This is a genomic window from Bradyrhizobium sp. P5_C12 (assembly GCF_054049735.1).
Genome location: NZ_JBFULU010000007.1, coordinates 110,413 through 222,601, shown reverse-complemented (window position 1 = coordinate 222,601; position 112,189 = coordinate 110,413). Strand labels below are relative to the sequence as shown.

The 112,189-nt window shown below is 64.5% G+C and carries 103 protein-coding genes, 2 tRNA genes and 2 pseudogenes (2 of these 107 running past the window's edge); 52 read left to right on the top strand and 55 right to left on the bottom strand.

The genetic code is table 11. The features are described 5' to 3' along the window. Positions 1-77, bottom strand: partial view of a DUF1476 domain-containing protein gene (locus tag ACXJMY_RS09315; protein ID WP_456619023.1) — the 5' portion only. The gene continues 241 nt to the left of window position 1, outside the view; 77 of the gene's 318 nt are visible here — the first part of the coding sequence; the start codon lies at positions 75-77; its stop codon lies beyond the left edge, outside the window. Between the two features lie 234 nt (positions 78-311). On the opposite strand from ACXJMY_RS09315, the gene ACXJMY_RS09310 reads away from it, so the two are divergent. Next, on the top strand, positions 312-539 hold the full coding sequence (locus ACXJMY_RS09310; RefSeq protein ID WP_456619022.1) for a hypothetical protein: 228 nt from the start codon (positions 312-314) through the stop codon (positions 537-539). A gap of 21 nt (positions 540-560) precedes the next feature. On the opposite strand, the gene ACXJMY_RS09305 is transcribed toward ACXJMY_RS09310, so the two are convergent. Beyond that, a complete protein-coding gene (locus ACXJMY_RS09305) occupies positions 561-752 on the bottom strand; it encodes a hypothetical protein (RefSeq protein ID WP_456619021.1) in 192 nt (63 codons plus the stop codon). A 773-nt stretch (positions 753-1,525) separates the two neighbouring features. Here ACXJMY_RS09305 and ACXJMY_RS09300 point away from each other — a divergent pair. After that, entirely contained in the window at positions 1,526-2,617 is a 1,092-nt protein-coding gene (locus ACXJMY_RS09300; RefSeq protein WP_456619020.1) for a phosphatase PAP2 family protein, read from the top strand. Positions 2,618-2,978: 361 nt separating this feature from the next. On the opposite strand, the gene ACXJMY_RS09295 is transcribed toward ACXJMY_RS09300, so the two are convergent. Continuing rightward, positions 2,979-3,542, bottom strand: a complete 564-nt coding sequence (locus ACXJMY_RS09295; protein ID WP_456619019.1) for a TetR/AcrR family transcriptional regulator — start codon at positions 3,540-3,542, stop codon at positions 2,979-2,981. 78 nt (positions 3,543-3,620) lie between these two features. Between ACXJMY_RS09295 and ACXJMY_RS09290 the strand changes: the two genes are divergently transcribed. From ACXJMY_RS09290 to ACXJMY_RS09275, 4 genes are all read left to right on the top strand, one after another. Continuing rightward, positions 3,621-4,631 (top strand): quinone oxidoreductase family protein, encoded by a 1,011-nt coding sequence (locus ACXJMY_RS09290; protein ID WP_456619018.1) that lies wholly within the window; start codon positions 3,621-3,623, stop codon positions 4,629-4,631. 134 nt (positions 4,632-4,765) lie between these two features. Continuing rightward, positions 4,766-5,236, top strand: coding sequence for a PaaI family thioesterase (locus ACXJMY_RS09285; RefSeq protein WP_456619017.1), 471 nt, complete (start codon positions 4,766-4,768; stop codon positions 5,234-5,236). Between the two features lie 41 nt (positions 5,237-5,277). After that, entirely contained in the window at positions 5,278-5,616 is a 339-nt protein-coding gene (locus ACXJMY_RS09280) for a CoA transferase (RefSeq protein ID WP_456619016.1), read from the top strand. Positions 5,617-6,521: 905 nt separating this feature from the next. Beyond that, the gene (locus ACXJMY_RS09275) at positions 6,522-6,725 is read left to right on the top strand and encodes a hypothetical protein (RefSeq protein ID WP_456619015.1); all 204 of its coding nucleotides are present in this window, start codon (positions 6,522-6,524) and stop codon (positions 6,723-6,725) included. 56 nt (positions 6,726-6,781) lie between these two features. Here ACXJMY_RS09275 and ACXJMY_RS09270 read toward each other — a convergent pair whose 3' ends face one another. The 5 genes and pseudogenes from ACXJMY_RS09270 to ACXJMY_RS09250 all read right to left on the bottom strand — a co-directional run bounded on the left by ACXJMY_RS09270 (position 6,782) and on the right by ACXJMY_RS09250 (position 8,907). Further along, positions 6,782-7,084, bottom strand: a complete 303-nt coding sequence (locus tag ACXJMY_RS09270; protein WP_456619014.1) for a hypothetical protein — start codon at positions 7,082-7,084, stop codon at positions 6,782-6,784. Positions 7,085-7,125: 41 nt separating this feature from the next. After that, entirely contained in the window at positions 7,126-7,845 is a 720-nt protein-coding gene (locus tag ACXJMY_RS09265; RefSeq protein WP_456619013.1) for a tyrosine-type recombinase/integrase, read from the bottom strand. A gap of 52 nt (positions 7,846-7,897) precedes the next feature. Beyond that, positions 7,898-8,047 (bottom strand): annotated as a pseudogene (locus ACXJMY_RS09260) (Arm DNA-binding domain-containing protein); the annotation flags it as partial. A 162-nt stretch (positions 8,048-8,209) separates the two neighbouring features. Next, positions 8,210-8,299 (bottom strand) — tRNA-Ser (locus tag ACXJMY_RS09255). A gap of 281 nt (positions 8,300-8,580) precedes the next feature. After that, complete coding sequence (locus ACXJMY_RS09250; protein WP_456619012.1) at positions 8,581-8,907, bottom strand: hypothetical protein; 327 nt, start codon at positions 8,905-8,907, stop codon at positions 8,581-8,583. 55 nt (positions 8,908-8,962) lie between these two features. Here ACXJMY_RS09250 and ACXJMY_RS09245 point away from each other — a divergent pair, with 55 nt between their 5' ends. Continuing rightward, on the top strand, positions 8,963-9,118 hold the full coding sequence (locus ACXJMY_RS09245) for a hypothetical protein (RefSeq protein ID WP_456619011.1): 156 nt from the start codon (positions 8,963-8,965) through the stop codon (positions 9,116-9,118). A gap of 36 nt (positions 9,119-9,154) precedes the next feature. On the opposite strand, the gene ilvD is transcribed toward ACXJMY_RS09245, so the two are convergent. Both ilvD and ACXJMY_RS09235 read right to left on the bottom strand, forming a co-directional pair. Beyond that, the gene (gene ilvD / locus ACXJMY_RS09240) at positions 9,155-11,005 is read right to left on the bottom strand and encodes a dihydroxy-acid dehydratase (protein ID WP_456619010.1); all 1,851 of its coding nucleotides are present in this window, start codon (positions 11,003-11,005) and stop codon (positions 9,155-9,157) included. A gap of 202 nt (positions 11,006-11,207) precedes the next feature. Further along, positions 11,208-12,077, bottom strand: a complete 870-nt coding sequence (locus ACXJMY_RS09235; protein WP_456619009.1) for a VOC family protein — start codon at positions 12,075-12,077, stop codon at positions 11,208-11,210. 900 nt (positions 12,078-12,977) lie between these two features. Between ACXJMY_RS09235 and ACXJMY_RS09230 the strand changes: the two genes are divergently transcribed. Both ACXJMY_RS09230 and ACXJMY_RS09225 read left to right on the top strand, forming a co-directional pair. Next, positions 12,978-15,224, top strand: coding sequence for a TOMM precursor leader peptide-binding protein (locus ACXJMY_RS09230; RefSeq protein WP_456619008.1), 2,247 nt, complete (start codon positions 12,978-12,980; stop codon positions 15,222-15,224). Positions 15,225-15,319: 95 nt separating this feature from the next. Next, positions 15,320-16,696, top strand: a complete 1,377-nt coding sequence (locus ACXJMY_RS09225) for a SagB/ThcOx family dehydrogenase (protein WP_456619007.1) — start codon at positions 15,320-15,322, stop codon at positions 16,694-16,696. Between the two features lie 28 nt (positions 16,697-16,724). Here ACXJMY_RS09225 and ACXJMY_RS09220 read toward each other — a convergent pair whose 3' ends face one another. From ACXJMY_RS09220 to pncA, 9 genes are all read right to left on the bottom strand, one after another. Further along, entirely contained in the window at positions 16,725-17,585 is an 861-nt protein-coding gene (locus ACXJMY_RS09220; RefSeq protein WP_456619006.1) for an ABC transporter permease, read from the bottom strand. Continuing rightward, entirely contained in the window at positions 17,582-18,511 is a 930-nt protein-coding gene (locus ACXJMY_RS09215; RefSeq protein WP_456619005.1) for an ABC transporter permease, read from the bottom strand. Before ACXJMY_RS09215 ends, ACXJMY_RS09220 begins: the two co-directional genes overlap by 4 nt. Beyond that, entirely contained in the window at positions 18,511-19,503 is a 993-nt protein-coding gene (locus ACXJMY_RS09210; RefSeq protein ID WP_456619004.1) for an ABC transporter ATP-binding protein, read from the bottom strand. Before ACXJMY_RS09210 ends, ACXJMY_RS09215 begins: the two co-directional genes overlap by 1 nt. Then, entirely contained in the window at positions 19,500-20,483 is a 984-nt protein-coding gene (locus ACXJMY_RS09205) for an ABC transporter ATP-binding protein (RefSeq protein ID WP_456619003.1), read from the bottom strand. Before ACXJMY_RS09205 ends, ACXJMY_RS09210 begins: the two co-directional genes overlap by 4 nt. Before the next feature lie 3 nt (positions 20,484-20,486). Then, positions 20,487-22,124, bottom strand: a complete 1,638-nt coding sequence (locus tag ACXJMY_RS09200; RefSeq protein WP_456619002.1) for an ABC transporter substrate-binding protein — start codon at positions 22,122-22,124, stop codon at positions 20,487-20,489. Positions 22,125-22,154: 30 nt separating this feature from the next. Further along, complete coding sequence (locus tag ACXJMY_RS09195) at positions 22,155-22,970, bottom strand: sugar phosphate isomerase/epimerase family protein (protein ID WP_456619001.1); 816 nt, start codon at positions 22,968-22,970, stop codon at positions 22,155-22,157. 461 nt (positions 22,971-23,431) lie between these two features. Next, positions 23,432-25,465: an NAD(+) synthase gene (locus ACXJMY_RS09190; protein WP_456619000.1), complete on the bottom strand. Its 2,034-nt coding sequence runs from the start codon at positions 25,463-25,465 to the stop codon at positions 23,432-23,434. A gap of 155 nt (positions 25,466-25,620) precedes the next feature. Beyond that, complete coding sequence (locus tag ACXJMY_RS09185) at positions 25,621-26,736, bottom strand: alpha/beta fold hydrolase (RefSeq protein ID WP_456618999.1); 1,116 nt, start codon at positions 26,734-26,736, stop codon at positions 25,621-25,623. Between the two features lie 16 nt (positions 26,737-26,752). Further along, a complete protein-coding gene (gene pncA, locus ACXJMY_RS09180; protein WP_456618998.1) occupies positions 26,753-27,391 on the bottom strand; it encodes a bifunctional nicotinamidase/pyrazinamidase in 639 nt (212 codons plus the stop codon). A gap of 257 nt (positions 27,392-27,648) precedes the next feature. On the opposite strand from pncA, the gene glk reads away from it, so the two are divergent. The 3 genes from glk to ACXJMY_RS09165 all read left to right on the top strand — a co-directional run bounded on the left by glk (position 27,649) and on the right by ACXJMY_RS09165 (position 29,284). After that, entirely contained in the window at positions 27,649-28,635 is a 987-nt protein-coding gene (gene glk / locus ACXJMY_RS09175) for a glucokinase (RefSeq protein WP_456618997.1), read from the top strand. Between the two features lie 142 nt (positions 28,636-28,777). Then, on the top strand, positions 28,778-28,984 hold the full coding sequence (locus ACXJMY_RS09170; RefSeq protein WP_456618996.1) for a hypothetical protein: 207 nt from the start codon (positions 28,778-28,780) through the stop codon (positions 28,982-28,984). A 144-nt stretch (positions 28,985-29,128) separates the two neighbouring features. Continuing rightward, entirely contained in the window at positions 29,129-29,284 is a 156-nt protein-coding gene (locus tag ACXJMY_RS09165) for a hypothetical protein (protein WP_456618995.1), read from the top strand. Between the two features lie 66 nt (positions 29,285-29,350). Here ACXJMY_RS09165 and ACXJMY_RS09160 read toward each other — a convergent pair whose 3' ends face one another. Continuing rightward, on the bottom strand, positions 29,351-29,728 hold the full coding sequence (locus ACXJMY_RS09160) for a response regulator (protein ID WP_456618994.1): 378 nt from the start codon (positions 29,726-29,728) through the stop codon (positions 29,351-29,353). Positions 29,729-29,839: 111 nt separating this feature from the next. Next, positions 29,840-30,622, bottom strand: coding sequence for a Spy/CpxP family protein refolding chaperone (locus ACXJMY_RS09155; RefSeq protein ID WP_456618993.1), 783 nt, complete (start codon positions 30,620-30,622; stop codon positions 29,840-29,842). Between the two features lie 488 nt (positions 30,623-31,110). Here ACXJMY_RS09155 and ACXJMY_RS09150 point away from each other — a divergent pair, with 488 nt between their 5' ends. The 6 genes from ACXJMY_RS09150 (at position 31,111) to ACXJMY_RS09125 (ending at position 37,332) form a co-directional block, all read left to right on the top strand. Next, a complete protein-coding gene (locus ACXJMY_RS09150; protein ID WP_456618992.1) occupies positions 31,111-32,451 on the top strand; it encodes an ABC transporter substrate-binding protein in 1,341 nt (446 codons plus the stop codon). 152 nt (positions 32,452-32,603) lie between these two features. Next, on the top strand, positions 32,604-33,542 hold the full coding sequence (locus ACXJMY_RS09145) for a carbohydrate ABC transporter permease (RefSeq protein ID WP_456618991.1): 939 nt from the start codon (positions 32,604-32,606) through the stop codon (positions 33,540-33,542). After that, the gene (locus ACXJMY_RS09140) at positions 33,542-34,453 is read left to right on the top strand and encodes a carbohydrate ABC transporter permease (protein WP_456618990.1); all 912 of its coding nucleotides are present in this window, start codon (positions 33,542-33,544) and stop codon (positions 34,451-34,453) included. Before ACXJMY_RS09145 ends, ACXJMY_RS09140 begins: the two co-directional genes overlap by 1 nt. A 20-nt stretch (positions 34,454-34,473) precedes the next feature. Continuing rightward, positions 34,474-35,574, top strand: a complete 1,101-nt coding sequence (locus ACXJMY_RS09135) for an ABC transporter ATP-binding protein (protein WP_456618989.1) — start codon at positions 34,474-34,476, stop codon at positions 35,572-35,574. 34 nt (positions 35,575-35,608) lie between these two features. Then, entirely contained in the window at positions 35,609-36,598 is a 990-nt protein-coding gene (locus tag ACXJMY_RS09130) for a hydroxyacid dehydrogenase (RefSeq protein ID WP_456618988.1), read from the top strand. A 266-nt stretch (positions 36,599-36,864) separates the two neighbouring features. Next, positions 36,865-37,332: a hypothetical protein gene (locus ACXJMY_RS09125; protein WP_456618987.1), complete on the top strand. Its 468-nt coding sequence runs from the start codon at positions 36,865-36,867 to the stop codon at positions 37,330-37,332. 69 nt (positions 37,333-37,401) lie between these two features. Here the strand turns inward: ACXJMY_RS09125 and ACXJMY_RS09120 are convergent, their stop codons facing one another. Further along, positions 37,402-37,899 carry a DUF1993 domain-containing protein gene (locus ACXJMY_RS09120; protein WP_456619082.1) on the bottom strand — a complete coding sequence of 166 codons (498 nt, stop codon included), beginning with the start codon at positions 37,897-37,899 and terminating at the stop codon, positions 37,402-37,404. Between the two features lie 117 nt (positions 37,900-38,016). On the opposite strand from ACXJMY_RS09120, the gene ACXJMY_RS09115 reads away from it, so the two are divergent. Then, a complete protein-coding gene (locus tag ACXJMY_RS09115) occupies positions 38,017-38,799 on the top strand; it encodes a transporter substrate-binding domain-containing protein (RefSeq protein WP_456618986.1) in 783 nt (260 codons plus the stop codon). A gap of 28 nt (positions 38,800-38,827) precedes the next feature. Here the strand turns inward: ACXJMY_RS09115 and ACXJMY_RS09110 are convergent, their stop codons facing one another. Next, the gene (locus ACXJMY_RS09110; RefSeq protein WP_456618985.1) at positions 38,828-39,811 is read right to left on the bottom strand and encodes an alpha/beta hydrolase family protein; all 984 of its coding nucleotides are present in this window, start codon (positions 39,809-39,811) and stop codon (positions 38,828-38,830) included. 235 nt (positions 39,812-40,046) lie between these two features. Between ACXJMY_RS09110 and ACXJMY_RS09105 the strand changes: the two genes are divergently transcribed. Further along, positions 40,047-40,934 carry a DUF2147 domain-containing protein gene (locus tag ACXJMY_RS09105; protein WP_456618984.1) on the top strand — a complete coding sequence of 296 codons (888 nt, stop codon included), beginning with the start codon at positions 40,047-40,049 and terminating at the stop codon, positions 40,932-40,934. A 2-nt stretch (positions 40,935-40,936) separates the two neighbouring features. Here ACXJMY_RS09105 and ACXJMY_RS09100 read toward each other — a convergent pair whose 3' ends face one another. After that, the gene (locus ACXJMY_RS09100; protein WP_456618983.1) at positions 40,937-41,629 is read right to left on the bottom strand and encodes a GntR family transcriptional regulator; all 693 of its coding nucleotides are present in this window, start codon (positions 41,627-41,629) and stop codon (positions 40,937-40,939) included. 124 nt (positions 41,630-41,753) lie between these two features. On the opposite strand from ACXJMY_RS09100, the gene ACXJMY_RS09095 reads away from it, so the two are divergent. The 3 genes from ACXJMY_RS09095 to ACXJMY_RS09085 all read left to right on the top strand — a co-directional run bounded on the left by ACXJMY_RS09095 (position 41,754) and on the right by ACXJMY_RS09085 (position 47,209). Further along, positions 41,754-45,152: a molybdopterin-dependent oxidoreductase gene (locus ACXJMY_RS09095; protein WP_456618982.1), complete on the top strand. Its 3,399-nt coding sequence runs from the start codon at positions 41,754-41,756 to the stop codon at positions 45,150-45,152. Between the two features lie 50 nt (positions 45,153-45,202). Next, positions 45,203-46,654 carry a short-chain fatty acid transporter gene (locus tag ACXJMY_RS09090; protein WP_456618981.1) on the top strand — a complete coding sequence of 484 codons (1,452 nt, stop codon included), beginning with the start codon at positions 45,203-45,205 and terminating at the stop codon, positions 46,652-46,654. Positions 46,655-46,858: 204 nt separating this feature from the next. Beyond that, a complete protein-coding gene (locus tag ACXJMY_RS09085) occupies positions 46,859-47,209 on the top strand; it encodes a hypothetical protein (RefSeq protein WP_456618980.1) in 351 nt (116 codons plus the stop codon). 46 nt (positions 47,210-47,255) lie between these two features. On the opposite strand, the gene ACXJMY_RS09080 is transcribed toward ACXJMY_RS09085, so the two are convergent. The 3 genes from ACXJMY_RS09080 to ACXJMY_RS09070 form a co-directional block, all read right to left on the bottom strand. After that, complete coding sequence (locus ACXJMY_RS09080) at positions 47,256-49,964, bottom strand: autotransporter family protein (RefSeq protein ID WP_456618979.1); 2,709 nt, start codon at positions 49,962-49,964, stop codon at positions 47,256-47,258. A 434-nt stretch (positions 49,965-50,398) separates the two neighbouring features. Then, complete coding sequence (locus tag ACXJMY_RS09075) at positions 50,399-50,803, bottom strand: (R)-mandelonitrile lyase (RefSeq protein WP_456618978.1); 405 nt, start codon at positions 50,801-50,803, stop codon at positions 50,399-50,401. Positions 50,804-50,826: 23 nt separating this feature from the next. Then, the gene (locus ACXJMY_RS09070) at positions 50,827-51,525 is read right to left on the bottom strand and encodes a ribonuclease activity regulator RraA (protein WP_008129640.1); all 699 of its coding nucleotides are present in this window, start codon (positions 51,523-51,525) and stop codon (positions 50,827-50,829) included. Positions 51,526-51,775: 250 nt separating this feature from the next. On the opposite strand from ACXJMY_RS09070, the gene pxpB reads away from it, so the two are divergent. The 3 genes from pxpB to ACXJMY_RS09055 are packed head-to-tail and all read left to right on the top strand — an operon-like array spanning position 51,776 to position 54,342. Next, entirely contained in the window at positions 51,776-52,507 is a 732-nt protein-coding gene (gene pxpB / locus ACXJMY_RS09065; protein WP_456618977.1) for a 5-oxoprolinase subunit PxpB, read from the top strand. After that, positions 52,504-53,541, top strand: coding sequence for a 5-oxoprolinase subunit C family protein (locus tag ACXJMY_RS09060; protein ID WP_456618976.1), 1,038 nt, complete (start codon positions 52,504-52,506; stop codon positions 53,539-53,541). The genes pxpB and ACXJMY_RS09060 overlap by 4 nt, the downstream gene beginning before the upstream one ends. 30 nt (positions 53,542-53,571) lie before the next feature. Then, positions 53,572-54,342 (top strand): LamB/YcsF family protein, encoded by a 771-nt coding sequence (locus ACXJMY_RS09055; RefSeq protein ID WP_456618975.1) that lies wholly within the window; start codon positions 53,572-53,574, stop codon positions 54,340-54,342. Between the two features lie 106 nt (positions 54,343-54,448). On the opposite strand, the gene ACXJMY_RS09050 is transcribed toward ACXJMY_RS09055, so the two are convergent. The 6 genes from ACXJMY_RS09050 to ACXJMY_RS09025 all read right to left on the bottom strand — a co-directional run bounded on the left by ACXJMY_RS09050 (position 54,449) and on the right by ACXJMY_RS09025 (position 61,196). Then, positions 54,449-54,601, bottom strand: a complete 153-nt coding sequence (locus ACXJMY_RS09050) for a hypothetical protein (RefSeq protein WP_247983211.1) — start codon at positions 54,599-54,601, stop codon at positions 54,449-54,451. Positions 54,602-54,920: 319 nt separating this feature from the next. Next, positions 54,921-56,534, bottom strand: a complete 1,614-nt coding sequence (locus ACXJMY_RS09045; RefSeq protein ID WP_456618974.1) for a sulfite reductase subunit alpha — start codon at positions 56,532-56,534, stop codon at positions 54,921-54,923. Continuing rightward, positions 56,531-58,309, bottom strand: coding sequence for a NirA family protein (locus ACXJMY_RS09040; protein WP_456618973.1), 1,779 nt, complete (start codon positions 58,307-58,309; stop codon positions 56,531-56,533). Before ACXJMY_RS09040 ends, ACXJMY_RS09045 begins: the two co-directional genes overlap by 4 nt. A gap of 334 nt (positions 58,310-58,643) precedes the next feature. After that, on the bottom strand, positions 58,644-59,807 hold the full coding sequence (locus ACXJMY_RS09035) for a CmpA/NrtA family ABC transporter substrate-binding protein (protein WP_456618972.1): 1,164 nt from the start codon (positions 59,805-59,807) through the stop codon (positions 58,644-58,646). Then, positions 59,804-60,394 (bottom strand): ANTAR domain-containing response regulator, encoded by a 591-nt coding sequence (locus ACXJMY_RS09030; protein WP_456618971.1) that lies wholly within the window; start codon positions 60,392-60,394, stop codon positions 59,804-59,806. Before ACXJMY_RS09030 ends, ACXJMY_RS09035 begins: the two co-directional genes overlap by 4 nt. 238 nt (positions 60,395-60,632) lie before the next feature. Continuing rightward, entirely contained in the window at positions 60,633-61,196 is a 564-nt protein-coding gene (locus ACXJMY_RS09025) for a hypothetical protein (RefSeq protein WP_456618970.1), read from the bottom strand. Between the two features lie 282 nt (positions 61,197-61,478). Between ACXJMY_RS09025 and rimO the strand changes: the two genes are divergently transcribed. Then, positions 61,479-62,798 carry a 30S ribosomal protein S12 methylthiotransferase RimO gene (gene rimO, locus ACXJMY_RS09020; protein ID WP_456618969.1) on the top strand — a complete coding sequence of 440 codons (1,320 nt, stop codon included), beginning with the start codon at positions 61,479-61,481 and terminating at the stop codon, positions 62,796-62,798. A 162-nt stretch (positions 62,799-62,960) separates the two neighbouring features. Here the strand turns inward: rimO and ACXJMY_RS09015 are convergent, their stop codons facing one another. From ACXJMY_RS09015 to ACXJMY_RS09005, 3 genes are all read right to left on the bottom strand, one after another. Next, positions 62,961-63,380 carry a carboxymuconolactone decarboxylase family protein gene (locus ACXJMY_RS09015; protein ID WP_456618968.1) on the bottom strand — a complete coding sequence of 140 codons (420 nt, stop codon included), beginning with the start codon at positions 63,378-63,380 and terminating at the stop codon, positions 62,961-62,963. Continuing rightward, the gene (locus ACXJMY_RS09010) at positions 63,313-63,744 is read right to left on the bottom strand and encodes a MerR family transcriptional regulator (RefSeq protein ID WP_456618967.1); all 432 of its coding nucleotides are present in this window, start codon (positions 63,742-63,744) and stop codon (positions 63,313-63,315) included. Before ACXJMY_RS09010 ends, ACXJMY_RS09015 begins: the two co-directional genes overlap by 68 nt. 157 nt (positions 63,745-63,901) lie before the next feature. Then, positions 63,902-64,852 carry a hypothetical protein gene (locus ACXJMY_RS09005; RefSeq protein WP_456618966.1) on the bottom strand — a complete coding sequence of 317 codons (951 nt, stop codon included), beginning with the start codon at positions 64,850-64,852 and terminating at the stop codon, positions 63,902-63,904. 123 nt (positions 64,853-64,975) lie between these two features. Between ACXJMY_RS09005 and ACXJMY_RS09000 the strand changes: the two genes are divergently transcribed. Together ACXJMY_RS09000 and ACXJMY_RS08995 are read left to right on the top strand one after the other, a co-directional pair. Next, a complete protein-coding gene (locus tag ACXJMY_RS09000; RefSeq protein WP_456618965.1) occupies positions 64,976-66,130 on the top strand; it encodes a tetratricopeptide repeat protein in 1,155 nt (384 codons plus the stop codon). Between the two features lie 291 nt (positions 66,131-66,421). Beyond that, positions 66,422-67,618: an acetylornithine transaminase gene (locus tag ACXJMY_RS08995; protein ID WP_456618964.1), complete on the top strand. Its 1,197-nt coding sequence runs from the start codon at positions 66,422-66,424 to the stop codon at positions 67,616-67,618. Between the two features lie 154 nt (positions 67,619-67,772). Here ACXJMY_RS08995 and ACXJMY_RS08990 read toward each other — a convergent pair whose 3' ends face one another. The 3 genes from ACXJMY_RS08990 to pcsA all read right to left on the bottom strand — a co-directional run bounded on the left by ACXJMY_RS08990 (position 67,773) and on the right by pcsA (position 70,319). Continuing rightward, entirely contained in the window at positions 67,773-68,747 is a 975-nt protein-coding gene (locus tag ACXJMY_RS08990) for a quinone oxidoreductase family protein (protein ID WP_456618963.1), read from the bottom strand. 70 nt (positions 68,748-68,817) lie between these two features. Continuing rightward, positions 68,818-69,555 carry a TerC family protein gene (locus tag ACXJMY_RS08985; RefSeq protein WP_456618962.1) on the bottom strand — a complete coding sequence of 246 codons (738 nt, stop codon included), beginning with the start codon at positions 69,553-69,555 and terminating at the stop codon, positions 68,818-68,820. Further along, positions 69,552-70,319: a phosphatidylcholine synthase gene (pcsA, locus tag ACXJMY_RS08980; protein WP_456618961.1), complete on the bottom strand. Its 768-nt coding sequence runs from the start codon at positions 70,317-70,319 to the stop codon at positions 69,552-69,554. The genes ACXJMY_RS08985 and pcsA overlap by 4 nt, the downstream gene beginning before the upstream one ends. 86 nt (positions 70,320-70,405) lie before the next feature. Here pcsA and ACXJMY_RS08975 point away from each other — a divergent pair, with 86 nt between their 5' ends. Then, positions 70,406-71,590, top strand: coding sequence for a UbiH/UbiF family hydroxylase (locus tag ACXJMY_RS08975; protein ID WP_456618960.1), 1,185 nt, complete (start codon positions 70,406-70,408; stop codon positions 71,588-71,590). A 273-nt stretch (positions 71,591-71,863) separates the two neighbouring features. On the opposite strand, the gene ACXJMY_RS08970 is transcribed toward ACXJMY_RS08975, so the two are convergent. Then, a complete protein-coding gene (locus ACXJMY_RS08970; RefSeq protein ID WP_456618959.1) occupies positions 71,864-72,817 on the bottom strand; it encodes an AEC family transporter in 954 nt (317 codons plus the stop codon). A gap of 106 nt (positions 72,818-72,923) precedes the next feature. Here ACXJMY_RS08970 and hspQ point away from each other — a divergent pair, with 106 nt between their 5' ends. Beyond that, positions 72,924-73,256 carry a heat shock protein HspQ gene (gene hspQ, locus ACXJMY_RS08965; protein ID WP_456618958.1) on the top strand — a complete coding sequence of 111 codons (333 nt, stop codon included), beginning with the start codon at positions 72,924-72,926 and terminating at the stop codon, positions 73,254-73,256. A 77-nt stretch (positions 73,257-73,333) separates the two neighbouring features. Here the strand turns inward: hspQ and ACXJMY_RS08960 are convergent, their stop codons facing one another. Then, positions 73,334-74,161: an invasion associated locus B family protein gene (locus ACXJMY_RS08960; RefSeq protein WP_456618957.1), complete on the bottom strand. Its 828-nt coding sequence runs from the start codon at positions 74,159-74,161 to the stop codon at positions 73,334-73,336. Positions 74,162-74,421: 260 nt separating this feature from the next. On the opposite strand from ACXJMY_RS08960, the gene ACXJMY_RS08955 reads away from it, so the two are divergent. The 3 genes from ACXJMY_RS08955 to ACXJMY_RS08945 all read left to right on the top strand — a co-directional run bounded on the left by ACXJMY_RS08955 (position 74,422) and on the right by ACXJMY_RS08945 (position 79,081). Then, a complete protein-coding gene (locus ACXJMY_RS08955; RefSeq protein WP_456618956.1) occupies positions 74,422-76,266 on the top strand; it encodes an extracellular solute-binding protein in 1,845 nt (614 codons plus the stop codon). A 4-nt stretch (positions 76,267-76,270) separates the two neighbouring features. Next, on the top strand, positions 76,271-77,773 hold the full coding sequence (locus ACXJMY_RS08950) for an AMP-binding protein (RefSeq protein WP_456618955.1): 1,503 nt from the start codon (positions 76,271-76,273) through the stop codon (positions 77,771-77,773). Positions 77,774-77,857: 84 nt separating this feature from the next. Continuing rightward, a complete protein-coding gene (locus tag ACXJMY_RS08945; RefSeq protein WP_456618954.1) occupies positions 77,858-79,081 on the top strand; it encodes a GGDEF domain-containing protein in 1,224 nt (407 codons plus the stop codon). Between the two features lie 10 nt (positions 79,082-79,091). Here ACXJMY_RS08945 and ACXJMY_RS08940 read toward each other — a convergent pair whose 3' ends face one another. Then, on the bottom strand, positions 79,092-79,985 hold the full coding sequence (locus tag ACXJMY_RS08940; RefSeq protein WP_456618953.1) for a LysR family transcriptional regulator: 894 nt from the start codon (positions 79,983-79,985) through the stop codon (positions 79,092-79,094). Between the two features lie 124 nt (positions 79,986-80,109). On the opposite strand from ACXJMY_RS08940, the gene ACXJMY_RS08935 reads away from it, so the two are divergent. Genes ACXJMY_RS08935 through ACXJMY_RS08920 form a run of 4 tightly spaced genes read left to right on the top strand, consistent with a single transcriptional unit; the run spans position 80,110 to position 84,202 of the window. Then, entirely contained in the window at positions 80,110-80,580 is a 471-nt protein-coding gene (locus tag ACXJMY_RS08935; RefSeq protein ID WP_456618952.1) for a (2Fe-2S)-binding protein, read from the top strand. Positions 80,581-80,590: 10 nt separating this feature from the next. Further along, positions 80,591-82,831, top strand: coding sequence for a molybdopterin cofactor-binding domain-containing protein (locus ACXJMY_RS08930; RefSeq protein WP_456618951.1), 2,241 nt, complete (start codon positions 80,591-80,593; stop codon positions 82,829-82,831). Positions 82,832-82,888: 57 nt separating this feature from the next. After that, positions 82,889-83,308 carry an ester cyclase gene (locus tag ACXJMY_RS08925; RefSeq protein ID WP_456618950.1) on the top strand — a complete coding sequence of 140 codons (420 nt, stop codon included), beginning with the start codon at positions 82,889-82,891 and terminating at the stop codon, positions 83,306-83,308. Between the two features lie 57 nt (positions 83,309-83,365). Next, entirely contained in the window at positions 83,366-84,202 is an 837-nt protein-coding gene (locus ACXJMY_RS08920; protein ID WP_456618949.1) for an SDR family oxidoreductase, read from the top strand. A 2-nt stretch (positions 84,203-84,204) separates the two neighbouring features. On the opposite strand, the gene mfd is transcribed toward ACXJMY_RS08920, so the two are convergent. Continuing rightward, on the bottom strand, positions 84,205-87,723 hold the full coding sequence (gene mfd / locus ACXJMY_RS08915) for a transcription-repair coupling factor (protein ID WP_456618948.1): 3,519 nt from the start codon (positions 87,721-87,723) through the stop codon (positions 84,205-84,207). Between the two features lie 80 nt (positions 87,724-87,803). Next, a pseudogene (locus ACXJMY_RS08910) lies at positions 87,804-87,923 on the bottom strand (succinate dehydrogenase assembly factor 2); the annotation flags it as partial. A 343-nt stretch (positions 87,924-88,266) separates the two neighbouring features. Between ACXJMY_RS08910 and recG the strand changes: the two are divergent. Further along, positions 88,267-90,375, top strand: a complete 2,109-nt coding sequence (recG, locus tag ACXJMY_RS08905; RefSeq protein WP_456618947.1) for an ATP-dependent DNA helicase RecG — start codon at positions 88,267-88,269, stop codon at positions 90,373-90,375. Here the strand turns inward: recG and panE are convergent. After that, entirely contained in the window at positions 90,372-91,301 is a 930-nt protein-coding gene (panE, locus tag ACXJMY_RS08900) for a 2-dehydropantoate 2-reductase (RefSeq protein ID WP_456618946.1), read from the bottom strand. The genes recG and panE overlap by 4 nt on opposite strands. A gap of 131 nt (positions 91,302-91,432) precedes the next feature. Here panE and ACXJMY_RS08895 point away from each other — a divergent pair, with 131 nt between their 5' ends. Further along, positions 91,433-91,954, top strand: coding sequence for an AAA family ATPase (locus ACXJMY_RS08895; protein ID WP_456618945.1), 522 nt, complete (start codon positions 91,433-91,435; stop codon positions 91,952-91,954). A gap of 28 nt (positions 91,955-91,982) precedes the next feature. Here ACXJMY_RS08895 and ACXJMY_RS08890 read toward each other — a convergent pair whose 3' ends face one another. From ACXJMY_RS08890 to glmS, 3 genes are all read right to left on the bottom strand, one after another. Continuing rightward, positions 91,983-92,840 (bottom strand): DUF1932 domain-containing protein, encoded by an 858-nt coding sequence (locus ACXJMY_RS08890; RefSeq protein ID WP_456618944.1) that lies wholly within the window; start codon positions 92,838-92,840, stop codon positions 91,983-91,985. An 87-nt stretch (positions 92,841-92,927) separates the two neighbouring features. Further along, positions 92,928-93,698, bottom strand: coding sequence for a DUF502 domain-containing protein (locus ACXJMY_RS08885; protein WP_456618943.1), 771 nt, complete (start codon positions 93,696-93,698; stop codon positions 92,928-92,930). Positions 93,699-93,777: 79 nt separating this feature from the next. Then, a complete protein-coding gene (glmS, locus tag ACXJMY_RS08880; protein WP_456618942.1) occupies positions 93,778-95,604 on the bottom strand; it encodes a glutamine--fructose-6-phosphate transaminase (isomerizing) in 1,827 nt (608 codons plus the stop codon). A 220-nt stretch (positions 95,605-95,824) separates the two neighbouring features. On the opposite strand from glmS, the gene ACXJMY_RS08875 reads away from it, so the two are divergent. After that, a complete protein-coding gene (locus tag ACXJMY_RS08875; RefSeq protein WP_456618941.1) occupies positions 95,825-96,043 on the top strand; it encodes a hypothetical protein in 219 nt (72 codons plus the stop codon). 9 nt (positions 96,044-96,052) lie between these two features. On the opposite strand, the gene ACXJMY_RS08870 is transcribed toward ACXJMY_RS08875, so the two are convergent. Both ACXJMY_RS08870 and glmU read right to left on the bottom strand, forming a co-directional pair. Next, a complete protein-coding gene (locus ACXJMY_RS08870) occupies positions 96,053-96,238 on the bottom strand; it encodes a hypothetical protein (protein WP_456618940.1) in 186 nt (61 codons plus the stop codon). A gap of 45 nt (positions 96,239-96,283) precedes the next feature. After that, complete coding sequence (gene glmU / locus ACXJMY_RS08865) at positions 96,284-97,639, bottom strand: bifunctional UDP-N-acetylglucosamine diphosphorylase/glucosamine-1-phosphate N-acetyltransferase GlmU (protein ID WP_456618939.1); 1,356 nt, start codon at positions 97,637-97,639, stop codon at positions 96,284-96,286. A 174-nt stretch (positions 97,640-97,813) separates the two neighbouring features. Between glmU and ACXJMY_RS08860 the strand changes: the two genes are divergently transcribed. From ACXJMY_RS08860 to ACXJMY_RS08850, 3 genes are all read left to right on the top strand, one after another. Further along, positions 97,814-99,178, top strand: a complete 1,365-nt coding sequence (locus tag ACXJMY_RS08860) for a hypothetical protein (protein WP_456618938.1) — start codon at positions 97,814-97,816, stop codon at positions 99,176-99,178. A 55-nt stretch (positions 99,179-99,233) separates the two neighbouring features. Then, positions 99,234-99,698 carry a hypothetical protein gene (locus tag ACXJMY_RS08855; protein ID WP_456618937.1) on the top strand — a complete coding sequence of 155 codons (465 nt, stop codon included), beginning with the start codon at positions 99,234-99,236 and terminating at the stop codon, positions 99,696-99,698. Positions 99,699-99,786: 88 nt separating this feature from the next. Then, entirely contained in the window at positions 99,787-100,167 is a 381-nt protein-coding gene (locus ACXJMY_RS08850; protein WP_456618936.1) for a hypothetical protein, read from the top strand. Here ACXJMY_RS08850 and ACXJMY_RS08845 read toward each other — a convergent pair. Then, positions 100,127-101,752, bottom strand: a complete 1,626-nt coding sequence (locus ACXJMY_RS08845; protein WP_456618935.1) for a glycoside hydrolase family 17 protein — start codon at positions 101,750-101,752, stop codon at positions 100,127-100,129. The two genes, ACXJMY_RS08850 and ACXJMY_RS08845, sit on opposite strands and share 41 nt — an antisense overlap. A gap of 271 nt (positions 101,753-102,023) precedes the next feature. On the opposite strand from ACXJMY_RS08845, the gene ACXJMY_RS08840 reads away from it, so the two are divergent. The 3 genes from ACXJMY_RS08840 (at position 102,024) to ACXJMY_RS08830 (ending at position 105,911) form a co-directional block, all read left to right on the top strand. Then, a complete protein-coding gene (locus ACXJMY_RS08840; protein WP_456618934.1) occupies positions 102,024-102,617 on the top strand; it encodes a beta-1-3, beta-1-6-glucan biosynthesis protein in 594 nt (197 codons plus the stop codon). Between the two features lie 215 nt (positions 102,618-102,832). Continuing rightward, entirely contained in the window at positions 102,833-105,502 is a 2,670-nt protein-coding gene (locus ACXJMY_RS08835) for a glycosyltransferase (RefSeq protein WP_456618933.1), read from the top strand. A gap of 333 nt (positions 105,503-105,835) precedes the next feature. Further along, positions 105,836-105,911, top strand: a tRNA-Lys gene (locus ACXJMY_RS08830). A 7-nt stretch (positions 105,912-105,918) separates the two neighbouring features. Here ACXJMY_RS08830 and ACXJMY_RS08825 read toward each other — a convergent pair. Further along, positions 105,919-106,140, bottom strand: a complete 222-nt coding sequence (locus ACXJMY_RS08825; protein ID WP_456618932.1) for a hypothetical protein — start codon at positions 106,138-106,140, stop codon at positions 105,919-105,921. Between the two features lie 488 nt (positions 106,141-106,628). Here ACXJMY_RS08825 and ACXJMY_RS08820 point away from each other — a divergent pair, with 488 nt between their 5' ends. From ACXJMY_RS08820 to ACXJMY_RS08810, 3 genes are all read left to right on the top strand, one after another. After that, on the top strand, positions 106,629-106,808 hold the full coding sequence (locus ACXJMY_RS08820) for a hypothetical protein (protein ID WP_271612864.1): 180 nt from the start codon (positions 106,629-106,631) through the stop codon (positions 106,806-106,808). A gap of 39 nt (positions 106,809-106,847) precedes the next feature. Next, complete coding sequence (locus ACXJMY_RS08815; protein WP_456618931.1) at positions 106,848-107,099, top strand: hypothetical protein; 252 nt, start codon at positions 106,848-106,850, stop codon at positions 107,097-107,099. A gap of 683 nt (positions 107,100-107,782) precedes the next feature. Continuing rightward, complete coding sequence (locus ACXJMY_RS08810) at positions 107,783-108,262, top strand: hypothetical protein (RefSeq protein ID WP_456618930.1); 480 nt, start codon at positions 107,783-107,785, stop codon at positions 108,260-108,262. 80 nt (positions 108,263-108,342) lie between these two features. Here the strand turns inward: ACXJMY_RS08810 and ACXJMY_RS08805 are convergent, their stop codons facing one another. Continuing rightward, positions 108,343-109,014 carry a hypothetical protein gene (locus ACXJMY_RS08805; protein ID WP_456618929.1) on the bottom strand — a complete coding sequence of 224 codons (672 nt, stop codon included), beginning with the start codon at positions 109,012-109,014 and terminating at the stop codon, positions 108,343-108,345. 270 nt (positions 109,015-109,284) lie between these two features. Between ACXJMY_RS08805 and ACXJMY_RS08800 the strand changes: the two genes are divergently transcribed. After that, positions 109,285-109,455, top strand: a complete 171-nt coding sequence (locus ACXJMY_RS08800; protein ID WP_456618928.1) for a hypothetical protein — start codon at positions 109,285-109,287, stop codon at positions 109,453-109,455. A gap of 276 nt (positions 109,456-109,731) precedes the next feature. On the opposite strand, the gene ACXJMY_RS08795 is transcribed toward ACXJMY_RS08800, so the two are convergent. Together ACXJMY_RS08795 and ACXJMY_RS08790 are read right to left on the bottom strand one after the other, a co-directional pair. Next, on the bottom strand, positions 109,732-109,953 hold the full coding sequence (locus ACXJMY_RS08795; protein WP_456618927.1) for a hypothetical protein: 222 nt from the start codon (positions 109,951-109,953) through the stop codon (positions 109,732-109,734). Positions 109,954-110,621: 668 nt separating this feature from the next. Next, positions 110,622-110,801 carry a hypothetical protein gene (locus tag ACXJMY_RS08790; protein WP_456618926.1) on the bottom strand — a complete coding sequence of 60 codons (180 nt, stop codon included), beginning with the start codon at positions 110,799-110,801 and terminating at the stop codon, positions 110,622-110,624. 565 nt (positions 110,802-111,366) lie between these two features. On the opposite strand from ACXJMY_RS08790, the gene ACXJMY_RS08785 reads away from it, so the two are divergent. Continuing rightward, positions 111,367-112,189 carry the start of a hypothetical protein gene (locus ACXJMY_RS08785; protein WP_456618925.1) on the top strand. The gene runs 1,241 nt beyond the window's last position, so only the first 823 of its 2,064 coding nucleotides appear in the window; it begins with the start codon at positions 111,367-111,369; the stop codon falls past the right edge of the window.

The window sequence follows — 112,189 nt, the reverse complement described above, 5'->3', positions numbered from 1 at the left end:
GTGGCCTTGAACATGAGCTCCTTGTCGTGGGCGAACTTGGCCTCAAAGCCCTGCTCGCGCTTGTCGAACGTGGTCATGGTCAGCTCCAATGCTCTTTCGCTGATGAGGAATCGGATTGGCTGGGGGCGATCGTCTCCGGGGTTCTCGTCAATTGAGGATCATTTGAAGCTTCCGGCGGAAGGCAAACGCCGTCAAGCCCGCGCGTAGCGGGCGTCAGGTCCGGACCAGCCTCATCGGCTAAACGAACTCATTTACTGTTTGTTAACCGGACTCACGGCCGCATGGCCCATGGGGGAAGCGAGAGCCGAAGCATGAACAGAGAGCTGCGGGAATTTCGACGGCTTGAGCGCGTCTGCCTGGAGCAGGCCGCGCTCTCCACCATGGACCTTGCGCGCACCGGCCTCCTGATGGTGGCCGACGATTGCCGTGTTGCGGCAGAAGCGATCGAAGCGCAATCGCCGCCGCGCGGCGCATTCGCGGGCGCGGTTCAGGCGCTCAAGCTCGCCCTCAGTGCCACCCGCGCGGCGAGCTGGCATTAGCGATGACCGAGGCTGACCCGATCAGCCCTTGCTTGCCCTCGCCTCGCGCGCGAGGCGCTCGGCTCTGAGCCGTTCCTTGTTGGCGTAAAACGCCTTCTGCGCCTCCTCATGGTCGCGCATGGCCTTTTCCGCCTCGATCCGGCGTGTCGCATCGCGCGCCTGGCGCTGTTCGGGTGTCAGGGGTTTGCGTCGGAAGGAAAGGTCCTCGGTCATGACCTTTCAACGCGGAGCTGGGGAAAAAGTTCCACAATTGGGCAGGGCCTGCGCAGCACACCATCAGGCGCAGGCATAAAATTCGCGCAAACAACCCCATGCACAGTAGCTAAGTCCCGCTGGCACAAGGCCTTTTTTTATCCGCGCAAAGCCGTTTGACCCGTCGGGCAAAACAGTGGCATTCTGCCATCTTCGGAAAATCCGTTGCAGGGTTGCCGGACCTGTCTGTGTTGGGTCGCTTGCTCTTCAGCCTCCTGCCTGACCGCTCCGATGCGGACGGTTCAGCCAACCGCGATCGCTGAATGCGTCGTGGCTGTGCTGTCGTTAGGCCAGCCCGGTTCGCTCGTCCTTTTGCTTTTGTTCGCTGGACGTCAACGATCGCGGTGACGGTCCGATCAATAGCCTGCGGTGTGGTCGCTCCCTTCAGTCAAGCGCTCTCATCGCGGCAATCATCAAAACTCGTCGCAATGAGCCGAGCATTTCAAGATTGAGATTCGAGCTCAAAGATAGCCGCTCGGCGAATGTCCTCAGATCCGTGACCCCTGAGCAGACACGTCAACAGCATCTCAACTCCGTTTGACCCTACCGCCGAGATCGCCTCTTCCTGCTCGCGAGCGAGGTTTCATTGCAGGAACGCTGCCAGCAACGTTTGGAAACAAAATTTTCACCAACAATAACGATAGCACTCGTCATGAGGTGCAACCGGACAGTGTGGGCGCTAAACTTCTGGGAGAACTGCCCGAAATTGCACGTGCGATGGAATGGGAATTGGAATGTTCAGTGCGCCGCCTTTTGCGAGAGCAAATTGTGCTGTCAAGGAGGAGCTGCGCTCGGTCGGTCACACGGAACGACGGATTGCGAACAGGTTGCAACTTGTCAACTGGAGCCTTGTGGCTGGATGTGCGCTGGCGCTCTGCATCGGGCTTGCCGCAACAACTTTCACGCTGGAAGGTTTGATGACGACGGAGGTCGTCACAGCGCCGGCGCTGGCGGTTGCCGGGCTGGGGCTCATGCGGCGGGGCTGGGGCGAGCGGCCGGCGTTCACCATGCTCGCGTTTGGACAGATGGGTTGTTTCGTGATCTTCGCGGCGCCGCTGTCGTATATCGGCTTGGGCGCCGGGATGCCGCTGCAGGACGCGAGATTTGCCGAGCTTGACCGATTGCTCGGCCTGGATTGGCCTGCATATTTCCATTTTGCGATGGCCCATCCGGAATTACTGCCCTACGCCAAGTTCTTTTACGCAATGCTCCTCGTGCCGGCCTTCGGCGTCCCGGTCGTACTGGGGCTGACGGGGCAATACATCCGTCTGCAGCAGTTCGTGTTGGCGTCGACATTGGCGTTGTGCGTGGTGATTGTCGTCTCCTCCCTGCTTCCGGCGATCGGCACCTATTTCGAGTTCGGACTGCCCTCCGACACCGAGCTATTCAACGCGAACGGATATGGAGGACAGGCGCGCGAAATACCGATGCTGCGCGATGGCACGTTGCGAGCTCTCAACCTCGCGAAGCTCGGCGGCATCCTCACCTTCCCGAGCTTTCACGCTGCCACGGCACTTCTCAGCATCTGGAGCTTATGGAGCATCTGGTGGCTGCGTCCCGCCCTGCTGATGCTGAATGGGGGAATGCTCGTCGCGACCCCGCTGGTCGGGGGGCATTACTTCGTGGATGTGATCGCGGGCGTGTCGGTGGCTGCGCTGACGATCCAGGCGTCGAAAGGCCTGACGGCGGTCTTCGTTGCAAGTCCGCTGGCGGTCTCGATGCAGCCGAAATCGGCGGCACCGGACCTGCTGGTCGCTCTTGCCTTCGCCGCCAGGTTTGTGCGGCCGTGCCGCCGGAACATGTCCCGGCATCCGATACGCCTATGAACATCGGCTCTTGGCCGATTGTGTTGCAAAAGTCGAAAGTTGCAGGGCTCAAGATTTTTCGCGAAAACACTAAGCAGCGAGCGATCGCTGATTCGTATGACCTCAATCGCGTTACCGAAGTCGCCTGTGAATTTTGCGTGAGGCCGTGAGGTCCCTCGCATCTTGTACGCGAAAGTCGCGCCCACGGCCCGCAGAATTTTGGTCATCGGCGAAAAACGACGTTTGCAACAATATCGGCCCTTCGACGAAATCGCGGCATCGCTCCACGAGGTCGGCTTATGAGTGCATGCCGGACAAGATTTGCTCAGGTTGAGTTCTTCGCATTTTGACCCTCAACGGACGTAGAGCCTAGTCGAAGCTCTCAGTCGCAAAGCCGGGCAATCTGAGCCCCACACGCGCGCAAAGGCTCCTGAGATTGTGCCACGCGCGCCTGAACGAGAGCACCTTCAAAGGCCGCCAAGATCACTGGCGCGAGGGTCTCCGCATTCTTCGGGGCAGTTCCGCATCGGATCAAGCCATCAGCAATCGTTTGCTGCCAGAGACTGAAAGCGTTTTTGCAGGCTTTAGTGAGCGCCTCAGAGTGGGGTGCAGTTTCCAGTGCAACGGTGCACACGGGGCAGCCGGCGGTGAACCCGGACTTCGCCAAGTGCGCCGCGCTACCCGCAAACAATTTGCGGATACCGTCCGCAGCGCGGCCGCCTTCGGGGAAACACTGGGCCATGCCCGCAGCGACACTCTGTGAAGCCCATTCGAGAGCGGCGACGCCGACCTGCTCCTTACCGTCCGGAAAATAGTGATAGGCGGAGCCCCAGGGCGCTCCCGACTCCTGGACCAGCCGCCGCCATGAGGCCGCGGCATAGCCCTCCCTCTGAAAGAGGGACATGGCGGCTAAAATCATCTGTTCGCGCGGCGAATGGGCTGTCATGGCAGTTGACTAGGACGACTGTCTTATTTATGTGTGCCACAGCGTTAGGACAAGTGTCATAATGGAGGATGCGGATCCATGAAGGCGGTAGTGTTGCATGCCTACGGTGATGCCGAGGGGCTTCGGGTGGAAGAGGTTTTGAAGCCGCAGCCCGGGGTTGACGAAGTGCTCATCCGGATCGAAGCCGCGAGCGTAAATTACGCCGATATCGTGCGTCGGCGCGGTGATCCTTATCCACTGCCGACACCTTTGCCGGCGATCCTTGGCAGCGAAGCCGCCGGTGTCATAGACGCCGTTGGCCAGGGCGTCACAGCGCTGCATCCCGGTGATCGGGTCTTTGCTTTTTTCGGCGGTGACGGTCTTGGCGGCTACGCTGAGTACGCCCTCGCCGGCGTCGACAACGTCATCAAACTGGACCCAAGACTCGATCTTGACGTCGCCTCCACGCTTGTCGTTGCCGGTGTAACCGCTTTTCAAATGCTCAAGGAAGCTGGACGGATTACGCCCGGCGAATCTGTTTTTATTCCCGGCGGCGCCGGAGGCGTTGGCAACTACGCAATTCAGCTCGCCAAGATTCTGGACGCCGGCTGCGTTATTGCCGGCGCCAGCACACCCGAACGGCGGCAGCAAGCCTTGGCGCGGGGCGCCGACTACGCCGTCGACTATGCCGCCGCTGATTGGCCGCGCGAGGTGAAACGGCTTACCGGGGGACGCGGGGCCGATGTCGTTCTCGACATGGTGGGGGGCTCATTTTTCGACCAGGCTCTCGCCGCGCTCGCCCCATTCGGGCGCCTCGTCGTTTATGGGACCGCCAGCAGGCGGCCCTCTTCTTTTGTCGCCCAGCGCCTAATGCCGATGAACCAAACGGTGGTTGGCTATTACGTCAGTCACTGGTTCAAGACCCGGCCGGATCAAGCGCAGAGGGCCTTCGATACCGTTGCGGGACTTGTCACCGAAAAGCGCCTTCACGTCGAGGTTGCCGGGCGGCTGCCTCTCGAAGCAGCCGCCGAAGCTCACCGCATCATGGAAACTCGGCAGGCGACGGGAAAATATGTGCTTAAGCCGTCGCTGTCCGGCCACGTGAGCTAAGCATCGCCACGGATGGACGGCACGCAGCACGCCGCCGCGCTTTTCGCGGTCGGCGAAGCTGCATTAGGCGCGGCGCTGGCCGGAAACTGGACTTTTAGCTTGGCCTGCCGGTTGATCCTGCAAGGAAGGAAACCATGATGATGGGCGACGAGTGTCCTGCATCGCCAGAGAACGAAGGACTAAAGTTCTTCCGCGAGCTTTTGCGCACGGGGGCGCCAGCCGCTCCCATTTGCAAGCCACTGGAATTCCAGTTGTCCGCGGCAAGGCACGGCAGCACGGAGTTTACCGCCTGGCCCGGGCCACAGTTCGCAAACCCGGGAGGAGTCGTGCACGGTGGTTACCTCGCCGTGATCTTGAGCTCGGCGATGTCCTGTGCCGTTCACACGACGCTTGATGAAGGCGAGAGTTTCACGACAACAAACTTCAATGTGAATCTCGCACGTCCACTAAAGCCGGGACCGGGGCCCGTTATCGCCTCTGGCCTCGTCGTTCACCGTGGCAGACAGGGCGCTACCGCCGAGGGTCGCATCGTCGATAACGTGGGCAAGCTTCTTGCGCATGGCACAACGACTTGCATGATTTTCGCTGCGCGAAGACAAGACTAGCAATCGCGTATTTACCAAATTGGTTGCTTCAAACGACTTTCATGAGGTTTTGCATGACCGGGACAGCCGACCGTCCACTCGCGGGTGTCAAGGTGATTGAGATTGGCCACTACATCGCAGGACCGCTGGCAGCCATGATGCTGGCGGATCAAGGCGCCGACCTGGGTGCGGGCGGCAGCCAATTCGTTACGTCGTCTCAAGCCTGCGGTTCGGTACGGCACCCACTCCAGGAAGATCGCCGCCGAGATCGGCTATTCGAGCGACGAGATAGATGCTGGTGTCGGCCGGTGTGCTGTCAGACCGCTGGCGTGAGGTCTCGAACTACCTGCCGAGATGACCGGATTCCTGCCAAGCAACACTCGCACCGAGGTTCGGACTAGGCCCTCAATCAATACATCCATAATCGATGGATCCCGTGCGGAAACGCTTGGGCAGCATTGGGTCGAGGCCTTGAAGGTCTGCTCACGGCAGGTTTTGGCCCATCGCGTCGGTTGGCGCAGCGTAGCGACATGTCCGAAGTCCGGCGCAAACCGGAAGTCACCGGCTGAGGGGCACACCAACGCGATTGACCCTGGCTGTGTAAAAACTCAAAAATCGAAACGCGACGAAGAATGATATTCTTCAGTTCGATCCCCAAGTTGAATCCGCTTGCGCGTCGAGCGACTAGAACGGTTTTGGACGAATAATTTTCTTCTATCGCGATTGAGTGTCTTCGCGTTTTCACACAGCCAAGACCCATAGCGGACAGTGGGTGTYGCCTATGTGCCGCTCCCGAAATGGGCTGCTGTAGCCCCGACGCAGAGAGCAAAGATGGTCCATAAAATGATTGTCGCCATTCCGTAGTTAATCAGGGTTTCTCGCGCGAGTGACCGTCGTCTTCAAGTCATCAGGAAGCACATTAGCAATATCGTCCTGTCCCCAAAATTGCTTTGCGTACCAAGGGCTTTGTAGCGCGGTGTAGAACCATGGAAAATTCGCGCCGTCGAAGCGGGCTCCGATCAACTTGTATGTTGAATAGGCCGTGCGCATGCACAGCAGGCCGGATAGAGTTCCGACTATCGGAATACTAATGAACGACGCTTTTGAGATTTCTGCCCACATCACCTTGCCTCACGATCATCAAACGATGGAACTATGGTGGCTGCTTCGCTGTCACAGAACCGCAATCAAACCGTCTTAGATTTTCATTTCCGGTAAATTGCTGGCCGGATCGACCAAGACGGCTTGCGCTCTATATTGCGCGTGCTGCCTTTGAGACATTGTTCAGTATTCGGATATTGGTCACATGGCGTACGACACACCTACGGTGCAAATGCTACGCACCATTCTTGATGAAGTGCTCGCTACCCCGGCCTTCACCCGACAGCAGCATCGTTCTGCGGTGGAAGTTGCGGAGCGCATTCTGTGGCTTGCTTCGCAAGGGGAGCGGGAGCCAGAGGCGATCAAAGAGCATGTGCTAAACGAGTACTTGGCATACGCTGCCGCATAATCGCTTAGTCGGTTGGCTGCGGTTCAGGTCGCCTTTGAGTGAGCGTTTCGGGGCCACTAGCTTCTCACGCGGTAGCTTCGCGATGGCTCGACACCCTTCCCTGTCCTCCAGTCATCCAATTGGGTCACCTTGTTGCCGCTCAGGAACACGGCCCAATCTTTCATTAACGCCCGGCGCTTTTCGAACTTTTGGCCTCGCTGATAGGCTGCGGTGGTCTCGCTCTTGTATTTGTGGGCCAGCGCAGCCTCGCGTACGCCGTCCGGATAGTCAGTGCATTCCTCAGCCCAAGTTGCGAAGGTCGACCTGAAGCCGTGAACCGTTACGTGCCCGTAGCCGATACGATCAAGTACCGCGAGCATCGCGTTTTCGGAGAATGACCCGCCTTCGGGATTGGTGAAGATCAGTTCGCCTGGCGGCCGTCTCGCATCTCATCGAGGACCGCCAACGCGGGATCCGTCAAAGGGACGTAGTGGTCCTGGTCCATCTTCATTCGCTCGCCGGGAATTTTCCAGGTCGAGCCTGGGCGATCGATCTCAGACCAATGCCCTTCGACGGCCTCGTTCGTGCGGCAAGCCGTGAAGATTAGGAAGCGTAGCATCGCAGCAGCTGTTCCGGGCGCACCGGCAAGAAGTTCCATGAACGCCGGCGCCTCGGCGTACGGCAAGGCTGGATGATGGCGGACGACCCGCTTGGGGCGCTTTGGAAGCTTTTCGCGCAACTGCCTCGTAAGCTCGGCCGGATTGCGGAAGTCTGGATCGTCGATATCAACGTTCTTCGCAACAATCGTTTCAATCCGACCGCGGACCCGGTTCGCAGTCTCGCGCTTCTCCACCCAGATCGGCTCGAGCAGATCGTGGATGTGGCTCGGCTTGATCTCCAGGATGGTCAGCTTGCCGATGGTGGGATAGGCGTAACGCTTGAGGGAGGACGGCCACTGATCGCGATGCTTCTCGCTCCAGGTCGACCAATTCGTCCGGATGTAGGCTTCCGCGCATTCCTCGAACGTCGGCAATACAACCTTGGCCTCGACGGCTTTCGCCTCTTCGCGCGCCCTTCGCCTCTCCTGCACTATGTCCACGCCGGCGGTGCTGCGATCGCCTTTCACGCGCAGGCGCCGCATCCTGTGCCAGCCGCGCATCCTTTAGCGACACGTCTTTTAAGGAGCCGAGGCCGTGCCAGCGCTCCTTGCCGTCCTTCCAATATCGGTACGACCAGCTCTTCGATGTTGGTCCGGTAACAATCAAATAAAGCCCACCGCCGTCGGCGCATTTGCCGGGCTTGGTTTGGCGTTCTACGTCGAGCGGTTTGAACCTTCCAGCCATTGTCCCTCCGGGAAAAACCGTCCTCCGAACCCACGGGCAAAAACCACGGTCAGTGCCCCGATTAGGAGGAACACCGGCGAACTGCAAAGCACAGTCTTTCGGCGCAAGACACTGATTTTGCTGTGGAATTCGAACGACTTCGAACAGAGGAGAACAATATACTGGCGGAAGGGGTGGGATTCGAACCCACGGTACCCTTGCGGGCACGCCGGTTTTCAAGACCGGTGCCTTAAACCACTCGGCCACCCTTCCCTCGCGGCGAATGGCTGTCGCTTAACGCAGACGACCGCACAAGGCAACGCGAAGTTGGCGTACCCGCGCGGCCTGCGCGCTTCCGAAGACGCGGTCTGTCAGGCGAGCGTCAGGGTGGTCCTCTAGTTTCGGCAGGACCGTCGACACCACCCAGGGCGTTGCCGGTTGCGAGGCCCGGCTGGAGTTTCCCCTCCTCGACCGGGCCTCGCTTGTATCGGGCCAAAGAAAACGCGGCGCCCCGTGAGGAGCGCCGCGCGAAGTTCGTATGCGGATGCGTTGGCTCAGTAGCCGCCACAGGACGCGCAGCCGGTCGCGACCGGGGCGTAATAGGAATAGCCGGGCGAGACCATCTCGACGCGCTGGCGCGTGGCGTATTGCGGCGGGATGCGCTCGTACTGGACGCCCGGGGGCGCCACCATCACCGTCTGCGGCACCATCACGGTGCGGTACTGCGCCGGCGTGCGGTGCGCGACCGTGGCGCCGGGCGAAACCATCACGGTCTCGTCGACGGTGCGGTATTGCGGCTGCACATATTGCTGCTGGTAGCAGGTCGTGCACGGCGGCGGCGCGTAGCAATTGTAGCAGCCGGCGGAGGCCGCGCCCGTCATCGAAATCGCGGCGACGACTGTTGAGAAAACGACAGCAAGAGTACGAGACATTGTGGTGGTGCCCCAGTTGCCCGAAATGGATTTGGATCTGACGATCGCAGCAGTATACGCCGCGAAATCCTGGGCTGCCGAAGTTCGTTGGGGCATCCTTAATGCGAACGGCGGATTTTCGCCGATCGGTAAGAACTCATTGACCATGGGCGATGCGTGATCGCGGCGCTCGCGATCACGCCCGCACAAGACGCGCTTACTTCGAGCGCCGCTTCACCTCGCGCACCGCGCCGCGCGCGGCACTGGTCGTGAGTGCAGCATAGGCCCGCAGCGCGGTGGAGACGTTGCGCTTGCGGTTGGTCGCCTGCCAGGCGGCATCGCCCTTCGCCTCTTCCACCGCACGGCGCTTGGCGAGTTCCTCGTCGGAGACCTCCAGGCTGATGCTGCGGTTCGGGATGTCGATGGCGATGCGATCGCCGGTCCGCACGAGGCCGATGTTGCCGCCCTCGGCCGCTTCCGGCGACAGATGCCCGATCGACAGGCCGGACGAGCCGCCGGAGAAACGTCCGTCGGTGACTAGCGCGCAGGCCTTACCCAGGCCCATCGATTTCAGATAGCTCGTCGGATAGAGCATCTCCTGCATGCCCGGTCCGCCGCGCGGGCCTTCGTAGATGATGACCACGATCTCGCCGGCAACGACCTTGCCGCCCAAAATGCCCTCGACGGCTGCGTCCTGGCTTTCGAACACGCGGGCGGGCCCTGCGAATTTCAGGATCGAGGCGTCGACGCCGGCGGTCTTCACGATGCAGCCGTCCTGCGCGAGATTGCCGTAGAGCACGGCGAGACCGCCGTCCTTGCTGAAGGCGTGCTCGAGGTTGCGGACCACGCCCTTCTCGCGATCGGTATCGAGCTCGTCGTAACGGCGCTCCTGGCTGAATGCGACCTGCGTCGGGATGCCGCCGGGCGAGGCGCGGAAAAAGGTGCGCACGGCCTCGCTCTTGGAGCGCTTGACGTCCCAGCGCTCCAGCGCATCGTTCATGGTCGGCGCATGCACGGTCGAGACCGAGGTGTCGATCAGCCCGGCACGGTCGAGCTCGCCCAGAATGCCCATGATGCCGCCGGCACGGTGCACGTCCTCGACATGCACGTCGGCGACGGACGGCGCGACCTTGCACAGCACCGGCACCCGGCGCGAGAGACGGTCAATGTCGCGCATGGTGAATTCCACCTGCCCTTCATGGGCGGCGGCAAGCAGATGCAGCACGGTGTTGGTCGAGCCGCCCATCGCGATGTCGAGCGTCATCGCGTTCTCGAACGCCTTGAAGTTGGCGACGTTGCGCGGCAGCACGGAGGCATCGTCCTGCTCGTAATAGCGACGGACGAGATCGACGATGGTGTGGCCGGCCTCGACGAACAGCCGCTTGCGGTCGGCATGGGTTGCGACCACGGTGCCGTTGCCGGGCAGCGCGAGGCCCAGCGCCTCGGTCAGGCAGTTCATCGAATTGGCGGTGAACATGCCCGAGCACGAACCGCAGGTCGGGCACGCCGAGCGCTCGATCACCTTGACGTCCTCGTCGCTGACCTTGGAGTCGGCCGCGGCGACCATGGCGTCGATGAGGTCGACTGCCTTGGTCTTGCCCTGGAGCTTGACCTTGCCGGCCTCCATCGGACCGCCCGAGACGAACACGGCGGGGATATTGAGGCGCAGCGCCGCCATCAGCATGCCGGGCGTGATCTTGTCGCAATTGGAGATGCAGACGAGGCCGTCGGCGCAATGGGCGTTGGCCATGTATTCGACGCTGTCGGCGATGAGCTCGCGCGACGGCAGGCTGTAGAGCATGCCGTCATGGCCCATGGCGATGCCGTCGTCGACCGCGATGGTGTTGAACTCTTTCGCCACGCCGCCGGCCTGCTCGATCTCGCGGGCGACGAGCTGGCCGAGGTCCTTCAGATGGACGTGGCCGGGCACGAACTGGGTGAAGGAGTTGACGACCGCGATGATCGGCTTGCCGAAATCCGCATCCTTCATGCCCGTCGCGCGCCAGAGGCCGCGGGCGCCCGCCATGTTGCGGCCGTGGGTGGTGGTGCGGGAGCGATAGGCTGGCATGGCGGTTTCCGTCCTCGGGGTTTGGGTGCCTGAGCGGGAAAATTCAGAAGCCGCCTCAGGCCTTTCCGGCCGGATAGCGCACGGGGTGGGCTGGCGCAACGGGAACTTGGCCCAGCGGCGGCCGGATCGGCCTATCGCAGGCCTCCCCTGCTCCCGGCGCGGCCTCTTGGAGGGTCGCGCCAGCGCCGGGCAGACGCCGCAGCTAGCGCTTCGGCTTGGGCAGCACAATTCTCCCCTGTGAGGCAACGTCGCCCCACTTGGCGGACCACCCGACTTCCGAGGCCGAGGATGGCTCGATGCCTGGATGACCTCGGGCCCCCTGCAGTGCAAACAGGGCGCCCTGGGGATCGACACATCGTGCGATCCAGCAGCCATCAGGCAATTCGATCGGACCCTGGAGGATCCGGCCTCCACCAGCATTCACATGCTTGGTCGCAGCGCCGATGTCGTCGACATTGAAGTAATGCAGCCAGCATGGCTGCGCTACGCTCGGAAGTTTCGTCAGCATGCCACCGACCGTTTGCCCACCCGCCGAAAACAATTGATACCAGTCCGCTGGATCGGCTTGAGCGTCGGCCTTCTGCCAACCAAATAGTTCTCTGTAGAAATCGAAGATCGCGGTCCGGTCGCCGGCCAATAGCTCGTGCCAGCCAACGCGCCCCGGCTCGTCCAGCCCGCCCGGCGTCGATCGGCCATATGTCGACTCCTGGATGAGACCGAACGTCGCTTTCTGCGGATCGGCAACGACCGCTATTCGGCCAATATTGGTATCGGTCGGCGGCACAAGGATCGAGCCTCCGAGACGCCTGATCTGCGCGGCGGTCCCCTCCAGGTCGTCGACGGCGACGTAACCGATCCACCTCGGCGTCGCCCCCAGTCTCCGCCCCTCCTCCGGGAGATCCATAAGTCCGCCGACCGGAGCGCTGCCGCTGCTCACCACCTTGTAAGCCAGCTCCGGAGTCGACTCATCCCTCAACCCCCAGCCGACGGCCTTGCGATAGAATGCGCCTGCTGCCGTGACATCCGTGGTCAGGAGTTCGTACCAGGCGAAACGTCCGAGTTGATCTGCCACGCCGATCTCTCCGTTCAAGCCCCGATGCGATTGCGGCACCGCACCAAGCGGCACTCCGTGCGCGCCCGCCACGTGCGTGGATCGTTGATGCCTGTGTCAACGGGCCGTGCCGATGCCGTTCATGAAGATGAATATATCCTGAACGTGCCGCGCCGCGCTTTGGTGCGCGTAGTTGTTGCTCGCGTGATTTCCTGGGCGTAGACTTACCGCGGCTGGGATGCTTCTTGCAATGCTCGGAGGTTCGACCATGCGGCAGGCGAAGCAGACTTCTAAAGGGAAGAAGCGAGTGACCAAAGTCGCCGTGCCGGCGTTCGGAGCCGCAGGGTTGACGTTCTCGCTGGCGGGAGGCGCATCGGCGTCCGCCGTGCCGACACACGACGTACAGCAATTGCCGAACTTTGGATCGGGTCAGGCAATCACCCTCGATGAAGAGGAAATGGCTGACGTCAGCCTCGCCACCTTCCATCTCTTCGACAAGGAAAACGTCGGTAGCCGCGTGCAGCTGGCGTGGCGCGGATGCGGCGGTTGCCGCGGCTGCAGAGGCTGCCGGGCTTGCCGTGGTTGCCGATGTGGCGTCGGTTGCCGATGTGCGGGTTGTGCCGTTGGTGTGGTGGGATGCGCCGTATCATGCGCGGGTTGCTGCGCATCGTGGGGCCGCTGCCGCTGGTGCTAGGCCTCGGCGCGTTCCGAATGTCAAATTCACGGGTTGATAGGTCATTGGCCGGCCTCAAGAAAGGGGCCGGCCAGTTGCTTGATTTCGCTACGACGCTTGCATCGGCGGCTTGCGGGTGACAGCCGAATTCGATTCAATTCTGTGGGAAAATTCCAGCGCGCGGGCACGACGAACCGTCTTGCGCCGGCGATCTGACGTAACGGCAACCGGATCAGCGTGCTGACGCAATGAATGCCAATAGCAAGACCCGCGTCCCGCGGCAGACCCGCAAAGACCTCCTCCGATTTGCACCGAACTTTACCGCCTATGTACTGCCTCCCGATGCGGTTTGCCTCTATTCCGAGGATCGCAAATTCTTCCTGCACGGCGAACTCTACTGCGCCTTGGCCACTGCGATCGGAAAACACGGCAACGCCAGGCCGCAGATCATTCGCCAGCTTTCGAAGCGCTTCCCGGCCGATAAGATCGAGGAAGCGATCAAGCGGCTGCTCGATCGCCGATATGTCGTAGCGCGGACCCCGAAAGCATTCGACGATGCCGTCGGCGGTTTCCTGGCAAGCCTCGGCCTGTCTTTGGAGATCGCGGAACACAATTTTCGCAATTGCCCCGTCCAGGTCGAGTCGATTGACGTCAAAGGCGCCAGGGAGCTGACCGCGGCGTTGAGCAAGCTCGGGGTTCAAATCGCCAAGCGAGCGCCGAAGCTCACGATCACGCTGACGAACGACTATCTCGACCGGCGACTTGCTGAACTGAACCAGGAACGTGTGGCAGGCAAGACGCCCTGGTTGCTGGTACAGCCATCCGGCCCGTTTCCGCTGGTCGGGCCCGTGTTCAAAGCGGGCGAGAGCGCCTGCTGGACCTGCCTGTTCGATCGCATGATCCGCAACCGGGAGATCAAGGGGTTTCTCGACCGGGGACCGGCGCTTGCGGTTGCCATATCGCCGCTCGTCAGAGAAAGCGTCGGCCAGGCTGGAATCCATTTTGCGGCCGTCGAGATCGCCAAGGCAATTGCCTCGGATTTTCGCACCGATTTGTGCGATCACATCGCAAGCTTCGACCTGACCGGCGCCGCCATCGCCAAGCACTACGTGACACGACGTCCGCAATGTCCGACCTGCGGCAGCAGGAAGCTGAACAACCCGCGCCGATCTCCGGCCCTGGTCGAGATTGCCGAGGGCAAGAGGCTCGTCATGACCAGCGGTGGATATCGCACCGTGACGTCGCGGTCGACGGTGTCGCGCTTCCGCAAACATGTGAGCCCACTGACAGGGGTGGTGACCAGGCTCGAACGAATCGACGTCGATCTGCCGATGAACACCAACTACTTCGCCCAGCACAATTTCTCCGCGCCGGCCCACAGCATCGACCAGCTCAGGTCCGGATTGAGCGGGGGCAGTTTTGGCAAGGGCTCGACTGCTGAGCAGGGCGAAGCCAGCGCGTTGATGGAGTCGATCGAACGCTATTCGGGCATTTTCCAAGGCGATGAGATCAGGACGACGCGTCGATTTGCCGATTTCGCGCCTGGCGACGCGCTTCTTCCCAACGACGTCCAGCTCTTCAGCGCAACGCAGTTCAAGAACAGGTTTCTCCAGCAACCGGACGATCCCCATCCGGTTCCCGAGCCGTTCGATCCCTCGACGAGGATCGAGTGGTCGCCGGTCTCATCGTTGCGCGACAAACGCTTCAAATATCTGCCGACCGGCCTCCTGTACTTCTTCTATGGCGGCTTTCATACGGATTCCAACGGCTGCGCGGCCGGCAACACCCGCGACGAAGCCATCGTTCAGGGCTTCCTCGAACTGATCGAGCGCGATGCCTACGCGATCTGGTGGTATAACCGGGTGCAGCGCGCCCAGGTCGATCTCGAGCAATTCGACGATTTCTATGTTCGGGATCTCCAGGCTCAATTTGCGGAAGCCAGGCGCAAGCTGTGGGTGCTCGACATCACCACGGACCTCGGCATTCCGACTTACGTGGCGATCATGCACTGGATGCAGAATGGACACGAAAATATCGAGTTCGGCTCCGGCGCGCATTTCGACCGGCACATAGCCCTGCTGCGCTCCCTCACCGAGCTGACCCAATTTATGTCCGTCGGCATGATGGGCGGCGCAAGCGGCGAGAAGCCGACACTTGACGGTGTCACGCCGCTGCGCCTGGAAGACTACCCGTTCCTGACACCGAGCCACCGCCCGATCGTCCCCCCGGCGCCGAGCCTCAAGCTCCACGACAATACGCGTGACCAGGTCATTGCCTGCGTCGAGATCGCCGCCCGTGCAGGCTACGATTTCCTCGTCCTCGACCAGACACGTCCCGACGTCGAGGTTCCAGTGGTCAGAGTGCTCGTTCCCGGCCTGCGTCATTTCTATCGCCGCTTCGCACCGGGCCGCCTTTACGATGTGCCGGTGAAGCTCGGATTGTTGGACCGGCCGCGACCGGAAAACGATCTGACTTCATTCCTTCCACACACCTGAAGGGTTGCTCTTTCGTGCGCACTCCCAGGAAAAAACCGACCAGGAAGATCGCGCCAGACATTGCTGCCCGATTGAGCCATCGCTTCTCCCTCCAGATGCAGACGGACGGAAACATCGCCGCCTCGCTGGGCGACTATTCCGTCAACCTCGGACAATTCAGCGAGGCCGCGATGGACCGCGCGCGACATCTGAGCACCGGTCTTCCGCTCGCTTCCTTTGCAGGCAAGAGCATCCTCGCCAGGGAAATCGACGCCCTGGTGCATCGCCTGGCCCGGCAGGGGCTTCTGGAATATCGCCTCTCCTCCTCGCGTGACGAGCGGGACCGCGTGGTCATCGAGCCTCAAGTCCCCGACTACTGGCCGCGACGCGCGAAGCTGGGCAGCCGTGATACCGTCGTGTTGTCGCGCTTTGCCTATCTGCGCCGGCGCGGCAACGAGATGGTGCTGGAATCGCCACGCGCCGGCGCGCTGTTCCGGATTGGCGATCCCGCCATCGCCGCCACCCTTGCTGCTCTGTCGCAGCCTCAGAAGATCGGCAAGCTCAACCAGAAGGTCGCTTCCTCCACCCTCCATCTGCTCGAACTGTTGCTGGACAGCCAGATCCTGCTCAAGCTTGATGCGAAACTCGGCGACGGCCTGCGCGTGAATGAAGGCGACGGCAATCTCGTTCTCTGGGATTTCCATGATCTGGTGTTTCACACGCGGAGCACGGAGGGCCGGCAAGCCAATCCGGTCGGCGCCGCCTTCAGCTATGCGAGCGTCGTTCCGCCGCCTCCTGCGGTGCGCCCGCCCTGGCCCGGCAGCAAGATCGACCTGCGCAAATTCTCCTCCCCGGAGCCGAACTCTCTCTTCCCGAAGCTGTTGCGCGAACGCCACTCAACACGGGATTTCGACGACAAGAATCCTGTCACGCTCGGCGAACTCGCGCAGTTTCTCGACACCACCGCGCGCGTCGTGTCCGAATGGAAGAGCGGCCCGTATTTTGACGGCGGTCCCGACGTCACCTACAGCACGAGGCCTTATCCGTCGGCGGGCAGCGCCTACGAGCTGGAATTGTACCTGACGGTCTCGAACTGCGAAGGGCTTGCGCGCGGACTCTACCACTACGATGCAGGGAGCCACGCGCTGGTGGCGATCAGCGCCTCCACCCAACAACTCCAGGCACACTCGGTGGCAGCCCAGTTCGCCATGGACGCGCCGGGTCAGCCACAAATCCTGATCACGATCGCGGCGCGATTTGGGCGCGTCTCCTGGAAATACAGCTCAATCGCATATTCGTTGATCCTGAAGGATGTCGGCAGCCTGATCCAGACGTTTTACCTGGCCGCGACCGATATGGACCTCGGCGGCTGCGCCATCGGGAGCACCAACATCGATCTGTTCGCGACAATGACGGAGCTGGAATTCCATATAGAGGGCCCGGTCGGTCAATTCGCGCTCGGGCGCGGCAAGAAGCTCGATATCCCGAGCTAGAAGCTCGGGCAGTTCGGCGCCAGTCGGGCTATTGCAGGGTCGGATCGAGCCGGTCGCGCAGCCAGTCGCCGATCACGGACACCGCCAGGGTGGTCACCACGATCGTGGTCGCCGGCGCCAGCATGATCCAGGGCGCCCGGGTCAGGTATTCGCGGCCGTAGCCGACCATGTTGCCGAGGCTGGTCATCGGCGGCTGCACGCCGAGGCCGAGGAAGGACAGGCCGGACTCCATCAGGATCACCTCGGGAAAGACCAGCGTCGTCGAGACGATCAGGGTCGAGGCGATGTTGGGCAGGATGTGGCGCAGATAGATCCGAGGCGGCGTCGCGCCGAGCTGGCGGACCGCGGCCGCGTACCCTTGCGCATTGGCGGAGATGGCAAGGCCCCGGGCGATGCGGGCGTAGCGCTCCCAGCCAAAAAATCCCATCAGGCCGATCAGGAGCGGCAGCGAGTTGCCGAAGAAGGCGAGCACGGCGAGCGCCATGATCAGGAAGGGCATGCTGGCCTGGAAGTCGGACAGCATCAGCACGAGCTGCTCGACGAACCCGCGGAAATGCGCGGCGAGGAAGCCGAGCGTGGTGCCGACGATGGCCGAGATCGCGGTCGCGCCGAAGGCGATCAGGAGCGAGATGCGGATCGAGACGAGCAGCCGCGACAGCACGTCGCGGCCGAGCTCGTCGGTGCCGAGCCAGTGCGCGACATTGCCAGGTGCGGCGAGCCGGTTACGCAGGTCGAGTTGGGTGTAGCCATAGGGCGCGATCTTCTCGGCGAAGGCTGCGATCACCAGCATCGTGATGATCCAGCCGGCCGCGAGCGCAACCGAGACCGGAATCGGCGGAAGGCTGATGCGGCGACGGATGGCGGTGTCCTTCAGCGTCGCGTCGGTCATGCATGTGCTCCCTTGGCGCGCAGCCGCGGATCGAGGAAGCCATAGAGGAAGTCGACGATCAAATTGGACGTGACCATGGTCAGCGCGACCAGCAGCAGGATGCATTGCACCACGGCGAGGTCACGGTTGGCGACGGCAACCACCAGCAGGCGCCCTACTCCCGGCCACGAGAACACGCTCTCGACCACGACGGCGCCCGCGATCAGCGTTCCCACCATGAAGCCGAGAATGGTGACGGTGGGGATCGCCGCGTTCGGCAGCGCGTGCGACGTCACGACCCTGTGCCAGGGCACGCCTTTCGCCGACGCCGTGCGGATATAGGGCTGGCCCAGCACTTCCAGCATCGCGCTGCGGGTGAAGCGCGCCAGCACCGCGGCACCGCCGAGGCTCAGGGTTGCGATCGGCAGGACGGCGTGGCGCCAGCTCTCCTGTCCGCCCGACGGCAGCCAGCCAAGCTGCACGGCAAAGACCAGGACGAGCAGCAGCGCCAGCACGAAGCTCGGCACGGTGAAACCGGCCACCGCGGCCATCATCACGGCGCGGTCGATCGCCGATCCCCGATGCAGCGCGGCGTAGATTCCGGCGGGAATGCCGAGCGCGACCTTGAACGCGAACGCCGGCAAGGTCAGCGCCAGCGTCGCCGGGATCCGCTCCAGCACGAGCTCGATCGCTGGCCGTCCGTCGCGCATGGAGCGGCCGAGTTCGCCCTTTGCGATGGCGCCAAAATAGTCGAGATATTGAAGCCAGATGGGATCATCGAGGCCCCAGGCCTTGCGGAAGGCAGCGAGCACTTCCGGCGGCGCCTCCGGTCCCAGGATCATCAGCGCGGGATCGCCGGACAGCCGCAGGACCACGAAGGCGAAGGTGACGACGAGGACGATCGTGAGCGCCGCCCGTCCGATACGAATGGCGAAATAGCGTCCCATCACGCCGCGTCCTGCGTCTCGGCCTGGGCACCCGGCACGAGATGGCATGCGACCTGCCGGTCGCCGCCGACGGCGGACAGGGCCGGTGTCTCGGTCGCGCAACGCGCAACCGCGCGTGGACAGCGCGGATGGAAGGCACAGCCTTGGGGACGCGCCGCCGGGTTCGGCGGATCACCCGCGAGCACGATGCGGCCCGCGCTGCGGCGGCCGGGTGCGGGCGAGGCCGAGACCAGCGCCTGGGTGTACGGATGCTCAGGGCGCGCAAAAAGATCGTCGGCGCTGCCGATTTCAACGATGCGGCCGAGATACATGACCGCAACGACATTGCTGATCTGCCGGACGACGCGCAGATCGTGGCTGATGAACAGCAGCGTCAGCGACAACTGCGCCTGAAGATCGGCGAGCAGGTTCACCACCTGAGCCTGGATCGAGACATCGAGCGCGCTGACCGGCTCGTCGCAGACGAGGAAATCCGGCCTGGTCGCCAGCGCCCGCGCCAGCACGATGCGCTGACGCTGGCCGCCGGAGAGCGCGCCCGGATAACGCGCGCCATGCGCCGGCGTCAGCTCGACCGCACGCAACAATTCGCGGACGCGCTCCTCGCGCTCAGCCGGCGTCCCTGCACCGTGAATGTCCAGCGGCTCACGAATTTGCGCAGCCACCGGCAGGCGCCGGTCGAGCGCGCCCAACGGGTCCTGAAAGATCATCTGCACGCGCGCGCGCTGCGCACGCCACGCGACAGCTCCTGGCGCGGCCATCGGCTTGCCGTCGAAGCGCACCTCACCGCGATCCGGCGGCTCGAGGCCGAGCACGATGCGCCCGGTGGTCGACTTGCCAGAACCGGACTCGCCGACCAGCCCCAGCGTTTCGCCCTTGGGAATCGTGAGCGACACGCCGTCGACCGCATGGACGGCCGTGCTCCGGCCGAACATTCCGGAACGCATGCTGTAACTGCGCGAGATCGAAGACACCTCGACGAGCGGCGCGTTCATTCGGCGGCGATCCCGAGCAGCGCGCGGCGCGAGGCCTCGGCGCGGATGCAGGCGACGGCGCGATCGTCGGCGATCGGCGCCAGGCTCAGCGCCACCAGGCCGCACGGCTCGGCCGCGAGGGCGCAGCGGGGCGCGAAGGCGCAGCCGCTCGGCATCGTCGCCGGATCCGGCACCGTCCCCGGAATGGCGGTCAGGCGCCGGCGCGGTCCATCGAGCGGCGGCAGCGCACCGATCAGGCCTTGCGCATAGGGGTGCACGGGATCGGCAAAGAGCTGGTTGGCCGGCGCCTCCTCAACGATGCTGCCGGCATACATCACCGCGACGCGGTCGCAGTTCTCGGCGACGACGCCGAGATCGTGGCTGATCAGCACCATCGCCATGCCCATCTCGCGGCGGACCGACGACAGCAGTTCCAGGATCTGCGCCTGAATGGTGGCGTCGAGCGCAGTGGTCGGCTCGTCCGCGACCAGCAGGTCGGGATTTCCGGCCAGCGCCATCGCGATCATGATGCGCTGGACCTGGCCGCCGGAAAATTCATGCGGATAGGCGGAGAGCCGCCGGCCTGCGTCGGGGATGCCGACGAGATCGAGCAGCCGCCGCGCTTCCGCCTTCACCGCCTCGCCCGAGAGATCGCGATGCAGCGCCAAGGCCTCGCAAAGCTGCTTGCGGATGGTCAGCACCGGATTGAGCGCGCTCGCCGGATCCTGGAAAATCATGGCGACGCGCCCGCCCCGCACCTGGTCGAGCTCGGCGGCCGGCGCGCCAAGGATCTCGCGTCCGTCGAGACGAACCGAGCCCGAAACGCGTGCGTGCCGCGGCAACAGGCCCAGCGCGGCAAGCCAGGTGACCGACTTGCCGGACCCGGACTCGCCGACGAGGCCCAAGGCCTCGCCCTTGCGCAAGGCGAGATCGACACCGCGCAAGACCGGCACACCGTCGAAGGCGACGCTCAGGCGCTCGATGCTGATCAGCGCTGTCACGGATCACGCCTCGAAATTGCCGGCGCGGAAATCCATCGCAAAGGCCGGCGATGCCTTCCACTTGATCGATTTCGGCTTGGCCGTGAAGGTCGCGTTCTGGTGCAGCACCGTGTAGGCGGGATCTTCGCGCTCGGCGATCTCCAGCATACGGCGGAACGCCTTCTTGCGCGCCGCGCGGTCGGTCGAGGTCTCCAGGAACTCCGAGAGCGTGTTCAGCTCGGCATTGGTCCACTCGCCGATCTGCTGCTGCTGGCCGTTCGGGCCGTGCTGGGCAACCAGCGACGATACGGGATCGTTGAAGGCCGCCGAGTTCGACCAGTCGCGCACCGCGCGGGTCGGCGCACGCTCCATGATCTGCGACCAGTTCTCCTTGGTCTCGATCTGGACGTTGAGGCCGACCGACTTCCACATCTCGACCAGGACCTGCGCGGTCGCGACCTGGTTGGTGTAGTAGTTGTTGAGCAGGCGATAGGGAATCGGATCGCCCTTGTAGTTGGCCTGCTTCAGCAGGTCCTGCGCGAGCTTCGGATCATAGGCCGGCACGCTCCAGTCGGCGTTGAACATGTCGCCGTAGAATTCCCACTGAAGGCCCTTCGGCACCCGGGTGCGGCCGGCCCACAGACTGTCGACGATCGCCTGACGGTCGATCGCGTGGGTGAAGGCGCGGCGCACCAGCGGATTGGCGAGCTGGGCGTGGTTCTTGTCGAACACGGTCAGGCGGTGGTTGAGGATGGTGCCGCCCTGCACTTCGAATGCGGCGTTCTTCTCGATGCCGGCGATCTGGTCCGGCGGGATATCGCAGGCGAACTGGTACTCGCCCGAGAGCAGCCCGTTGATGCGGCTCGCGACTTCGGGCACTTCGAGGAAGCGGATGCGCTTCAGCGGCGGGCGGCCGCCCCAATATTCGTCATGCGCTTCCAGCGTCAGCGACACGTCGGGCTTGAGCTCGACGACCTTGTAGGGCCCGGTCGTGATCGGCTTGCGCGCCCAGTCGAGATAGCTTGCGGATTCGTCCCAGGCGCGGCGGTTCGCGATGTCGGAGCCGTAACGCGACAGCCGGCCTTCGATCGTGACGTCCGGCGTCGCGTTGTAGAAGCGCACCGTGTATTTGTCGACGGCGTCGACGCGTACGAGGTCCGGCCAGATCCGGCGTGCGACCGCCGGCACATCAGGCGGCAATTCCTTGCCCGGCCGCGGCGTCGGGATCTTCTCGAAGGCCTGGATGGTGGAGCGGCTTTTGGCCTCGGTCTCGCCGAACATGCGCGCGCGGCTGAAGGTGAAGACGACGTCCTCCGCCGTCATCTCGTCGCCATTGTGGAATTTCACACCCTGGCGCAGCTTCACCTCGACGGTCTGGTCGTCGATGCGGCGCCATTCGGTGGCGAGCCCCGGCACGGCCTCGAGGCTGCCGCGCCAGTTCTTCGAGATCAGGCCCTCCCAGATCGAGGAGAAGAACACGCGCTCTCCGACATTGGACTGCTCGCGCAGCACGTCGAGCACGTTCGAGTTCGTCACCTTCTGCACGGCGATCGTCACCGATGGACGATTGTCGCCCTGCGCGATCGCAAAGCGCGGCAGCAGAAGCGTGCCTGCGGCAGCGCCGCCGGATTTCAGGATGGTACGACGGGTGAGCTTGCTCATGACGATAACCCCTGCCCTCTACGATGTCGGTTATTCAGCGAGACCGAGCGCGGCGAGGTGGGCTGCGCCGGCGCGGACGTCGTCGTGGTTGCGCAGTTCGAGGATCAGCCGCGGATTGGAAGTCAGCCGGCCAAGCGCGCGGAACACGGCGACCCAGCGGATGTTGCCCTCGCCCGGCGCCCAGTGCCGGTCGGCAAAGCCGTCAGTGTCCTGGAGGTGCACATGCGTCAGCATGTCGCCGGCGGCCTCGACATAGTAGTCGACCGGCGGCGCGCCGGTGGAGACATGCGCGTAATTGGCGTGGCCGGTGTCGAGCGAGACGCGGACCCTGGCGCTTTCGAGCGCCTTGGCCAGACGCACGCGATCGCGCGGATCCTTGTCCTCGATGTTCTCGATCACGATCTCGCAGCCGGTCTTTTCCGCACGCGCGATCACCTCGGCGAGCGTCGCGCGTACGCGCTCGACAATATTGCCGCGGTTGTCCGGATAGAGATCGAGATTGTTGTGGTCCCAGGTCGTGAACGGCGAATGGATCACCATCTGCGTCGCGCCGAGGAACTCGGCGGCATCAAGCCCCTGGAGCAGGCGTTTCGTGACCGCCTGGCGGATCATCGGATCATGGCTGTCGATCTTGAAGCCCCAGAACGGCCCGTGGATGCCGAGCCGGCCGGTATGGCCCGTGAGCATCTGCTTGATCTCGCCGGCCGCGCTCCGCCAATCGCCATCGAGCAAATCCGCGCGGAAAAAATCCTGGATTTCGAGATCGCGTTGCCGTTCCAGAAGCCAGTCGCGGTGCGCGGGGATCGATTTGATGGACAATGCGGCGCCCAGTACCGGCTTCGACATGGCTTGCTCCTTGGTCGTCAGCGATGACGAGAGCAGCGCTAGACCAGTTGAGTGACAGGCCCGTGAAATGCGGGTTCCGCGACGCCGAGCAGATGTGGACATCCTTCCGGTCGCGTGCATCGAATTCAGGCAGCAGTGATCGAGTCCATGCAGACCAATGCATCAACGTGCAGCATCGGCACGTTTGTCTCCGTAGTGATCCGGAATGGAATCCTATCCCGATCTCACGTACATCGCGCACATCGATCGGCGGCCACTTCCAAGGGCATCACCCTCGATCGCGCTACATGGGGTTGGGGGACCGCATGGGGCGGGGGATTGAAGGCTGGGGCAAGGTGAGAGGTCCGGACTCCTAGGCACTCCGGACCTCGAACTTTCTACATCGAACGCGATGTCGCGCCGCCGGCCATGGGCCGTGCGGCGCGATTTCGTTGATGCGCCCTGTGAGCGGTCTTGCCCGATCAGTTCGGCACATTCCGCTCGAGATCTTCAAGCCAGGCCGCCGCGCTCGAATCCGACGGCGCGCGCCAGTCGCCACGCGGCGACAATGAACCGCCGGCCGACACCTTCGGTCCGTTCGGCATGGCCGAGCGCTTGAATTGGCTGAAGGCGAAGAAACGGCGCAGGAAGACTTCAAGCCAGCGGCGGATCTCCGGAAGGTCGTAAGCCTTGCGCCGGTCGCTCGGGAACGCCGGCGGCCATTCGCCCTTGGCGACGTCCTTCCAGGCGTGCTGCGCCATGAAGGCGATCTTGGACGGCCGCATGCCGAAGCGCAGCGTGTAGAACAGGTTGAAGTCCTGGAGCTCGTAGGGGCCGACGGAGGCTTCGGTGCTCTGCGGCTTCTCCCCGGGCTTGACCGGAACCAGCTCGGGCGAGATTTCCGCCGACAGGATCAACCCAAGCGTCCGATTCACGTCGTCGCTGAACTGCTTCGAGGCGATGACCCAGCGGATCAGATGCTGGATCAGGGTCTTGGGCACGCCGGCGTTGACATTATAGTGTGCCATCTGGTCGCCGACGCCATAGGTGCACCAGCCGAGTGCGAGTTCCGAGAGATCACCGGTTCCGATGACGATGCCGCCGTGATGATTGGCGAGCCGGAACAGGTAGTCCGTGCGCAGGCCCGCCTGCACGTTCTCGAAGGTGATGTCGTAGACCTTCTCGCCCTTGCCGAAGGGATGGCCGATGTCCTTCAGCATTTGCGTCGCCGTGGTGCGGATGTCGAGCTCCTGCCAGGTCGTCTGCAACGCCTTCATCAAAGCCAGCGCGTTGGTCTTGCTCTCGCTGCCGGTGGCGAAGCCCGGCATGGTGTAGGCGAGGATGTTTTCACGCGGCAGCCCGAGGAGGTCGACCGCCTTGGCGGCAACGATCAGCGCGTGGGTGGAATCGAGACCGCCGGAGACGCCGATGACGACACGCTTGGTGCCGGTCGCGCGCATGCGCTGCACGAGCCCGGCGACCTGGATGTTGTAGGCCTCGTAGCAGTCCTGCTCGAGCAGGCTTTCGTCGCTCGGCACGAACGGAAAGCGTTCGACCTTGCGCAGGAACCCGATATCGGCGGCCGGTGGCTTCACGGCAAAGGCGATCCTGCGAAAGAAGCCCTCGCGCTGCCGGCGGTTGTCATCGAACGTGCCCATCGAGGCACGCTCCTGCCGCAGCAGATCGAGATCGACGTCGGCGAGCGTGATCTGGCCGCCCTGCCGGAATCGCTCGCCCTCGGCCAGCAGCACGCCGTTCTCATGGATCGAGGTCTGGCCGTCCCAGGCAAGATCAGTGGTCGACTCCCCTGCTCCGGCGGCCGAATAGACGTAAGCCGCAAGGCAGCGCGCCGATGTCGATTGACACAGCAGCGCGCGCGAGCGTGCCCGGCCGATCGTGATCGGGCTGCCGGACAGATTGATCAGCACGCTCGCACCCGCCAGCGCGAGCTCCGAGGCCGGCGTCACCGGGATCCACATGTCCTCGCAGATCTCGACGCCGATGGTCAGGCCGGGGACGTCTTCGGCCGCGAACATGAGATCGACGCCGAACGGCGCGGACAGCTTGCCGATCGCAATGGCCTCACCGGCGATGCCGGCACCGGAGGCGAAATGCCGTCCCTCGTAGAACTCGCGATAGGTCGGCAGGTAGGTCTTGGGCACCACGCCCAGAACGGTGCCGCGGTGAATGACGACGGCGCAATTGTAGATGCGGGCCCCGAAGCGCAGCGGCGCACCGACGATGAGGACGGTCATCAGCTCCGAGGAGGCCTCGACGATCGCGGCGAGCCCCCGCTCGACCGCGTCGAGCAGCGGATCCTGCATGACGAGGTCTTCGATCGCATAGCCGGACAAGCACAGCTCGGGAAACACGGCAACCGCCACCGACTGCTCATGGCAGGCACTCGCCGCCGCCAGGACGGCCCTCGCATTGGCCGTGGGATCGGCCACATGGGAGGTGGTGACGCAGGCCGCCACGCGCGCAAATCCGTGGGCGTAAATCGAGTGAAAACTCATCGAGTGCAGTACCCTTGATCTCTTCGCGACCGGCGGACGTCGTCCGGCCGCCGTCGCTCCGGGCCATATTTAGCCCATCGACATGGCCCCGTGCAGGCCATTCGCCGTCATGCATAACGGATTTGCGTCCTCGCCTGCCCACCCATCCGGCGGCCTCAGGCGCTGCGCGCCAGCACGCTGGTCAGATCGTCGCGCAGCCAGCCGGCGATCCGGGGCCAGGCATGCGCATGGGTCCGCGCGCCCATGAACAGGCCGAGATGGTTGCTGGGCTCGGAGGCCGCCGCAACGAAGGCCGGCGGCGTGCCGAGGAGATTGGCGGTGGCGAGCGCCTGCGCGGCCGGGACGACGTCGTCGTCGAGCCCCGCCAACAGGAAGACCGGCGCCTTGACGTCCTTCAGATCAATCGCGCGGCCCAGCGCCGTGAAATGGCCGCCGGCGATCCGATTCTCGCGGAAAATCCAGTTGACGATCTGGAGATAATAGGTGCCGGGCAGATCGAGCGTTTCCGTGTTCCAGCGATCGAAGCGCGCGAGCAGCGCCGCGCCTTCCGCGTCCGAGAGGCTCTTCTGCAAGGCCACCGCAATATCGTCGCGGCTTGGCGCCTTCGACCAGAACCGCAGCATCTCATCACCGCTGACATTGCCGCCGCCGCGCGCGACGAGCTGGTCATAGACCGCCTCAGGCGCGTTGCGGGCGAGCCGCGACAGCGCCGAGTCGATCGAGAGGTCGACCGGCGCCCCGACCAGGACCAGCCGCCGCACCTTGGTCGGGAAACGCGCAGCATAGAGCAGCGACAGCCATCCGCCCTGGCACAAGCCGACGAGGTCGACCGGCGCGCCGATCTCGTCGACGGCGACGTTGAGATCACTGAGATAGCTGTCGATCGAGAGATGGCGCATGTCCGGCGAGGCCGAGCGCCAGTCGGTGAGATAGACCCGATCGATGCCGCCATTCTGCAGGGACTGCACCACGCTGTGGCCGGGTGCGAAGTCGGCGATCAGGGCACGGTGCAGCGCATAGGGCGCGCAGACCAGGGCCGGCGGTCCGGACCGGGCCCGCGAGCAGTCGCGCAGGCGCATGGTCGCAAGCTCCAGCGCAACGGTATTGGGCGTCGTCCACGGCAGGCTGCTGTCGTCCCGCTCCGCCGGGGCGCGCTCAAGCCACCAGAAGCAGGCATCCATGGCAAGGCGCGCCGCCGCAAACGGCCACAGCAGCGGGTCATCCGGGACATGCCCGGGTCCGCTTGGCGGTTTGCCGGTTTTCTCCACCACGTCTATCTCACCACCCTCACAGGAATGCCTCGAGGCTGACCACCGAAATGCCCCGCTCCCGAAAACTCTGGTGCGTCGCGGCCACGGAGCCGTCGAAGTCAATGCCGCGGCACGCGTCCTCGACAACGGCGACCACGAATCCCGCCTTGCGGGCATCCTCCGCCGAAAAGCGGACACAGAAGTCGAGCGCGAGACCTGCGAGAAAAACCGTCTTCAGATCGCGTTCGCGCAAATACCCGAGCAGCCCGGTCGGCGTCTTGTGGTCGTTCTCGAACAGCGCCGAATAGGAATCGATGCCACGGCGGAATCCTTTGCGCACCACGAGGCTCGCTTTGGCGAGCTCCAGATGCCGGTGGAATTCGGCGCCGGCCGTGCCCTGTACACAATGTACCGGCCAGAGCACCTGGGTGCCGTAGTCGAGCTCGATGGTCTGAAACGGCTGCCGGCCCGCATGGTTCGACGCAAAGGAGACGTGGTCATGCGGATGCCAGTCCTGGGTCAGCACCACATTGGTGAATTTTTGGGCGATGCGATTGATGGCGGGGACGACCTTCTCGCCGCCGGGAACGGCGAGTGCTCCGCCGGTGCAGAAGTCGTTCTGCACGTCGATCACCAGCAGCACGTCACGGTCGGAAATCTTCATCGCAGCTCCCATCCCATCCGCCGGCGCGACCGACGCCGAACGCTCCGCTCCAATGTCGATCTTCCCGCGCGGCTTCGCAACCACCGACCGCGTGCGGCGATCTGGCCGGACGGCCCGGCGCTCCGTCCCCGGGAATGCAACGGTTTGGCTTCGTCTGTGTTGACTAGATGCACCCAAGGACGGATTCTAGATGCCGTCCGCGACACGCGGGTCGGATGGAGCGGAGGAAAAGGTTCCCGCAGCCGGTAAGGCGCGGCAGCCATTTGGTCATGGATATCGGCAAGACTGAACGGACGATTCTTCTCGCCGACATCGGCGGTACCAATGCGCGCTTTGCGCTGAGCCAGGGCGACCAGATCGGATCGATCGACTATGTGAAGGTCGCCGACTTCCCGACGGTCCGGGAGGCCATTGTCGATGTCCTCGCGCGACGGTCCGCCGGCGAGCAGCCCAAAAGAGCCGTCTTGGCCGTCGCCGGACCCGTGACCAACAACCGCTGCGTCATGACCAACAGCCCGTGGGTCATCGACGGCAACGAGCTCCAGCCGACGCTCGGCCTCGACAGCGCGCACGTGCTCAACGATTTCGAGGTGGTGGCCTGGTCGCTGCCCGCCTTGCAGCCCGCCGACCTGATTCCGCTTGGCGGCCAAGGCGGCTTAGAAGGCGGCTTGGCCGGAGAACCGTTGCTGGTGGTCGGGCCCGGGACCGGGTTTGGCGTCTCCTGCCTGGTTGAACGCCATGGTGCCCGGCTGGCCGTCGTTACCGAGGCCGGCCACGCCACCCTGCCGGCGGAGAACGAGCGCGAGGAACGCGTGATCGCGTGCTTGCGCCGGCGCCTCGGCCACGTCTCGATCGAGCGTGGCGCGCTCTCCGGTTCCGGCCTTCAGAGCCTCTACGAGGCGCTGGCCGAGGTCGACGGCGCTCAGGTGCCGCACCGCGATGCCGCTGCCATCACCAAGGCGGCCCTGGAGGGCAGTTGCGAACTCAGCCGCGCAACGCTGGACATGTTTTGCGCCATCCTCGGCTCCGTCACGGGCAATCTCGCCGTGACCTTCGGCGCCCGCGGCGGTGTCTATATCGCCGGCGGGATCGTGCCGCGCTTCCCGGAATTCCTTGTCGCCTCCGCATTCCGGGCGCGCTTCGAAGCCAAGGGACGCTTCCAGGACTATCTCCGCAACATCCCGACCAGGCTGGTCACGAAGCCCGATGCGAGCTTCGTCGGCCTGAAGATGTTTGCCGACCACAATCCGGATTGAGCCGGCGCACAACGCCCGGCCGGCCCCCTCAAGGTCTGCAATTCACAGGTGATTGCGGTTCCACGCAGCATGACACTTGCCCGTTTGTTTCTGATGGGAAACAATCAATCCGTGTGTGGCGTATCTGTACGGGGGGCGTGACATGCGTAAGCAGAACAATATTGGGTTCGACTATCACCGCTATCACCGCCTGCTGACCGAGGCGGACGACGAGGACAAGCGGCTGGCCCTGATCGAGCTGTTGATCGAGGAAAAGGCCAGAGATCGGCTGGCCGAGCAGCGCGCCTCGGATCGTGCCGCCATGACGGCCCATACCATTGCCAATGTGCTGAAGGCCGGCCGCCACTGAGACCGGTCGTAACGACTGCTGCTCGCAGCGATCACGCGTCCATTGCGATTCTGTTAACGATCCCTCGCAAGCCCGCATAAAACTTTTTGCTCTAAGAGTTCCCTCACCTGATGCAATTCAGGTCAACAAAAGGGGGGAATGAACATGAGCATGATTTCACTCGCCGCGATGCCGGCCGCTGTCGAAACGCGTCTTGCCGATTCTTCGTTCAAGACCATCCTGCTGATCTGCTGCGCAGGCCTGGCCGCCTCGTTCGGCCTGATGGCACACGGCATCGACCTCGGCGCCGGCTTGCTGTGAGACGACGGCGAACAACCCTGGAATCAAATGGCCGCCTTCCGGGCGGCCATTTTCGTTTGCGCTCGATCAGCTCGGAACGGAGCTGGACGTCTCCGGAAACATCGATTCGATCATCGCCTTGAGCTGGTCGAGGGAGATCGGCTTGCGCAGGATCGGCCGGCGCCGGAGCAGCGACGGCAGCAGTTCCGGCCCATAGCCCGTCGCGAACAGGAACGGCTTGCCGCGGCGTTCGATCAGGTCGGCGACGGGATCGACATAGACGCCCATGAGGTTGATGTCGAGGATGGCGAGGTCGTACTGCGCGGTCATCGCAAAGGCGCTGGCGTCCCGAACGTTGTCGGCTTCGGCGACGACATGGTGGCCAAGCTCCTCCACCATCTCAGCCATCATCATCCGGATCAACGCCTCGTCTTCAACCAGGAAAACGGAGAGCCCGCCTGTCATATCAACCCCGCAGCAACCACTCGAACCTAATCATAACCGAGACTACGGGAGCGTTCACGAATTCGTGGCGGGCGGCGTTAATTCGGACGCGCCCGATCCGATTCAAGTTGATCAATCCAACCCGCGCTCGTGACTCAAGCGCACCATCTCCTGGATGAAGACCTGCTTCTGCTTGTCGTCGAGACTCGAATAGAGCGGTTCGGCAGCATCGGCGACATTGCGCTGGTCGGCGGCGCGGTCGATCAGGAACTGCGCCTCGTTGCGCATCTGCTCGACGATGTCGTCCGGGGGATCCCGCTTGGCGCGCGCGACCCGCAGGTTGAGCCGCTCTGCACCATTATGCCCAAGGTAGTGCATGGCGCTGGAGAAGCCGTACCAATGCTTCTCCTGATCGGGCGTCAAATTCAGCTCGGTCTTGATCCGCTCGATATAGGAATCGCTGTTGGTGACGATCTGGTCGGCCGTGAGCTGCGGTGCGCCGCTCTGGGTCAGAACCGTAACGTCCTTGTCCTGGGGTGTGTTCTTGGCTTCCTTGGTCGCCTTGGCGCCCTTGCCCGCCTTGGCGTTCTTGGCATCCTTGTCCTTGCCGGCGCCTTGCTGCTTGGCATCCTGCTTGGCGTCCTTGGTTCCGTCCTTGGCGGCCGGCGCCTGGTTGTTGTTGTTGCCGACCCCGAGCACGCCGGTGAAGACGCCGACCACGCCGCCGATCGCGCCGCCCAGCACGCCGCCGACCGGACCGGCCGCCTTGTTGCCGGCCGCAGCGCCATCCTGAACGCCCTTGACCAGGCCTTGCGCGTTCGCCACCGCGGCTGCGCCGAGCAGCATCGCCAGCACGGAGCCCAGCGCGAACCATCGTCGCAGATAAAGCCGCACTGGCGGCGCCGGGTTGATCATTCTCGTCTCCATCGTCGATCTGTTTGGCCTGTCGGGGTGAGAGCCACCCGGCGGTTACAACTCTATCGTTTTCGCAGCTTCGCGGTCTAGCCGCCGAGAATTGCTTTCCACGCCCGAAAAGTCTTTCGCGCGAAGCGGTTATGCAGGCTTATTCGAAACTGCGGCGTAATTGCGCACGCAATGTCCCAAGCCGGCATCGCGCAAAGTGTGCGTCGCAAAATGCGCGGCGGCGGTTCACATCCGGCCCGCGCTTCCGGGCAGCGCAGCCATGTTCCGGGCCAACGTTAGTTCTAGGCGACGAGCTGTTCGCCTTCCTCGACAGACGCGATCAATCATGATCTGATCGCGCTACCAATTTGCCCCGCCGCGCGTGATCAGCCAGCGAGGCGAAGGCACTAACAAGAAACTTCCAAGAAGAAAATCAAAAGCAAAACTCGGAAGGTCAAAGGAAACGCCAGAACAATAAAACACCCAAGCGAGGAAACGAGATGTCACGCAAGACACTGACGCGACGTCAATTTGTGGCTGCCACTGCAATGTCCTCCGCGGCGCTGATCACGGCGCCCTATGTCCGGGGCGCTCACGCCGCGGGCAAACTCTCGATCGGCTTCTGGGACCACTGGGTGCCCGGCGCCAACAACGCCTCCACGGCCCTCGTCAACGAGTGGGGCGCCAAGGAGAAGGTCGAAGTCTCGATCGACTACATCACCAGCAACAACAACAAGATCCAGCTCACGGTCGCAGCCGAAGCCCAGGCCAAATCCGGCCACGATATCCTGCAGATGCCGACCTGGTGGCCGCACGCCTATTCCGAGAATCTCGAGCCGCTCAATGACGTGATGGAGCCGCTCATCAAGCAGAACGGCGACGTCAACGGCACCGTCAAATATCTCGGCCAGTCGCGCGGCAAATGGCTCGCCATACCCGCCACTCCGGGCAGCCAGATCAAGGGACCCTGCACCCGTATCGATCTGATGAAGAAGCTCGCCGGCATCGACGTCCAGGAAATGTATCCGGTCGGGGCGCCGCCCAAGGCAGACAACTGGACCCTGGACACGTTCCTGAAGGCGGCCGAGGCCTGCCAGAAGGGCGGCTTCCCCTTCGGTATCGGCCTCGGCGAAACCACCGACAGCGTCGACACCGCGGGCGCGATCTTCCAGTCGTTCGGGGCCGAGCTTGTCAACGCCAAGGGCGAGGTCACGGTGAAGACCGACGCGGTTCRCCAAGCCCTCGAATACTACAAGAAGCTGATTGCCTTCCTGCCGCCGGACGCGCCGTCCTGGGATGACGCCTCGAACAACAAATGGCTGATCTCGGGCCGCGGCGCGATGATCCTGAACCCGCCGAGCGCCTGGGCCGTCGCCAAGCGCGACGCGCCTCAGGTCGCCGAGCAATGCTGGACCCACGGCTTCCCCGCCGGGCCGAAGGGCCGCTTCGCGCCCTACCTTCCCTACTTCTGGGGTCTGTGGAGCTTCAGCAAGAACAAGGAAGCCGCCAAGAGCCTCCTCACCTATCTGTCACAGCCGTCGTCGATCGAAAAGTTTGTCGCGGCAAGCGGCGGTTACGATCTGCCCGCCTATGCCAACATGACGACGCTGAAGACCTGGCAGGAAGAAGGGCCGCCGAAAGGCACGCTCTATCACTATCCGAACCCGTATAACCATCAGACGCTGTCGATCGCAGCGTCCCCGGCGCCGCCCAAGATCGCGCAGCAGATCTACTTCCAGGCGACGCTGACCAAGATGGCGCTGCGTTTCTCGCAAGGCGAGAAGATGGAGACGACGCTCGCCTGGGCCGAGGGCGAGTGCGAAGGCTTCATGCGGAGTTAGCCGGGGGTGTGCCATGGCGGTTCGCGCATCACGCGCGAGCCGCCGGGGCAACCCGCCTCTAACACCCGCGTAGCGCAAGGAGCCGACCCATTCGGCCGGCTTCGCCATTCGATAGCCGTCAGGAAGGCCCAATCTGTTAGGAAAGCCCATTCATGGCCGACGTCGTCGTTGAGCAGGGTCGTGCAGTCCGTGCGGCGAGCACACGCAAACGCAGCAGCCTCCGCAATGCCATGGGACGCAAATCGTCGGTGGCGTTCTTCCTGACGTTGCCGCTGATCCTGCTGATTGCGCTGTTCGTGCTCTATCCCGCCGTCTATTCCGTCCATCTCGCGACGCTGAACAAATCGATGCAGAGATTCGTCGGCGTCGGCAATTTCACCTTCCTGTTCAGCCGTGACACGTTCTGGATGGTGGTGAAGCAATCCTGCATCTTCGCGGTCACCGCCGTGTTCTTCAAGGCGCTGATGGGCTTCATCGTCGCGCATTTCGTGCACAACATTCCGGCCAAAGGCCAGCGCAAATGGCGCGGCATGCTGCTGGTGCCCTGGGTCATCCCGCCGGCGATGAGCACGCTGGCCTGGCTGTGGCTGTTCGATCCGTCCTACAGCGCCTTCAACTACACGCTGTCCTTCTTCGGCATCGGGCCCATCAACTGGCTCGGCGACACCGCGTGGGCGCGCTTTTCCGTCATTCTCGTCAACGTCTGGTACGGCGCGCCGTTCTTCATGATCATGTATCTGGCGGCGCTGAAATCCGTGCCGGACCAGCTTTATGAAGCCGCGGCGATCGACGGCGCCAATTGGTGGCAGAAGATCTGGTTCATCACCCTGCCCATGATGCGCAACATCATCGCCATCACCACGCTGTTCTCGCTGATCGTCACCTTCGCCAATTTCGATATCGTCCGGATCCTGACGTCGGGCGGCCCGCTGGATCGAACCCACATCTTTGCGACCTGGGCCTTCAAGGTCGGCATCGAGGGCAGCGACATTCCGCTCGGCGCCAGCGTCTCGCTGTTCATGGTGCCGATCCTCGCGGTCGCGGCGATCTTCATCCTTCGCGATGTCTCCAAACGCGGGAACGAAGCCTGATGAGCACGCTTGCAATCGACAAGGCAGGACCGACCCGCAAGGTCAAATACGGCAGCATGAGCCGCGACCGAACCTGGGCGCTGCGCTGGTCCTATTTCTTCCTGGTGCTGTTTGCGATCTTCTCGCTGACGCCGCCGCTCTACATGCTGATCACCTCGCTCAAGAGCAGCGCGGAGATATCGGCCGCGACCAATCCGTGGTGGGTGTTCCACCCCACGCTGTCGAACTACGTCGAGCTCCTGACCTCGAACCAGTTCCTGCGCTTCTTCTGGAATTCGGCGATCGTGTCGATCGTGGTCGTGATCATCACCATGCTGATCAGCATCCCGTCGGCCTTCGCGCTGGCGCGAATGAAGTTCTGGGGCTCGACGACGCTCGCCACCGGCGTGTTCCTGACCTACCTGGTTCCGGACAGCCTGTTGTTCATTCCGCTGTTCAAGATGCTCGCGGCGGTCCAGGACATCACCGGCATCACGCTGCTGAACCGGTGGTACGTGCTGCTGTTCGTCTATCCGACGCTGACGGTGCCGTTCTGCACCTGGATCATGATCGGCTATTTCGCCTCGATCCCGAAGGAGCTCGATGAGGCTGCGATCATCGACGGCGCCTCCTGGCTCCAGACCCTGACGCGGATCTTCATCCCGGTGGCGCTGCCCGGGCTGATTGCCGCGACCATCTTCGCCTTCACGGTGTCCTGGGCCCAGTTCCTCTATCCCCTGGTGTTCACCACCTCCATAGATCAGCTCGTGCTGCCGGTCGGCATCACCACCACGCTGATCAAGGGCGACGTCTTCAACTGGGGTCAGATCATGACCGGCGCGCTGCTCGGCGCAGCCCCGCCGCTGATCATCTATGCTTTCCTGATGGACTACTACATCGCCGGCCTGACCGCCGGCGCGACGAAGGGTTGAAATCGAAGGATTGAAGTTCAATGGCCGAGGTTTCCTTGCGCAAGGTGATCAAGCGTTACGACGATGTCGAAGCCGTGCGCGGCATCGATCTCGATATCTCCGACCATGAGTTCATCGTGCTGGTCGGCCCTTCGGGCTGCGGCAAGTCGACGACGCTGCGGATGATCGCGGGGCTCGAGGACATCACCGACGGCGACATCACGATCGGGGGCGACGTCGTCAACGACGTGCCGCCGAAGGACCGCGACATCGCGATGGTGTTCCAGAACTACGCGCTCTATCCGCACATGACGGTCGCGGAGAACATGTCGTTCGGATTGCGGCTCAAGCACTATCCCAAGGCCGAGATCAAGGCGCGGGTGACGGAGGCCGCGCGCCTGCTGGACATCACCGACCTGATCGACCGCAAGCCGAAGCAGCTCTCCGGCGGCCAGCGCCAGCGCGTCGCGATGGGCCGCGCCATCGTGCGCAATCCAAAAGTCTTCCTGTTCGACGAGCCGCTGTCCAATCTCGACGCCAAGCTGCGCGTGCAGATGCGCATCGAGATCAAGAAGGTGCACCAGAAGGTGCGCACCACGACGGTCTACGTCACCCACGACCAGGTCGAGGCGATGACGCTGGCCGATCGCGTGGTGGTGATGAACAAGGGACGGATCGAACAGATCGGCACGCCGAACGAGCTCTACCACAAGCCGGCGACGCGCTTCGTCGCGGGCTTCATCGGCTCCCCGGCGATGAATTTCCTCCCCTGCCGGCTGGAGGACGTCGGCGGCAGGCTCAACATCCGGCTGACCGACCGCATCTCCTTCCCGCTGCCGCAAGCCCGCGCCGCGCGCTACAACGCACTGCCCCGAACGGAAAACCTGCTGCTCGGCATCCGTCCCGAACACCTCACGGAGGCCCACGCGCACCTGGAGCCCGGCGAAGAAACCTTCGACACCGTGCTCGACGTCACCGAGCCGATGGGGATGGAGACGCTGGTCTATTTCGGGCTCGAAGGCACGCCGGTCTGCGGCCGTGTCGATCCCAATGCCGGCGCCAAGGACGGGGCTCCCATGCGTTTGGCGATGGACCTCAACAACATGCACCTGCTAAACGAAGCGACCGGCGCCGTGTTGTGACGGCCGGCCAGAAAACGCGAGCAGGCGGGGAGAGATGGCGACCAACAAGAAGAAGATTTTCGTTACACAAACTTTGTCGCAAGGGGCACGCGCCCTCCTCACCCAGCGGGACGATATCGAGCTCGTCGAGTTTCCGAACCTGATCTCCGCCAGGGAATTCGAGGTGATGCTGAAGAGCCACGCGCCGGTCCACGGCGTGGCGCTCGGCGCCACCGCCTTCGGCGAGACCGAGCTCGAGGCATCGAAGGACATGAAGGTGGTGACACGAATCGGCGTCGGCTATGACGCCGTCGATGTGCCCGCCCTCTCCCGCCGCAAGGTGCCGCTGATGGTCGCGGGCAGCGCGAACTCCCCCTCGGTTGCCGAGCAGGCGCTGTTCATGATGCTGACACTCGCCAAGCGCGCGCAGGAGATGCACGCCTGCGTCAAGGATGGCAAATGGGCCGAGCGGCTCGGCATGCTGCCGTTCGACCTCTACGGCAAGACCGTGCTGATCATCGGCTTCGGCCGCATCGGCACCCGCACCGCCAAGCGCTGCCTGGCGATGGAGATGAACGTACAGGTCTACGATCCCTACAAGGGAGCCGCCGAGATCAAGGCCGCCGGTTGCGAACCTGTCGCCGACCTCGACGCCGCCCTGCCGCAAGCCGACTTTGTCTCCATCCACTGCCCGAAGACGCCGGAAACGGTTGGCCTGTTCAACGCGGCACGGATCGGCCTGATGAAGCCGAAATCCTATCTCATCAACACCGCGCGCGGCGGCATCGTCAACGAGAAGGCGCTGTATGAGGCGCTCGCCTCGGGCAAGCTCGCCGGTGCCGGCATCGACGTGTTCGAGCAGGAGCCACCGCCGGTCAGCAATGCGCTGTTCGCGCTGCCGAACGTCATCATGGCCCCGCATGTCGCCGGCGTCACCGTCGAGGCGGTGAGCCGCATGAGCGAGCAGACCGCGCGCAACATCCTCAGCGTGCTCGATGGCGACCCGATCCGGCAGAACATCATCAATCAGGACGTGCTGGGCTGAGTGCTCCCCCCCCCCGAAGGCGGGCGGCTAAAGCGCGATGAATCGTCATCGCGCTTTAGATTATTGTTTCAGCATGATCGTTTCGGAAAACCGCTGCGCACTTTTCCGAATCATGCTTTCGTCCGCACGCCTTCGGAACGCCAGAATGCGTCCCATTTTGGTGCAGATCGAGCCCCAACTCAGCCTTAATCAAACCCGCGTAATAAGCCCAGCCGCGCCGGCAGTGGGACACATTTGCCGGCCGCGTCGAGCTGGAGGATGGACCCTTGTCAGAAATCGACCCGACCGACCACGCGCTGGCGACCATCGCCAGCATCCTGGAGCACCCCGAGCCCGTCCTCGTCGTCCGTGACACCGCGACCGAGGGCGAGAACGAGATCGAGACAACCGTCGTCGATGAGCACCCGGTTGCCGAGGAGCATCCCGTGGTCGACGAACAGCCGCTGGTGCCGGAGCCGGCCGATGCCGACGGTTACAGCAAGGTCGGCCCCGGGCCGATGGTGGCGATCCGCCTCAAATGGACGGTCCATTGCGGCGACGACGGCCAGTACTACGTGCACGAGACCATCGGCGACCAATCCACGCCCGTGATCAGCGGTCCAATGGCGAGCGAAGCCGCGGTGCATCTCGTCGACGAGCGCGCGGACGAGGCCCATCGGCGCTTCGAGGAGCTGCGCAGCGAGATCGCCGGCCGCAGCTCGCTCGCCGAATTCGAGCGCAAGGGCGAAGCCTAGCCCGCCGTCGGGCCGCATATCTCGTACGCCTCTCCCCGTTGGGGAGAGGCGAACATCGAGCCCCCGCAACTATTTCCGTCCGAGATAATCCTTCTTCACGAGCTCGACGCCTGCGTGCCGCAGCAGGTCGTAGGCCGTCGTCACGTGAAAGAAGAATTGCGGGACGCTGAAGGTCAGCAGCAGCGTCCGCCCGGTGAAGGGCAGCTCGGTGCCGTTCTTCAGCCTGAAGAAGACGTTGCGGTCCGCCGCCGCATCGATCTCGCCGCGCGGCAGGCTCTCGATGAATTCGATCGATGTCGCGATGCGGGCCTGAAGCCCGGCCATGTCGTGCTCCAGCACCGGCAGCGCTACCGGCTCGCGCTCGGCCAGCAAGGCCGGGGCGACCACCGCGTGACGGCAGGCCTCGCCGACCTGCTGTGCCAGGTCGTACATGTTCGGTGACAGGCGCATGCCGAGCAGAATGGCGGGATTGAACTTGCGGGCCTCGGCATGAGCCGAGCCCTTGTCGAGCAGTCCGGACAGATTGCGCAGGTATGGCACGAACAGGCCAACCGAGGCCTCGTACATTGAGATCGGCACGACCGGGCTTCTCCTTCCAATTCCATCTCGCCAGCGGCGGGCATCTGGTTTAAATCCGCACCTGACGGGCTGCACAATGACAGCTTACACAGGGGTGGCAAAGACATGTTCGTTCGAATCCTGGCGGCCTTGGCGGTGGCGTTGCTGGCGAACTTCTCGGCGCATGCGCAGCAAGCTGCGCCCTCGCGCCTCGACGAGATCATCAAGCGCGGCACTTTGCGCGTCGGCATGACCGGCGACTACAAGCCCTTCACCTACCTCGACAAGACCACGCAGCAGTTCAGCGGCTTCGACGTCGACATGGCCGAGGCGCTCGGCAAGGCGCTCGGCGTCAAGGTCGAATTCGTGCCGACGGCCTGGCCGAAGCTGATGAAGGACTTCGAGGCCGACCAGTTCGACATCGCGATGGGCGGCGTCTCGGTCACGCTCGACCGGCAGAAGAAGGGCGTCTTCTCGATGCCGATCATGCGCGAGGGCAAGACGCCGATCGCGCGCTGCGCCGACGTCGGCAAATACCAGACCATCGCCGACATCGACAAGAAGGGCACCCGCGTGATCGTCAATCCCGGCGGCACCAACGAGCGCTTCGCGCGCGCCAACGTCAAGGACGCCGAGATCAACGTCTTCCCCGACAACACCGTGATCTTCGACGAGATCGCCAAGGGCAATGCCGATCTGATGATGACGGATGCCTCCGAGACGCGCTACCAGCAGAAGCAGCATCCCGGCGTGCTCTGCGCGGTGCACCCCGAAAAGCCATTCGACTTCTCCGAGAAGGCCTACTGGCTCCAGCGCGACATGGCGCTGAAGGCCTTTGTCGACCAGTGGCTGCACATCTCGATGGAGGACGGCAGCTACAGGAAGATCTACGCCGCGTGGTTCGACTAGCGGCTCGACCGGCGACCGACCTTGTCCGTCACTCCAGATGCTTGCGAAAGAAGCTCACGGCTGCGTCGTTGAACGTGTCGTGAAACGCTTTCCTGTCGAACCCAGGCGGATCAGTGCACAGGATCGGCGCGGCTTCGGCCAGCTTGGGTGGACATGGCGCAAGAAAGGAGAAGTGCGACGAGTTCGGCACGATCCGGAAGTCGGGGCGCGCGGGAAGCATTTGTTCCAGCGCATCGACTGAAGCGGGCACGACGCCGTCACCGCCCAGCGCCGAACGCCATAAGACAATCGGGATCGTCACATTGGCGAGGCGCTCCCGGTTGAAGAGGCCTTCATAAAGGGGCGGATCCGCCAGCACAGCCGCTCTGATGCGGGGGTCGTGCACGGCCGCTTCAGTTGGGACAAGGCCATCGCGAATGGCTTGGCATTTCGGCGTTGTCGCGCCCTCTCTCTCGCAGAGCGGAGCAAGCGCGCCGAAATCGGGGTTGCCGCCGATCACGACGAGGCCGGTATAGGCGCCGCGCGAGAATCCGAACAGGCCGATCCGCTTGGGGTCGAGAACCGCAGCGTCCGTCCAGGCGCCGAGCATGAAATCGGCAAGCCGCTTCATGTCGGCGGGACGCTCGACCAGCACGGAGAACTCATCGGTCCGGCTGCTGTCCCTGGCGGTATCGCCCGGGTGGTTGATCGCCGCCACCACGAAGCTGGCATCGGCCAGCGCGATCGCTGTATCGACGTGGCCGAGATACGAGCCGCGCCGGCCGTGCGAGACGACGATCAGCGGCAGTCGATTGCCCGCGACCGGACAATCCTTGACGCCCGGCAGCACAACACCGCCGGCCAGCGTGACCTCCGAAGGCGGGGCCGCGCAAGGTGTCCACACCAAGCCTTTGAGCGCGGGCCCGCTGGCGTCCGCGGGCACCTCGAGAAAGCGGAGCCCGGCCGCTTGCACCGCAGTCGCGACCAGACAACAGGCCGCTGTGAGCATCATCAGGCAAGATCGTCGCAGCATGATCAGCGTCTCCGTCAGCGTGCGCCATCGAACACATTCAATCAGCACGGATCGTCCAGGCAAGCCCCTCGCGCCGCCGCACGGCCAAAGCCGCCCAACTGTGGACCGACTTCGGCGCTATTGAACCGGAACCGGAGGGAGGGCGACTCATACGGTGAACGTGATCTAGATCACGTTTTGCGATCGGACCGAGGCGTAGACGTCGGTGCGGGGACCACCTGTTCAGGAGATGGAAATGAGGAAGCTGTTGGCCACGGCCGCGTTCCTTTTGTTGGCGAGCACCGCCGCTCAGGCGCAGTACACCTTCGAATATGGCGGGCGCACCATCCGCATCGATCCGGACCGCGGCACGGTGCAGATTCCCGGCGTCTACGACAACACAGGCCAGGGCAAGGCGAAGAAGGCCAAGAACGACGCCAAGGGGGCCCCGAAAGCGGACCCCCATGCGCCGCAACAAGCGCCGCAACAAGCCAAGGCTGATCCGCAGCAACCGGCCAGTCCCGCGCCGGCACCCGCACCTGTCGCCGCGCCTCCGGCGGCCGAGCAGGCCCCTGTACAGGCTCCCGTGGCCGCGGCGCCTCCTGCCCCGCCGGCGCCTCCGGCTCCCACCGCAAACAATGCTCCGGCCGAAAACGCACTCGTGCCGCCGCCTCAGCTGGCCCCAGCTGCCGCCCCGACGGTGGCCGCGGCACCACCCGCGCCGCCTCCGCCGCCTGCCCCGACAGTGGCTGTGGCACCGCCCGCGCCCCCAGCGCCGCCTCCCGCGCCGGTTCAATCCGCGGCCGTCACCCCCGCCCCCGCAGCGGCGCCCACGCGCGATCTCAACTCACCGCTCGGTATCTGGCTCACCGAGGAGAAGGAAGGCAAAGTCCGCATCGAGCAATGCGGCAACAATCTCTGCGGCTATTCGGTCGACACCAAGTCGAACCAGAACGGCGAGCAGGTCTTGATCAACATGAAGCCCGGCAAGGACCAGAAATGGTCCGGCCGCATCCTCGATCCCAACACCGGCTCGACCTACGATTCCACCATCGCGCTGAAGGGCACGGACCGCCTGCGCGTGCAGGGCTGCGCCTTCGGCGGCATGTTCTGCGGCGGCCAGACCTGGACGCGGGTGAACTAGAGCTAGGTCGGCGAGAGCTGGCGCTTGCGCGTGCCAGCGATCGGCTCGCGGAAGGTGCCGACCTGGGAGAGGGCTTCGACGAAGATCGGCTCCCAGGCCCTGATGTGGTGCCGAAGAAGATTCGTGAGAGCTTCTTCCTTGCCTGCGCTCGCCAGCTCGATGATCCGGAAGTGTTCGGGTGCGGACTCGTTCTGACGAGCGAGGCCCGCGCGCGAATTGATCCCGTAGAGCCGCATCTGGTCGCGCAATCCCATCACCATCTCGGTCAGACGGGGATTTTCGGCCGCGTCCGTCAGCAATCGATGGAAGGTTCGATCCGCCTCGATATAGAGCCCGATATCCTCGGTCTTGACCGCGCGCGCGATGGCTTCAGCCCAAGGATAAAGCGCACTCAGATCCTTGTCCGGCTTGCGCGCGACCAATGACGCGGCATGGAGCTCGAGAACGTCGCGCAGATCGAACAGATTGCGAAGCTCCATCAAGGTGGGCTCGACAACCCTGAAGCCGCGATTGCGGACCGGTTCGATCAGTCCGCTCCGCGACAGCTCCAGCAGCGCTTCCCGCACAGGCGTCGTCGACACACCGAGGCTCGCGGCCAAGGTCGGCACCGAGTACATCGTGCCCGGCATGCTCTGACCAGAAATAATCTCTGCACGCACCTGCTGCACGACCTGCTCGCGCAGATTCTGGTCCATGTCGCCTCCGACTCGCCGCTTGCCGCCCGATCTATCAGCACCGCCCAAAGAATGCACTTGACAGGAAGGTGTCATCGTCGAAGCATGTAGCGCGTTACTGTAATGCACTACCATTGGGCTGTCTATGGCGGAACGCTATCCCGGCTATTGCACTCTTTGCCGTTCGCGGTGCGGTTCGATGACCGTGGTCGAGAACGGCCGCATGGTCGCCGTGGAGAACCTGCCGGGGCATCCGACCGGCGGAGCCCTGTGTTCGAAAGGCCGCGCTGCGCCCGAAATGGTGCATAGCCCGCGCCGCCTGACCCACCCTCTCCGCCGCACCGCGCCGCGCGATGCCGCAGACCCGGGTTGGGTTGAGATTTCATGGGACGAAGCCCTCGACGAGATTGCCGGGAAGCTCGGCCAGATCCGCGGCACGTCGGGAGCGGAAGCGGTCGCCTTCGCCGTCACGACGCCGAGCGGCACCCCCATGGTCGACAGCTTCGAATGGGTCGAGCGGTTCATCAGATGCTTCGGCAGCCCTAACCTGATCTACGCAGTCGAGGTCTGCGGCTGGCACAAGGATTTTGCCCACGCCTTGACGTTCGGTCGCGGGATCGGCTTTCCGGATTATGACAGGGCCGAAACCATCGTGCTCTGGGGACACAATCCGGCGCGGACATGGCTTGCGCAGGCAACCCGCGTCGCAGACGCGCGTCGTCGAGGGGCACGCGTGGCCGTGGTCGACCCCAAGCCCAACGGATCGGGACAGCAGGCCGACCTATGGCTGCGCATTCGTCCGGGGGCCGACGGCGCTCTCGCAATGGCGGCGATCCGGCATCTCATTTCGACAAACTCGTTGGATGCGGCCTTCGTGACGCGCTGGACGAACGCGCCATTCCTGGTCAACACGCATTCTGGCGGCTTGGTGCGGGCCAGCGATCTGTGGCCGGATCAACCGCCGGAAGCCTTCGTTACCCTGGATCGATACGGTCAAGCGCGTGCCCACGACCCGCGTGTCGAGCTCCTTGATCCCGAGAACTGCCGGCTGGACGCCAAAGCCACGCTCGATGGCCTGGACGGATATGCGATCCCTGCGGCGACCGCATTTTCCCTGCTCGCCGCGGAGGCCGCGTCGTACACGATCTCTCGCGTCGCCGAGACCACCTGGCTCGACGAATCCAAGGTCGCAGCGTTTTGCGCGCTGTTCGAGAACAGTCCGAAGCTCGCCTATCACTCCTGGACGGGCGTCGGTCAGCACACGAACGCGACCGCCACGGAGCGTGCCATCGCAACTCTCTACGCTCTCACCGGTGCGTGCGACAGGCCGGGCGGGAATGTCTGGCAGGTCCCGCCGCCGACACGTTCGGTGAACGACTACAGCCTGTTGCCGGCGGAGCAAAAAGCGAAAGCTCTCGGCCTAGACGAACTGCCGCTCGGACCGCCGAGCCGCGGATGGATCACGGCGCGGGACTTCAGCCGCGCGGTGCTCAGAGGGGAGCCCTATCGCGTCCGCACGCTGATGAGTTTCGGCACGAACTTCGTGGTGTCGCAGGGACATTCCTCGCGCAATCGCGAGGCGCTGCGTGCGCTCGATTTCCACGTGCATGTCGACATGTTCATGAACCCGACGTCCGAGAATGCCGACATCGTGCTCCCGGCCAGCATGCCCTGGGAAAGAGATGCACTGAAGATCGGCTTCGAGATCACGCAGGAGGCCGTCGAAACGATCCAGTTCCGGCCGCAGATGCTGGCTCGGCTCGGCGAATGCAAGGCGGACTACGAGATCGTCGCGGAATTGGCGCTGCGATTGGGGATGGCGGAGGAATTCTTCGGCGGCGACATCCGCGCCGGCTGGAATCATCAATTGGCTCCTCTCGGCATAACCGTCGAGCAATTGCGCCACCATCCCGAGGGCAAGCGCTTTCCGCAGCCGTTCCGTCATGAAAAATACGCTGAGGGAAGCAGCGATGGAACGATCGCGGGATTCGCGACGCCAACGCGGCGCGTGGAGATCTATTCCGAGCTGATGCTTGGTCATGGCTATCCGCCGTTGGCGAACCATGTCGAGCCGGCCGACGGTCCGATGACCGCGCGCGAGTATTTTCCGCTGGTGCTGACCACGGCGAAGAGCGGCTGGTTCGTCCACAGTGCGCATCGGCACGTGGCGTCGCTGCGCAAGAAATCGCCGGATCCGGCCGTGGAGATCAGCAAGACCCTCGCCGCACAGCGCCGGCTCGAAGACGGCGATTGGGCGATCGTTCAGACCCCTTACGGCCAGGTCCGCCTCCGAGTCCGCCTGAACGAATTTCTCGACGACCGTGTCGTCCTGGCCGAGTTCGGCTGGTGGGAGGATTGTCCGCCGCTGGGACGGAACACCACGCCGCCGTCAGGCTTCGCGACCTCGAACATGAACGACGCCCTGAGCGACGCGTCGCGCGATCCGGTCAGCGGCTCGGTGCCTCTGCGCGCCACGATCTGCGACATTCGTCGCGACCAGGCTGCGAACCGCGGACGCTGGACGGGGCGGCGCGTCTTCTCGGTCGCAGGGATTCGCCGCGAGGCCGACGACGTCGTCGCGATCGATCTCGCTCCGCAGGACGACGATGCGCTGCCTTCGTATCGGCCGGGACAGCATGTCCTGCTGAGCCTGCCGGGCGTGGACATCGCTCGTGCCTACTCCTTGATCGGAACAGCTGCCGAGAACATGCTTTCCATCGCCGTCAAGAAGCAGCCATCCAACGCCGGGGATTCGGCGGGCGGCTGCCTTCATCTTTCGGAACATGTCCATCGCCTCGCGATTGGCGACGAGGTCCACCTCCAGGCCCCCGGCGGGATATTCAACCCGCCTCTGCAGGGCAATCGGCCTCTCGTCTTTCTCGCCGCCGGCATCGGCATCACGCCGTTCATGAGTCACCTGGAGGCGCTGCCGGCCCTTGCCCCGGCCGAGCGGGTCACCGAAATTCTGATGCTCCACGCTTGCCGCAACGGACGTGAACATCCTTTCGCAACGCGACTCCGGGAGCTCGAGACGCAGCTGCCGGAACTCAAGCTCGTGACGGCATTCACGGCACCGCAACCTGCCGACCGGTTGCATGAGGATTACGACTACGCCGGCCGGCTAGACTTGTCCGCGATCGATCCGCTGCTTTCCCGCAATCCCCTCGCCTATGTCTGCGGATCGCCGGACTTCACGTCCTCGATGACGGCGCGGCTCGTCGAGCGCGGCATTCCCCGGTTCGACATCTTTGCGGAAGCCTTCGCATCGCCGCCGGAAGTCCCATCCATGCTGAAACCCCAGACGGTTCATCTCGCCGGCAGCGGCAAGAGCTTCCTCTGGTCGCCCGAACTGGGCACGCTTCTCGATGCGGCGCATGCGGCGGGAGTGCAGCTTCCCAGCGGCTGCCGCGTCGGCCAGTGCGAAAGCTGCGCCATGCGCATTGTCGACGGCCGCGTGGCACGGCTCGGCGGCGACGACGGTTCGGCCGAACATTGCCTCACATGCCAGGCGGTACCGCTCACCGAGCTCACGCTCGCACTCTGACCGCTCGCCACGACTTTCGACCACGATCACTGCCAAAAAGGGGGCTGATAATGACGACTGTTTCCGGAGATTCTCTCACGGAGAACGCACCGACCGAGGCCAATCTGCTGGCGAGGTTCGCACAACGCCTCGTCATCTTCTCCGAGCGCTGGTTTCCGGATGCATATGTCTTCGTCCTCATCGCGGTGATTGCGATCGCGATCGGCACCATCGCGCATGGCGGCTCCCCGCTCGCGGTCAGCCGCGCTTTTGGAGACGGCTTCTGGAACCTCATTCCGTTCACGATGCAGATGGCTCTGGTTGCGATCGGAGGCTACGTGGTCGCCATGTCGCCGCCGGTCGCGGCAGCACTGCGGCGGTTGGCAGCGATACCGTCCACCGGACGCGGTGCGGTGGTATTTGTCGGGGTCCTGAGCATTCTGCTGTCGCTGGTCAACTGGGGGCTAAGCCTCATCTTCTCCGGTCTGCTGGTGCGCGAAATCGCCCGACGCAGGGACATCAAGCTCGACTATCGCGCGGCCGGCGCGGCCGGCTATCTCGGTCTCGGCTGCGGCTTCACGCTCGGTATCACCTCGTCGGCCGCGCAGCTTCAGGCCAACGCCGCCAGCATTCCAAGCTCGCTGCTGCCCATCACCGGAATCATCGGGTTTTCCGAGACGATCCTGACCTGGCAAAATCTGCTGACCACCGTCCTGGTGACAGTCCTCTCCGCCGTCATCTGCTACCTGACCGCGCCGAACACCGCGCAGACCAAGACCGCGGAGGACCTCGGAGTGTCGCTGGAGGACGACACGATCAAGCCCAAGGCCCCCACCCGGCCCGGCGACTTCCTCGAATTCAGCCCGATCCTGACGATCCTGATTGTCGTCCTCGCCCTTGGCTGGCTGTGGCAGACCTTCCAGTCGGGCAATCCGCTGATCACGCTGTCAGGTCTGAATACCTACAACTTCGTGTTCCTGATCCTCGGCATCCTGCTGCACTGGCGCCCCCGGGGTCTTCTCGAGGCCTTCTCCAAGGCGATGCCGAGCGTGTCGGGCGTGCTCCTGCAGTTTCCGTTCTACGCGGGTATCGCCCAGATGCTCACCAAGGTGCCGAACGCCAAAGGCGTGACGCTGTCGGACACGATTGCACACTGGTTCGTCGATGCTTCCGCCAGCACGACCGCCTTCTCCTTTCTGGTCGGCATCTATTCTGCGGTCCTGGGATTCTTCATTCCATCGGCAGGCGGCAAATGGATCATCGAAGCTCCCTACATCATGAAGGCTGCGAACGCCGTCGGGGCACATCTTGGATGGACCGTCATGGTCTACAACATCGCTGAAACGCTGCCGAACTTCATCAATCCATTCTGGATGCTGCCGCTGCTGGGCATCCTCGGGCTGAAATCCAAGGATCTGATCGGCTACACGTCGGTCCAGTTTTTCGTGCATTTCCCGATCGTCATGATCGTCGCAGCGATCCTGATGTCGACCTTCACCTATCATCCTCCGGTCCTCCCCTGAGAAAGCCGGCCCGGCAGCGGGATTTCGTGCGAATCTCGCTGCCGGAGAACGGCATTTCCGCGCCAACCGCCCTGCCCGCCGGCAGGCGCCCGCAGCCGCGACGGTGCGCCACCTCACAGAACCTCTGGGAGGCGTGACTGCCCTCACATCGCCCGCCCCACGCCCATGCCACGATGCCTGCAGGTTCACTCACAGGGGCGTGTCATGCACGGCTTTCGCAAGTGTCTTTTCGCCATCATCGTCGCCATCGCATGGCCGGCAGCGCAGGCGAGCGCCAGCACGTTCGACGGCGCATGGAATGTTCGTATCGCATCGTCGAGCGAGACCTGCGGCAACGGCGCAACCGTCTCGATCGGAATCAACAATGGCCAGATCGCGTCGAGCAGCGCCGCAGTGACGGCGTCAGGCCGGGTGGCCGATGCCGGCAGCATCAACGTCACCTTGAGCGCCGGCATCAAGCGCGCGGTCGGCTTTGGCCGGCTCAGCGGCACCTCGGGCTCCGGCACCTGGCGCGGCCCCCTGTGCACGGGAACGTGGACAGCGGAGAAACTCTAGAGGCCAGTGCGGTTCCAACGATGGGGGCCGACGTCACTTTCGTCCGTCACCAGACCACCCGGAAGCCACCGGTGCCCTTGTAACCGTAGTTTCCGGCGGCCGCCTGAAGACTCGCGCGGTAGGTCGTCTCGCCGAACACCGTGTAGCGTCCGTTTGCCCAGCTATAGCTGCCGCCGCCGCCGATGCTTCCCCACATCCGGTCGTTGGCGCTGGCGAAGCCGGTGCCGGCCACATCGATTCTGCTGCCGTCGAGAAACTCGTAATGAAGATTGCCGATCGCATAGACATCGGAGCGGACGATTCCCGAACCGTCGGTCCACGTCCTCTGGTGATCGACTGACAATCCGACGCGGCCGAGCAGGCTGTCGGCCTTGCTCAGGGAGACGAGCGCGCCAAAGCGATCGGTAAAGGCGTCGAAGTCGACCTTCGAATAGGAGAGTTGCGCCTGCGGCGTCAGCCAGAAACCATTGCCAACTGCGATGCGCCGGCCGCCCTCCGCACTGAAGGTGTAGCCGAAACCTTCATTGCCATGGGCCAAGCTGCCGGCCAGATCCGACGACAGGTCGCTGTGATAGAACATGGTCTGCGCCTGGCCGTCGACATAGAAGCCATCGTGTCCATACCAGGTGGCGGTCGCTCCGACGCCCGTTCCCTCGACGCGTATGCGCCCGTTGCCGAAGAACGAGCTGACATCGGCGTTGGTCAGGCCATGTTGCGCGGTCAGGCCGACGATCAATCGGCCACGACTGTTGTCGAGCGCAATGCCGTCGAGGCCGGTCTGTGCCTTTGCCTCGTCAGCCTTATAGGTGGAGCTTGTAGTGTTCGTGGGCTGCAACGCAAGTTGACCGCCCTCGATGCGGCCCCAGAACGCCGATTGCGTCCACGAAACATCCGCAGCCGGCGCGGTGGGTACGCCGGCACGCGCCATCGCTTCGCTGCCTGACCAATAGCGGCTTCCGACGCGCTGGCGCAGGCTCGGCGCCTGGTTCATCCCGAGCAAGACCTGTCCATAGTTCTCATAGAGGGGAACGCCGGGCTGGTAGAGTGGTCCCGTCGGCGCCGTGGCCGGGGGATTGATGAGACTGGAGCGCAGATACCAGTCGCCATCGGTCGGCGAGCTGATTCCGTTCTTTTGCAGCGTATAGGCGTAGGCGCCGCCGACGACGGCCTGCTGGCCGCTAATGACGTAGTTGCCCAGCAATGCAAAGGTGCCGTTCGAAGCACCAGTGACATCGATCACCTTGATGCCTCCGACAGTCTGGGCGCCCGAGCCGCCGACATTGGTGATCTGCAGCGTCGATGCGCCCGACGTGCTTCCCTGCACCGCCATGCGATCCGTCACCGAGCCGTCACCGCCAAGCGCGGTGCTGAGCGCAAGCGTGCCGCCGCTGCCGACATAATTGCCTGACACCGCGAGCGTGGCGCCCGGGACGCCGCCGGTCCGCACCGTACCGGCATTGTCCAGCGAGGCCATGGTCTGATTGAAGCCGTTCAGGTCGAAGGTTCCGCCCGCAGTTGCGACATAGGCGGACGTGGCGCTGAAGGCGCCCGCGGCGCCGGCACGGAGCGTGCCGCCCGTTACCTGGGTCGCGCCGCCATAGGTGTTGCTTCCCGACAGCGTCTGCGTGCCGCCCGTCATCGTCAGCCCGCCGGTGCCGTTGATGGCTCCGGCGAACGTATCGTTCGCATTGGTGATGATGAGGTCCTTTGCGCCGATATTGACGGTGCCGGTTCCTGCGAGACTCTGAATATGCGAGCCGGCGCCGGTGATTGCTGAAATGTCGAACGTTGCGTTCGCGACCACCCGGCGTGAGCTCGCGAGGGCATTGTCAGCAGAGGTTGCCGGGCCCGCCAGCGCAAGCGTGCCCTGCTGGATCACCGTTTCGCCGGTATACGTACTGCCGCCGCTCAGCGTGAAGGTCCCGGCGCCGATCTTGGTCAATCCACCGATGCCGCTGAAGGCAATCGTTTTGACGTTGAACCCATTGGTATCGAACGTCAGTCCGCCAGCGGCAATATTGATCTGGTTGACGCTTCCATTGAAAAAAGAGGCGGTATTGGCCAATGCCCGGACAATGGCGTTATCAAAGTTCATCTGYCGCGTCCCGGTGCCGACGGTTATGCCCGTCGTCTGCAGGATGCCGCCGCTGCTGATGTTGAGCGTGCCGGAGCTCCCGACGCTGTTCCCCAGTCTGAGGCCGTTTTGCGCGATGACGGCACCGCCGTTCTCGACGTTGAGCGTGCCGTTGCCGGCGAAACCAACGACCAGCTGGGCGCCGGACAGGATCCACTGCGATCCGGCTCCGGTGACCGTCACGATCCCGGTGCCTCCCTGGGCAACTCGAAGGAACACGCCGTCGCTGCTTGTGAGCTTACTCCCGTCCCGAATTGTCAGATTGCCGAATGATCCAACACCAGAGCCAACAGAAATGCCGCCGGTCGCGGCGGTCGCCCCACCGCTGAGGACGGTCGGGTTGGGGGATGTGACATTGATATTGGCCGTAACGCCGGCGACAGGCAGCGTTCCGGTTGACCAGTTGGTGGCAGTCATCCAGTCGGAGCTTGTGGCTCCGGTCCACGTTTGCGCCGCCGCGGATCGCGGCAGCAGCGCCGATAGCATGGCCACCGAGACACTCGCCAGCAGCAGACGACGGAATTGAGCGCCTCTGCGAGAGAGTAGTGAACGCGATTGGCTCAACTGCCGCTTGTCATCGATCGGTCGTGAAATCGCTGCTGCCCCGATGCATTGGCGCATGGCGCTCACTTCCTTGTTTTTGGTCTTGTTGCCGCAGCCTCGATCGGCAGCTTGCAGTCTCGACAATGTTCAACGACAGCGGAATGCTGCTGATCGTTACGATATGTGACTCACTGTAAACCGGTCAACAATGTGCTTGCTGCGCGAGGTCGAACCGGGAGAACCGTGCTCGCGATGCAACGTGCACGCGCCGGAGTTAACGGGCCGGTAACCAGCACGCGTCCCGTCGTCGTCGACCTCGCTCGCACGCCTGCTTGCAAAAGCAATGTATTCGGTGACAAGCGTCGCTATCGTGCCGTCTCACCGTAAGCCGCGTGTCGGCAATGCTTGACCGAAACTCCCCCGGCCGTTGGACGAGCTGCAAAAAAACTGGCCTCAAACGACAACGCACCGCCGAGGCGGTGCGTTGCGCGTCCTGGATATGCGCCGTCAACCTAGCCGACCGGCATCGAATACTCCGCGTCCGTCACCGGCTCCAGCCACGTCGAGTACACGCCGTCGAGCGCTTCCTGCATGGCGATGTGGGTCATGCCGTTGGTCGGCGTAGCGCCGTGCCAGTGCAGCTCGCCCGGCGGAATCCAGACGGTATCGCCGGGACGGATCTCCCTGACAGGCCCGCCCTTGGACTGGACGCGGCCGACGCCGGAGATGACGTACAGCGTCTGCCCGAGCGGATGGTGATGCCWGTTGGTGCGCGCACCCGGCTCGAATGAGACGCGCGAGCAGTTCAGCCGCGCCGGCGCGGGCGTCATGATGACAGGGTCCTGCCAGACCGTGCCGGTGAAGTTTTCCTTGGGCGCGCGGCGGGTCGGCCGCGTGCCTGCGACAGTGATCTCCATGGGGTACCTCGCTTGTTGTCTCGTTACTTCTTGCTTGCCGCGTAACGCGCCTTGGTCTCGGCGTTCATGGGATAGAGGCCCGGCAGCACCGCGCCGTTGTTCACCTCGTTGACGATCCAGGCTTCCATCCGTTCCTGCTCGACGCCTTCGTTGAGCACGTGGTCGAGCATCGCCTGCGGGATCAGCACGCAGCCATCCTGGTCGGCGACCACGATGTCGTTCGGGAACACCGCGACGCCGCCGCAGCCGATCGGCTCGCCCCAGCCGACGAAGGTGAGGCCCGCCACCGAGGGCGGCGCCGCATAGCCGTCGCACCACACCGGCAGATTGGTGCCGAGCACGCCCTCGACGTCACGCACCACGCCGTCGGTGACGAGCGCGGTGACGCCGCGCTTCATCATGCGCGCGCAAAGGATGTCGCCGAAGATGCCGGCGTCGGTGATCCCCATGGCGTCGACCACGGCGATGCAGCCGTCCGGCATCGCCTCGATCGCGGTGCGGGTCGAGATCGGCGACGACCAGGATTCCGGCGTCGCGAGGTCCTCGCGCGCGGGCACGAAGCGCAGCGTGAAGGCCGGTCCCACCAGACGCGGCAGGCCTGGGCGCAGCGGGCGCGCGCCGCGCATCCAGACATTGCGCAGGCCCTTCTTCAGCAGGACCGTGGTGATGGTGGCAGTGGTGATGCCGGCGAGGGTCTTGCGGGCTTCGGGGGACAGCGACATGGAAACAGACGAGCTCCGGATGGGCGGGAAAGGAACGCGCGCATCTTGCGAGCCCGGCGCTTTGCGTCAAGGGCCAAGAACGCAGGTCCGCCGGGCGGTTATGCGACGCGATAACAAGGCTTTATCGCTTCCCCCAGCATTAATTTATTGGACTTGCGAGCGCATTTACGCGAAGCAGGACCCAGCGGAACTCAAGGCTGAGCCCGCGCTTTTCCGACAAGCCCGATTTCGACAGCGCTTTGACAGTTCAATGGCCGCGACGCTTCCCCCGCCCCGCCTTCTGCCCAGTGGCGACAGCGCCGTCACGGTCGAGTTCAGCCGCACCATCGACGACGATGCGAACCAGCGCGTGCTGGCGCTCGACAAGGCGCTTGCCGCAAGCCCCATTGACGGCATCACCGAGTCCGTTCCGACCTATCGCTCGCTGCTGGTGCATTACGATCCCGGCAGGATCGGCTTCGACCCGCTCGGCGAAAAGCTGCTGGCGCTCGCCAGCCAACCGCTGCCGCCGGCCACCAAGGCGCGCCGCTGGCGTATTCCCGTCGCCTATGGCGGCGAGCACGGCATCGACCTCGAGGATGTCGCGAAAGCGCTGAACACCACGCCCGACGACATCGTCGCCCGCCATACCGCCGGCGATTATCGCGTCGCCATGATCGGCTTCACGCCGGGCTGGTCCTATCTCAGCGGCCTGGACAAATCCCTGCACATGTCGCGGCGGCAGAATCCGCGGCTGCTGACGCCGGCCGGCACGATCTCGATCGGGGGCATCCAGGCCGGAATCCAGTGCCTGGCTGCGCCGAGCGGCTGGCACCTGCTCGGCCGCACGCCGGTGCGGACCTATCAGCTCCACCGGAATCCGACCTTCCTCACCGAACCCGGTGATCGCGTGACGTTTTTTGCCATCGACCACAAGGCCTTCGAAGAGCAGGATCGCGCCGCCGAGGCCGGCGCGATCATCGCCGAGCAGGTGGTCGCATGAGCCGGCTCGTCGTCGCCAGCATCGGGCCTGCAAGCTCCGTCCAGGACGGCGGGCGGCACGGTGCGCAGCGCTACGGCTTGACGGTCAGCGGGGCGATGGACCGGCTGTCGCTCGCGGCGGCGAACACGCTCGTCGGCAACGAGCCGTTCGCAGCCAGCGTCGAGATCGGTCCGTTCGGCGCCACCTTCACCGCCCGCGACGGTGCCGTGCGCGTGGCGATTGCCGGCGCGCCGCGCAATGCCGACGTCGCGGGGCGACCGGTCGCCATGGACACATCGGTGACGCTGAAGGACGGCGAGACGCTGACGCTGGGCTTCGCCCGCGGCGGCGCCTTCACCTATCTCGCGATCGAAGGCGGGATCAAGGGCGAACCGGTGTTCGGCAGCCTCGCGGTCAATGCGCGCGCCGGTCTCGGCAGTCCCTACCCGCGCCCGCTCCAGGCCGGCGACGAGTTCACTGTCGATGCCGCGAGCGGCGCGCCGGAACTGCGGATCGAATTGCCGAAGCCCCCGAGCGGTCCGATCCGGGTCGTGCTGGGTCCGCAGGACGATGAGTTCGACGACGCCAACAAGGCGCTGTTCCTCGACAGCGAGTGGAAGATCTCGGCGACCTCCGACCGCATGGGCTACCGGCTCGAAGGCCCCGCAATCAAGCATCTGCACGGCCACAACATCGTCTCCGACGGCACCGTCAACGGCAGCATCCAGGTGCCCGGCAACGGCGCGCCGATCGCCTTGATGATGGACCGCGGCACCTCCGGCGGCTATCCGAAGATCGCGACCGTGATCACGGCCGATGTCGGCCGCCTCGCGCAGACCTCGGCGGGAACCGCGTTCCGCTTCAAGGCCGTCAGCATGGCGGAGGCGCAGGACGAGGCGCGCAAGTTTGCACAGCTGATCCGGAACCTGCCCGATCGCTTACGCTCCTCCGACACCGTCGCGCTCAACATCGAGGCGCTCAGCGATGCTAACGTTGCGGGCTATGCGGTGAGCGCCGTCGATGCCGGGACATGGCAGGTCGTGGCGGAGCCATAAGCGGCAAGAAACTAGAGGCGGAGAGCACCCATGAAGACCATCGATCTCAATTGCGACCTCGGCGAAGGTTTCGGCGCGTGGGAGATGGGCAACGACGCCGCGATGATCGAGCTGGCAAGCTCGGTCAACGTCGCCTGCGGCTTCCATGCCGGCGACCCCGACATCATGCGCCGGACGGTCGAGCTGGCGAAAGCGCGCGGCGTCTCGGTCGGCGCGCACCCTGGATATCGCGACCTGCACGGCTTCGGCCGGCACCCGATCGCGGGCCTGAAAGCCTCCGAGATCGAGAACCTCGTCGCCTACCAGATCGGCGCGTTGCAGGCGATCGCGACCGCGGCCGGCCACAAGGTCACGCATGTGAAGGCGCATGGCGCGCTGTCCAATGTCGCCTGCGAAGACGACATGACGGCCAAGGCGATCGCCGCCGGCATCAAGGCGGTCGATCCCAGCCTGATCTTCGTCGTGCTCGCCAATTCGAAGCTGGTGAAGGCCGGCGAAGAAGCCAATCTGCCGATGGTGCACGAGGTGTTCGCCGACCGCGCCTATGAGGACGACGGCAACCTCGTCTCGCGCAAGAAGCCCGGCGCGGTGCTGCACGATGCCAAGGCGATTGCCGATCGCGTGGTGCGCATGGTGCAGGACGGCGCGGTGGTGTCGGTGACCGGCAAGGTGATCAAGATGCGCACGGATACGGTGTGCATCCACGGCGACACGCACGGCGCGGTCGAGATCGCGCGGACCTTGCGTCAGGCCTTGAAGGATGCGGGGATCGACGTGGCGCCGTTCAGGCGCGGGACGTGAGGCAGACTCAGTGCCGTAGGGTGGGTTAGCGTAACCCACCATGCTTCAGCGAATGCGGGACGAAGTTGGTGGGTTACGCCTTCGGCTAACCCACCCTACGAAGCCGTCAGAACGGGTGCACCGAGAGCGTGCCGAACACGATGGCGGCGATGACGGCAAAGGCGCTGTAGAGCCCGATGTGGTGAACACTCGCCCCGGTCCGACGCGAGAGCGAGCGCGCGTAGAAGTGCAGCCTGGCTTCCGCCGATAGTTCGCGCATGGTCGATCTCCAACGCCCCATTTGCGGGATTATGAAGGATCAACCGTAGCGGGTGGCAAGACTGCGGCGGAAATAGCGATAAGGGTTCTCTGAAGGCGCCCGATCGCAGGTGCAAATTCTCCTCACCCGCGGGTTCCGAGAATCTTATTCGTTAAAGTCCGAGCCAGCTGGAACCGACTCGGATGACAATGCGATGACGGTTGAACCAGGCATCAGAACGCCGCCCGACAAAAAAGTCGCAAACAACCCCATGCACAGTAGCCGACGCGATGCCCCGCGCATGCGCCGCGAGGCCGATTTGCCCTGATCTTGGCGCGCCTTAGTACACGTCAGCCTGGAACCGGCCGGTCTTCTTGAGTTCGGCGACAAAACTGACGGCTTCGTCGGTCGAACGCGCGCCGAACTGGGCGACGATGTCGACCAGCGCACGCTCGACGTCCTTGGCCATGCGCTTGGCATCGCCGCAGATGTAGAGATGCGCGCCTTCGGCGAGCCAGGTCCACACCTCGCGGCCGACCTCGCGCATGCGATCCTGCACGTAGAATTTCTTCTCGCCGTCACGCGACCACGCCAGCGACAGCCGGGTCAGGAGGCCCGAGGTCTTCATCGCGTTGAGCTCGTCCTGGTAGAAGAAATCGCAATCGCTGCGCTGGTGCCCGAAGAACAGCCAGTTCTTGCCGGGCGCGCCGGTCGCCTTGCGGTCGAACAGGAAGGCGCGGAACGGCGCGATGCCGGTGCCCGGACCGATCATGATGATCGGCGTCTTCGGATCCGCCGGCAGGCCGAAGCCGTGAGCCTTCTGCACGTAGACCTTGAGCTTCTCGCCATCATTGATGCGCTCGCCTAGGAAGGTCGAGGCGACGCCGATCCGCTGGCGCTTGCCGATGACGTAACGCACGGAATCGACCGTCAGCGACAGCTTTCCGGGCGTCGCATTGTGCGAGGACGAGATCGAGTAAAGCCGCGGCTGGAGCGGCTCGAGCGCCTCGACGAAGGCCTCGGGATGCGGCCGCGTGCCGGAAAACTTCTGGAGCGCCGCCATGACGTCCAGCGTCGCGGCATCGCCATCGGGATCCTCGCCCTGTGCCAGCGCCCGCGCCTTCTCGCGCTGCGCACCGCCGGTGATGAAGGAGATCAGCTCGAACAGCGTGTCGGGCGCCGGCGACAGCGAGACGTCGTCGATCAGCACCTCGCGCAGCGTCTTGCCGTTGACCTTGGTGGTGTGCGAGGCGCCGAGCAGCGCGATGATCTGGTCGACCAGGCCGACGTCGTTGCGCGCGAACACGCCGAAGCTGTCGCCGACGACGTAATCGAGCTTGGCTTCCGAGAGATCGAACTCGATGTGATAGGTTTCCTTCTCCGAGGCGCCCTTGTTGAGCAGGCGACGCGACAGGAATGTCGCTGCCACCGGATTGTCGCGCGAACGGCCGGGTTCGGCGATCGTCACCGTCACCGCTGGCGCCGTCACCGCATCCTGCTTGTCAGGAGCCTTGGCCGCCGGCGCCTTGTCGAGCTCTTCGTGCAGGGCCTTCAGCATCCGCGCGGTTTCCTTGCCGCCGGGGACGCAAAGATTGAGCCGCGCTTCGCTGCGGGTCGCGATCGCTTCCGAATAGTCGTGGCAATTGTAGCCGCACTGGCCGCAATCCTGCTGCGCCATCGCCGCCATCATCTTGCGACGCACGGGACGGCCTTCGGCGAGCTTCATCCGCTCGGCGATCGGCATGGTCTGGTCGTGCCACGGTGCTTCGCCGTCGTCGCCGTCACCGGCTGCGCCTTGCATGACGGCGGCGCCCTGCTCCGCCGACAGCGGCGCCGCTGCATCGGGCGACAGCAGCCCGGCAAAGAAGCCGTTCAGCCAGGAACGCTGCGCATCGGAGAACGGCGCGCTCGCGGGAATGATGTCGAGCTTGGGCGGGGGGCTGATCTGGTTCATGCGGACACCTCTGCATCGGCAAGCTTGCGCAGCGTCTCGCCGTCGTGGCGGCGCGCAAAGGAGAGGAAGGTTTCGTCCGGAGACGAGCGATGGGCGATGTAGGCCTTGAGCAGGCCCTCGACCGTCTTCGGCGCGTCCTCGGCCTTGAGGTCGTGATAGACTTCCTGCCCGACATCGGCGTCGGGACCGAACCCGCCGCCGGTGAAGAGGTGGTAGCCCTCGGCCGTGTCGTCCTCGCTGACCGGCACACGCGCACCGATCAGTCCGATGTCGCTGATGTAGTGCTGCGCGCAGGAATGGTGACAGCCGGTGACGTGGATGTTGACCGGCTTGTCCATCGCGACGCGCGGCTCGCAYCAGTCGCCGATCTCGGCCGCGTGGCGCTTGGTGTTCGAGGCGGCGAAGCGGCAGCCGGCATTGCCGGTGCAGGCAATCAGGCCGGCGCGGATATGCGAGGCCTCGACCGCGAGCCCGATCTGCTTGATCGCGGCAATCGCGAGCTCGACATTCTCGTCGCGCACGCCCGGGATCAGCAGGTTCTGCCAGACGGTCAGGCGGATCTCGCCGTCGCCGAGGTCGCGCGCGACCTTGGCCAGGCCCCGCATCTGGTCGCAGGTGATCTTGCCGAGCGGCAGTGACACGCCGATCCAGTTCAGGCCGTCCTGCTTCTGCTTGTGCACACCGACATGCGCCATGCGGTCCGACGCAGGCCGCGGCGCAAATGCCTCTTCCGGCACGCGCGTGAACGGCGTCTTCAGCCGCTCCTCGACGAGCTTCAGGAAGCCGTCATGGCCCATGGCGTCCAGCACGTATTTCAGCCGCGCCTTGTTGCGGTTGGTGCGGTCGCCATGCTCGATGAACACGCGCACGATGGCGTCGGCAACAGCCGTCGCCTGCTCCGGCTTGACGATGATGCCGGAGTACTTGGCGAAGTCCTTGTGTCCGGTGATGCCGCCAAGGCCAAGGCGAAACCAGACCCCGGGCTCGACGCCGAAACCGTCCTTCACCTCGTACGCCGTGAATGCGATGTCGTTGGTCTCCTCGAGCACGGCGATCCTGCCGGCGCCGTCGAAGGCGACGTTGAACTTGCGCGGCAATCCGTACAGCGAGCGATCATTCAGGATGTGATAGTGCCACTCGCGCGCAAAGGGCCGCGTGTCGATCAGCTCCTGCGGATCGATGCCGGCCGTCGGCGTTCCCGTCACGTTGCGGATGTTGTCGGCGCCGGAGCCGCGCGAGCACAGGCCGAGGTCCTGGATGCCCTCGATCAGCTTCACGGCGTTCTTCGGCGGGATCTCGCGAAGCTGGAGATTGGCGCGGGTGGTGACGTGGCTGAACGGGCCGCACAAATCCTCGGCGAGATCGGCGAGGCCCGACAGCTGCCAGTGCTTCATGATGCCGTTGGGGATGCGCAGGCGGCACATGTAGGAGTCCTGCGCCGGCGCGACATAGAAGATCCCGAAATAGCGCCAGCGGAAGTTGTCCGCAGGGCTGGGCGGCGCGTTGTCGAGCGCCTGCTGGCGCAGGCGCGGATAGGCATCGAAGGGATGCTCGTCGCGCTTGAACTTCTCCTGGTCAGCGAGCTTCTTGCCCGACGCGATGACCTTGTCCTGCGCCTTGATGTGGACGGCATCGGGACCGGTCGGCTCGGCATTGGCCTTGGCGGCGCCGCCGAAGCCGCGGCCGACCCGGCTGATCTGCAGGCCGGTCGTGAAGCCTTCGAGATAGCGCTTCTGGTCGTCGGTAAAGTCGACTGAGACTGTTTCGAGTTTCATGGTCGGTAACGAAGCTCCTGCGGCCACCTGGGTGGTATCGACGGAAAAGTGCACGACCCGCGAGGAGCTCGGCTGGCTCGAGAGCCGGCTCTGCACCCAACGGTCCGATCAGCTTCGTTGCTGCGGGACTCGGCTCAGCAGGCATCTGTGACAGGCTGGCCGCACTGCAACATACAAGTTGCGTGCCAGCTTGGCCGAAATGAAAATGGCTATGATTTCAGTCCATTACGGACGGCCCCGGAAAACCCAGGTCCTGGAACTCTTCCGAAATTCGAGCAGTCGGCTCAAAATTTAGCCGATGATCCCGCGCGCCCAAAAACGATGCAGGCCCGAATCAGGCCCGCCAGCGACCGACCTCGAAGGCCTCAAGATGCCCGCGAATGTTGTCGGGATCGAAGGCCGGCCCGGCGAATGCGCCGAACGCCGCGGGGGCTTCGGCGGGCGGCTGGCGGCCGAGGGCTGCGTCGTAGAGATCGGGCCGGAACACGGCCATGGCCGTCTTGACGCCGTCGGGTGTGAGCGCGGTCTGCCCCCAGCGCACCATCTGCGCATAGAGCCAGGCGGCCTGGACCGGATCGGGCCGCCCTGCCCCTTCGCGTCCGACCAGCAGGTAGCGGCCGCTTTCGCGGAAGGTGCCGTCGGGCGAGATCTTCAGGCGTCCGACCAGGGTGCGCTGGATCACCTCGGCATCGACGCCAATCCGTTCGGCCTGCGCCAGGATCTGCGCCGCTTCCGCCAGGTTCGCGGGATGCTCGATGAACTCGGCCGCCTTCACCGCCGCGCGCACCAGGGCTGCAACCACATCCGGATTCTTGTCGGCCCAGGTCTGGCGGACGGCCAAAACCTTCTCCGCCGCGCGCACCAGGATGTCGGAGACGAAATGCAGGATGTGGCCGATGCCGAGGTCGACCGCGACGGAATTCCAGGGCGCGCCGACGCAGAACGCATCGACATGGCCGTTGGCGAGACTGTCGACCATGTAGGGCGGCGGCAGCACCACGAGGCGCACATCCTCGTCCGGGTCGACGCCGGCCGCCGCCATCCAGAACCGCAGCTGGTAATTGTGGGTCGAGAACGGGAAGGTCATGCCGAAGGTCAGCGGCTCGGCGCCCGTCTTGCGGCGCTTGGCGACCACCTTCGCCAGAGCCTTCGCCGTGGCCATCGGATCGAAGCGGTCGCCGTCGATCTCCTCCATCAGCGCGGCATGCAGCGCCGGCGAGACCGTGATTGCGTTGCCGTTGATGCCGAGACTGAAGGGCGCCGCGATCGGCACCTTGACATGGCCGAGCCCGAGCGAGGACGCGATCGCAACGGGCGCCAGCAGATGCGCGGCGTCGAACAGGCCGATATTGAGCTTGTCGCGCACGTTGGACCAGGACACCTCGCGCACCAGCTCGACCTCGAGCCCTTCGGCCGCGGTGTACCCCTTGTCGACGGCGACGATGAGCGCGGCGGCATCGACCAGCGGAATGAACCCTATGCGGAGCGGTCCAGTCATTTCAGCATCTCCGACGCGGTGATGATCGACTGGGCGATCTCGCCGATTTTCTTCTTCTCGCGCATCGCGGTGGAGCGCAGCAGCACATAGGCCTCGTCCTCGTTGAGGCCCTTCACCTTCATCAAGATGCCCTTGGCCCGCTCGATGATCTTGCGGTCCTCGAGCTGCGACTTGGTCCGCTCCAGTTCCTCCTGGAGCTTGGCAAAGGCGTTGAAGCGAGACACGCAGAGGTCGAGGATCGGCTTGATGCGCTCCTTCTTCAGCCCGTCGACGATGTAGGCGGATACCCCCGCCTCCACGGAGGCCTGGATCGAGGCGGAATCGCTCTGGTCGACGAACATCGCGATCGGCCGCTTGACGGCGCGGCTGACCTGGAACATCGCTTCCAGCACGTCGCGGCTGGGGTTTTCCAGGTCGATCAGGATGATGTCGGGATCGACCGCGTAAATGCGCGCCAAAAGGCTCTGCATCTCGCTGATGTGGACGACCTGCGTGAACCCCGCCTCCCGCAGCCCCTCCTGGAGGATCGCGGCCCGGATCGGGCTCTCGTCGACAATCACGATTTTGGGCGACTGTTCGGCGCTCATTGCTCACTCACGTCCGGCGATTCATCCATAGCACGCCGGAACGCCCTGCAAAGGGTTGTAATTGACGGCAATTAGGACTAGTTCCCGCCGATCAATCAGGCAGATTCAAGAGATCTGCAACAGACGGCTGCGCCCAAGGTCAGCTTCGTGTCGCTCGGATGCTCCTGAGACAACGAATGTAAACTTTCAAAGCCGCCCCACTCCCGCCCGACGGCAGCTGCCATCTGGGCTTACGCTCTCACGGAATCCTCGCGCCAGCGATCATTTTGTCGAGAAGTGGCACGGCGGCCAGCACCGCCGTCTCGTTGAGGCCGGAGAYCGCTAGCCGCACGACGTAGGAATTGCCGTCCTTGTCGAGATCGGCGTAATGCGCGATCACTTCAATCGGCTGGTCCTTTAGGGACGGATTGTCGTAGCGGTTGATAATGACCTTGGGGTTCACCGAGGGAAGCGTGGTGATCTTGGCATTCTTGCCGGATGTCGTCGCCCAATCCCTATCGCTCGTTGCGACCCATTGAACCAATTCGGTCCGATCCTTGTTGTAGCGGCCTTCGGCATAGATGATCACTTCGGCTTTACCGAACATCTTCCCGTTGGGCACGAACATCGAGGCGCCGTACTTGAGACTCGCGGCCTCGTCCCTCGTCCACCCATCGGGTGCCTTCACGCGTGGCCTGAATTCCGGACACAATCTTTCTTGCCGATCGCAGACATGGATGATCTTGTCGACTTCAGCCCGTACCGGAAACATCGCGCCGCAGGCAGCGGTGACGAAAACCATGCCGAAGATGAAACGGCGCATCGCAGTTTAGCTCCGTGGAATCGAGCAAGAAACAGATAACAACAAAAACGTGCACGTTGGAGCAATTCATCTCGGCTCCTCCACTCACACGATCGGAACCGGCTTCCCACATCAGGAGCCCTCAGTCAGTCCATACCTCCCTTGTGACTGGCCGATCACGTCATATACGCGCGAGTACTGCTTTAGCATCGCACCGCATAGGTTAGTTATTGAATTTCGGCATCAGATCAATTACTTGGATCGCAACTCCGGACAATTCAGACACAGGTTCCAGGCGATTACATGGAAAGAGCGCCACGCATTTCTTTTACCAGCCTAGGTTGTCCCAAGGCATTGGTGGATTCCGAGCGCATCATCACGCGCCTGCGCGCCGAGGGCTACGAGCTCGCCCGCAAGCACGACGGGGCCGACATCGTCATCGTCAACACCTGTGGCTTCCTCGACAGCGCCAAGCAGGAATCGCTCTCGGCGATCGGCGAGGCCATGGCCGAGAACGGCAAGGTGATCGTGACCGGTTGCATGGGCGCGGAACCCGAGCAGATCGAGCAGGCCTATCCCGGCGTGCTCTCGATCACCGGCCCGCAGCAATATGAGAGCGTGCTGGACGCGGTCCACCGTGCGCTGCCGCCGGCGCACAATCCGCATCTCGATCTGGTGCCGCCGCAGGGCATCAAGCTGACGCCGCGGCACTACGCCTATTTGAAGATCTCCGAGGGCTGCAACAACCGCTGCACCTTCTGCATCATCCCAAAACTGCGCGGCGACCTCGTCTCGCGTCCCGCTGACGACGTGCTGCGCGAGGCCGAGCGTCTGGTCGGCGCCGGCGTCAAGGAGCTGCTGGTGATCTCGCAGGACACTTCGGCCTATGGCGTCGATCTGAAATATGCCGAGAGCCCGTGGAAGGATCGCCAGGTCCGCGCCAAATTCCTCGATCTCGCGCGCGAGCTCGGCGAGTTCGGGGCGTGGGTCCGGCTGCAATATGTCTACCCCTATCCGCATGTCGACGAGGTCATCGCGCTGATGAACGAGGGCAAGGTGCTGCCCTATCTCGACATCCCGTTCCAGCATGCGAGCCCCGAGGTGCTGAAGGCGATGAAGCGCCCGGCGGCGCAGGACAAGACGCTGGCGCGGATCAAGCGCTGGCGCGAGGAATGTCCCGATCTCGCCCTGCGCTCGACCTTCATCGTCGGCTTCCCCGGCGAGACCGATGCCGATTTCGCCTATCTGCTCGACTGGCTCGATGAAGCCGAGATCGATCGTCTCGGCTGCTTCAAATACGAGCCGGTCGCCGGCGCGACGTCGAACGCGATCGAAAATCCGGTGCCGGAAGCGGTCAAGCAGGAGCGTTACAACGCACTGATGGCCCGCCAGCAGAAGATCTCCGCGCGCAGGCTGAAGCGCAAGGTCGGCACGCGCCAGCAGATCATCATCGACGAAGTCGGCCCGACCGTTGCAAAGGGTCGCTCCAAGGCCGATGCGCCCGAGATCGACGGCGCGGTGTATCTGACGAGCCGCCGTCCCTTGCGTGTCGGCGAGATCGTCACCGCGAAGATCGAGCGCGCCGACCAATACGATCTGCACGGCAGCGTCGCAGGGTTTTGAAGCACTGACGACAGCGACTTCCACTTCATCACCGTCATCCCCGCGCGAGCGCGGGGATGACGGGGCCACTTTCGCGTTCGCTGCGTTCGCAATGACGATGTGGATGTCACGCCCGCCATTTCGGCACCCAGCGGTCCCAACGAGCAGATCACCATAAGTTCGTCATGTCGCTTCTCCCGACGCCTGCCGTCCGTCATGCGCGGAAAACACCTCCTTGGCTGCGAACAGCCCGTTCACCGCCGCCGGGAAGCCCGCATAGACGGCCATCTGCATGATGACCTCCACGATCTCGTCGCGAGACAGCCCGACGTTCAGACCCGCCTCGATATGCACCTTGAGCTGAGGCGCGGCATTTCCGAGCGCCGTCAGCGCGGCGATCGTCGCGATCTCTCGATCGCGCAGGCCGAGGCCCTCGCGGCTGTAAATGTCGCCGAAGGGAAACTCGATCACGTATCGTGCGAAATCCGGAGCGATGTCGGCGAGTGAGGCCACGACCTTTTCGCCGGCTCTGCCGTCAATGCGTGACAGGGCGCGCTGGCCGCGATCGAAGCGGCTTTCGGCTTGTGTTTGGGCGTGCGTCATCTTCCTTCGTCCTCTGTTCGTCGCCGGCATAGCCGGCGATCTTGGTATCAAGGACGAGCAGGCATTCCTGGAGTTCGGCAATCTGCGTGCGAACCTGTTCCCGGTGGATTTCCAGCATCTGCCGCCGGGCTGGCCCGGTGGCTTCGCCTTCATCACGAAGCGCCGCATAACGCAACATGTCCCGGATCGGCATTCCCGTGGTCTTGAGCCGACCGAGGAATTCGATCCAGGTGAGGATCGATGCGTCAAAGTCACGCTGGCCGGAACGATCCCGGTATGCGTATGGCAACAGCCCGATGCGCTCGTAATAACGCAACGTGTGGGTCGACAAGCCGGTTCGTTTTGCGAGGTCACCGATCTTCATGTGTGCCCGTTCTCGTACTGACGCACGAACAGATACCCCTTCGAGCGCACTCTAAGTCAAGGGGGATCGAAGGTGCCGTTCCCGCGAGGTCCAGATGGCACGACAGCAGAAGATTTCGGCGCGCCGGCTGGGCGGCAGCATCGCGGGATTCCGAGCTTCAGGATGCCGCCAGCCATTTCGGCACCCAGCGCTCCGGGCGCGGGGCGCGGGCGAGATCGGCCTTCGCTTCGGAGAGCTGCGCAGGCTCGCCATCGATGGTCGGACGCACATCGTATTCGAAGCTCGGCATGACCCGGCCGTCGGCATAGAGTCCAAAACTCATCGCGTACCACAGCCCGAGTTCCGGCTGCGCGCGCCGCGTCTCCTCGCGCAAGTCACGCAGCAGGGACTCGATCGAGGCGGCCTCCTCGAACGGCTGTGGTCCGCGCGTCAGGACGCGCGCCTGGTATTGCTTGCCGACGATGGCGACCTCGAAGCGCGTCTTGTCCCAGGGTTTCTTGCCCTTGGGCAGGTGCGCGGCAAGCCGCCAGCCGAGCTCGGCCATCAGCCGGTGATTGGCCCAATACTCCTCGCGATCCCGGCTCCATTTTTCGACGAAGCCGCGGAAGTCGGGCAGCTCCGACGGCGCCTCCTCGGGCGGCGTCGTCTGCTCACCGGGCGGCCGGCCGGCGAGCCATTGCGCAAGCTCGACGGTCTGACACTCGACCTTGTCATGCGGCAAAAGATCGCTCCAGGCCTTGTCGAACTGCTGCGACGTCAGCTTTGCCAGCAGCCCGTCGAGGCTCGGCGCCAGCAATTCGTAGGCGCCTTCCGACCCCAGCCCGACCATAGGCGGATTGTCCCGGTCGAGACCGGCGCCATACCAGCCGCCGACGGCCGAGCCGTCCGGCAGCCGCATGAACAGCGAAAACCTGTCGCGCAACGGACTGCCGTCAAAGATCGGCGCCTGGTCGGAGAACTGACCTTGCAGGGAGAAGCGGCCGACGCTGCCCCAGGCACGCCCGTTGAGCCAGCCGGCGAAGTCGACCAGCAACGGTGGCGCCTCGATGCCCGGCGGAAACGCGCCGCGAATGCTGTCGAGGTCGATCGGGTAAGGCGTATCGGACAAGGCTAAAACTGTCTGGTTGGTCCCGCCCCTGTTGGTCTCACCGGGCTCATGTCAGGTTCGAACCAATTCCTGCTCGTCGATCACAAACGCGCCAGAGGCACGATGGTTCTAGGCGGGCATTCGATGAAATTCAACCGAGCAAATGATATCCGGCGCGGACTGGGCACGATGGCCGCCGGGCTGGTCCTTCTCGCAGGGACCGTCCCTGCCCTTGCACAGGCACCGTCTCCTGCGCAGGCGCGCCAATGGTGCTTCCGCACGGACGGGGGCAGCGACGACCAGCGCATCGCCGGCTGCTCGGCGGTGCTGAATGCCAATCCGTCGAATGCGCTCGCACTCGCCAACCGCGGCGAAACCTTGCGGCGCAAGGGCGATGCCGAGGGCGCGGTTGCCGATCTCAACCGCGCCATCGATCTCGATCCGAAGGATGCCGACGTCTGGTATAACCGCGGTATCGCCTATGACGATCTCGGCGACCGCGACCACGCCATCGCCGACTACAGCCGCGCCATCCGGCTCGAGCCCGGCGACGCGCAATACTGGTGCAACCGCGGCAATTCCTACATCGGCAAGAACGACTACGAGCACGCGCTCGCCGACTACAATCGGGCCATCAAGCTCGATCCGAAATTTGCGCTCTGCTATTACAACCGCGGCACCGCCTATCGCGAGCACGGCGAAGCCGACCGGGCGCTGGCCGATTTCGACATGTCGATCAAGCTCGATCCCGGTTACGGCCCGGCCTATGGCAACCGCGCGCGGATCTTCCGCGACAAGGGCGATCGCACGCGCGCGCTGGCCGATTTCGGCAAATCGCTTCAGCTCAATCCGGACAATGACCGCGACGCCTATGCGCGCGCGAACATGTATTACGAAACGCGGGAATATGCGCGGGCGCTGGAGGACTATGACCGTTCGATCAAGGCCAATGCGAGCTATTCCGGCGTGTTCAATTCGCGCTGCATGACCCGCGCGATCGTCGGCCGCTTGCAGGAGGCGCTGGCCGATTGCGACCAGTCGCTGCGCATGCGCCCGGACGATCCCGACACGCTCGACAGCCGCGCCCTCGCCTATTTGAAGCTCGGCAATCTCGACGCGGCGATTGCGGATTACGACGCAGCCTTGAGCCGCAGGCCGGAATTCGACAGCGCGCTCTATGGCCGCGGCCTGGCGAAGCGGAAGAAGGGCGACGCCGAGGGCGCGGAGCGCGACATCGCGGCCGCAAAGGCGATCAATGCCGGAATTGCCGACGCGTTCGCGCAGTTCGGGGTGCAGTGAAGCCGTCACGCGCTGACCTGAGCGACACACGCCGGGCGGGCGTCGCGCCAAACGCCCGCTTGACAAGCCCTGCCATTCGGCTGTAGGGACCCGCCCCATGATCAACGCTCGGACCCATCAGCGCACCGAAATGCTCCGTCGTCGCTTCCGCGACGATGAGAGGGTGCGCCATGTCCGACGACGCCGCTGAACCACTGAATTCAGCTTAAGTTTTCGAGAAGGCCGCACCCGCAAGGTGCGGCCTTTTTACTTTTCGCACGCCTTTTCCACCCGCCTCCAGAGGAGTTCGACATGACCGACGCCACCCATCCGTATGACGCGCTGATGGACATCACTGCACGGCCCAAGGCCGTGTTCGTCCGCGGCGCGGGCTCCTACCTCTGGGACGACAGCCGCAAGCGCTATCTCGATTTCGTGCAGGGCTGGGCCGTCAACTGCCTCGGCCACTCGCCGCCGGCCGTCGCCGATGCGCTCACCGCGCAGTCCAAGCGGCTGCTGACGCCGAGCCCGGCCTTCTACAACGAGCCGAGCTTGAAGCTCGCGCAGGCGCTGGTCGCAAACAGCGCCTTCGACCAGGTCTTCTTCGCCAATTCCGGCGCGGAAGCCAACGAGGGCGCGATCAAGCTCGCGCGGAAATACGGCAGCCTGCACAGGAACGGCGCGTTCGAGATCATCACCTTCGAAGGCGGCTTTCACGGCCGCACGCTGGCGACGATGTCGGCCTCGGGCAAGAAGGCGTTCGCGCCGCTGTTCGAGCCGAAGGTCGCGGGCTTCAAGAAGGCCAAGCTCAACGACATCGCCTCGGTCGAAAAGCTGATCAACGACAACACCGTCGCGGTGATGCTCGAGCCGATCCAGGGCGAGTCCGGCGTGTGGCCGGCGACCGACCAGTTCTTGAAGGAGCTGCGCGCGCTGACCGAGGCGCATGGCCTGTTGCTGATCTTCGACGAGATCCAGACCGGCATGGGCCGGACCGGAAAGCTGTTCCACTACGAGCACGCAGGCATTGCGCCGGACATCATGACGCTCGGCAAGGGCATCGGCGGCGGCGTGCCGCTCGCAGCGCTGCTTGCGACCGAACGCGCCTCCTGCTTCGAGCACGGCGACCAGGGCGGCACGTTCAACGGCAACCCGATCATGTGCGCGGTGGGGCTTGCGGTCCTGGACGAGGTCGGCAAGCCGGATTTCCTGAAGGCGGTCGCCGAGACGGGCCTGCTGCTCGAAAGCGAGCTGCAGAAGGTCTCGGCCCGGCATGGCCTCGGCGAGGTGCGCGGCCGCGGCCTGTTGCTGGCGCTCGACCTCAAGCTGCCGATCGCGCCCGGCATCGTCGCCCAGGCCTTCGAGGCCGGCGTGCTCCTCAACGCGCCGCAGGTCGACGCGCTCCGTTTCATGCCGGCGCTGAACGTCACGAAGGGAGAGATCGCCGAGATGATCGATTGTCTCGACGGGATCTTGACCAAGGCCGGCGCGGCACGACGCGTGGCGTAAGGCCACTCTCGTGCCCCGGACGCAGCGCAGCGCCCCCTTCGGCGGTGCGCTGCAGAGCCGGGGCCCATCTCGCCGCATTGTACCTTGTTGCCAATCTGGGTCCCGGCTCTGCGCTGCAACGCTTATGCGTCGCAGCTTGTCCGGGACACGGGAGCTACGGCTTCAAGATCGACGCGCCCGTGGTCTTGCGGCTTTCGAGATCGATATGCGCCTTGGCGGCGTCCTTCAGGGCGTAGGCGTGGTTGATCGGCACGTGCAGCTTGCCGTTGATGACGGCGGCGAACAGCGTGTCGGCGCCTTCCAGCAGCTCCGAGCGCTTGCCGATGTAATCGTTGAGTTTTGGCCGCGTCGCAAACAGCGAGCCGTGATTGTTGAGCTCGGCGATCGAGAACGACGGTACCGGACCAGAGGCATTGCCGAAGGAAACGAACATGCCGCGCGGCTTCAGGCAGGAAAGCGAGCCCGGAAACGTCGACTTGCCGACGCCGTCATAGACGACGTCGCAGCCCTCGTTGCGGCTGATCTGCTTGACGCGCGCGACGAAGTCCTCCTCGTTGTAGAGAATGACGTGGTCGCAGCCATTGGCCTCGGCAAGCTCGGCCTTCTCGCGCGAGCCGACGGTGCCGATGACGTGGGCGCCCATCGCCCTCGCCCATTGGCAGGCGAGCAGGCCGATGCCGCCGGCCGCGGCGTGGATCAGCACGCGATGATGCGGCTCGACCTTGAAGGTCTTGTGCAGGAGATACCAGACCGTGAGCCCCTTCAGCATCAGCACGGCGCCCTGCTCGTGGGTGATGTGGTCGGGCAGCTTGACCAGCCGCTCCCAGGGGATGTTGCGCTCGCCGGTATAGGCGCCGAGATTGTAGTAGTAGGCGACGCGGTCGCCGGGATGGAAATTCGTGACACCCGGTCCGACAGCTGTGACCTCGCCCGAGGCCTCGTTGCCGGCGATGAAGGGCAGTCCCGGCGCCTTGTAGAGCCCGGTGCGATAATAGACGTCGATGAAGTTCAGCCCGACCGCATGCTGTCGGATGCGCACCTCGCCGGTAGCGGGCGCCGGCACGTCGACGCTCTCATAGACCAGGGCTTCGGGGCCTCCGACCTTGTGCACACGGACGGCTTTGGTCATCGCCTGAGCTCCTCGGTCTTCCTGCTCTCGGTCTTCTCGCGGCTAAGCGAAAGACATCGCGCCCGCCTTGTCAACTCGACGCGGGCTTGCCGACCTTCCGGCGGTTGCGCTTCGCCAGCACATTGAAGAACTCGACCGCCGCCGAGAACGCAATTGCGAAATAGATGTAGCCGCGCGGAATGTGGAATTGGAATCCGTCCGCGACCAGCGCGACGCCGATCAGCACCAGGAACGCCAGCGCCAGCATCTTGGTGGTGGGATGCTCGGCGACGAATCGCGACACCGGTCCCGACGAAATGTACATGATCAGGCAGGCGATCACGACGGCCGCGATCATGATCTCGATGTCCTGCGCCATGCCGATCGCGGTGATGATCGAGTCCAGCGAGAACACGATGTCGATGATGATGATCTGGACGATCACCCAGAAGAAGGCGTTGCGGCCGGAGCCCTGATCGCCCTCTCCCTCATCGGACTCGACCTCGGCGTGGATCTCATGCGTCGCCTTCGCGATCAGGAACAGGCCGCCGCCGATCAGGATGAGGTCACGCCAGGAGAAGTCGTAGCCCTTCATCGAGAATACCGGCGCGGTCAGGCCGATCAGCCAGACCAGGAGGCTCAGCAGGATGATGCGGAAGACCAGTGCCAGCGCGAGACCGATCTGGCGGGCGCGGTGCGCCTGCTTCTCGGGGATGCGGGAGACGATCACCGACAGGAAGATGACGTTGTCGATGCCGAGCACGATCTCGAGCGAGGTCAAGGTGAGCAGCGCGGCCCAGGCTTCGGGGCTGGTCAGGAGGTGCATCATGCGAAGGATCTTGCGAACCGGATCAATGCGTCGCTGAAGGCGATCCAGAGCGCGATCGCGCAGAGCGCGACGGTGACGCCGATGCCGACGTGAAAATCCATCTCCAGCACATAGAGGGCGAGCAGCGCCCAGATCCCGATCAGCGACATCGTCAGCCAGCGCAGCCGCACGACGCGGACCGGATGCAGCACGTGGAACGGCACGAAGGTCAGCACCACCAGCGCCGCGACCAGCAGCGTCGACAACAGCGGCGGCCAGTGCAGCAGGAACAGGTAGAACGCCGCCGCGTTCCACAGCGCCGGAAAGCCGCGAAAATGATTGTCGTCGGCCTTCATGCGCAGATCGGCGAAATAGAGCGCGCTGGTGACGATGATGGCGACACCGAGCAAGGGAGCCGCGACCGGCAGCAGCAAGCCGCTCGCGACGATCGCGTAGGCCGGCACGAAGACATAGGTGACGAAGTCGACCACGAGATCGAGCACGTCGCCGGACCAGTTCGGCTGCACGTTCTTGACGTCGAGCCGGCGCGCGATCGGGCCGTCGATCGCGTCGATGATCAGCGCGATACCCAGCCATTGAAACATCGCCGCCCAGTGCTCGCGCACGGCCTCCAGCATCGCCAGCAGCGCGATGGCCGCGCCGAAGGCGGTGAAGATGTGCACCGAGAAGGCCGCGGCGCGGATCGCGGGCGTGGGCTTCAGGGAATCCTCTTGGCTGTCCATGGCTCCTGCTATCAGAATGAGAACGATTTGCACATCCGCCATTGCGGCGCTCAGTCGCACAATTCGTCATAAAATCAGGCAAAATCAGCGGGCTTGAATTTGCCGCCGGGCGTGTCAATTGTCGTTCCATGACAGACGCCTCGACACTCTTTGACGCAGCCGTGATCGGCGGCGGACCGGCAGGCCTTAGCGCGGCCATCGCACTGGCGCAGGCGGGTGCGCGGACCGCGCTGGTGGCGCGGCGCGTGCCCTATGCCGACAACCGCACTACCGCGCTGCTCGGCGCCTCCGTCGATCTCCTGGACACGCTCGACGTCTGGCCGCGCTGCAAGGACAAGGCGGCAGCCCTCGAGGTGATGCGGCTGGTCGACGATACCGGCCGGCTGTTCCGCGCGCCGGAGGTACGGTTCTCCTGTCACGAAATCGCTCTCGACGCCTTCGGCTACAACATCGACAACCGCTCGCTGATGCTGGCGCTGGAGGAGCGCGCGGCCGAATTCCCCGATCTCGTCCGTTTCGATGACGAGGCCGAGAGCATCGTCATCGAAGCCGACGACGTCGCCATCCGCACGGCCTCCGGTCAGTTCTTGACGGCGCGGCTGGTGGTCGGGGCCGATGGCCGGCATTCGCTGTGCCGCGAGGCCGCCGGCATTGCGGTGACGCGGCGCGACCTGACGCAGACCGCGCTGACCTTCAACGTCGGCCACGCGCGGCCGCATCGCAACGTCTCGACCGAGTTCCACACCCCGCACGGCCCTTGCGTGTTCGTGCCCCTGCCCGGCGACCGCTCCAGCGTCGTCTGGGTCGCGGCCCCCGCCGAGGCCGAACGGCTGCGCGGCCTAAGCGATGCGGATCTGTCGGCCGCGATCGAGAAGCAGTCGCACTCGATCCTGGGACGCATGACGGTCGAGCCCGGCCGCAACCTGTTCCCGCTGGCGATCGAACGGCCGAAATCCTTTGCCCGCGACCGCATCGCGCTGGTCGGCGAAGCCGCCCATGTGGTTCCCCCGATCGGCGCCCAGGGCCTCAACCTCGGCTTGCGGGATGCCGCCGATATCGCGCGGCTCGCCGGCGAGGCCATCGCGGCGGGCCACGATCCCGGGGCGCCCGACGTGCTCGAGCGCTACGACCGGGCGCGGCGTCCGGACATCCTGAGCCGGACCTTTGCGATCGACATCGCCAACCGCTCCCTGCTCAATGATTTCCTGCCGCTGCAGCCGGTCCGCGCCGTCGGCATGCACCTGCTCGGCGCCGTCGGCCCGCTCCGGCGTTTTGCCATGCGCGAGGGGCTGACGCCGACGTGGCGGAAGTAGCGTTCTGCGAAACCAAGCGCGAATGGCCTTAGGTTGAATTGGTTCGCCGCGGGCTCGGTGCAACCTCTCCCGCTTGCGGGGGAGGCGTAGGCCGCCCTTGGCGGCCGTCATACTAAGAGACGCCAAGGCGAAGCCTTGGCTATGGCGAAGCGCCGGGTGGGGGCTTTCTCCTCGTAGGGGCTTTCTCCGCAAACTTCGGATAATCCCGATGCGGAGACACCCTCTCCCCAACCCTCCCCCGCAAGCGGGAGAGGGAGCGCACCTGTCGCGTGTCTACGGAAACGCCAGCCGGCCGGTCTGGAGCAGCCACATCACGCTGGTCAGCGTGACGACGGACGCGAAGGTCCCGAGCAGCACCGCGACGGAGGCGGATTCGATCCAGGCGTCATTCTGCCGGGCGATCACGAACACGTTGAGCGCCGGCGGCAGCGACGCCATCAGCACGGCCGTCGCAGCCCAGGGCTGCGCGAACGGGCCGAACGCCAGCATCAAGCCAAAGGCCGTGAGCGGATGGATCAGCAGCTTGACCGCGATCACGCCCGGCACCTCCCATGGCACGCGGTCGAACGGCCGCAAGGCCACCGTGACGCCGAGCACGAACAGCGCGGTCGGGGCCGCCGCGTTCTGGAGGAAGGTGATGGTGCGGTCGAGCGCGACCGGCAGCTCGATATGCAGCGCCGCAACTGCCGCGCCAAAACAGGCCGACATGATCAGCGGGTTGAGCACGATCTGCTTCAGCACGACGCCGAAGGCGTGCACGAGCGAGGGATGGTCGCGGTCGGAAAGCTCGATCAGGAGCGGCACGATCGTGAACAGGAAGATGCTGTCGCAGCAGAAGATCAGCGCGGTCGGCGCCGACGCCTTGGTCCCGAGCACCGCGAGCGCCAGCCCCGGTCCCATGTAGCCGATATTGCCGTAGCCGCCGGACAGGCCCGCGAGCGTCGCCTCGCGCAGCGATAGCCTTCCGAGGACCTTGCCGACGACGAGCGCGAGGGTGAACGCCGCAACCGTCGATAGCGTGGTGGCGACCAGGAACGGCGGGTTGTTCAGCTCCGCAAACGGCGTCTTCGACATGATCGCAAACAGCAGCGCCGGCAGCGACACGTAGAGCAGGAAGAAGTTCATCCAGGCCAGGCCCGATTCCGGCAGCGACTTGGCCTTGCCGCAGGCAAAGCCGACGAAGATCAGGCCAAAATAAGGTAGGGCCAGATTGAGGATATCGACCATTGGTGAAGTGTTTTCTGAAGGATTGGGGGTTACCCGCCCCTTACCAGCGGGTTAATTCGAAATGAGGGCACTAGCATCGGCCACAATCCTGGTCTATCGACGGGGAATGATTAAAGCGCGGACCGCGAAATTTCAGATCGGACAGGTCGTTCGCCACCGGATCTTCTCGTTCCGGGGCGTGATCTTCGACATCGATCCGGAATTCAACAACACCGAGGAATGGTGGCTGTCGATCCCTGAGGAGGTGCGGCCCCACAAGGACCAGCCGTTCTACCACCTGCTCGCGGAGAACGCGGAGTCGGAGTACGTCGCCTATGTCTCCGAGCAGAACCTGCTCCCGGACGATTCCGGCGAGCCGATCCGCCACTCCCAGGTCACGGAGATCTTCATCAAGGACAAGGGCGGCGGATATCGCCCGCGCAATCCGTCCCTGAACTGATCTCCGCCGAGATACAATTGTTCAGAAAAAAGGCGCTCGGGATGAGCGCCTTTTTCATGTCCGGGATTTGGTCCCGACTACTTCTGAGCGGTCGGAGGCGCGCCAGGGACAGCACCGCCCTGCTCGAGCTTCTTGCGCTGCTCGTCGGCCTTCTTCTGAAGCTCTTCCTGGAGCTTCTTCTGGTTTTCCTCGAACACCTTCGGATCGGTCGGCGGACCGTCATAGGCCTTCTGGAATTCGCCCGCGAGCGGCAGCGGCAGGGTCAGCGGCGCGCCGTTGGCATTGATCGCCTGGACAACGAGATTCTGGCCCTTCTTCATGTTTCCGATGAGCTCGGGCGTGGCCTCGTAGTCGGACATGCAGCCGTTCTGGAAGCAGATCACATACGGGCTCTGCAGCGGCGCGTTGTTGTCGACGATGATGCGGGTGCCGTGGACGAGCTGCATGCCGAGCGGCAGCGTCACGCGCAGGATCTTCTTCGGTTCGCCTTCCGGCTCGATGATGACGGCGGCGATGACCGGCTGGCCCGACTCGATGCGGCCGTCCTTGCCGGTGAAGCAGACCTGCTTGGCATTGGCGTCCTGGCCCTTGAGGCAGAACTTGGTCCAGGGGGCGTAGATCAGCTGGATCTGCTGGTCGGCCGGCTGGGCCGCGCCCTGCTGCGCCGGGGCGCCCGCGGCGGGAGCCTGCTGGGCGGGAGCCTGAGCGGCCGGTGCCGGAGCCTTGGGAGCAGCCTTGGGAGCAGCTTTCGGGGCCGGGGCCGCCTTGGGCGCGGCGGGCGCACCAGGGGCCGGCGCCGGGGTCTGGGCCTCGGCGGCAAACGGAACGGCCAACGCCGTCGCCGTCAACAAGGCGAGAAGTCGCCCGCGCGGCCGGACGGACGCGGCCAAGTAACGGAAATTCATTGCAGAAAACCCTTTCTGAACGGGAAGCGCCCGAACCGCTCCGAAGCACCGAACCAAGCCGCCTTGGGCGCGGCTCTCTCCCCGTCAATTGAGGCAGTTAAGTGACGGGCTCGGCGCTCTTGCGCGATTGGGTGCCTTCTTAACGTGGCCGACGAAAAGATCAATGCCGACAAGCGTCTTTGACCGCATCCGAGCCTGCGCTCGGTGAAATTCCCTGTGATAAGATTCAGGCTCGCCGGTCCTCGAATCAACGTGTCCGAATGTTCATGTTCCAGCGCCTTTTCGAGGGCCCCGGCATCCGCCTTTGCAGCCTTTGGTTTGCGCTTGGGTTTGCGCTTGTCGTTGCGTCGGCCGGCGGCGCACGGGCTGAGGAAGCCCATGCCATCGCCATGCACGGCAGGCCGGCGATGCCGGCCGATTTCACCCACATGCCCTACGTCAATCCCGACGCGGCCAAGGGCGGGCGGTTGACCTGGGGCATCCTCGGCACCTTCGACAGCCTCAATCCCTTCATCGTGAAGGGATTGGCGGTGCAGCAGATGCGCAACTACGTGGTCGAGAGCCTGCTGGCGCGCGGCAATGACGAGCCGTTCACGCTTTACGGCCTGCTCGCCAGATCGGTCGAGACCGATGACGAGCGAAGCTATGTCACGTTCCGCCTCGATCCCCGCGCCCGCTTCTCCGACGGCAAGCCGGTGCTCGCCGAGGACGTCCTGTTCTCCTGGCAGCTCCTGCGCGATCACGGCCGCCCGAACCATCGGCAGTATTATGCCAAGGTCACCAAGGCCGAGGCGCTCGATCCCCTCTCCGTCCGCTTCGACCTCGCCGGCGCCAACGACCGGGAATTGCCGCTGATCCTCGGCCTGATGTCGGTCCTGCCGAAACACGCGGTCGACGTCGCGACCTTCGAGGAGACGACGCTGGCGGGCCCGGTCGGTTCGGGCCCCTATCGCGTCACGGCAGTGAAGGCCGGCGCCAGCGTGACCCTGACCCGCAACCCGGATTATTGGGGCCGCGACCTGCCGATCAATCGCGGCCTCTACAATTTCGACGAGATCAGGCTCGACTATTTTCGCGAGGCCAACGGCCAGTTCGAAGCCTTCAAGCGCGGCCTCTATGATTTCCGCGTCGAGCACGAGCCGCTGCGCTGGCACGACGGCTACGATTTTCCGGCCGCAAAGAGCGGCGAGGTGATCCGCGACACCGTCAAGCCCGGCGTGCCGCAACCTTCCGAATTCCTGGTGTTCAACACAAGGCGGCCGATCTTCGCCGACATCCGCGTGCGCCAGGCGCTGACGCTCTTGTTCGACTTCGAACTGGTCAACCGCAACTACTTCTTCGGACTCTATTCGCGCGTGGCCGGCTATTTCGCCGGCTCCGACTTGTCGGCCTATGGCCGCCCTGCCGATGCGCGCGAGCGCGAGCTGCTCAAGCCCTTTGCCGCGCAGATCCCGCCCGACATCCTGGACGGCAGCTACCGCCTGCCGGTGACCGACGGCTCGGGGCGCGACCGGACGACGCTGCGCGCGGCACTCAAGCTGTTGTCGGAAGCCGGCTACGATCTCGACGGCACCGTGCTGCGCAACCGCGCGACAAAGGCCCCCTTCACCTTCGAGATCCTGGTGACGACCCGCGACCAGGAGCGCGTCGCGCTCGCCTTCCAGCGCGACCTCAAGCGGGCCGGCATCGAGCCGACGGTGCGGTCGGTCGATCCCGTGCAGTTCGACCAGCGCCGGCTCGCCTACGAATTCGACATGATCCAGAACCGCTGGGACCAGTCGCTGTCGCCCGGCAACGAGCAATATTTCTACTGGGGCAGCGCCGCCGCCGACAGTCCGGGCACCCGCAACTACATGGGCGCCAGGAATCCGGCGGTCGATGCCATGATCGCAGCCCTGCTCGAGGGCCGTGATCATACGGCTTTCGTCTCGGCGGTGCGGGCGCTCGACCGCGCCCTGATCGCCGGCTTCTACACAATCCCCCTGTTTAACGTATCCGAGCAATGGATCGCGCGCTGGAATCGGATAGAACGGCCAAAGGCTACCGCGCTGTCCGGCTATCTGCCGGAGACCTGGTGGTCGAAGGGTGAGCCTCAAGCGAAGTGACGCCGTGAACCAGCCAGCCGTATCGCCGACGCTCGACACGCTGTTCCAGCGCACGCTGTTGCGGCAGCCGCACGCTTTGGCGCTGCGCGATCCCCTCAACAAGGCGCGCGTGACCGGGCATCAGCCGAGGCGGCTGACCTATGCCGAAGCCGACACGGCGATCGAAGCGCTGTCGGCGTATTTCGTCGAATCGGGCCTGCCGGCCAATTCCGTCATCGCGATCCAGTTGCCCAACACGGTCGAGTTCGTGCTCACCGTGCTCGCCGCCCATCGCGCCGGCCTCGTGGTCGCCGTGCTGCCGCTGCTGTGGCGACATGCGGAACTGACCGCGGCGCTGAACCGCACCGCGGCGCGCGCCATCGTCACCATGAGCAAGGTCGACGGCGTCAGCTATTCCGACCTCGCGATGCATGCGGCGGCCGAGGCCTTCTCGATCCGCCACGTCTGCGGCTTCGGCACCGACCTGCCCGAAGGCATGGCCGCGCTCGACGAGGTGCTGGCGCGCCCGCCCGGGACCACGCGCGCCGTGATCCAGGACGGCCGCAAGGCGGCGATGATCTCGTTCGACGTCACCGCGGAGGGCTTTCGCCCGGTGCCGCGGCCGCATTTCAGCCTGATCGCGGGCGGCCTTGCGATGTCGCTGGAAGCCGACATCCGGCAGGGCGCAACCGTGATGACGGCGTTCACGCCGATGTCGTTCGCGGGGCTCGCCTCCTCGCTCGCGGTGTGGCTGCTTTCAGGCGGAACGCTGGTGCTGCATCATCCGTTCGAGAACGACGTGCTGGAGCAGCAGATCAACGAGCATGAATGCGAGGTGCTGATTGCGCCGGCGCAGCTCGCCTTGCGGCTCGGCGATTCCGACCTCGCGGCACGGCTGCCGACCTTGCGCAACGTCATCGGCCTGTGGCGCGCGCCCGAGCAGGTGGCGGCGAGCGATGCCTGGATCGCACCGCATGCGCCGCTGACCGACGTCTATCTGTTCGGCGAGGCCGGACTGTTCGGCGCAAGGCGCGGCGAGGACGGCATGCCGGTGGCGGTGATGCCCGGGCCGCACGGGGCGCCCCGCGAGCAGTCGGGCTCGTCGATCGCCGGCGAGATCCTGCTGACGCCGAAGGGCACGCTCGGCCTGCGCGGACCGATGGTGCCGATCGCGGCCTACGCCCCGCCGCAGCCGGTCGGTGACACCCTGACGGCCCAGCCGCCGCGCGACTATGTCGACACCGGCTACGCCGCACGGCTCGACCGCCCGAGCGGTGCGATCTGCATCACCGCGCCGCCCTCCGGCATCATGGCCGTCGGCGGCTACCGTTTCCTCTCCAACGACCTCCAGGAATGGGCGCGCCGGCTCGGCCAGGGCGCCCTCCTCACCGCGCTGCCCGACCGGCTCTCCGGCCACCGCCTGGCCGGCCGGGCCCAGGACAATGCCCGCGCCCGCGAGGCGCTCAGCGAGCTCGGGCTTAACCCCCTGATGGTTGAGGCTTTTCGGGACCGCTCCGGGCCGGGTTGAGCGCAGTTTTGGCCCATTCGTTGACGCTGCATTAAGGCGGCCAAACTAGATTGCGCAGCACCTGTTGCGTGATCAGAGTTTGCGATGTCCCAGGCTGGCCCGATCCTGTTTGTGTCCAATGCCGAGCGGCCGGCCTTCATTGCGGCGCTGGACGAGGCGCGGCTGTTTCCCGTCGTCGACAGCGATTGGGCCAGCGCCGCGCGCGCTGTCGAGCAGGTGCAGCCGGCCGCGGTTCTTGCCGCGGCGAATGGCGGACATGAGCCGCATATGGCGTCGCTCGCGAACAAGATCGCCGATCAATTGCCCTACCTTCCCTTCGTGGCGCTCGATGCGGCGGGTATGCTGCCTCAGAACGCCCTGCCCTTTTCCTCGCGCAGCGGCAATCCGGACCGCCTGGTCGCACGGTTGCGCGCTGCGCTCCGGGTGCGCACCCTGCATGCCACGGTGCTGCGCCGGCTGCCGGAGGTGAAGGTCGCGCTGCCGGAGGCCGATCCCGCGCGCGATGCCACCGTGCTCCTGATCGGCCGCGGCGCGGCCTATCCCGCACTCTCCGTCGCGCTCGGTGAACGCGTCGGCGTCGTCGGCGCGCTCTCGATCGAGGCCGCCGCAAAACATCTCAACACCCGCGACATCGACGGCGTCGTGCTCGCCGAAGGTTTTACCGCGCGCGTCGCCGACGCCTTTCTCACGGTGCTCGCCGAGGACACCCGCTTCCGCAGCCTGCCCGTGATCCTCACCGCACACCAGCTCACGCAAAGCTACGACCTGCCCAATCTCGAGCTGATCCCGGGCGAGCCGGCGAAAGTCGCCGCCAATGCGCTGCCCCTGATCCGCCAGCACGCGATGGAAGCGCAACTGAGCCGCACGTTGCGCTCGATCGACGCCGGCGGCTGGCTCGATCCGCGCAGCGGGCTCCTGACCACGGAAGCCTTCGCCCGCGATTTTTCCAAGGCGGTCGAGCAGACGCTCGCCCGCGGCGGCGGCCTGTCGGTGGCGCGCTTCGCCTTCGATCCCGGCAATCCCCGCGCGCAGCTCGACGCCGCGCGGATCCTGAGCCGCCTGATGCGGCAGATGGACTTTGGCACAGCCCAGAAGGACGGTTCGGTGATCGTCGTGTTCGCCGAGACCGACTTCCGCACCGCGCACATGATCGCCCGCCGCCTGTCCGCGGTGATGCGCCACACCTCGAACGGCAAGCACGAGATGCGCAGCGATCCCGTCGTCAGCGTGGATTCGCTGTCGCCGTCGGATACGGCGCGGTCGCTGCTCGGGCGGCTGTCAGCCGATGCGTCCCGCGCAGCATCTTAGATGCCCGCGCCTACGGCTTGTAGCGAAGCGCACCGATGAGTGCGGCCAAGGCCGGTGGCGTCTGCCGCCGGCTGGGATGATAGAGGTAATAGCCGGGGAAGGTCGGGCACCATCTCTCCAGAATTCGCTTGAGCCGCCCGGCCCGGACGTCCGCCGCCACCTCATCCGCGTAGACATACGCAATGCCTTGCCCCGCCAGGGCGGCCTCGCGAGTCAGATCGGCGTTGTTGAACACGAGCGGCCCCTCGACGCGAACCTCGAACGGCCGCCCCCTCTCTTCAAAGTCCCAGGCGTAAAGCCCACCCGTTCTGACGTGCCGGTAGTTGATGCAACGATGGCCGGCGAGCTCGCGGGGCGTCCTGGGCGCGGGATGGTCTGCGAAATACGAGGGGGCGCCGACCACGGCCATCCGGATGTCTGGTCCGATGCGGACGGCGATCATGTCCTTCTCGACGATGTCGCCAAATCGGATGCCGGCGTCGATGCGCTCCGCGACGATGTCGGTCAGATTGTCATCGACGATCATGTCCACGCGGATATCGGGATGTGCCGCAAGAAAACGCGGCAGGACCGGCATCACGACGGATGAGACCGCGTGCTTGGTTGCCGTGACGCGGACGGTGCCGGACGGCTTGCCGCGCAGAGCGCCGACCGCGTTTACGCCCGAGGAGATTTCGTCCAGCGCGGGACGCAGCGAACGCAGCAGCGTCTCGCCCGCCTCTGTCGTCGACACCGAGCGCGTGGTCCGCGACAGCAGCCGCACCCCGAGCCGCTCCTCCAGGGCCTTCATGGCATGGCTCAGCGCCGATTGCGACATGCCGAGCTCGGCCGCCGCGCGGGTGAAACTGCCCTGCTCCGCGACCACGGCAAAGGCGGCGAGGTCATAGAGATCGTCTCGCTTCATTCATGCACCGCATACATAAGCTTATGTGGATTATAGCGACTAATCGGAATCGACAACCAGGGTTATCTGGCTGTGTGCGGGCCCTGGCCTCTGGTCTGCTCGATAGTCCGTAGGAGCAAAATGCATGAAGCTTATAGTGAACAACCGCGAGGTCACGATCGATGCCGATCCTGCGATGCCCCTGCTCTGGGCGCTGCGCGACGTCATCGGGCTGACGGGAACCAAGTTCGGCTGCGGCGCCGCCCAGTGCGGCGCCTGCACGGTGCATATGAATGGCGAGGCCATTCGTTCCTGCATCACGCCCGTCTCCGACGCCGAGGGCAAAAAGCTCACCACCATCGAGGCGGCGACCGACGGGACCGATCGCATCGGTGCCGCCGTGCATGCAGCCTGGGTCAAGCACGACGTGGCGCAGTGCGGCTACTGCCAGAGCGGCCAGATCATGAGCGCCATTGCCTTCCTCAAATCGCTGCCCCGCGGCCAGCAACCCACCGCCGACAGCATCGACGAGGCCATGGCCGGCAACATCTGCCGCTGCGGCACCTATGTCCGCATCCGCGCCGCCGTGGCGGACGCCGCCCGCACGCTCGCCTGAAGGAGCCGCCATGTTGCCCAACATCGACTACAGTGAACTGCCGCGCGCGCTCCAGCACATGCTGGAACGGGGGCAGACCGTGAAGACGCTGCCGCGCCGCAGCTTCCTGAAACTCGCCGGCGCCACCGGGCTGGCGCTCGGCGCCTTTCCGCATATCGCGATGGGCGCGACGACCGGTGGTGGTAACGCCGCCAGCGCCCTCAAGCCGACGCAGCAGCCGTCAGCCTTCGTCCAGATCGCCGGCAACGGTGAAGTCACTGTGACCATCAATCGACTGGAATTCGGACAGGGCGTCCACACCGCCTTGCCGATGATCCTGGCGGAGGAGCTCGACGCCGACTGGAGCCTGGTGCGCAGCCGGCACGGCACCAACGATCCAGCCTACGCCGATCCGCTGTTCGGCATTCACCTCACCGGCGGCTCCCATTCGATCAAGAACAGTTTTTCGCAGTATCGCGAACTCGGCGCACGCGCACGGGCCATGCTGCTCGGCGCCGCCGCCGCGCGCTGGAAGGTGGACGTGGCCACCCTGCGCACGCAGGCCGGTACGGTGCTTGGCCCCGGCGGCCGCAAGCTCGGCTACGGCGAACTGGCCGCGGCCGCCATGGCGCAGCCTGTGCCTGAGAAGGTTGTGCTGAAGGATCCAAAGGACTTTCGCATCATCGGCCGCCCCACGCCGCGCCTGGATGCGCGGGCCAAGAGCAGCGGACGACAGGATTTCGGCATCGATACGCACCTGCCCGGCCAGTTGACCGCCGTCGTGGCGCGTCCGCCGGTGTTCGGGGCACGCTTGGCCGCGCTGGATGACAGCGCGGCGCGCGCCGTCAAGGGCGTCAAGGCCGTGCTGCGCGTGCCGCTGGATGGCGGCGCCGAAGGCGTCGCGGTGGTCGCCGACGGATACTGGCAAGCCACGCAGGGCCGCGACGCGCTGAAGCTGAGCTGGGACACCGCGAAGGTGGAGAAGGTCGACAGCGAACGGCAGCTCGCCCAGTACCGCGAGCTGGCGAGCCGCCCCGGCCCGCGCAAGTTCGACGCCGATATGGCGCCGCTCGCCACAGCGCCCCGGCAGTTGGAAGCCGAGTTCGTCTTCCCCTACCTCGCCCACGCGGCAATGGAGCCCCTAAACTGCACTGTTGCCCTCAGCGAGGGCCGCGCCGAGCTGTGGGTCGGCAGCCAGTGTGCCGGACTGGACGCGGGCGCGGCGGCGCGTGTGCTCAACCTCAAGCCCGAGCAGGTGACTGTGAATGTGCAAATGGCCGGCGGTGGCTTCGGCCGGCGCTTCTCCAGCACGAGCGACACCGTGGTCGAGGCCTGCGAGATCGCGAAGGCCGCGCGTGCCGCCGGGCTGAACGCACCGGTGCGCACGCTGTGGAGCCGCGAGGATGACATGCGGGGCGGCTTTTACCGTCCCATGCACCTGCACCGCGCCCGCATCGGCTTCGACGAGCGCGGCAACATTCTGGCCTGGGACCACGTCATTGTCGGTCAGTCCATCACCACGGGCTCCGTGTTCGAGCAGTTCCAGGTCAAGAACGGCATCGACGGCACCGCGACGGAAGGCATGCGCGAGCCCTACCCGCTGCCGATGCGCCTGACCGTGCATCATCCCAAGCTCAACGTGCCGGTGCTGTGGTGGCGCAGCGTAGGCTCCACCCACACCGCCTTCGTGATGGAGACCCTGCTCGACGAGATCGCCCGCGCAACGCAGCAGGATCCGGTCGCCTATCGCATGCGGATGTTCGGCGACAAGCATCTGCGCCACAGGGACGCGCTGCAACTGGCGGTGGAGAAGAGCGGCTACGGCAAGACGCGCTTGGCCGAGGGCCGGGCCTGGGGCGTGGCCGTGCACGAGTCCTTCGATTCCGTGGTGGCCTATGTGGTGGAAGCCTTGGTGAAAGACGGCCGGCCGGTGCTCCACCGCGTGACGGCAGGCGTGCATTGTAATCTGGCCGTGAACCCACGCACCGTGGAGGCCCAGGTGCAGGGCGCTGCAGTCACCGGTCTCTCCATGTGCCTGCCGGGCTCCGCCATCACGCTCAAGGACGGCGTCGTCGAACAGAGCAACTTTGACGGCTACACCGTCGCGCGGATCACCGACATGCCCGAGTTCGATGTCCACATCGTGCCCAGCGCCGAGCCGCCCACGGGCATGGGCGAGCCCGGCCTGCCGCCTCTGGCACCGGCGTTCGCCAATGCCATCGCTCGGCTGACCGGCAAGCCGCTGCGTCAGTTGCCGTTCAAACTGGCCTGACCGGCAGGCCGCCGTTTTCCGAGTATCGGCATCGTCAATGAATAGAGAGATGACGTCATGACACCAGAGGCGAACAAGGCAGTGATGATCCGTTTCACGGAGTTCATCAACTCCGCCAGCGAGACTCTGGCCGCGGAGCTCATTTCTCCAGATGCGATCTTCCATGTCCCCGGACGCAGCGAGCCGATGCGAGGCCCAGCGGGCTACCTCGCAATCATCCAAATGATGCGCGGCGGCTTCCCGGATATTCAATGGACGCTCGAGGAGATGGTCGCCGAAGGTGACAAGGTGGCTGCTCGCTTCACCATGCGAGGCACGCACCTTGGCACCTTCTTCGGCACCTCATCGACTGGGAAGACGATCGCGGTCCAGGCCCTGAACATCTATCGCCTCTCTCACGGACAGATCATCGAAGAAACCGGCCAACCCGATCTGCTCGGACTGCTTCAGCAAATAGGTGCGGTCCCTGCGAACTAGCGGCCGACCGGCAGGCCGCGGCACGGCGCCCTTTCGACATCGAGAACAGGAATAAACATGAGCAAGGTCTGGTTCATCACGGGTGCCGGAAGCGGCATCGGCGCGGCAACCGTCAAGGCGGCATTGAAGGCCGGCGATCGCGTCGTTGCGACTGGCCGCAACCTCGACAAGCTCCGCAATGCCCTGAACGACGTCGCGGGCGACAATCTCGCATTCGTCCCATTGGACGTCGCCGACGAGGCACAGGCGAAGCCTGCTGTCGACGCGGCGATCAAGGCGTTCGGGCGCGTCGACGTTCTCGTCAACAATGCCGGCTACAGCCTGCTCGGCAATTTCGAGGAGTTGAGCACGGCCGAAATCGAGCGGCTGATCGCGACCAATTTCTACGGCGTGATGTACGTGATGCGTGCGGTACTTCCGGTGATGCGCAAGCAGAGATCCGGCCGGATCATCAATATCAGCTCCCTCGCGGGTATCGTCGGCTTCAAGCATTGCGGGGCCTACAGCGCTGCAAAATTCGCGGTCGAAGGCCTGTCGGCATCGGTGGCCCACGAGGTCGAGCCGTTCGGTATCAGGATCGTGGCGGTCGAACCTGGTTTCTTCCGGACGGACCTCCTCGATGCGCACAACGCCAAATATGCCGGCAGCACGATCGAGGACTACGCCGCGGAAGGCACCGCCGAAAACATGTGGTCAGGCTATCACGGCGCCCAGCAGGGTGACCCGGCCAGGCTCGGTGACATCCTGGTCAAAATCGCCGGCATGGACAATCCGCCCGGGCAGTTCGTCGCCGGCAGCGACGCGCTCGCAGTGGTCCACCCGGCCCTCGAAGCTCGCCTTGCGGAATTGCGAGCTTACGTGGACCTGTCCAGGTCGACAGACGGCTCGTTCTGAGGTCACGCCGCCTTCTTGCTCTGCGCGAGCTGCGCCAGCTGCCGCATGATCTCGGTGGTGCCGGCGAGCCGCTCTTCCGGCGTCTCCCAGTCCTGGAAGAACACCACCTTCATGTCGGGCCGCACCTTCGCGGCCTGGCCGTGGCTGCGGATGAACGTGACCAGGCGGTCGGGATGCGCAAAGGAGTTGTCGCGGAAGGCGATGACGGCGCCCTTCGGACCGGCATCGATCTTCCCGACATTGGCCTGGCGGCAGAACGCCTTGATCGCGGCGACCTTGAACAGATAGCGGACCTCGTCCGGCAGCACGCCGAAACGGTCGCGCATCTCGGCGCCGAAATTCTCGATCTCTTCCTCGCTGTCGAGATCGGCGAGCCGCCGGTACAGCGACAGCCGTACCGAGAGATCGCCGACATAGTCCTCCGGGATCAGCACGGGCATGCCGATCGTGATGGTCGGCGACCAGCGGTCGGCCGCGGGCTCGGACACGCCGGCCTTGAGGTTGACGATCGCCTCTTCCAGCATCGACTGGTAGAGCTCGAAGCCGACCTCCTTGATGTGGCCGGACTGCTGCTCGCCGAGGATATTGCCGGCACCGCGGATGTCGAGGTCGTGCGAGGCGAGCTGGAAGCCTGCGCCGAGCGTCTCCAGCGATTGCAGCACGGTGAGCCGGCGCTCGGCCTGCGCCGTGATCTTCTGCTGCGCCGGCAATGTGAACAGCGCATAGGCGCGCAGCTTGGAGCGGCCGACACGGCCGCGGAGCTGGTAGAGCTGGGCGAGGCCGAACATGTCGGCGCGATGCACGATCAGCGTGTTGGCATTGGGAATGTCGAGGCCGGATTCGACGATGGTGGTCGACAGCAGGATGTCGAACTTGCCGTCGTAGAACGCGGTCATGATGTCCTCGATCACGGCGGGCGGCATCTGCCCGTGCGCGACCGCGACCTTCATCTCCGGCACGTTCTTGTCGAGGAAATCCTTGACCTCGGCGAGATCGTCGATGCGCGGCACCACGTAGAACGCCTGTCCGCCGCGATAGCGCTCGCGCAGCAGCGCCTCGCGGATCATCAGCAGATCATGCGGGGCGACGAAGGTGCGGACCGCAAGGCGATCGACCGGGGGCGAGGCAATGATCGAGAGCTCGCGGACACCGGTGAGGGCCAGCTGCAAGGTCCGCGGGATCGGCGTCGCCGACAGCGTCAGCACATGCACCTCGGCCCGGAGCGCCTTCAGCCGCTCCTTGTGGCTGACGCCGAAATGCTGCTCCTCGTCGACGATCAGGAGGCCAAGGTCGCGGAACTTGATCGCCTTGCCGAGCAGCGCATGGGTGCCGACGACGATGTCGACGGAGCCGTCGCCGAGCCCCTTCTTGACCTCGTTGAGCTGCTTGGTCGGGACCAGGCGCGAGGCCTGCGCGACCTGCACGGGAAAGCCCTTGAAGCGCTCGGTAAACGTCCTGTGGTGCTGGCGCGCGAGCAGCGTGGTCGGCACCACGACCGCGACCTGCTTGCCGTCGAGCGCCACCGCAAACGCGGCGCGCAGGGCCACCTCGGTCTTGCCGAAGCCGACGTCGCCGCAGATCAGCCGGTCCATCGGACGGCCCTTTTCGAGATCCTTCAGCGTGGATTCGATGGCCCCTAGCTGGTCCTCGGTCTCGTCATAGGGGAAGCGTGCGCAGAACTCGTCATAGACGCCCGGCTGCACCGGCAGCTTTGGCGCCTCGTGCAACTGCCGCTCGGCGGCGATCTTGATCAGTTCGCCCGCGATCTCGCGGATGCGGTTCTTCAGTTTTGCTTTTCGGGTCTGCCAGCCCGAGCCGCCGAGGCGGTCGAGCTCGACCGTGGTCTGGTCGGAGCCGTAGCGCGACAGCAGCTCGATGTTCTCGACCGGCAGGAACAGCTTTGCATCGGCGGCATAATGCAGCTCGAGACAATCATGCGGCGCGCCGGCGACGTCGAGGGTCTGGAGGCCGATGAAGCGGCCGATGCCGTGGTCGGCGTGGACGACGATGTCGCCGGCCGCCAGACTCGTGATCTCCGAGATGAAATTGTCGAGCTTGCGGCTCGCCTTGCGCGGCCGCACCAGGCGGTCGCCCAGGATGTCCTGCTCGCTGATGAGCGCGATCTCGTCGGTCTCGAAGCCGCTTTCGAGGCCGAGCACGGCCAGCATGGTCTCATTGCGCGGGGTCGCCTGCACCGTCCGCCAGCTGTTGACGCTGGTGGTGTGGGTCAGCTTGTGGTCGCGCAGCATCGAGGTCATGCGGTCGCGCGACCCCTCGCTCCACAGCGCGATCACGACCTTCTTGCGCTGGGCGTGCAAAGCCATCACATGCGCGACCACGGACTCGAACACGTTGACGGCGGTGTCGTTGCGCTCGGGCGCGAAGTCGCGGCCCTTGCGCGCGCCGGCATCGACGATGGTGGCGCCATCGGCAGGCACCGAAAACTGCGTCAGCCGCGCCAGCGGCACATCGGCGAGCCGCTTGCCCCACTCGTCCTCGGTCAGATAGAGCCGGTCCGGCGGCAGGGGCTTGTAGATGGCGCCGCCGCCGGGATGCTCCATCGCATCGCGGCGGGCTTCGTAATAATCCTGGATCTGCTTGAAGCGCTCGCGGACGGCGTCCTCGGCCTGCGGCTCGATCGCCACGGCTGCGCCCTGCAGATAGTCGAACAGCGTGTCCATCCGGTCCTGGAACAGCGGCAGCCAGTGCTCCATGCCGGGATGGCGGCGGCCCTCGCTGACGGCCTCGTAGAGCGCATCGTCGCGCTCGGGCGCGCCGAATTCGGCGACATAACCCATGCGGAAGCGGCGGATGGTGTCGGTGACGAGCTGGAATTCCGAGATCGGAACCAGGTCGAGCGAGCGCATGTCGAGCAGCGTGCGCTGGGTCTCGGCATCGAAGGAGCGGATCGATTCCAGGCTGTCGCCGAAGAAGTCGAAGCGGACGGGCTGGTCGAGGCCAGCCGGAAACAGATCGAGGATGCCGCCGCGCACAGCATATTCGCCGGGCTCGCGCACGGTCGAGGAGCGGTTGTAGCCGTTGTGCTCGAGCCAGGCGACGATGGTGTCCATCGGCACGACGTTGCCGGGCGCAACCGACAGCGCCTGCGCCGCGACCAGATCGCGCGAGGGCACGCGCTGCACGATTGCATTCACCGACGTCAGCACGATCAGCGGCTTGTCGCTGCCGGCGAGCGAGGCGAGCCGCGCCAGCGTGGTCAGGCGCTGGGCGAGAACCCCGCCATGCGGCGACACGCGGTCATAGGGCTGACAGTCCCAGGCCGGGAACTGGAGCACCGGCAGATCGGGCGCGAAGAATTGCAGCGCGCGCTCGAGCTGCTGCATGCGCGGACCGTCGCGGCAGATCACAGTGAGGCTGACCGCCGGCTTCTTCGGCCGCGCCGCGATGGCGCGGGCGAGATCGGAGATGACGAGGCCCTCGGCGCCTTCGGCGACGTTGGCAAGCGTCAGCGCGCGGCCCGGCGTGAGCAGCTCGGCCGGCGACTTCAACGGCTGTTTCATGCGTTGCGGTCCGCGATCGGAAACGACTTGATACGGTCAAACAGCGCGCCGGTGACGTCGGCCGCCAGCACCTTGTCGCCGGTGATGGCGGCGTAGAGGTCGGGATCGTTGACCTCGAGCAGGCGCTCGAGCTCGGCCAGCTCGGCATCGGACAGGTTGCCGATCTCGGCATCGGCGAAGCGGCCGAGAATCAGGTCCATCTCGCGCGTGCCGCGGTGCCAGCAGCGGAACAGAAGCCGCTTGCGGCGGTCGTCCAGGCCGCTGCTCGATCGTGTCGTTCCCGTCATGTCTCAAATCCAGTCAAACGCCAAAAGCCCGGACGTGCCGGGCCGGCGTGATATAGCCACTCGAACCGCCCGTGTCAGCCCTTTGTTGGGGCAATTGTTTGAGACCGTCATTGCCGGGCTTGACCCGGCAATCCATCGTCATTGAAAGATGGATGCGCGGGTCCCTGCTCCGCCAAAGGCTTCGCCGGGCTTTCGACCTCGGGCCGGCGAAGCCTTGGCGAAGACGGCAAGCCCGCGCATGACGAATGTTGCAAGAATGCGCCCCAGCCTGCTCAATCCGCTGTTTGCTGCCGTGACCAGCCTTGCCGGCGTCGGTCCGAGGCAGGACAAGCTGCTGCGCTATCTGCTCAGCCGCGATGAGACGCCGCGGCTGGTCGACCTGCTGCTGCATCTGCCGAGCCAGGTCATCGACCGCCGCGCACGGCCGAAGATCCGCGATGCCGTCCAGGGAACCATGGTCACGCTGGAGGTCACCGTCGACCGCCACCGCCCGCCGCCGCCGCGCAACGCGCGCGCGCCCTATCTGGTCTATGCCAGCGACGACACCGGCGACGTCGTGCTGACCTTCTTTCGCGCCAAGCCCGGCTATGTCGAGAAGCTGCTGCCGATGGGCGAGAAGCGGTTCGTCTCCGGCACGCTCCAGATGTATGACGGCATCCCGCAGATCGTGCATCCCGACCGCGTGCTCGACGAGGAGGCCATCGCCAAGCTCTCTGGCATCGATCCCGTCTATCCCTTGACGGAAGGGCTGGCGCTCGGCTCGCTCCGCCGCGCGGTCGCGCAGGCGCTGCAAAAGCTGCCGGCCTTGCCGGAATGGATCAGCCCCGAGGTGCTGCGCCGCTGCAATTTCCCGCCGATCGCCGAGGCGCTCACCCGCGTGCATCAGCCGGTCGAGCTCACGGACATCCTGCCCGAAAAACCCTACTGGTCGCGCCTCGCCTTTGACGAACTGCTCGCCGGCCAGCTCGCGCTCGCCCTGATCCGCGCCCAGTTGCGCCGCCCGGCCGGCGTGCGCAATGCCGGTGACGGGCACCTGCGCAGCAGGATCATCGACGCCCTGCCCTATGCGCTGACGCCGTCCCAGCGCAGCGCCGCGGCAGCCATCGCCGACGATCTGCAACAGCCGGTGCGCATGCTGCGGCTGCTCCAGGGCGATGTCGGCTCCGGCAAGACCGTGGTGGCACTGCTGGCCGCCGCAGCGGTGGCCGAAGTCGGCAAGCAGGCCGCGCTGATGGCCCCGACCGAAATTCTGGCGCGCCAGCACATCAAGACCATYGCGCCGCTTGCCGAGCCCGCCGGGATACGGGTCGAGATCCTCACCGGCCGCGAAAAGGGCAAGGAGCGGCGCGAGCTCCTCGCACGGCTCGCCGAGGGCGAGATCGACCTGCTCGTCGGCACCCACGCGCTGATCCAGGACGACGTGACCTTCAACGATCTCGCGCTCGCCATCGTCGACGAGCAGCACCGCTTCGGCGTGCGCGAGCGGCTGGCGCTGACCTCGAAGGGCGAGGCCGTCGACGTGCTGGTGCTGAGCGCAACCCCGATCCCGCGCACGCTGGTGCTGACCTATTTCGGCGACATGGATGTGTCCGAGCTGCGCGAAAAGCCGGCCGGCCGCCAGCCGATCGAAACCCGCACCATTTCGATGAGCCGCCTCGACGAGGTCACGGAGAGCGTCGGCCGCGCGCTGCAGGCGGGCAAGCTGGTCTACTGGATCTGCCCGCTGGTCGAGGAATCCGAGGCCGAAGGCACCGAGCACCTCACCAATGCGACGAAACGTTTCGAAAACTTGCAGAAGCGGTTCGGCGATCGCGTCGGCCTCGTCCACGGCCAGATGAAGGGCACTGAAAAGGACCGGGTGATGGCGCAGTTCGCCGCGCACGAGATCGGGCTGCTGGTCGCGACCACCGTGGTCGAGGTCGGCGTCGACGTGCCGGCCGCCACCATCATGGTGATCGAGAACGCCGAGCGGTTTGGACTTGCGCAACTGCACCAGCTCCGCGGGCGCATCGGGCGCGGCTCGGAAGCCTCGACCTGCCTGCTGCTCTACTCGGAGCCGCTCGGCGAGATGTCGAAGGCGCGGCTGAAGGTGATCCGCGAGACCACCGACGGCTTTCGCATCGCCGAGGAGGACCTGAAGCTGCGCGGCGAAGGCGACGTGCTGGGCGTGCGCCAGAGCGGCCTGCCCGGCTACCGTATCGCGCGCTCCGAAGTGCACGGCCAGCTGATCACGCAGGCCCGCGACGAGGCGCTGCGCATCATGAAGGACGATCCGAAGCTCAAGGGCGAGCGCGGCGAGGCGCTGCGGTGCCTGCTCTATCTCTATGAGCGCGATGAGGCGATCCCGCTGATCGGAGCGGGTTAGCTCGCGGCTCTTTGGCGTCCGACTTCATAGGCCGCCACATGCGCGCGGGCGAGATCCAGCAAGGGCGTGTCGATGCCCAGCGTACGGGCCCGATTGGCCATATCGCCGAGGATATGTTCTGCCTCGGTGATCGAACCGCGTTCGATGTCCCGCAGCATCGAGGCCTTGAGCGGCGAGTCCAGGGTCGTGAAAAGCTTTCGGTCAAACTCGATGAACGGAGCGCGCGGCTCGAACCCCGAAGCCGTCGCAACGGTGCAGCATTCCGCGAATAACCGAAAAATGGACTGTTCGCCGTTCGGCACGGCCAAAATGTCTCCGATACTCGCGCGCATCAGGCAGGTGATGCCGGCCAGCGTGCTGAGCTGGACGAACTTCTCCCACATGTCCTGCATGATCGCTTCGCTGGCGCGCACATCAATACCCGAGACCTGGAGCAGCGCCTCCAACGCGAGCGCACGCTCGCTCAACGAACCCTTGATCTCGCCGAAGACGATCGTCTGATTGGCCATGAACTGAACGACACGACCATCCGCATCGAGGCCGGCACTGACGTTCGCCAACCCGCCGAGAACGCGCGTCGCGCCGAACCGCGCGGTCAGAGCGTCGATATGTTTCAACCCGTTGAGTATCGGCAAAATCATCGTGTTGGCGCCAACTGCCGGGGCAAACTGGGCCATCGCATCGTCGAGCGAATAGGATTTCACCCCGACGAGCACGACGTCGAACGGCTCCTTGAGATCATTTGCCAGGATGATCTTCGGCTGCACGGCAAAGTCACCATGCGGGCTCACGACCTGCAATCCATTCCGCCGCAAATGCTCGGCCCGCCCGGACCGCACCAGAAAGGTCACGTCGCCGCCGGCTCGGACCAGGCAAGCTCCGTAATAGCCTCCGAGCGCTCCCGCGCCGATCACCAGCACTCTCATTCGAACTCCCGTTGCAGAAGAACTGCTTCCGCACAGACAATAACAGATGAGCCTCGCAATGACGACGTGGACAGAGCCGTTTCAGAAGACCTACCCTTTCGCCGCGGTCGACTTCATGCAACCTTGCGGCGATGCGCCGGATCATCGTCGTTGGCTGCCAGGGAAGCGGAAAGACGAGCCTCGCCCTGAAGCTCGGGCAAAAGCTCGCGCTGCCGGTGGTGCATCTCGACGTGCTCTACTGGCGGCCGGGCTGGAAGCCGTCCGACAAGCCGAGCTTTCGGACACGCGTCACTGAAGCGATCGCGGGCGATGAATGGGTCGTTGATGGCAGCTTCTCGGGGCTTGCCTTCGATCTCACGCTCGCGCGCGCTGATACGCTGGTCGTGATCGACCGCCCGCGCTGGCTCTGCCAATGGCGCATTCTCTGGCGTTCGGCTTTCGATCGCGACAAGACGCGGCCCGACCTGCCCGAGGCGTGCCCGGAACAGTTCGACTGGAAATTGATGCGGGAGGCGTGGCGCTACGACACGGAACGCGTGCCTGTCATCGAGGCCGAGCGTGGTCAGTATGGCGCGGACGTCCCGGTCGTGCGGCTCGCAAGCGACCGGGACATCCAATGTTTCCTGGATTCAGTTCTGGTGCATGGCAAGTGATCCATTGCCGTGACGTCAGACCGGACGACTAGGCCTTCTTCTGCGCGATGCTCGCCGCAAATGCCTTCATCAGCCCGGCATCCACCGCCTCGCCGTTCGCGTCCTCGGCAAGGTGCTCGAACCACCGCGCAAAACCCTCGTAGATCTGGGCGGCTGGATGGTCGGCGCCAAGAAAGCCGGAAATCTCGCGCATCTCCGCGACCCAGCGATAGGCTTTTGGAAGCATGTCCGGCAGCGCCACTTCGAGCCGCGCCAGAATCGCGGGCTGGCTCAATGCGAGCTCGTCGCGCAGCGCATCGGCCGCGCCGGCCTTGGTTGCCGCGATCACCATGGCCGAGCCGATGCCGGCAAGGCCCTTGACGATGCCGGCATAGGACATCTTGAGCGCCGAGGCTGCGCCGACCGGGCCTTCGACGATGCGCACGTCGAGACCGAAATCCTTCAGAACCGCGGCATCCCTGGCGTACTCGCCGGACATGTAGAAGGCCGGGCTCTTGCCGCCGGGCTGCGGCGGGAAGCCGATGATGCCGCCATCCACGAACGGCGCCTGTGCCGAGCCGATGATCTCCTCGATCCGTTGTACGGTATCGACGTTGACCGCGTTGCAATCGACCACGAGCGGCTTCTTCGCGCGCCGGACGATCAGCGCGGCCAGGCGTTCGGCCAAAGCCACGGCTTCGCCCGGCGGCACAATCGAGAGGATGATGTCGGCGTCCGCAATCGCGTCGTCCTCGGCGCCGACCATGCCGGCATCCGCCGCGCGTTTCAGCGTCGCCTCGCTGCGCCCCTTCAACGACGTCAAGACGCGCGCGCCGTTTTCGCTGAGGCGGCGGGCCACGGCGCTGCCCATGGCGCCGGGTGCGAGGATCGCAATGGTTTTGGACATCGTGCACTCCAGGTCGAAGTTCAACCGGGAGATTAGCAGAGGACGAAAGTGCTTGGGTGAATGCGGCCATCCGAAACGGGAATGGCCCTACTCCACCTTCGCAGGCTGGGGCTTGAGCGCCGCCGCATTGGCGATGCGGGCGGCGTTCGCCATGCCGGCGAGCGCCGCGGCCTTCTTCGGGTCGGGCGCCGCGCCCGGCTGCACCACGCCGGCCGACATGATCAGCGTTGCGGCGTCCTCGGTGCTCATGTCGACCTCGACGATCTTGCTCTTGGGCACGTAGAAGAAGAAGCCGGTGGTCGGGTTCGGCGAGCACGGCAGGAACACCGAGACGTGCTCCTCCTGCCCCGGCAGGCTGCGCGCGACCTCTTCGTTCGGCGACTGCGAGATCAGCACGATCGACCACATGCCCGGCGAGGGAAACTCGACCAGGCCGACCTTCCGGAAGCTCGAGCCCTTGCCCGAGAACAGCGTCTCGAACACCTGCTTCAAGCCGCGATAGATGGCGCGCACGGCCGGGATCCGGCCGAGAAAGGTCTCGCCGATATCGACCAGCGTCCGGCCGATCAGGTTGGCCGCGAGGAATCCGACCAGCGTCAGCGTGAAGAATGCGACAATCAGTCCCCAACCGGGAACGACATACGGCAAATAGGTTTCGGGCCGGTAGGCCAACGGCACGAAGGGGCGCACTACGCCATCGACCCAGGTGACGAACCACCATACCAGATACAGGGTGATCGCAATCGGCCCCGTCACCACGAGGCCGGTGAGAAAATAATTGCGAAAGCGGCCCATCAGGCCGGTATGAGGTTCCGGGATGGGATCAAGCGGCGCAGGCGCGTCGTCGCGGGGGGTCATTCGGGTTCCAGGTCGGTCGCTTCGGTCCAAGCTAGGGTCTTCTAGCAGGTTTTGGAAGAGCGCGGCCTGATCCTTCTGCCTATTCCACGGTCACTGATTTCGCGAGGTTGCGCGGCTGGTCGACGTCGGTGCCCATGATAACAGCCGTATGATAGGCAAGCAGCTGCACGGGGACGGCATAAACCATCGGCGTGAACGCCGCCGCCATGTCGGGCATGACGATGGTGACGAGTGATTCGACGGTCGCCTCCGCCGCGCCCTTGGCATCGGTCATCAGGATGATGTTGCCGCCGCGGGCGGCGACCTCCTGCATGTTCGAGACGGTCTTTTCGAACACCCGGTCGTAAGGCGCGATGACGACGACCGGCATGGTCTCGTCGATCAGCGCGATCGGGCCGTGCTTGAGCTCGCCGGCGGCATAGCCTTCGGCGTGGATGTAGGAGATTTCCTTCAGCTTCAGCGCGCCCTCGAGCGCGAGCGGAAAGCTGGTGCCGCGGCCGAGATAGAGCACGTCGCGCGACTTCGCGATCTCGCGCGCGAGCTTCTCGATCTGGAGCTCGGTGGTGAGCGCGGCCGCCATCAGGCGCGGAATCTCGACGAGGCCGTGGACCAGCTTGGTCTCGTCCGCCTCGGACAATTCGCCGCGCCCCCTGCCGGCCGCGATTGCAAGATTTGCCAGCACCATGAGCTGGCAGGTGAAGGCCTTGGTCGAGGCAACGCCGATCTCGGGCCCGGCGAGCGTTGGCAGCACGGTCTCGCTCTCGCGCGCGATCGTCGAGGTCGGCACGTTGACGACGGCCACCGTATGCACGCCCTGATCCTTGGCGTAGCGCAGCGCCGCCAGGGTGTCGGCGGTCTCGCCCGATTGCGAGATGAAGATCGCCAGATCGCCCTTGCGCAAGGGCGCCTCGCGATAGCGGAATTCGGAGGCGACATCGACCTCGACCGGCACGCGCGCAAAGCGCTCGAACCAGTATTTTGCGACGAAGCCGGCATAGCTCGCGGTGCCGCAGGCGGTGATGTTGATGCGCTGGATGGTCTTGAAGTCAAACGGCAGCTTGACCGGCAGCGAGACGCGCTCGGTCGCCATGTCGACATAGCGCGCCAGGGTGTGGCCGACCACTTCCGGCTGCTCGTGGATCTCCTTCGCCATGAAGTGGCGGTAGTTGGCCTTGTCGACCAGCGAGGTCGAGGCGGCGTGCTTGATCTTGTCGCGCTGGACGGTGTGGCCGCCCTTGTCGAAGATATCAGCGCTGGTGTGAGTCAGGACGACCCAGTCGCCATCCTCGAGATAGCTGATCGTGTCGGTGAACGGGCCGAGCGCGATGGCGTCGGAGCCGAGATACATCTCGCCGTTGCCATAGCCGATCGCGAGCGGCGGGCCGTTGCGGGCGCCGATCATCAGATCGTCCTCGCCGGCGAAGATGAAGCCGAGCGCGAAGGCGCCGCGCAGCCGCGCCAGCGTCAGCTTCACCGCTTCGACGGGCTTGTTGCCGCGCGTCAGCAGATCGTCGACGAGATGCAGCACGATCTCGGTGTCGGTCTCGGTGTGGAACACCGTGCCCTTCTTCTCGAGCTCCTCGCGCAGCTCGCGGAAATTCTCGATGATGCCGTTGTGGACGACGGCGACGCGCTCGGTCGCATGCGGGTGGGCGTTGTGCACGGTCGGTTTGCCGTGGGTGGCCCAGCGGGTGTGACCGATGCCGGTGGTGCCCTTCAGCGGCTCGGCTTCCAGCCGCTTCTCCAGATTCTTCAGCTTGCCCTCGGCGCGGCGGCGCTCGAGATGCTTGCCTTCGAGCGTGGCGACGCCCGCGGAGTCATAACCGCGATATTCGAGACGTTTGAGCGAATCCACCAATTGCTCTGCAACCGGCTCGCGCCCGAGAATGCCGACAATCCCGCACATGCGGATCAATATCCCCCAAATCGTCGAAAAATCGCCTAAACGACGCGCTCGGTTTCTATCGAAGTTCGCAACGAACCGGATACTCAACAATTATTGCGGATTGCGACAGCACCAAATGGTGGTAGCCCTAACGTGCGTCGATTTGGCCGGCCTTTAACCCCGCACATTAACTCGCTGTCAATAAATTTGGCCAACGATTCCCATCAAGGAGATCAAGGCCATGAAAGGCTCGTCCGACCGCAAAGGTCTGTCATCGAGGTATATGAGCGCCAGCGAGACCTCGGGCACGCACCTCGCCCACTGGCCGCCACCCCAGCGCGGCAGGGAAAACAAGCCCGTCTTCGTCAAGCACGCCGCCGGCGAACCGGCCAAGCGTGCCAAGCCGCGCGGCTGGCGCCTGACCCGCGCGATCTTCTCGGAATTCTCCGACGACCAATAGCGGAAGGCCCTACCACCCCAGCACCAGGGCAAACACCAGGAAAACGACGAACGCCCAGAACGCCAGTCCGGTGAACAGCGACGCGATCTCGTTTGGGCGGCGCTCGCCGAACTGTTCCAGCACCCATTGTCCCGGCGGCGTGATGACGCGCTTGACGAGGAATGCGATCATATCGTCGATGAAGTCGTCGTCCACGAGCGCAGCCCTAACAGCACCGATCAGGGGCCGGCACGCGGCTGCTCATTTCTCCGGCTTCTTGCCGCCGGTCTTCAGCTCGCGATAGCGCGTAGCGCCGCCTTCGCGGATGGTCTGCTGATTGCGCTCCAGCGCCATCGCATCGTCGGGCACGTCGCGCGTGATCACCGAGCCCGAACCGATATAGGCGCCATTGCCGATCTTCACCGGAGCCACCAGCGAGGAATTGGTGCCGACGAAAGCGCCCTTCCCGATGATGGTCTTGTGCTTCTTGAAGCCATCGTAGTTGCAGGTGATGGTGCCGGCGCCGATGTTGGAATTGGCGCCGACGGTGGCGTCGCCGATGTAGGAGAGATGGTTGACCTTGACGCCGGCCTCCAGCGTCGCCGCCTTGGTCTCCACGAAATTGCCGATGCGCGCGCCGTCGCCGAGCGAGGTGCCGGGCCTGAGCCGCGCATAGGGGCCGATCGAGACGTTCTTGCCGAGCTTGGTCTCGACGATGTGCGAGAACGAGTGGATCACGGTGCCGTCGGCGATCGACACGCCGGGGCCGATCACCACGAACGGCTCGATGGTCACGTCCTTGCCGAACACGGTATCGGCGGCGAGATATACGGTCTCGGGCGCGATCAGCGTGACGCCGGCCTCCATCGCGGCCTTGCGCAGCCGCGCCTGCATCACGGCTTCCGCTTCCGCTAGCTGCGCCTTGGTGTTGATGCCGCGCACCTCGTCCTCGCTGGTCTCGATCACCACGGACTCCCATCCCTGTTCGCGGACGATACCGACCGCATCCGTCAGATAATATTCGCCCTTGGAATTGGCATTGCCGATCCGCTCGAGGATCGCGAGCGCGCGGCGCCCGTCGATCGCCATCACGCCGGCATTGCACAGATCGATCTTGCGCTCCTCAGTGCTGGCATCGGCCTGCTCGCGGATCGCGACCAGCCGGTCGCCCTCGACGATGAAGCGGCCGTAGCCGGTGGGATCGGCGGCGCGGAAGCCGAGCGCGGCGATCGCGGCGCCGTTGGCGAGCGGCGCGCGCAGCCGCGCAAAGGTCTCGGCCGAGATCAGCGGCGTGTCGCCGAACGCGATCAGGAGATCGTCGACGCCGGCCGCGATCGCCTCGCGCGCCGCCAGCACCGCATGCGCAGTGCCGAGCCGCTCGGCCTGCACGAAGGTGAGCGCATCGGGGCGGATCCGCCTGGCCTCCTCCGCCACCGCCTGATGGTCCGGGCCGATCACGACGGCGAGTGACGTGCCGGTTCCCTTGGGTGCTGCGGCTAGCACATGGGCGAGCAGCGTCTGGTGAGCTACGGGATGCAGCACTTTCGGCAGCTGTGAGCGCATGCGCGTGCCTTCGCCGGCGGCGAGCACGATCGTGAGGCTTGAGCGGGCGGTCATCGCAATCCTGTCAGATACGGCCGAATCAACTGGCGCGGCAGGCGGCAGGCCGCCCTCATGCTGCCTGCCTTGCTACCCCCGCAAACGCCCGGAATTCAAGTGCGGCACGCTTTTCCTGTTAATGTTCCCTGATTGATTCGGGGAAGCCGGACAGGGCTGGGCAACTTTACGTTCATGGCAAAGGATTCCGATCCACTGGCGGATGCCTTCGGCACCAAGGAGACCGGCGGGCTGTTCTCAGCGCTTTTGGCCGAAGAGAGCACGTTCGACCGCCGCATGATGTGGCGGCTGGGCTCGTGGGGCGTGGCGGCCGTCGGCGCCGTCGTGGTCGCGGTGATGGCCAACCAGGCCCAGCTCGGCTGGCGGCGCGACCAGGCCGCGTCCGTCGATCTGTCGCGGCAGGCCGACAGGCTCCAGCTGCTGACCAAGGAAAGCCAGAACGAAGCCCGACGGCTCGCCGCCGCGATCGAGACGCTGAACACCGATCGCGACCGGCTCTATTCGCGCGTCACCGTGCTGGAGCAAGGGCTCGATTCCGTCACCGGCGCCATCGCCAAGCAGAACGCCGCGCCGCCGCAGGCGTCCGCATCGAAGCCGCAGGACATGCCGGTGGCCGCGGCGCAGACCGCGCCCGCCGCACCCAGCATTGCGCCGGTCGCCTCGGCGCCGGCCAACGACAAGCCGCGCGCAGACGCCGCCAAGGATTCGCCGAAGGACGCCGCGAAGGACCAGGCGAGCCCGCAGTCCGCGGCCGCCGCCTCGCTGGTCGCGCAGTCGCCGGCGACGACATCGGCGCTGCCGATGCTTCCGCTGGTGCCGTCCAAGTCGATCATGGCGCCGCCTGATCCGGCCGCATCGAAACTGATGCAGCCCGAAGCAACCGAGAAGAAGCCCGAACCGGCGCCCGCCCCGACCGAGGTCGCTGCGGCACCGGCCAAGCCGCCGGAGGCAACCAAGACCCCGGAAGCGGCCGAGAGCGAGGCTCCTTCAATCGCCGTTCAGCAGACGCGCTTCGCCATCGATCTCGGCGGCGCCAACTCGCTCGATGGCCTGCGCGCGCTCTGGCGCGGCGTGACCAAGTCGAATCCGGAGATCGCGGCGCTGCGGCCGATCATCATGATCAAGGAGGGCACCACCGGCCTCGGCATGCAGCTGCGTCTCGGTGCCGGTCCCCTCGTCAACGCGGCCGCCGCCGCAAAGCTCTGCGCTGGGCTGGCGGAGAACGACCGCCACTGCGAGACCACCGTGTTCGACGGCCAGCGGCTGTCGATGCGCGGTGGTTCGGAGAAGGGCCAAGAAAAGTCTCAGGACCGGATTCAGGAAAAGAACGGCGAGAAGAACCCGGACGCGGTGCCGCAAGCCGAGACCGCACCTGCGCCTGCCCCCACCGCCAAGCCGGACAAGCGCCGCCGCAGCTATTCATCGAAACGCTCGTCGAAGCGCGAGGAGCCTGCGCCGGCGCCTGCGGCGCAGCCAGCACCGGCAAAGCCGGAGACAGCGTCGGCGGGATCGACGTTGTCGTCGTTCTTCAGGCGGTAGCGACCGGGAACCCGAACTTGTGGTAGAGACCTGACAGCTTCGATCAGGACTAGCCATGCACACAAGCTACGACGACATCATCTCCCGCATCAGCACGCCTCCGATCTGGTTCGACGAGCATGCTGTACCCCGCTATTGCGCCTTCGAGCCTGCACGCTCAGCAAATATTCACATCGGCGAAATCGCGCTTGTTGAGATTACCTGTCAGTCGTGCAAGCGCAAATTCCACGTCGCGCTATCGGCGGTCAATTTCCGAGAGGGGACGATCGCCCAGGCCATCCGTAGCAAGACGCTACATTATGGTGATCCGCCCCGCCACGATGGCGATCCAGACGACCTTAATGCATGCCGTGCTGGCGCAAGCATGAACAGCGAGCCGCGGCGAGTGATCGAATACTGGTATCGCCACGATCCCCGCTTCGTTAAGGGCACCCGGGTTATCAACATGGATTACTTCAAATGGGCACGCGATCCGTCGCTCGAGGTTGATATTCAGCGCGACAGGATCAACCAACGTTAGCGGCCACCGTAAGTTTCGTTCGCAAATTCGCGAAGAAAGGTCCGCCTCCCCTGTTGCCCCCTCCCGTCATCCCGACCATATTGCGCGCATGACAAAAAAGCCCTTCCGCCTCACGCCCTACCAGGTGCAGTTCCTGATCGTCGTCGGCTTCGTGTCCGTCGGCTATGCGCTCTATCTGCGCTATCTCGGAATCGAGAACTCGCAGGTCGGGCTCGCCTGCGATGCCGGCCTTCAGACGCTGATCTGCAAGGCGCGCGCGGTCTCGACGGTGCTGTTCAAGAATTCGGTGTTCGGCATCGTCGCGCTGGTGGCTGCGACGCTGAACCTGATGCGGCCCTCGATCGTGCTGTTGACCGTCGGCATCATCGCCGCCGGCCTCGGCATCGTGCTCTACAACGTCGTGCTGTCGGGGCTGGCGATCGGCCTGCTCATCCTTGGATTTGCTCGGCCCGCGCCCGCCACAGCGTGAGCGCGAACAGCAAATAGATCGCGCAGGTCCACAGCGACTGCCAGTTCTCGCGGCCTTCGCTGACGAGGACATAGGCCGCCGCCAGCGTCAGCACGCCCGCGAACACCGCCTCCGCGATCGGACGCTGGCCGATCTGCGGCCGGTTCAGCATCAGGATCGCGAACGGCACCACCGCCATCGTCAGCGAGGCGTAGGGGAAGTCGTGGTAGCGCGGATCGAACACGAAGCCGAGCGCGGTCTGTGCCGCGATCACCGCGGTCACCGCCAGCGTCAGGCCGAGCACGGCGGTGAGCTTTGACCATTTCCGCCCTGCGCTCGGGCCGAGCAGGTCGAGGAAGGTCGGCAGGCTGCGGCCGATGACCAGCGCCTGCGCGCAGAAGATCGGCGACAGGATGCCTGCCAGAAGCAGCGCGCCCCAGTGCAGCCAGCCGCCCAGGCCATAGCTCTCATAGTACATCTTGTCGGCGCCGATCCCGAGCAGGATGCCTGCCGATGTCGCCGAGATGCAGACGCCGAGCCAGGCCGAGAAGCGCGGCGTCCAGGGCCGCCGCCGCAGCGTGATGAGCGCGACCGCGAACACCAGCACGCTCAGGCCCATGCCGGCGCCCATGTACCATTTCCAGAACGGGAAATTGCTGATCGGCTCACCCGGCGGATATTTCAGGTTCCGGCGCACCGAGTCATAGAGGCCCCAATAGCCGCCCACGGTGCCCTCGAGCTTGCGCTTCCAAGGCTGGTCGTAGGACTCGATCAGGTTGACTCGGAATTTCTGCGCTTTCGCAAGGCTCAGGATTTCCGAGACCACCCGCGCCTGGTTGGTGCGCGACGGCAGCGCGCCCTCGCGCATGCGCCCTTCGCTTGGCCAGCCGGTTTCGCCGATCAGGATTTCCTTGCCGGGGAACGCCACCGCCATCCGCTCGCGGATCGATTCGACATGGGCGGCCGCGAATTTCGCGCGCACCGGATTGTCTTCCCAATAGGGCAGGATGTGGATCGTGACGAAGTCGACGGCCTCGTAGACCTCGCGGTTCCTGAGCCAGAACTCCCAGACGTCGGCATAGGTGACGGGCACGCTGACCTGGGCCTTCACCGAGCGGATGATCGACACGAGGTCGGCGGTCGTCATCTCACCGCGCAGCAGCACCTCATTGCCGACGATGACGGCGGTGATGATTCCCGGGAAATCCTTGCTGAGGCGGACGGCGAGCGCCGCCTGCTCAAGATTCTTGGTACGGTTGCTGGAGAGCCAGATGCCCTGGAGCACCTTCAGCCCACCGACCTTGGCGGCGATCGCCGGCACCTGGTCGAGCCCGTTCTCCATCGAATAGGTGCRGACGCAGTCGGTGATCTCCTTGAGCTGGCGCAGGTCCTGCTCGATCTGATCGGCCTCGATATGGGTCCACGCGTTCAGCGGCGATTGCTCGCCGCGGAACGGCGCGTAGGACACGCATTGCACCTTGTCGGCGGGATCGATCGGGGCGCGCGCGAGCGTGATCGGCGTGGCCAGCCACCACCACACGGCAGCAATCGCACCCAGCGAAACGAGCAGAAGCGCCAGTGGCGTACGAAGAGAAATTGGTTCCATCCTCCACGAAGGGCCCGTCGATTACCTGCTCGCACGCCATCTGCCAAGGGGGGCCGGCGGCATTAGGGCCGATCCGTCCCGCTCTCCCGTAAAATCGCCTGCGGCCGTTCGACCGGGACTTAGCATCGTGACTTTGCTGGACAAAATTCGAAATACAGGTCATGGGATTTTGCGGGACTTTTCCGCCGCATTGGAGACCCATTTGGACGCCATCAGCTAGCGCGTCTGCGAGGTCCTGGCGCGGGCGGTCAGCGGAGATATTGGGGAATTCATGCGGCAACGGGTGCTTGAGTTACGAAATGCGGTCCTGCGGCAGTTCGCCGCCACCTTGGCCGTCTCCTCCCTTGTCCTGCTGGTCGGCCTCGGTGGCGCCTCCGCCCAGAGCGGCGCGCCCGCCCCTGACCAGGGCAAGGCCGCCGCCCAGCCCGCCGACGCCGCCAAGGATACCGCCCAGAACCAGCGCCGCACCGACGAGTTCGCAGAAGCCGCCCAGGTCATCAACGGTCCGGCCGGCAACCCCGAATGCGTCTGGCTCGGCCGGCGCGTGGTGCGGCTGATGTGGCGGGATGACCTCGATACCGCGTTCCGCCATCTCGACCTCTACGACCGCTTCGGTTGCCCTGGCGGCCACATCCAGGCTGCCTTCCGCTGCCTGACCCGCTTCGGCGGCCAGATCGATCCCAAGGTTGCGGAGACCCTGGACAGCCGCGTGCACGCCTGCTGGATCAACCCGGCATCCCAGCCGCAGCAGGCGGCCGCCGCGGCCTCGCAGCCGGCGGCACCGACCACCGGGAATTCGCCGCCGCCGCAGCCGGCCGCAAGCCCCTCGCCCGCGGCAAGCCCGTCGCCGGCGCCCCCGAAATAGCCGCGATCGTTTCAGCGTTCGTTCAGGAACGATCGGCGATAGATGCGGTTGGCACTGCCGCGCGCTCACCAAAATGCCATGCCCTCATAAGGTCATGAGGCTATGACAGTTGTGAAACCGCGCGGCAGAGGTATGCTCCATTTGCCGCGGACTCGGTCGGATCTCGGGGTCGGATCCGCTTCCCTGCCACCTCAGCCCCGTTTGGTTTAGCCGCGATGCGCGTTGTCGCCGCCGTTCTGTTGCTCGTGTCCGTGCTTCACGCCGGCATCTGGGGAGTCTTGCGCGACAGGGAACCTGCGCCGGACTTCAGGGGCCTGTTGCCCAGCGTCTCCTACGCGCCGTTCGAGGGCGCGGCCCATCCTGATATCGACAACATCCCGACCGTCGAGAAAATCCGCGCCGACCTGAAGACGCTGTCGACGATGACGCGCGCGATCCGGCTCTATTCGTCGACCGGCGGCGTGGAACTGGTGCCGCCGATCGCCGCCGAGTTCGGCCTCAAGGTCACCRTCGGCGCCTGGATCGACAAGGACAAGGATCGCAACGAGCGCGAGATCAAGGCCGCGATCGAGCTCGCGCGCAAGAACAGCAACGTCAACGGCGTCGTGGTCGGCAACGAGGTGATCTACCGCGGCGAGCAGAAGGTCGAAGACCTCATCGAGATGATCAAGAAGGTCAAGGGCGCGGTCCGCGTTCCCGTGACCACCGGCGAGATCTGGAACATCTGGCGCGACAATCCCGACCTCGGCTCCAACGTCGATTTCATCGCCGCCCACGTGCTGCCCTATTGGGAAAATTTCCGCTCGGACCAGGCGGTCGACCAGGCCGTCGACCGCTACAACCTGCTGCGCAATCTGTTCCCCGGCAAGCGCATCGTGATCGCCGAGTTCGGCTGGCCGAGCGCGGGCTATAATTTGCGCAACGCCGACCCCGGTCCGTTCCAGCAGGCGCTGACGCTGCGCAACTTCGTCAGCCGCGCCGAAGCCATCGGTATGGAATACAACATCGTCGAAGCCATCGATCAGCCCTGGAAGTACTTCGAGGGCGGCGTCGGTCCGTACTGGGGCATCCTCAACGCCAGCCGCGAGCCGAAATTCGCCTGGACCGGCCCGGTGGAAAATCCCGATTACTGGAAGCTGATGACGATCGCGCTGCTGGTCGGCGTGCTGTTGTCGCTGCCGATCCTGCGGCTGGAACAGCCGACCGCGCGGCAAGCCTTCCTGCTGTCGGCCACCGCCAACGGTGTCGGCGCCTGGGCCGCGACCGTGTTCGCGTTCTGGAACGGGCACTATTTCATCTTCGGCTCGGCCTTCGCGCTGACGCTCGGCATGATCCTGCTTGTTCCGCTCGTGCTGATCGCGATGGCGCGGATCGACGAGATCGCGGCCGTGGCCTTCGGCCGGCCGCCGCAGCGGCTTTTGACCAAGGGCAAGCCGGTCGACAACGTGCCCGAGGCCTATTTCCCGAAAGTCTCGATCCACATCCCGGCCTATTTCGAGCCGGTCGAGATGCTCAAGCAGACGCTCGATGCGCTGTCGCGGCTGAACTACCCGAACTACGAATGCGTCGTCATCATCAACAACACGCCCGATCCCGCCTTCTGGCAGCCGATCCAGGATCACTGCCGCGCGCTCGGTGAACGCTTCAAGTTCATCAACGCCGAGAAGGTGCAGGGTTTCAAGGCCGGCGCGCTCCGGATTGCGATGGACCGCACCGCGGCGGATGCCGAGATCATCGGCATTCTCGATGCCGACTACGTCGTCGATCCCGACTGGCTCAGGGATCTCGTGCCGGCCTTCGCCGATCCGCGCGTCGGCCTGGTGCAGGCGCCGCAGGAGCATCGCGACGGCGACCTGTCGATCATGCACTACATCATGAACGGCGAATATGCCGGCTTCTTCGACATCGGCATGGTCCAGCGCAACGAGACCAATGCCATCATCGTGCACGGCACCATGTGCCTGATCCGCCGCGCCGCGATGGACATGGCCGGCGGCTGGTCGAGCGACACGATCTGCGAGGACAGCGACCTCGGCCTCGCGATCCAGGAGCTCGGCTGGACCACCCACTACACCAACCACCGCTACGGCCAGGGCCTGCTCCCTGACACCTACGAGGCGTTCAAGAAGCAACGGCATCGCTGGGCCTATGGCGGCCTTCAGATCGTGAAGAAGCACTGGCAGCACTTTCTGCCCGGCCGGAGCCGGCTGACGCCCGACCAGAAGCGCGAATACGGTTTGGGCTGGCTGAACTGGCTTGGGGCCGAAAGCCTCGGCGTGGTCGTGGCGCTGCTCAACCTCGTCTGGGTGCCGATCGTCGCCTTTGCCGACATCGCCATCCCCGACAAGATCCTGACGCTGCCGATCATCGGCGCCTTCATCGTCTCGCTCGTGCACTTCCTGTCGATGTACCGGGCGCGCGTCGCGATCAAACCCGGCCAGATGCTGGGGGCCATGATCGCGGCGATGAGCGTGCAATGGACGGTGTCGCGCGCGGTCGCGCAGGGCCTCATCACCGAGCACATCGCGTTCGCGCGCACCTCCAAGGGCGGCCTGTCGCGGATGTCGATCGAGTTCCAGGCGTTCTGGGAGGCCGTGATCGGCGCCCTGCTCCTGATCGGCGCCGGCGTCCTGATCGCCTCCAACAGCTACCGGCAGATCACTGAGATCTACATCTTCGCAGGCGTCCTGGTGCTGCAAAGCCTGCCGTTCCTGGCCGCGGTCGCGATCGCGATCCTCGAGCTCAGCCGCATCAACTCGTTCCAGTTCTGGCGCGACAGCGCGATTCGCACCGCCGAGCTGATCGGCCTGCGCCCGGTCGCGCTGCCGACACCGGTCGGCACGCCGCAAGCCGTGCCGAGCGAGGTGCGGCGCGAGGCGAATTGACGGGCCCATGGCCGGCGGCGCGGGGCACGACCTCCGCGCTGCCGGGTCACACCACTCTTCGACGTGGATGACAGGCCGCCAATCGGGTTGAAAATCCCGGCTTAAGCGACGGAAACGCCGGACGAATCCCCGCCTCTGCCGCGATCCTCGGCAACCATCCGCGCTATTGACCTCAGCGCCCCATCCCCCTACACAGCGCGGGCCGAAAGCATGATCCGGAAACAGCCTCACCGGCTTTCCCCGCGACGCTTAAGTCAAACGTGGCGGCAAGACATGCTTTTCGAAATGACCGAAGACGATGGCGATCGATCGTAAAGCCATCAGCGGCCATGGGAGCGCGTAGCTCAGCCGGTAGAGCACGTGACTTTTAATCACGGGGTCCTGGGTTCGAGCCCCAGCGCGCTCACCATACAAATTCAACAACTTACGAAAATTACGAACCGACCAAAAAAGCCTTGTGTGGGCAGCGTGTGGGCAAACCGATTGTCCCGCTCGCGGTCGGAGATCTCGGCGCGATAGTTACCGGCCACGACCTCTAGCCCTGCCCTCTCCTCCGGTGTGATCGCGCCGGCGGCCAACTCCAGGCAGATGCGCTCCATGCGCGCGAGCTCGTCGATGTCGTGCTGATGTCGCCCCATGCGACCGATCAGACTCTGGATGTGAGCTGTGCGTCAAGGCCGCGAGGTGACCGGCGGCTGCTACTTCACAGTCTCTTCGTCTCTCGTCACCGCGTCCAGTCTTTGCAGTTGACCGGCTAAACCAGTAAGGCTCCTGGCGATGTTCCTCAATAGAAAGGCTCGGCTTTCGGAAATGCGGGGATTTGAGGACAGGGCTTTGTAGTGATTTGCGAGTTCCTTGCATCTGGCGGCCGTAATCATGCGGGCTCCATGAATCAATGAACAATAGAGAATTATAGCCGCACAACCTCCGAGGATTGCAACTTTTTCCCGCACTTAAGGACGGCCCCGGCCGTGGGGACTTTTAGGGGGCATGAGGCCGGGGCCGCTGGAGGTGCTCGGACCTTGCGAAGAGTCCGGCGCCGCCAGCTTAGGAAAATTCGGCAATCAGCTCTGTTCGCTTCGGCACGTTGGCTATACGGTTCCCATCAGGGAACGGAGTAGCTGCGATGAAAGACATGCAGGCTCAGTTGGAAAAGCTCCGCACTGATGCGGCCGAGTGCGCCCTCATCCGCGACCTGGCGACCGACCCGAAGAAGCGCGAGCTTTTCACGAGGCTGGCCGATCACCTGATGGTTCTCGCCTCAGAAGTTGAACGCGCAATCGCGGACAGCGCGAAGCGTACCTGATGAAGGCGGGCTGGCGGCCTTTCGAGGAGCCGATCAGGGTTGGCGATCGCGTCCTCGCCCCGCCAACGGCGCTTTGACGCATCGGGAAAAATCGGCAATATTCGCCCCATGGTTGCTCTCGATGAGATTGCAGACGCCCGCCGCCGCGAAACTGACCGCGCGCATCGACTGAGATTAGAGGGCCTGGTCGAGGACATCCGGAAGACCATAGAGGGACCGAGCAGCGCCAAAGAGAAGGTGGCGTGGATCAGAGAGCTGCTCGCCGTCCAGGGCTATCGCGCCCAAGAGTAGGCCCGCCAGCATGCCAACCGCCAGACGCTTCCGGTTGCGATGGGCGCACGGCTGAGGACCTTTGGAGCACCCTCCGCGTTAAGGCAATGAACCCCGGGGGCGAGGAGATTTTCCGATGTCCGCCGTCCCTCTGGACGTCCAACGAAGGTTCGAGCAGCGGTGGTCCGCTAGGTTTCTCTGCCCGAAGCAATCAACCAGAGCACAAGAACAGCGGCCTGAAAGCAGGCCCCAGTTTGCCGCGCCCGCAAAAGCCAAAAGAAAAGCCCGCCGGGCTAAAGCAACAGGCCCGATGTCTGCACCGGCCGCGTGAGCGCGGGGACCGAAGCCCCGCGGCACGGGCTTGGCTGATGCTTAGCTGCTGGGGATTTCACAGGCCCAGATTGAAACAGGGCGCCGTAAGCCCACGGATAGCAAGCGAACTTTCGCTCGGAGCGCTATTAGGACCACCTTTTGGGCGACAGTCGCCCTGCTCTCCTCATTTGCTTCCGTTTCCTTCTTAAAGGACTTCATCGCACCGACGGCCGTGGCGCTCGGTCTAGCAACCGTCGCAGCTTGGGCAGCTTTCTTATTAGGGAAGGCGCGACCCCATGCTCACATTCCGATATCGCGTGAGAGCCTGCACCACGAGTAGAGGCGAAGCTTCCTTCTTCGTCGGCGTCCCTCGCGTTGAGCTGAAAGAATTCATGGCCGCTCTCGAAGGCAAAGTATTCACCCCAGATTCGTTCCTCGCCGTCTTACGCGAAATCCAAGACCTCAACGAACGCGACGCACGATTGAGCGAACTCTATGCTCAACCGAGCTTAGAGAAGCTGCAGGTAGAGATAGGCAATGAAAAAGAGACAAAGGAATCGGCTCAAGCGTCCCCCAAAGAGGATCTCTTTCTGAAATTGCTGCAGACTAGTATTACCTGCTTTGGATTGCTCGCCGTTGTTGGCTTCTTTGTCAGCATTCTCGTTTCGCTCTAKCGATACAACGTTCGGCTTGCTGCGTTCTACAACGCGAGAGCGGACCTTCTTCGCCTAAGCGATATTTCCGTTACCATTTCGGATTTTGGGCTGCTAGCAACCGCATTGACGCCGGCTCTTGAGTTCGGCAAGTCTCCACAGCTGCCGATCGGGCAACTGGTGGAGCTCGTAAAGACCGCGAAGGAGTCCGCGAAATAGTTGGACGCTGATAGCGCAGAATTGCTCCAGCGGGCCAGGTTCGCGCGAACATAGTCCCAAGCGACTTGCTCGACCCGCCTTCAGCTCTCCGGCGCCGACGTCGCAGCCGGCACACTCAACGGCGCTCCCCCGACCGAAACAGGCCCTATCGCTTTCGGCTGCCGAACTATCATCCGCTTGCGCATCGCTGCGGACAATCCATAGCGCGCATGCGCTCTTCGAATGGAGGACGTGACGTCCGACATCATCGTATTTTGCAGCGAGTCCACCTTCGCAATGAGCGTGGAGAGCTGCGACGATATCTTCCTCACATCGACCCGTTCGTCCGTGATGCTCTGTCGCAGCGACAGCAGCACCGTTGAATCCTGCTGCAGCAGAGCGGCATTTTGCTGCAATGCGTGGTTGTTCTCCTGCAGCGAAGCCGTGTGTTGCTGCTGGGCCGACTGGATATCCTTCAAGGCAGCGACAACCGGATCCGGTTTCGGCGCGGGAGTTTCCCGGCGCGGAAGCAGCTCGGCCAGGCTGCCGACATTCAGCGACGAAAAATCAGACGGCAATGTATAGATGGCCGCCGCGCCATTGATGGCCAGGGCACATACCGACAGGGCCAGGACCGATTTCCGGCCGGACGGCTTGATCGGCACTTCGGCTTCCGCGGCTCCGGGTTCGGGTGCGGCAACTGCGAGCGCAAGTGCTGCGGGGTCGAATTGTTCGACCAGGCCCGGCATTTCGGATGTCGTGGTCACGTGCATTGACCTCAAATGAGCGAGCAAAAGGAAGCCGACGCCGGAACGTCCTCGCGACGACTCCTCTACGCAGCACCCACCTACACAACTGCCTCAAATTGTAGGCTTTTCGGATTAATTCCACGTTAGCGACGTGGCCGCCCGTCATGCCCAGCCACCCCGGCCGAATACGGGGTGATGGAATTCGCAATATGGCAGCGCGCTTCGAAGCGCGACAAGGCCGGGAGACAACTCCCCCAAAAGGTGTAAGATTCAGGAAAACAGGGAGGAAGCGGCATGTTTGAAGTCAGCGGTTTCGACACGGCAGGCGTCGTCAGCCTCAAGCGGCTGTCACTCGCGGCCGCCCTCAAGAAGGCCAGAGAGCTGGTCGAGGACGGGTGCTGGGACGTTCAGGTCGTCGATCCGACTGGCCAGGTCTACACCTCGTTCGAGGAGCAGGCCGCTTAGCCGCCGCGGTCTCCCTATTCGTAAAACCACCCGCCTGTCAGATCGCGCGCCGCGAGCTGTGGGCGTTTGCGATGATCCAAATGAAAACCCCAGCGCCTGGTCGGGAGCGCTGGGGCGTTTTCAAAATATCAATCGGTGTAGCAATGAGGCCTTGATAGCAGCGGCCTCGCCGGTCACCTGTGAGCTGGTTCACACAGCTCGGCCGATTTTTCCATACCGACGACACCTGTCCGGACGGTCGCCAGCGCTCGCTGACACCGCAGCCGATCCGAGCGGCTATCCCCCTCGGCCGACATTGGACGAGGCACTGTTCAGCCAGCGCTCGGTTGCTTCATCGCTCCAGCCGGGGACCGCGAAGCGCGCCCGAGGGTTCACGTCCGCGCCGGAACGATCGACCGCGGGATAGCGCGGTTGATGTATGCGGCGGTGATGCGCCGTAGCAGCGTTCGCAGCGGTGCCGAGGACGATCATGAGGCCCACGGCCAGAATGGAGCGCATCGTATCGGTTCCGATCGAGCAACTGCCCGGCATCATCTGATGCGCCGTCCGTCCCGCCGCAATCCGATACGGGTTCACAGCTAGGAGATGGGCGAAATTGCAAAGCCCCCTTTTCGCGCCCATGATCGCGCGTCAGAGGTGCTGGGCTTGTACTCGCCGCCATTGATTTTTCAGGCCAATTTCCAAGACTAATCACGGGGTCCCGGGCTCGGGCCCCGGCGCGCTCGCCAACACAATCAATGGCTTACGGCGAATTGCGAACCTATCGAGAAACCCCGGCGCGCCAACCGTGACGGCAAAACGATTGCGGACCCGCTCGTCCAGGATCGCGGCCCGGTCGTTGCCCGCCATGAGCTCGAGCCCGGCGCTTCCCCCCGGCATGACCGCCTGCCCTGCCAGATCCAGGCAGATGCGATCGAGGCGAGGCGGTCCTTCGCGCAGCCATTTCGGGAAATTCGGACACTCGGAAAATCGGAGGTAAGCCCACTGCGCGATGGCTCGAGCGCTGTTCTTGTCGCATGTTCAGGCCCTGGGCCGTGCGAAGCCTCGAACGGTCCAGCGCCTCGGCCTCAGCTTCAAGCCAGCCTCGGAGTTGGGGCCGATTTTTGCGAGCCCCCCAGACGAATGCTTCCTCATATTCGAGCTGACCGGCACGCCAAGCGGCGGCCTTATTTTACGGTCTCTTCGTCTCTCGTCAGCGCCTCAAGCCGATCCAGTTGACCGGCCAAACCGGTCAAGCTCTTGGCGATGTTCCTCAGGACAAAGGCCCGGCTTTCGGAAATATCGAGATTGGAAGAAATGGCCTTGTAATGATTTGCGAGTTCCTTGCATCTGGCCGCCGTAATCATGTGGGCTCCATGAATCAATGAGCAATAGGGGAATACAGTCTATTCCGTCCGCGCGCTGAACCACGGGAAGCTCGAACCGACGCGCAGGATGACGAAGGGGTACAGGATCATCCGTTGAAGCATCGGCCTAGCGGGAAAGGCCGCAGGGTGGTTCCAGCCCCCACTGCGGCCATCCCGGACAAACAAAAAGTTGGTGCTCAAATCTCGCCGGTGTTCACACAGTAGAACACCCCGTTCCGAAAATGGATTCCGTACAACTACCGGAATTCGAGTTTCTACGCATTGTCACCTAGGGGCGAACATGGCAGGGCTGGCTTTCCAGCCCCCAATGCTCCCGGCTGCCGGTTCAATTGCGGATCAGAGCGCCGGGAGTGCCAGGCCCGCCAGCGTCAACCGGCGGGCCTGAGCGGGTATCACCGTGACAGTGCACCGAATGGCCACCCGCTCCTTCCGCATCAAGCTGCCTGGCCCGTCCGCGTCATCCCAAGCACGTCATCCGCGAACTTTCTTTGCGCCGGCAGTTCCCGTTATCCTGGCGCAGGCGACGTCGGGTTAAGGCGCAGAAATGAAAGCAAGAACAATGGCGGCTGGCCCCGCAATCAGACGTTCGCATCTGGTCAAGCCGGCGACAGGATCAGAATTGAGCCTCTGGCGATTTCAGAGCTTTGCGGTGTGGGGGGCATGTGTCGGCGCTGTTGCGGCCGGCATTGTTGCCTACCTGACCTTGAGCGCGACCAAGCTGGACCTGGGCGCAAATCTCGCGCAGGATTTTCCGGTCGTCCATTTGGGTTTCGCGGACAGCGCAGCCATTAAACGTGCCGAGAAGCTCTTCTACGTCTCGTTCTATGTGTTCGGCTTCGTCTCGGCCTTTGCGGCACTCAGGCTCCGGAAGTTCTTCGAAGGCTATTCGCTGATCCTGTTTTACGTCTCCGCGCTGGCAATTGTCATCGCGCTGGAGGCATTCCTACAGGACGCATTCCAGCAGAGATTTCGGATGGTCGCGCTGGCCGTCGCGGTCGGCGCGATCTTCGTTCCCTTCGTGAAGCGCATCCCGATCCACACCAGCATCAAGGGCGACCAGGAATGCAGGTCGATCGACCTTTTCGAATTCAGATGGGTTGACGCTGCCCTGATCACGGCACTGCTCGCCCTAACCCTGCCTTTGAGCGTGCAGCGCTTGGCTGCGGAGGCGTCGGCCAATCCTCACGCCGTATCGTTCCTCGTCGGGCCGGCGCTCTATCAATTTGCAGATGGCCTAGTGCCTGGCCGCGATTTCCTGTCCTTCTACGGATACGGACCGCCCTACTTGTTCGGTCTGGTCCTCCGGGCCGACGCAAACGTTCTGTATTTGCTCTATGTCGCTTTCGTTGCCGCGTGTCTCGCGATCT

What these genes read in the sequence shown, in the direction of transcription:
- ACXJMY_RS08895 (WP_456618945.1), top strand. Translation starts at nt 91,433, where the DNA reads ATGCGCCGGATCATCGTCGTTGGCTGCCAGGGAAGCGGAAAGACGAGC.
- ACXJMY_RS08875 (WP_456618941.1), top strand. Translation starts at nt 95,825, where the DNA reads ATGAAAGGCTCGTCCGACCGCAAAGGTCTGTCATCGAGGTATATGAGC.
- ACXJMY_RS08800 (WP_456618928.1), top strand. Translation starts at nt 109,285, where the DNA reads ATGTTTGAAGTCAGCGGTTTCGACACGGCAGGCGTCGTCAGCCTCAAG.
- ACXJMY_RS09100 (WP_456618983.1), bottom strand. Translation starts at nt 41,629, where the DNA reads ATGGACCAGAATCTGCGCGAGCAGGTCGTGCAGCAGGTGCGTGCAGAG.
- ACXJMY_RS09165 (WP_456618995.1), top strand. Translation starts at nt 29,129, where the DNA reads ATGAGCATGATTTCACTCGCCGCGATGCCGGCCGCTGTCGAAACGCGT.
- mfd (WP_456618948.1), bottom strand. Translation starts at nt 87,723, where the DNA reads ATGAAACAGCCGTTGAAGTCGCCGGCCGAGCTGCTCACGCCGGGCCGC.
- ACXJMY_RS08790 (WP_456618926.1), bottom strand. Translation starts at nt 110,801, where the DNA reads ATGATTACGGCGGCCAGATGCAAGGAACTCGCAAATCATTACAAGGCC.
- ACXJMY_RS09170 (WP_456618996.1), top strand. Translation starts at nt 28,778, where the DNA reads ATGCGTAAGCAGAACAATATTGGGTTCGACTATCACCGCTATCACCGC.
- ACXJMY_RS09140 (WP_456618990.1), top strand. Translation starts at nt 33,542, where the DNA reads ATGAGCACGCTTGCAATCGACAAGGCAGGACCGACCCGCAAGGTCAAA.
- pxpB (WP_456618977.1), top strand. Translation starts at nt 51,776, where the DNA reads ATGGCCGCGACGCTTCCCCCGCCCCGCCTTCTGCCCAGTGGCGACAGC.
- ACXJMY_RS09130 (WP_456618988.1), top strand. Translation starts at nt 35,609, where the DNA reads ATGGCGACCAACAAGAAGAAGATTTTCGTTACACAAACTTTGTCGCAA.
- ACXJMY_RS09210 (WP_456619004.1), bottom strand. Translation starts at nt 19,503, where the DNA reads ATGAACGCGCCGCTCGTCGAGGTGTCTTCGATCTCGCGCAGTTACAGC.
- ACXJMY_RS09095 (WP_456618982.1), top strand. Translation starts at nt 41,754, where the DNA reads ATGGCGGAACGCTATCCCGGCTATTGCACTCTTTGCCGTTCGCGGTGC.
- ACXJMY_RS09160 (WP_456618994.1), bottom strand. Translation starts at nt 29,728, where the DNA reads ATGACAGGCGGGCTCTCCGTTTTCCTGGTTGAAGACGAGGCGTTGATC.
- ACXJMY_RS09060 (WP_456618976.1), top strand. Translation starts at nt 52,504, where the DNA reads ATGAGCCGGCTCGTCGTCGCCAGCATCGGGCCTGCAAGCTCCGTCCAG.
- pncA (WP_456618998.1), bottom strand. Translation starts at nt 27,391, where the DNA reads ATGGGAGCTGCGATGAAGATTTCCGACCGTGACGTGCTGCTGGTGATC.
- ACXJMY_RS08885 (WP_456618943.1), bottom strand. Translation starts at nt 93,698, where the DNA reads ATGACCCCCCGCGACGACGCGCCTGCGCCGCTTGATCCCATCCCGGAA.
- ilvD (WP_456619010.1), bottom strand. Translation starts at nt 11,005, where the DNA reads ATGCCAGCCTATCGCTCCCGCACCACCACCCACGGCCGCAACATGGCG.
- ACXJMY_RS09195 (WP_456619001.1), bottom strand. Translation starts at nt 22,970, where the DNA reads ATGTCGAAGCCGGTACTGGGCGCCGCATTGTCCATCAAATCGATCCCC.
- ACXJMY_RS09145 (WP_456618991.1), top strand. Translation starts at nt 32,604, where the DNA reads ATGGCCGACGTCGTCGTTGAGCAGGGTCGTGCAGTCCGTGCGGCGAGC.
- ACXJMY_RS09045 (WP_456618974.1), bottom strand. Translation starts at nt 56,534, where the DNA reads ATGAACCAGATCAGCCCCCCGCCCAAGCTCGACATCATTCCCGCGAGC.
- ACXJMY_RS09085 (WP_456618980.1), top strand. Translation starts at nt 46,859, where the DNA reads ATGCACGGCTTTCGCAAGTGTCTTTTCGCCATCATCGTCGCCATCGCA.
- ACXJMY_RS09155 (WP_456618993.1), bottom strand. Translation starts at nt 30,622, where the DNA reads ATGATCAACCCGGCGCCGCCAGTGCGGCTTTATCTGCGACGATGGTTC.
- ACXJMY_RS09070 (WP_008129640.1), bottom strand. Translation starts at nt 51,525, where the DNA reads ATGTCGCTGTCCCCCGAAGCCCGCAAGACCCTCGCCGGCATCACCACT.
- ACXJMY_RS09030 (WP_456618971.1), bottom strand. Translation starts at nt 60,394, where the DNA reads ATGAGCGCCGAACAGTCGCCCAAAATCGTGATTGTCGACGAGAGCCCG.
- ACXJMY_RS08890 (WP_456618944.1), bottom strand. Translation starts at nt 92,840, where the DNA reads ATGTCCAAAACCATTGCGATCCTCGCACCCGGCGCCATGGGCAGCGCC.
- ACXJMY_RS08990 (WP_456618963.1), bottom strand. Translation starts at nt 68,747, where the DNA reads ATGACCAAAGCCGTCCGTGTGCACAAGGTCGGAGGCCCCGAAGCCCTG.
- ACXJMY_RS09275 (WP_456619015.1), top strand. Translation starts at nt 6,522, where the DNA reads ATGGCGTACGACACACCTACGGTGCAAATGCTACGCACCATTCTTGAT.
- ACXJMY_RS08805 (WP_456618929.1), bottom strand. Translation starts at nt 109,014, where the DNA reads ATGCACGTGACCACGACATCCGAAATGCCGGGCCTGGTCGAACAATTC.
- ACXJMY_RS08940 (WP_456618953.1), bottom strand. Translation starts at nt 79,985, where the DNA reads ATGAAGCGAGACGATCTCTATGACCTCGCCGCCTTTGCCGTGGTCGCG.
- ACXJMY_RS09135 (WP_456618989.1), top strand. Translation starts at nt 34,474, where the DNA reads ATGGCCGAGGTTTCCTTGCGCAAGGTGATCAAGCGTTACGACGATGTC.
- ACXJMY_RS08820 (WP_271612864.1), top strand. Translation starts at nt 106,629, where the DNA reads ATGAAAGACATGCAGGCTCAGTTGGAAAAGCTCCGCACTGATGCGGCC.
- ACXJMY_RS09055 (WP_456618975.1), top strand. Translation starts at nt 53,572, where the DNA reads ATGAAGACCATCGATCTCAATTGCGACCTCGGCGAAGGTTTCGGCGCG.
- glmS (WP_456618942.1), bottom strand. Translation starts at nt 95,604, where the DNA reads ATGTGCGGGATTGTCGGCATTCTCGGGCGCGAGCCGGTTGCAGAGCAA.
- ACXJMY_RS09015 (WP_456618968.1), bottom strand. Translation starts at nt 63,380, where the DNA reads ATGACGCACGCCCAAACACAAGCCGAAAGCCGCTTCGATCGCGGCCAG.
- ACXJMY_RS08995 (WP_456618964.1), top strand. Translation starts at nt 66,422, where the DNA reads ATGACCGACGCCACCCATCCGTATGACGCGCTGATGGACATCACTGCA.
- ACXJMY_RS09250 (WP_456619012.1), bottom strand. Translation starts at nt 8,907, where the DNA reads ATGACGGGCGCGGCCTCCGCCGGCTGCTACAATTGCTACGCGCCGCCG.
- ACXJMY_RS09035 (WP_456618972.1), bottom strand. Translation starts at nt 59,807, where the DNA reads ATGACTGGACCGCTCCGCATAGGGTTCATTCCGCTGGTCGATGCCGCC.
- ACXJMY_RS09305 (WP_456619021.1), bottom strand. Translation starts at nt 752, where the DNA reads ATGACCGAGGACCTTTCCTTCCGACGCAAACCCCTGACACCCGAACAG.
- ACXJMY_RS09090 (WP_456618981.1), top strand. Translation starts at nt 45,203, where the DNA reads ATGACGACTGTTTCCGGAGATTCTCTCACGGAGAACGCACCGACCGAG.
- ACXJMY_RS08960 (WP_456618957.1), bottom strand. Translation starts at nt 74,161, where the DNA reads ATGAATTTCCGTTACTTGGCCGCGTCCGTCCGGCCGCGCGGGCGACTT.
- ACXJMY_RS09120 (WP_456619082.1), bottom strand. Translation starts at nt 37,899, where the DNA reads ATGTACGAGGCCTCGGTTGGCCTGTTCGTGCCATACCTGCGCAATCTG.
- glk (WP_456618997.1), top strand. Translation starts at nt 27,649, where the DNA reads ATGGATATCGGCAAGACTGAACGGACGATTCTTCTCGCCGACATCGGC.
- ACXJMY_RS09000 (WP_456618965.1), top strand. Translation starts at nt 64,976, where the DNA reads ATGAAATTCAACCGAGCAAATGATATCCGGCGCGGACTGGGCACGATG.
- hspQ (WP_456618958.1), top strand. Translation starts at nt 72,924, where the DNA reads ATGATTAAAGCGCGGACCGCGAAATTTCAGATCGGACAGGTCGTTCGC.
- pcsA (WP_456618961.1), bottom strand. Translation starts at nt 70,319, where the DNA reads ATGGCGGATGTGCAAATCGTTCTCATTCTGATAGCAGGAGCCATGGAC.
- ACXJMY_RS08955 (WP_456618956.1), top strand. Translation starts at nt 74,422, where the DNA reads ATGTTCATGTTCCAGCGCCTTTTCGAGGGCCCCGGCATCCGCCTTTGC.
- ACXJMY_RS08850 (WP_456618936.1), top strand. Translation starts at nt 99,787, where the DNA reads ATGACAAAAAAGCCCTTCCGCCTCACGCCCTACCAGGTGCAGTTCCTG.
- ACXJMY_RS09115 (WP_456618986.1), top strand. Translation starts at nt 38,017, where the DNA reads ATGTTCGTTCGAATCCTGGCGGCCTTGGCGGTGGCGTTGCTGGCGAAC.
- ACXJMY_RS09295 (WP_456619019.1), bottom strand. Translation starts at nt 3,542, where the DNA reads ATGACAGCCCATTCGCCGCGCGAACAGATGATTTTAGCCGCCATGTCC.
- ACXJMY_RS08860 (WP_456618938.1), top strand. Translation starts at nt 97,814, where the DNA reads ATGGCAAAGGATTCCGATCCACTGGCGGATGCCTTCGGCACCAAGGAG.
- ACXJMY_RS08855 (WP_456618937.1), top strand. Translation starts at nt 99,234, where the DNA reads ATGCACACAAGCTACGACGACATCATCTCCCGCATCAGCACGCCTCCG.
- ACXJMY_RS08975 (WP_456618960.1), top strand. Translation starts at nt 70,406, where the DNA reads ATGACAGACGCCTCGACACTCTTTGACGCAGCCGTGATCGGCGGCGGA.
- ACXJMY_RS09215 (WP_456619005.1), bottom strand. Translation starts at nt 18,511, where the DNA reads ATGGGACGCTATTTCGCCATTCGTATCGGACGGGCGGCGCTCACGATC.
- ACXJMY_RS09280 (WP_456619016.1), top strand. Translation starts at nt 5,278, where the DNA reads ATGAGGTTTTGCATGACCGGGACAGCCGACCGTCCACTCGCGGGTGTC.
- ACXJMY_RS09190 (WP_456619000.1), bottom strand. Translation starts at nt 25,465, where the DNA reads ATGAGTTTTCACTCGATTTACGCCCACGGATTTGCGCGCGTGGCGGCC.
- glmU (WP_456618939.1), bottom strand. Translation starts at nt 97,639, where the DNA reads ATGACCGCCCGCTCAAGCCTCACGATCGTGCTCGCCGCCGGCGAAGGC.
- panE (WP_456618946.1), bottom strand. Translation starts at nt 91,301, where the DNA reads ATGAGAGTGCTGGTGATCGGCGCGGGAGCGCTCGGAGGCTATTACGGA.
- ACXJMY_RS08920 (WP_456618949.1), top strand. Translation starts at nt 83,366, where the DNA reads ATGAGCAAGGTCTGGTTCATCACGGGTGCCGGAAGCGGCATCGGCGCG.
- ACXJMY_RS08970 (WP_456618959.1), bottom strand. Translation starts at nt 72,817, where the DNA reads ATGGTCGATATCCTCAATCTGGCCCTACCTTATTTTGGCCTGATCTTC.
- ACXJMY_RS09270 (WP_456619014.1), bottom strand. Translation starts at nt 7,084, where the DNA reads ATGCTCGCGGTACTTGATCGTATCGGCTACGGGCACGTAACGGTTCAC.
- rimO (WP_456618969.1), top strand. Translation starts at nt 61,479, where the DNA reads ATGGAAAGAGCGCCACGCATTTCTTTTACCAGCCTAGGTTGTCCCAAG.
- ACXJMY_RS08935 (WP_456618952.1), top strand. Translation starts at nt 80,110, where the DNA reads ATGAAGCTTATAGTGAACAACCGCGAGGTCACGATCGATGCCGATCCT.
- ACXJMY_RS09105 (WP_456618984.1), top strand. Translation starts at nt 40,047, where the DNA reads ATGAGGAAGCTGTTGGCCACGGCCGCGTTCCTTTTGTTGGCGAGCACC.
- ACXJMY_RS09230 (WP_456619008.1), top strand. Translation starts at nt 12,978, where the DNA reads ATGAATGCCAATAGCAAGACCCGCGTCCCGCGGCAGACCCGCAAAGAC.
- ACXJMY_RS08930 (WP_456618951.1), top strand. Translation starts at nt 80,591, where the DNA reads ATGTTGCCCAACATCGACTACAGTGAACTGCCGCGCGCGCTCCAGCAC.
- ACXJMY_RS09200 (WP_456619002.1), bottom strand. Translation starts at nt 22,124, where the DNA reads ATGAGCAAGCTCACCCGTCGTACCATCCTGAAATCCGGCGGCGCTGCC.
- ACXJMY_RS08825 (WP_456618932.1), bottom strand. Translation starts at nt 106,140, where the DNA reads ATGGGGCGACATCAGCACGACATCGACGAGCTCGCGCGCATGGAGCGC.
- ACXJMY_RS09300 (WP_456619020.1), top strand. Translation starts at nt 1,526, where the DNA reads ATGTTCAGTGCGCCGCCTTTTGCGAGAGCAAATTGTGCTGTCAAGGAG.
- ACXJMY_RS09265 (WP_456619013.1), bottom strand. Translation starts at nt 7,845, where the DNA reads ATGCGGCGCCTGCGCGTGAAAGGCGATCGCAGCACCGCCGGCGTGGAC.
- ACXJMY_RS08925 (WP_456618950.1), top strand. Translation starts at nt 82,889, where the DNA reads ATGACACCAGAGGCGAACAAGGCAGTGATGATCCGTTTCACGGAGTTC.
- ACXJMY_RS09290 (WP_456619018.1), top strand. Translation starts at nt 3,621, where the DNA reads ATGAAGGCGGTAGTGTTGCATGCCTACGGTGATGCCGAGGGGCTTCGG.
- ACXJMY_RS08945 (WP_456618954.1), top strand. Translation starts at nt 77,858, where the DNA reads ATGTCCCAGGCTGGCCCGATCCTGTTTGTGTCCAATGCCGAGCGGCCG.
- ACXJMY_RS09220 (WP_456619006.1), bottom strand. Translation starts at nt 17,585, where the DNA reads ATGACCGACGCGACGCTGAAGGACACCGCCATCCGTCGCCGCATCAGC.
- ACXJMY_RS09110 (WP_456618985.1), bottom strand. Translation starts at nt 39,811, where the DNA reads ATGCTGCGACGATCTTGCCTGATGATGCTCACAGCGGCCTGTTGTCTG.
- ACXJMY_RS09285 (WP_456619017.1), top strand. Translation starts at nt 4,766, where the DNA reads ATGATGATGGGCGACGAGTGTCCTGCATCGCCAGAGAACGAAGGACTA.
- ACXJMY_RS09310 (WP_456619022.1), top strand. Translation starts at nt 312, where the DNA reads ATGAACAGAGAGCTGCGGGAATTTCGACGGCTTGAGCGCGTCTGCCTG.
- ACXJMY_RS08840 (WP_456618934.1), top strand. Translation starts at nt 102,024, where the DNA reads ATGCGGCAACGGGTGCTTGAGTTACGAAATGCGGTCCTGCGGCAGTTC.
- ACXJMY_RS08795 (WP_456618927.1), bottom strand. Translation starts at nt 109,953, where the DNA reads ATGCGCTCCATTCTGGCCGTGGGCCTCATGATCGTCCTCGGCACCGCT.
- ACXJMY_RS09050 (WP_247983211.1), bottom strand. Translation starts at nt 54,601, where the DNA reads ATGCGCGAACTATCGGCGGAAGCCAGGCTGCACTTCTACGCGCGCTCG.
- ACXJMY_RS09225 (WP_456619007.1), top strand. Translation starts at nt 15,320, where the DNA reads ATGCAGACGGACGGAAACATCGCCGCCTCGCTGGGCGACTATTCCGTC.
- ACXJMY_RS08985 (WP_456618962.1), bottom strand. Translation starts at nt 69,555, where the DNA reads ATGATGCACCTCCTGACCAGCCCCGAAGCCTGGGCCGCGCTGCTCACC.
- ACXJMY_RS09010 (WP_456618967.1), bottom strand. Translation starts at nt 63,744, where the DNA reads ATGAAGATCGGTGACCTCGCAAAACGAACCGGCTTGTCGACCCACACG.